Annotated in this window: 90 protein-coding genes (1 of these 90 running past the window's edge); 48 read left to right on the top strand and 42 right to left on the bottom strand. The window is 45.8% G+C overall.

Annotated elements, in window-relative coordinates:
• Both clpA and clpS read right to left on the bottom strand, forming a co-directional pair.
• Positions 1-1417, bottom strand: partial view of an ATP-dependent Clp protease ATP-binding subunit ClpA gene (gene clpA / locus LZG75_RS10355; RefSeq protein WP_233925088.1) — the 5' portion only. The gene continues 893 nt to the left of window position 1, outside the view; only the first 1417 of its 2310 coding nucleotides appear in the window; it begins with the start codon at positions 1415-1417; its stop codon lies off the left edge, out of view.
• Positions 1414-1770 carry an ATP-dependent Clp protease adapter ClpS gene (gene clpS / locus LZG75_RS10360; protein ID WP_370635404.1) on the bottom strand — a complete coding sequence of 119 codons (357 nt, stop codon included), beginning with the start codon at positions 1768-1770 and terminating at the stop codon, positions 1414-1416. Before clpS ends, clpA begins: the two co-directional genes overlap by 4 nt.
• Positions 1771-2051: 281 nt before the next feature.
• On the opposite strand from clpS, the gene LZG75_RS10365 reads away from it, so the two are divergent.
• Positions 2052-2255 carry a cold-shock protein gene (locus LZG75_RS10365; protein WP_108469641.1) on the top strand — a complete coding sequence of 68 codons (204 nt, stop codon included), beginning with the start codon at positions 2052-2054 and terminating at the stop codon, positions 2253-2255.
• A gap of 67 nt (positions 2256-2322) precedes the next feature.
• On the opposite strand, the gene icd is transcribed toward LZG75_RS10365, so the two are convergent.
• Complete coding sequence (icd, locus tag LZG75_RS10370; RefSeq protein WP_233925090.1) at positions 2323-3573, bottom strand: NADP-dependent isocitrate dehydrogenase; 1251 nt, start codon at positions 3571-3573, stop codon at positions 2323-2325.
• Between the two features lie 98 nt (positions 3574-3671).
• Here icd and LZG75_RS10375 point away from each other — a divergent pair, with 98 nt between their 5' ends.
• Complete coding sequence (locus LZG75_RS10375; RefSeq protein ID WP_370634773.1) at positions 3672-4166, top strand: DUF192 domain-containing protein; 495 nt, start codon at positions 3672-3674, stop codon at positions 4164-4166.
• Between the two features lie 38 nt (positions 4167-4204).
• Here LZG75_RS10375 and LZG75_RS10380 read toward each other — a convergent pair whose 3' ends face one another.
• From LZG75_RS10380 to argF, 3 genes are read right to left on the bottom strand one after another with little or no spacing between them, the layout of a single operon-like run.
• Positions 4205-4510 carry a pyrimidine/purine nucleoside phosphorylase gene (locus LZG75_RS10380; protein ID WP_233925092.1) on the bottom strand — a complete coding sequence of 102 codons (306 nt, stop codon included), beginning with the start codon at positions 4508-4510 and terminating at the stop codon, positions 4205-4207.
• Positions 4511-4512: 2 nt separating this feature from the next.
• Complete coding sequence (locus LZG75_RS10385) at positions 4513-5751, bottom strand: argininosuccinate synthase (protein ID WP_233925093.1); 1239 nt, start codon at positions 5749-5751, stop codon at positions 4513-4515.
• A 33-nt stretch (positions 5752-5784) separates the two neighbouring features.
• Entirely contained in the window at positions 5785-6741 is a 957-nt protein-coding gene (gene argF / locus LZG75_RS10390) for an ornithine carbamoyltransferase (RefSeq protein ID WP_233937518.1), read from the bottom strand.
• A 113-nt stretch (positions 6742-6854) separates the two neighbouring features.
• Here argF and LZG75_RS10395 point away from each other — a divergent pair, with 113 nt between their 5' ends.
• Entirely contained in the window at positions 6855-7157 is a 303-nt protein-coding gene (locus LZG75_RS10395; protein WP_233925094.1) for a DUF3579 domain-containing protein, read from the top strand.
• Positions 7158-7225: 68 nt separating this feature from the next.
• Here LZG75_RS10395 and rpsT read toward each other — a convergent pair whose 3' ends face one another.
• Positions 7226-7489 carry a 30S ribosomal protein S20 gene (rpsT, locus tag LZG75_RS10400; RefSeq protein WP_233925095.1) on the bottom strand — a complete coding sequence of 88 codons (264 nt, stop codon included), beginning with the start codon at positions 7487-7489 and terminating at the stop codon, positions 7226-7228.
• A 140-nt stretch (positions 7490-7629) separates the two neighbouring features.
• Between rpsT and murJ the strand changes: the two genes are divergently transcribed.
• Both murJ and LZG75_RS10410 read left to right on the top strand, forming a co-directional pair.
• Positions 7630-9186, top strand: a complete 1557-nt coding sequence (murJ, locus tag LZG75_RS10405; protein WP_233925096.1) for a murein biosynthesis integral membrane protein MurJ — start codon at positions 7630-7632, stop codon at positions 9184-9186.
• Positions 9187-9191: 5 nt separating this feature from the next.
• Positions 9192-10034 carry a SirB1 family protein gene (locus LZG75_RS10410; protein WP_233925097.1) on the top strand — a complete coding sequence of 281 codons (843 nt, stop codon included), beginning with the start codon at positions 9192-9194 and terminating at the stop codon, positions 10032-10034.
• A 10-nt stretch (positions 10035-10044) separates the two neighbouring features.
• On the opposite strand, the gene LZG75_RS10415 is transcribed toward LZG75_RS10410, so the two are convergent.
• The gene (locus tag LZG75_RS10415) at positions 10045-10695 is read right to left on the bottom strand and encodes a VTT domain-containing protein (protein ID WP_233925098.1); all 651 of its coding nucleotides are present in this window, start codon (positions 10693-10695) and stop codon (positions 10045-10047) included.
• A 102-nt stretch (positions 10696-10797) separates the two neighbouring features.
• On the opposite strand from LZG75_RS10415, the gene miaA reads away from it, so the two are divergent.
• Positions 10798-11787: a tRNA (adenosine(37)-N6)-dimethylallyltransferase MiaA gene (gene miaA / locus LZG75_RS10420; protein WP_233937473.1), complete on the top strand. Its 990-nt coding sequence runs from the start codon at positions 10798-10800 to the stop codon at positions 11785-11787.
• On the opposite strand, the gene purM is transcribed toward miaA, so the two are convergent.
• Positions 11780-12832: a phosphoribosylformylglycinamidine cyclo-ligase gene (gene purM / locus LZG75_RS10425; protein ID WP_233937474.1), complete on the bottom strand. Its 1053-nt coding sequence runs from the start codon at positions 12830-12832 to the stop codon at positions 11780-11782. The genes miaA and purM overlap by 8 nt on opposite strands.
• Before the next feature lie 73 nt (positions 12833-12905).
• Here purM and LZG75_RS10430 point away from each other — a divergent pair, with 73 nt between their 5' ends.
• Genes LZG75_RS10430 through pcnB form a run of 4 tightly spaced genes read left to right on the top strand, consistent with a single transcriptional unit; the run spans position 12906 to position 16793 of the window.
• Positions 12906-13904 (top strand): AI-2E family transporter, encoded by a 999-nt coding sequence (locus tag LZG75_RS10430; RefSeq protein WP_233925103.1) that lies wholly within the window; start codon positions 12906-12908, stop codon positions 13902-13904.
• A gap of 5 nt (positions 13905-13909) precedes the next feature.
• The gene (gene hda, locus LZG75_RS10435; RefSeq protein ID WP_233937475.1) at positions 13910-14707 is read left to right on the top strand and encodes a DnaA regulatory inactivator Hda; all 798 of its coding nucleotides are present in this window, start codon (positions 13910-13912) and stop codon (positions 14705-14707) included.
• Positions 14704-15384 (top strand): HAD family phosphatase, encoded by a 681-nt coding sequence (locus LZG75_RS10440; RefSeq protein ID WP_233925106.1) that lies wholly within the window; start codon positions 14704-14706, stop codon positions 15382-15384. Before hda ends, LZG75_RS10440 begins: the two co-directional genes overlap by 4 nt.
• On the top strand, positions 15381-16793 hold the full coding sequence (gene pcnB, locus LZG75_RS10445) for a polynucleotide adenylyltransferase PcnB (protein ID WP_233937476.1): 1413 nt from the start codon (positions 15381-15383) through the stop codon (positions 16791-16793). Before LZG75_RS10440 ends, pcnB begins: the two co-directional genes overlap by 4 nt.
• 2 nt (positions 16794-16795) lie before the next feature.
• On the opposite strand, the gene tcuA is transcribed toward pcnB, so the two are convergent.
• Positions 16796-18187, bottom strand: coding sequence for an FAD-dependent tricarballylate dehydrogenase TcuA (tcuA, locus tag LZG75_RS10450; RefSeq protein WP_233925108.1), 1392 nt, complete (start codon positions 18185-18187; stop codon positions 16796-16798).
• A 159-nt stretch (positions 18188-18346) separates the two neighbouring features.
• Between tcuA and folK the strand changes: the two genes are divergently transcribed.
• Together folK and panB are read left to right on the top strand one after the other, a co-directional pair.
• Positions 18347-18892 carry a 2-amino-4-hydroxy-6-hydroxymethyldihydropteridine diphosphokinase gene (folK, locus tag LZG75_RS10455; RefSeq protein WP_233925109.1) on the top strand — a complete coding sequence of 182 codons (546 nt, stop codon included), beginning with the start codon at positions 18347-18349 and terminating at the stop codon, positions 18890-18892.
• A gap of 37 nt (positions 18893-18929) precedes the next feature.
• The gene (gene panB / locus LZG75_RS10460) at positions 18930-19742 is read left to right on the top strand and encodes a 3-methyl-2-oxobutanoate hydroxymethyltransferase (RefSeq protein ID WP_233937477.1); all 813 of its coding nucleotides are present in this window, start codon (positions 18930-18932) and stop codon (positions 19740-19742) included.
• Here panB and dnaJ read toward each other — a convergent pair.
• The 5 genes from dnaJ to hrcA all read right to left on the bottom strand — a co-directional run bounded on the left by dnaJ (position 19735) and on the right by hrcA (position 25907).
• Positions 19735-20874: a molecular chaperone DnaJ gene (gene dnaJ / locus LZG75_RS10465; RefSeq protein ID WP_233925111.1), complete on the bottom strand. Its 1140-nt coding sequence runs from the start codon at positions 20872-20874 to the stop codon at positions 19735-19737. The genes panB and dnaJ overlap by 8 nt on opposite strands.
• A gap of 82 nt (positions 20875-20956) precedes the next feature.
• Complete coding sequence (dnaK, locus tag LZG75_RS10470) at positions 20957-22909, bottom strand: molecular chaperone DnaK (protein WP_233937478.1); 1953 nt, start codon at positions 22907-22909, stop codon at positions 20957-20959.
• Between the two features lie 160 nt (positions 22910-23069).
• Positions 23070-23639 (bottom strand): nucleotide exchange factor GrpE, encoded by a 570-nt coding sequence (grpE, locus tag LZG75_RS10475; protein ID WP_233925114.1) that lies wholly within the window; start codon positions 23637-23639, stop codon positions 23070-23072.
• An 81-nt stretch (positions 23640-23720) separates the two neighbouring features.
• The gene (gene hemH, locus LZG75_RS10480) at positions 23721-24827 is read right to left on the bottom strand and encodes a ferrochelatase (protein WP_233925116.1); all 1107 of its coding nucleotides are present in this window, start codon (positions 24825-24827) and stop codon (positions 23721-23723) included.
• Positions 24828-24887: 60 nt separating this feature from the next.
• Complete coding sequence (hrcA, locus tag LZG75_RS10485; RefSeq protein ID WP_233937479.1) at positions 24888-25907, bottom strand: heat-inducible transcriptional repressor HrcA; 1020 nt, start codon at positions 25905-25907, stop codon at positions 24888-24890.
• Positions 25908-25944: 37 nt separating this feature from the next.
• Between hrcA and LZG75_RS10490 the strand changes: the two genes are divergently transcribed.
• Entirely contained in the window at positions 25945-26850 is a 906-nt protein-coding gene (locus tag LZG75_RS10490; protein WP_233925119.1) for an NAD kinase, read from the top strand.
• Positions 26851-26873: 23 nt separating this feature from the next.
• Positions 26874-28556 (top strand): DNA repair protein RecN, encoded by a 1683-nt coding sequence (gene recN, locus LZG75_RS10495; RefSeq protein WP_233937480.1) that lies wholly within the window; start codon positions 26874-26876, stop codon positions 28554-28556.
• Here recN and glnE read toward each other — a convergent pair.
• Positions 28516-31377 carry a bifunctional [glutamate--ammonia ligase]-adenylyl-L-tyrosine phosphorylase/[glutamate--ammonia-ligase] adenylyltransferase gene (gene glnE, locus LZG75_RS10500; RefSeq protein WP_233937481.1) on the bottom strand — a complete coding sequence of 954 codons (2862 nt, stop codon included), beginning with the start codon at positions 31375-31377 and terminating at the stop codon, positions 28516-28518. The genes recN and glnE overlap by 41 nt on opposite strands.
• A 70-nt stretch (positions 31378-31447) precedes the next feature.
• Between glnE and LZG75_RS10505 the strand changes: the two genes are divergently transcribed.
• The 4 genes from LZG75_RS10505 to LZG75_RS10520 are packed head-to-tail and all read left to right on the top strand — an operon-like array spanning position 31448 to position 39048.
• On the top strand, positions 31448-35566 hold the full coding sequence (locus tag LZG75_RS10505) for a YhdP family protein (RefSeq protein WP_233937482.1): 4119 nt from the start codon (positions 31448-31450) through the stop codon (positions 35564-35566).
• Between the two features lie 20 nt (positions 35567-35586).
• Complete coding sequence (locus LZG75_RS10510; RefSeq protein ID WP_233925123.1) at positions 35587-36420, top strand: carbon-nitrogen hydrolase family protein; 834 nt, start codon at positions 35587-35589, stop codon at positions 36418-36420.
• A 21-nt stretch (positions 36421-36441) separates the two neighbouring features.
• Positions 36442-37911, top strand: a complete 1470-nt coding sequence (tldD, locus tag LZG75_RS10515; RefSeq protein WP_233937483.1) for a metalloprotease TldD — start codon at positions 36442-36444, stop codon at positions 37909-37911.
• Between the two features lie 18 nt (positions 37912-37929).
• Entirely contained in the window at positions 37930-39048 is a 1119-nt protein-coding gene (locus tag LZG75_RS10520; protein ID WP_233925125.1) for a 3-deoxy-7-phosphoheptulonate synthase, read from the top strand.
• 46 nt (positions 39049-39094) lie between these two features.
• Here the strand turns inward: LZG75_RS10520 and LZG75_RS10525 are convergent, their stop codons facing one another.
• Positions 39095-39661: a cob(I)yrinic acid a,c-diamide adenosyltransferase gene (locus tag LZG75_RS10525; protein ID WP_233937484.1), complete on the bottom strand. Its 567-nt coding sequence runs from the start codon at positions 39659-39661 to the stop codon at positions 39095-39097.
• Between the two features lie 33 nt (positions 39662-39694).
• Here LZG75_RS10525 and LZG75_RS10530 point away from each other — a divergent pair, with 33 nt between their 5' ends.
• From LZG75_RS10530 to proC, 5 genes are read left to right on the top strand one after another with little or no spacing between them, the layout of a single operon-like run.
• On the top strand, positions 39695-41191 hold the full coding sequence (locus tag LZG75_RS10530) for an FAD-linked oxidase C-terminal domain-containing protein (RefSeq protein WP_233937485.1): 1497 nt from the start codon (positions 39695-39697) through the stop codon (positions 41189-41191).
• Positions 41191-42363: a glycolate oxidase subunit GlcE gene (gene glcE / locus LZG75_RS10535; protein ID WP_370634760.1), complete on the top strand. Its 1173-nt coding sequence runs from the start codon at positions 41191-41193 to the stop codon at positions 42361-42363. The genes LZG75_RS10530 and glcE overlap by 1 nt, the downstream gene beginning before the upstream one ends.
• Before the next feature lie 10 nt (positions 42364-42373).
• On the top strand, positions 42374-43699 hold the full coding sequence (glcF, locus tag LZG75_RS10540; RefSeq protein ID WP_233937519.1) for a glycolate oxidase subunit GlcF: 1326 nt from the start codon (positions 42374-42376) through the stop codon (positions 43697-43699).
• A complete protein-coding gene (locus LZG75_RS10545; protein WP_233937486.1) occupies positions 43696-44409 on the top strand; it encodes a YggS family pyridoxal phosphate-dependent enzyme in 714 nt (237 codons plus the stop codon). The genes glcF and LZG75_RS10545 overlap by 4 nt, the downstream gene beginning before the upstream one ends.
• An 18-nt stretch (positions 44410-44427) precedes the next feature.
• Positions 44428-45285, top strand: a complete 858-nt coding sequence (gene proC / locus LZG75_RS10550) for a pyrroline-5-carboxylate reductase (RefSeq protein WP_233937487.1) — start codon at positions 44428-44430, stop codon at positions 45283-45285.
• On the opposite strand, the gene ubiA is transcribed toward proC, so the two are convergent.
• Genes ubiA through recG form a run of 3 tightly spaced genes read right to left on the bottom strand, consistent with a single transcriptional unit; the run spans position 45274 to position 49152 of the window.
• Positions 45274-46128: a 4-hydroxybenzoate octaprenyltransferase gene (gene ubiA, locus LZG75_RS10555; RefSeq protein ID WP_233937520.1), complete on the bottom strand. Its 855-nt coding sequence runs from the start codon at positions 46126-46128 to the stop codon at positions 45274-45276. The genes proC and ubiA overlap by 12 nt on opposite strands.
• Positions 46128-47054 (bottom strand): LysR substrate-binding domain-containing protein, encoded by a 927-nt coding sequence (locus LZG75_RS10560; protein ID WP_233937488.1) that lies wholly within the window; start codon positions 47052-47054, stop codon positions 46128-46130. Before LZG75_RS10560 ends, ubiA begins: the two co-directional genes overlap by 1 nt.
• A 10-nt stretch (positions 47055-47064) precedes the next feature.
• Positions 47065-49152: an ATP-dependent DNA helicase RecG gene (gene recG, locus LZG75_RS10565; RefSeq protein WP_233937489.1), complete on the bottom strand. Its 2088-nt coding sequence runs from the start codon at positions 49150-49152 to the stop codon at positions 47065-47067.
• Between the two features lie 30 nt (positions 49153-49182).
• Here recG and queA point away from each other — a divergent pair, with 30 nt between their 5' ends.
• Genes queA through secF form a run of 5 tightly spaced genes read left to right on the top strand, consistent with a single transcriptional unit; the run spans position 49183 to position 54652 of the window.
• Positions 49183-50241 carry a tRNA preQ1(34) S-adenosylmethionine ribosyltransferase-isomerase QueA gene (gene queA / locus LZG75_RS10570; RefSeq protein WP_233937490.1) on the top strand — a complete coding sequence of 353 codons (1059 nt, stop codon included), beginning with the start codon at positions 49183-49185 and terminating at the stop codon, positions 50239-50241.
• 21 nt (positions 50242-50262) lie between these two features.
• A complete protein-coding gene (gene tgt, locus LZG75_RS10575) occupies positions 50263-51417 on the top strand; it encodes a tRNA guanosine(34) transglycosylase Tgt (RefSeq protein ID WP_233925134.1) in 1155 nt (384 codons plus the stop codon).
• 60 nt (positions 51418-51477) lie between these two features.
• The gene (gene yajC, locus LZG75_RS10580) at positions 51478-51804 is read left to right on the top strand and encodes a preprotein translocase subunit YajC (RefSeq protein WP_233925135.1); all 327 of its coding nucleotides are present in this window, start codon (positions 51478-51480) and stop codon (positions 51802-51804) included.
• A gap of 13 nt (positions 51805-51817) precedes the next feature.
• A complete protein-coding gene (gene secD, locus LZG75_RS10585; protein WP_233937491.1) occupies positions 51818-53677 on the top strand; it encodes a protein translocase subunit SecD in 1860 nt (619 codons plus the stop codon).
• A gap of 3 nt (positions 53678-53680) precedes the next feature.
• A complete protein-coding gene (gene secF, locus LZG75_RS10590; RefSeq protein ID WP_233925137.1) occupies positions 53681-54652 on the top strand; it encodes a protein translocase subunit SecF in 972 nt (323 codons plus the stop codon).
• On the opposite strand, the gene LZG75_RS10595 is transcribed toward secF, so the two are convergent.
• Entirely contained in the window at positions 54649-56025 is a 1377-nt protein-coding gene (locus LZG75_RS10595; RefSeq protein WP_370635405.1) for a 3-deoxy-D-manno-octulosonic acid transferase, read from the bottom strand. The two genes, secF and LZG75_RS10595, sit on opposite strands and share 4 nt — an antisense overlap.
• Complete coding sequence (gene purB / locus LZG75_RS10600; RefSeq protein WP_233937522.1) at positions 56022-57383, bottom strand: adenylosuccinate lyase; 1362 nt, start codon at positions 57381-57383, stop codon at positions 56022-56024. Before purB ends, LZG75_RS10595 begins: the two co-directional genes overlap by 4 nt.
• A gap of 167 nt (positions 57384-57550) precedes the next feature.
• Between purB and LZG75_RS10605 the strand changes: the two genes are divergently transcribed.
• Positions 57551-58159, top strand: a complete 609-nt coding sequence (locus tag LZG75_RS10605) for a glutathione S-transferase N-terminal domain-containing protein (RefSeq protein WP_233937492.1) — start codon at positions 57551-57553, stop codon at positions 58157-58159.
• Here the strand turns inward: LZG75_RS10605 and mnmA are convergent.
• On the bottom strand, positions 58137-59276 hold the full coding sequence (gene mnmA / locus LZG75_RS10610; protein WP_233937493.1) for a tRNA 2-thiouridine(34) synthase MnmA: 1140 nt from the start codon (positions 59274-59276) through the stop codon (positions 58137-58139). The two genes, LZG75_RS10605 and mnmA, sit on opposite strands and share 23 nt — an antisense overlap.
• Positions 59277-59442: 166 nt before the next feature.
• Here mnmA and LZG75_RS10615 point away from each other — a divergent pair, with 166 nt between their 5' ends.
• The 6 genes from LZG75_RS10615 to LZG75_RS10640 all read left to right on the top strand — a co-directional run bounded on the left by LZG75_RS10615 (position 59443) and on the right by LZG75_RS10640 (position 66223).
• On the top strand, positions 59443-60579 hold the full coding sequence (locus tag LZG75_RS10615; protein ID WP_233925140.1) for a Re/Si-specific NAD(P)(+) transhydrogenase subunit alpha: 1137 nt from the start codon (positions 59443-59445) through the stop codon (positions 60577-60579).
• Between the two features lie 18 nt (positions 60580-60597).
• A complete protein-coding gene (locus tag LZG75_RS10620; RefSeq protein WP_233925141.1) occupies positions 60598-60921 on the top strand; it encodes a proton-translocating transhydrogenase family protein in 324 nt (107 codons plus the stop codon).
• Between the two features lie 11 nt (positions 60922-60932).
• A complete protein-coding gene (locus LZG75_RS10625) occupies positions 60933-62300 on the top strand; it encodes an NAD(P)(+) transhydrogenase (Re/Si-specific) subunit beta (protein WP_233937494.1) in 1368 nt (455 codons plus the stop codon).
• Positions 62301-62429: 129 nt separating this feature from the next.
• Positions 62430-63563: a TRAP transporter substrate-binding protein gene (locus LZG75_RS10630; RefSeq protein ID WP_233924651.1), complete on the top strand. Its 1134-nt coding sequence runs from the start codon at positions 62430-62432 to the stop codon at positions 63561-63563.
• A gap of 115 nt (positions 63564-63678) precedes the next feature.
• On the top strand, positions 63679-64347 hold the full coding sequence (locus LZG75_RS10635) for a TRAP transporter small permease subunit (protein WP_233924650.1): 669 nt from the start codon (positions 63679-63681) through the stop codon (positions 64345-64347).
• Positions 64340-66223, top strand: coding sequence for a TRAP transporter large permease subunit (locus LZG75_RS10640; protein ID WP_233937495.1), 1884 nt, complete (start codon positions 64340-64342; stop codon positions 66221-66223). Before LZG75_RS10635 ends, LZG75_RS10640 begins: the two co-directional genes overlap by 8 nt.
• Before the next feature lie 60 nt (positions 66224-66283).
• Here LZG75_RS10640 and LZG75_RS10645 read toward each other — a convergent pair whose 3' ends face one another.
• From LZG75_RS10645 to LZG75_RS10655, 3 genes are read right to left on the bottom strand one after another with little or no spacing between them, the layout of a single operon-like run.
• Complete coding sequence (locus LZG75_RS10645; protein ID WP_233924648.1) at positions 66284-67204, bottom strand: 2-dehydropantoate 2-reductase; 921 nt, start codon at positions 67202-67204, stop codon at positions 66284-66286.
• A gap of 21 nt (positions 67205-67225) precedes the next feature.
• Positions 67226-67786, bottom strand: a complete 561-nt coding sequence (locus LZG75_RS10650; protein ID WP_233924646.1) for a hypothetical protein — start codon at positions 67784-67786, stop codon at positions 67226-67228.
• Between the two features lie 12 nt (positions 67787-67798).
• Positions 67799-68662 (bottom strand): phytanoyl-CoA dioxygenase family protein, encoded by an 864-nt coding sequence (locus LZG75_RS10655; protein ID WP_233924644.1) that lies wholly within the window; start codon positions 68660-68662, stop codon positions 67799-67801.
• Between the two features lie 205 nt (positions 68663-68867).
• Here LZG75_RS10655 and LZG75_RS10660 point away from each other — a divergent pair, with 205 nt between their 5' ends.
• Positions 68868-70208 (top strand): NAD(P)H-dependent oxidoreductase, encoded by a 1341-nt coding sequence (locus LZG75_RS10660; RefSeq protein ID WP_233937496.1) that lies wholly within the window; start codon positions 68868-68870, stop codon positions 70206-70208.
• A 20-nt stretch (positions 70209-70228) separates the two neighbouring features.
• Here LZG75_RS10660 and LZG75_RS10665 read toward each other — a convergent pair whose 3' ends face one another.
• Complete coding sequence (locus LZG75_RS10665; protein WP_233924641.1) at positions 70229-70690, bottom strand: Lrp/AsnC family transcriptional regulator; 462 nt, start codon at positions 70688-70690, stop codon at positions 70229-70231.
• A 104-nt stretch (positions 70691-70794) separates the two neighbouring features.
• Between LZG75_RS10665 and aceE the strand changes: the two genes are divergently transcribed.
• Positions 70795-73440 (top strand): pyruvate dehydrogenase (acetyl-transferring), homodimeric type, encoded by a 2646-nt coding sequence (gene aceE / locus LZG75_RS10670; protein ID WP_233937497.1) that lies wholly within the window; start codon positions 70795-70797, stop codon positions 73438-73440.
• 14 nt (positions 73441-73454) lie between these two features.
• Here the strand turns inward: aceE and LZG75_RS10675 are convergent, their stop codons facing one another.
• The 3 genes from LZG75_RS10675 to groES all read right to left on the bottom strand — a co-directional run bounded on the left by LZG75_RS10675 (position 73455) and on the right by groES (position 76197).
• Positions 73455-74108 (bottom strand): DsbA family oxidoreductase, encoded by a 654-nt coding sequence (locus tag LZG75_RS10675; protein ID WP_233924639.1) that lies wholly within the window; start codon positions 74106-74108, stop codon positions 73455-73457.
• Positions 74109-74223: 115 nt separating this feature from the next.
• Positions 74224-75879, bottom strand: a complete 1656-nt coding sequence (gene groL / locus LZG75_RS10680) for a chaperonin GroEL (protein ID WP_233924638.1) — start codon at positions 75877-75879, stop codon at positions 74224-74226.
• A gap of 27 nt (positions 75880-75906) precedes the next feature.
• Positions 75907-76197: a co-chaperone GroES gene (groES, locus tag LZG75_RS10685; protein ID WP_233924637.1), complete on the bottom strand. Its 291-nt coding sequence runs from the start codon at positions 76195-76197 to the stop codon at positions 75907-75909.
• A gap of 303 nt (positions 76198-76500) precedes the next feature.
• On the opposite strand from groES, the gene LZG75_RS10690 reads away from it, so the two are divergent.
• Genes LZG75_RS10690 through LZG75_RS10705 form a run of 4 tightly spaced genes read left to right on the top strand, consistent with a single transcriptional unit; the run spans position 76501 to position 80097 of the window.
• Positions 76501-77325, top strand: a complete 825-nt coding sequence (locus LZG75_RS10690) for a diguanylate phosphodiesterase (RefSeq protein ID WP_233937498.1) — start codon at positions 76501-76503, stop codon at positions 77323-77325.
• A gap of 20 nt (positions 77326-77345) precedes the next feature.
• Positions 77346-77969 (top strand): response regulator transcription factor, encoded by a 624-nt coding sequence (locus LZG75_RS10695; protein WP_233937499.1) that lies wholly within the window; start codon positions 77346-77348, stop codon positions 77967-77969.
• Positions 77969-78616: a hypothetical protein gene (locus LZG75_RS10700; protein ID WP_233937500.1), complete on the top strand. Its 648-nt coding sequence runs from the start codon at positions 77969-77971 to the stop codon at positions 78614-78616. The genes LZG75_RS10695 and LZG75_RS10700 overlap by 1 nt, the downstream gene beginning before the upstream one ends.
• A complete protein-coding gene (locus LZG75_RS10705) occupies positions 78568-80097 on the top strand; it encodes a response regulator (RefSeq protein WP_233937501.1) in 1530 nt (509 codons plus the stop codon). The genes LZG75_RS10700 and LZG75_RS10705 overlap by 49 nt, the downstream gene beginning before the upstream one ends.
• Before the next feature lie 55 nt (positions 80098-80152).
• Here LZG75_RS10705 and LZG75_RS10710 read toward each other — a convergent pair whose 3' ends face one another.
• Positions 80153-80431 (bottom strand): HU family DNA-binding protein, encoded by a 279-nt coding sequence (locus tag LZG75_RS10710; protein WP_233924633.1) that lies wholly within the window; start codon positions 80429-80431, stop codon positions 80153-80155.
• Between the two features lie 238 nt (positions 80432-80669).
• Between LZG75_RS10710 and dacB the strand changes: the two genes are divergently transcribed.
• Positions 80670-82226 (top strand): D-alanyl-D-alanine carboxypeptidase/D-alanyl-D-alanine-endopeptidase, encoded by a 1557-nt coding sequence (dacB, locus tag LZG75_RS10715; protein WP_233937502.1) that lies wholly within the window; start codon positions 80670-80672, stop codon positions 82224-82226.
• On the opposite strand, the gene LZG75_RS10720 is transcribed toward dacB, so the two are convergent.
• The 7 genes from LZG75_RS10720 to LZG75_RS10750 are packed head-to-tail and all read right to left on the bottom strand — an operon-like array spanning position 82172 to position 89737.
• Complete coding sequence (locus LZG75_RS10720; RefSeq protein ID WP_233937503.1) at positions 82172-83281, bottom strand: L-threonylcarbamoyladenylate synthase; 1110 nt, start codon at positions 83279-83281, stop codon at positions 82172-82174. The genes dacB and LZG75_RS10720 overlap by 55 nt on opposite strands.
• A complete protein-coding gene (locus LZG75_RS10725; RefSeq protein WP_233937504.1) occupies positions 83278-84468 on the bottom strand; it encodes a 5-(carboxyamino)imidazole ribonucleotide synthase in 1191 nt (396 codons plus the stop codon). The genes LZG75_RS10720 and LZG75_RS10725 overlap by 4 nt, the downstream gene beginning before the upstream one ends.
• Before the next feature lie 28 nt (positions 84469-84496).
• The gene (gene purE, locus LZG75_RS10730) at positions 84497-84997 is read right to left on the bottom strand and encodes a 5-(carboxyamino)imidazole ribonucleotide mutase (RefSeq protein WP_233924629.1); all 501 of its coding nucleotides are present in this window, start codon (positions 84995-84997) and stop codon (positions 84497-84499) included.
• Between the two features lie 46 nt (positions 84998-85043).
• Positions 85044-85952: a phosphoribosylaminoimidazolesuccinocarboxamide synthase gene (locus tag LZG75_RS10735; protein WP_233924628.1), complete on the bottom strand. Its 909-nt coding sequence runs from the start codon at positions 85950-85952 to the stop codon at positions 85044-85046.
• 1 nt (position 85953) lies between these two features.
• Entirely contained in the window at positions 85954-87018 is a 1065-nt protein-coding gene (gene fba, locus LZG75_RS10740; protein ID WP_233924627.1) for a class II fructose-bisphosphate aldolase, read from the bottom strand.
• Positions 87019-87062: 44 nt separating this feature from the next.
• On the bottom strand, positions 87063-88499 hold the full coding sequence (pyk, locus tag LZG75_RS10745; protein ID WP_233924626.1) for a pyruvate kinase: 1437 nt from the start codon (positions 88497-88499) through the stop codon (positions 87063-87065).
• A gap of 14 nt (positions 88500-88513) precedes the next feature.
• Positions 88514-89737: a phosphoglycerate kinase gene (locus LZG75_RS10750; RefSeq protein WP_233937505.1), complete on the bottom strand. Its 1224-nt coding sequence runs from the start codon at positions 89735-89737 to the stop codon at positions 88514-88516.
• Positions 89738-89923: 186 nt separating this feature from the next.
• On the opposite strand from LZG75_RS10750, the gene LZG75_RS10755 reads away from it, so the two are divergent.
• The 4 genes from LZG75_RS10755 to LZG75_RS10770 are packed head-to-tail and all read left to right on the top strand — an operon-like array spanning position 89924 to position 92560.
• Positions 89924-90847 (top strand): branched-chain amino acid transaminase, encoded by a 924-nt coding sequence (locus LZG75_RS10755; RefSeq protein ID WP_233924624.1) that lies wholly within the window; start codon positions 89924-89926, stop codon positions 90845-90847.
• A 5-nt stretch (positions 90848-90852) separates the two neighbouring features.
• Positions 90853-91062: a zinc-finger domain-containing protein gene (locus LZG75_RS10760; RefSeq protein WP_233924672.1), complete on the top strand. Its 210-nt coding sequence runs from the start codon at positions 90853-90855 to the stop codon at positions 91060-91062.
• Positions 91013-92116, top strand: a complete 1104-nt coding sequence (gene waaF / locus LZG75_RS10765; protein ID WP_370634758.1) for a lipopolysaccharide heptosyltransferase II — start codon at positions 91013-91015, stop codon at positions 92114-92116. Before LZG75_RS10760 ends, waaF begins: the two co-directional genes overlap by 50 nt.
• A gap of 9 nt (positions 92117-92125) precedes the next feature.
• Positions 92126-92560: a nuclear transport factor 2 family protein gene (locus tag LZG75_RS10770; RefSeq protein WP_233924623.1), complete on the top strand. Its 435-nt coding sequence runs from the start codon at positions 92126-92128 to the stop codon at positions 92558-92560.
• 22 nt (positions 92561-92582) lie between these two features.
• Here LZG75_RS10770 and LZG75_RS10775 read toward each other — a convergent pair whose 3' ends face one another.
• Positions 92583-94301, bottom strand: a complete 1719-nt coding sequence (locus tag LZG75_RS10775; RefSeq protein ID WP_233937506.1) for a M48 family metalloprotease — start codon at positions 94299-94301, stop codon at positions 92583-92585.
• A 23-nt stretch (positions 94302-94324) separates the two neighbouring features.
• Here LZG75_RS10775 and moaC point away from each other — a divergent pair, with 23 nt between their 5' ends.
• Together moaC and LZG75_RS10785 are read left to right on the top strand one after the other, a co-directional pair.
• Entirely contained in the window at positions 94325-94804 is a 480-nt protein-coding gene (gene moaC, locus LZG75_RS10780; RefSeq protein WP_233937507.1) for a cyclic pyranopterin monophosphate synthase MoaC, read from the top strand.
• Between the two features lie 74 nt (positions 94805-94878).
• Entirely contained in the window at positions 94879-95862 is a 984-nt protein-coding gene (locus LZG75_RS10785) for a site-specific integrase (protein WP_233937508.1), read from the top strand.
• A 133-nt stretch (positions 95863-95995) separates the two neighbouring features.
• On the opposite strand, the gene LZG75_RS10790 is transcribed toward LZG75_RS10785, so the two are convergent.
• From LZG75_RS10790 to LZG75_RS10800, 3 genes are all read right to left on the bottom strand, one after another.
• Positions 95996-97480 carry a hypothetical protein gene (locus LZG75_RS10790; RefSeq protein WP_233937509.1) on the bottom strand — a complete coding sequence of 495 codons (1485 nt, stop codon included), beginning with the start codon at positions 97478-97480 and terminating at the stop codon, positions 95996-95998.
• Positions 97481-98074: 594 nt separating this feature from the next.
• Positions 98075-99712 (bottom strand): beta-propeller fold lactonase family protein, encoded by a 1638-nt coding sequence (locus tag LZG75_RS10795; protein WP_233937510.1) that lies wholly within the window; start codon positions 99710-99712, stop codon positions 98075-98077.
• A gap of 438 nt (positions 99713-100150) precedes the next feature.
• Positions 100151-102583 (bottom strand): hypothetical protein, encoded by a 2433-nt coding sequence (locus LZG75_RS10800; protein ID WP_233937511.1) that lies wholly within the window; start codon positions 102581-102583, stop codon positions 100151-100153.
• Positions 102584-103110 lie beyond the last annotated feature (527 nt).

The following is a 103110-nucleotide window of genomic DNA, read 5'->3' on the forward strand; positions in this document are numbered from 1 at the left end:
AGGCTTCGATCGCAGGGTCTTGCCCAAAAACGACACTCTTGATATCGCGATCAAGCGTTTGTAATTTACTTCGGTCATCCACAGTTACCGACTGGGCAGGTATGCGAGCGATCTTCGCGACGATTTCTTCAATCTCAGGACGACCGATGGTTTTTTTCTGTTTAGATTTAGGCAAAATGCGCTGGGCTGCGCCCGCCTCATCGATCACATCAATCGCCTTGTCAGGTAAATGCCGATCATTAATATAACGCGATGAAAGCTCAGCGGCCGCTACCAATGCAGCTGAAGCATATTTAACTCCATGGTGCTCTTCAAAACGCGATTTTAGGCCACGCAAAATTTGTACTGTTTGGTCTACCGATGGCTCTACGACATCCACTTTTTGAAAACGTCGTGAGAGCGCCGCATCCTTTTCAAAAATGCCACGGTACTCAGTAAAGGTTGTAGCGCCAATACACTTTAATTGACCATTCGACAGCGCTGGCTTGAGTAAATTACTAGCGTCAAGCGTGCCTCCCGAAGCCGCACCTGCGCCAATTAATGTATGGATCTCATCAATAAAGAGGATGCCGTGCGGGTTATCTTTTAGCGCCTTTAAGACGCCTTTTAATCTTTGCTCAAAGTCACCACGGTATTTAGTACCGGCTAGCAAGGCTCCCATGTCTAAAGAATAAACGGTCGAATTTGCCAAAATATCAGGCACTTCATTACGGGTAATTCTCCAGGCTAAGCCCTCAGCAATTGCTGTTTTACCTACGCCAGCCTCACCTACCAATAAAGGATTATTTTTACGGCGCCGACACAGTACTTGGATGACCCGCTCTACCTCGCCATCACGCCCGATTAAAGGATCGATCTTGCCTTGACGCGCTAAGGCATTTAAATTTTGGGTAAATTGATCTAAGGGGCTTTCTTTGCCACTTGCTGCTGCTTCTTCGTTGTCTTGAGTTGGATCTGCGGCTTTAACGGGCTCGGCTTGATCCTTACGAATACCATGACTAATAAAGTTCACCACATCTAAACGGGTAACGCCTTGCTGTTGCAAGAAATAAACGCCGTGTGAATCTTTTTCACCAAAAATAGCGACCAACACATTCGCACCAGTCACTTCTTTTTTGCCATTTGAAGTAGATTGAACGTGCATGATGGCGCGCTGAATCACCCGCTGAAAACCTAAGGTAGGTTGGGTGTCGACTTCTTCAGTTCCTGGAACCACTGGCGTATTGTCATTAATGAAATTTTTTAACTGGGCACGTAACTCGGCAATATTCACCGAACAAGCCTTCAATACCTCCACGGCGGTGGCATTATCGAGTAAGGCCGAAAGAAGATGTTCAACGGTAATGAACTCATGTCGAGCAGCGCGTGCATCAACAAAAGCCATATGTAAACTCACTTCTAATTCCTGGGCAATCATGCTTCCTCCATAGTGCACTGCAAAGGGTGCCCCGCTTCGCGGGAGCTCTCGGTAACTTGATGAACTTTAGTGGCTGCAACATCGCGCGTAAATATTCCGCAAACGCCTTTACCAACTAAATGAACTTGTAACATGATGCGTGTGGCGGTTTCATGATCCTTATTAAAATACTCTTGAATGACCATCACCACAAATTCCATGGGGGTGTAATCGTCGTTTAAAAGTAAAACTTTATACAAAGCCGGAACCTTGACTTTCTCGGCCTGCTTCTCCAAAAGTGCGGTATCACCACTACCTGGTAGGAGTGGGTTGAGGGGTTCGGGAGTTTTAATTAATCGGCTCATATGATTCATTCTAAACACTCAGGCTCAGTCTGTAATTTACTGCTGAATTTGTTGCAAAAAACCCTCACTAAGGACCTTATTACCCCATATTGGGGCATTTCTGCCAGATTAAAGGGGGTAATCACCTACTCCCAAGTCGATTTAACTCCTTGACACGCCACCAAAAAGGGCAAACAATCGGGGGTAGTGCTTCTTATTGAGGTTCTATTAGGCGTGTTTTGGAGCGAAACTGATTAAAAAGTATTCCCCCCATTTTCACGGGTGTTTCAAGTTTAAGTAATGGAGTTCGCATGGCGACCGGAGTTGTTAAGTGGTTTAATGATGCAAAAGGTTTCGGGTTTATTAAACCCGATGATGGTGAAGAAGAGCTGTTCGCGCATTTCAGTGCGATTACTATGGGCGGTTTCAAAACCCTCAAAGAAGGCCAAAAGGTAACGTTTGACATTACCCAAGGACCTAAAGGCAAGCAAGCGACGAATATTCAAGGCGCTTGATAAAAACTTCCTAATGAAATTAAAAACCCAGGGCGTGCCCTGGGTTTTTTTTGACCTTTTTTCAGCTTTACATATTTGCAATCATTGCGTCGCCAAACCCAGAACACGATACCTGCGTAGCGCCCTCTAATACACGCGCAAAGTCATAAGTCACTTTTTTCGAAAGAATGGCTTTTTCCATTGACGAAATAATTAGATCGGCAGCTTCGGTCCAGCCCATATGACGCAACATCATTTCAGCGGAGAGAATTTCTGAACCCGGGTTGACATAATCTTTACCGGCGTATTTTGGTGCGGTGCCATGGGTTGCCTCAAACATGGCAATGCTATCGGACATATTGGCGCCAGGCGCAATTCCAATGCCGCCTACTTGAGCTGCTAAGGCATCGGATACATAATCGCCATTCAAATTTAACGTGGCAATCACGCTGTATTCATTAGGGCGTAGCAAAATTTGCTGCAAGAACGCATCCGCGATCACATCCTTAATGATGATGTCTTTGCCAGTCTTGGGATTCTTCATTTTGCACCAAGGTCCGCCATCAATCAGTTGCGCGCCAAATTCATTTTGCGCTAAGCCATAACTCCAGTCACGAAAACCACCTTCGGTAAATTTCATGATGTTGCCTTTGTGCACGATAGTCACTGAAGATTTGTCATTATCAATTGCATACTGAATCGCTTTACGTACCAAACGCTCGGTACCCTCTTTCGACACTGGCTTAATGCCAATGCTCGAGGTATTGGGAAAGCGAATTTTCTTAACGCCCATTTCTTTAATCAGAAAATCAACCATTTTTTTGGCTTCTGGTGAGCCAGCTTCCCATTCAATGCCAGCATAAATATCTTCTGAATTTTCGCGAAAAATAACCATATCGGTTTTTTCAGGTTCACGAAGTGGTGAGGGAACTCCCTTGAAATAACGCACTGGACGCAAACATAAATACAAATCTAAGGCTTGACGCAAGGCCACGTTTAAAGAGCGAATGCCGCCGCCCACTGGCGTGTGCAAAGGGCCTTTAATTGAAACCACGTATTCTTTAACGGCTTCTAGGGTTTCTTCTGGCATCCATACATCGGGGCCATACACCTGAGTTGCCTTAGAGCCCGCATAAACTTCCATCCAAGCAATTTTGCGTTTACCACCGTAAGCTTTGGCAACTGCTGCATCCACTACCTTGATCATTACAGGCGTAATATCAGCGCCAATCCCATCGCCTTCAATTACTGGAATAATTGGATGATCGGGTACGTTAATTGAGAAATCTTGATTAACAGTGATTTTTTCGCCAGCAGGCACTTTAATATGCTTATACATTCACACTTCTCCAGAGGGATATTGAGTTATAACTTCTACTATTTTCGCATGAGCTAGCGAACTAACCCATAAAATTGGGCTTTCAAACTATGAAAAATATGCTACTTAAACAGACCCGCTTGACTCACATACCCCATTTTGGGCTAGTGACCTTAGCGTTGAGCTTATTTCTGGGCTTCTTTGGCCTCACGACAGCTGGTTTAGCACAAAATAGTAGCCCTAACCCCGGTCTACCAGTGATTGAGCTTAAAACCGGTATATATCGCCTTCAGGTCGAAGTGGCTGCGACCCCTCAAGCACGGCAAACTGGTCTGATGTATCGCACTGTCATGGCTCAAAATGCGGGCATGCTCTTTATTTTTGAACAAAAGGCGGGGCATTGTTTTTGGATGAGCAATACCAAAATTCCGCTCTCTATTGCTTTTATTGGCGACGATAGCAAGATTGTGAACATCGAGGAAATGCAGGCTGATACCACTAACAATCATTGTCCCAAAGCACCTATTCGCTTTGCTTTAGAGATGAATCAAAAATGGTTTGCAGAGCGCGCCTTAGGTCCTGGTACGCTGATTCAGGGACTACCTAAAAACTGACACCAGCAACCCACGCCTTAACGAAGGCTAGGGCGACTTTAGCCAAAGTGGCAAACATAGTGCACTGGAGCGGTGGTGCGCACTATAAAATAACTACCCGCCTCAACCGTCCAACTTTCACCAGCAGCAAATGCCCTTTCGGGGGCGCCATCAATGCTGACATAAGCGCATCCATCCACGACTTCCATGATTTCTTTAGTGCTGAGCTCAAACTTTAGGGTGCTTGGCAAAATCACCCCTACCGATTTGCGGGTTCCATCAGCTAGGGTAACGGTATGCGAGACGCACTTGCCGTCATAATAAATATTGGCTTTTTTACCAACCGCAACCTGCTCAAATTGCATCTCTAGCCTTTCGTTTTCTTTAATTTGCGCTTTGCGATTTCTGCAATACGCATCCGCAACGCGTTGAGTTTAATAAACCCGCCAGCATCGGCTTGATTATAGGCACCGCCATCGTCATCAAAAGTAGCAATCGTTTGATCAAATAAAGTATTAGCCGAATCACGTGAAATAACGCTTACCGAGCCTTTGTATAATTTCAAGCGCACCACCCCATTGACATTACGCTGGGTATGATCAATTAAAGTTTGTAAAGCAAGGCGCTCAGGCGACCACCAGTAGCCGTTATAAATAAGGCTGGCATAACGCGGCATCAAGTCATCTTTTAAGTGCGCCACTTCGCGATCCAGCGTAATACTTTCAATGCCCCGATGGGCTTTAAGCAAAATCGTACCGCCAGGGGTTTCGTAGCAGCCGCGACTCTTCATGCCGACGAAGCGGTTTTCCACTAAATCGAGTCGGCCAATGCCATGCATACCCCCAAGACGATTTAATTCCGCTAAGAGTTCGTGGGGTTGATAAGCCTTACCGTCAATGGCAATGGGGTCGCCCGCACGAAATTCAATTTCAATGACGGCGGCGGTATCCGGTGCTTTTTCAGGTGCAACTGTCCAGCGCCACATCGATTCTTCAGCTTCCGCATTGGGATTTTCTAAGTGCCGACCTTCGTAACTAATATGCAATAGATTCGCATCCATCGAGTATGGTGAACCACCTTGCTGGTGTTTCATTTCAATTGGTATGCCATGCTGCTCGGCGTAAGCCATTAATTTTTCGCGCGACAATAAATCCCACTCACGCCAGGGTGCAATGACCTTAATGCCGGGCTCAAGAGCGTAATAACCTAACTCAAAACGAACCTGATCATTACCCTTGCCGGTGGCGCCATGGGAAACTGCGTCTGCTTTGACTTGGCGGGCAATGTCAATTTGGCGTTTGGCAATGAGGGGTCTAGCAATAGAGGTGCCCAACAAATACTCGCCCTCGTAAATCGTATTAGCGCGAAACATGGGGAAAACAAAATCCCGTACAAATTCTTCGCGTAAGTCGTCAATAAAAATATTTTCCGGCTTAATGCCAAATTGCAAGGCTTTGGTGCGCGCCGGCTCAAGCTCTTCGCCCTGACCCAGATCGGCAGTAAAGGTGACGATTTCACAATGATAGGTATCTTGTAGCCACTTCAAGATCACGCTGGTATCAAGACCGCCAGAATAAGCTAAGACTGCTTTTTTGATTTCAGACATGCTTCCACTCGTTTTAAATTGGTTGACACATTATCAAACAGGGCTGCCCGTGGCAGAAATTTGCCCACACAATAAGTATTCCATTAAAGCCTTTTGTACATGTAATCGATTTTCGGCCTCTTCCCAAACGACGCTTTGGGGTCCGTCAATCACTGCCGCACTAACTTCCTCGCCTCGATGTGCTGGTAAGCAATGCATAAATAAGGCACTTGGATTAGCTAGCGCCATCAATTCTTCTGTGACCATCCAATCTTTAAATGCCTTCATCCGCATGGTATTTTGATCTTCGTATCCCATGCTTGTCCAGACATCGGTCGTTACTAAGTCGGCACCCTTGACTGCATCCCGCGGGTCGGCACAGATCATGAGGTGATTTAAAGCAGCACCACTTAAACGTGCCCGATCGAGTTGATATCCATCGGGCGCTGAAAAGCGCAATTGAAAATCTAAGCACTCAGCGGCTTGAATCCAGGTGTAAGCCATATTGTTGGCATCTCCAACCCAGGCTACGGTTTTTCCTTGAATCGGCCCACGGGCTTCGACAAAAGTAAAAATATCCGTTAACACTTGGCAGGGATGAAATTCGTTAGTTAACCCATTAATGACTGGCACCCGTGAGTTTGCCGCAAAGCGTTCGATGATGTCTTGGCCAAAAGTACGAATCATAATAATGTCTGTCATCCGCGAGATAACCTGCGCGGCATCTTCCACTGGCTCGCCCCTGCCCAATTGGGTGTCACGGGTATTGAGATAGACAGCATGACCGCCCAATTGATGTATTCCCGCCTCAAATGACAAACGCGTGCGGGTGGAATGTTTTTCAAAAATCATGGCCAAGGTTCGATCATGCAAGGGATGCCAAGTTTCGTAACGTTTAAAGCGCTCTTTTAACCAAGCTGTACGCGATAGCAAATAATCGTATTCGGCCCGTGTTAAATCAGCAAACTGGAGGTAATGTTTGATTTGGCCAGGTACCTGCGGTTTAGCCAAGGAAGCTAAACTAGCATGCCCAGAAACGGATTGATTTTCTATTTTGTCCAAAATATCACCCACTAAAATAATAATCTTAAGCTTATATTGCTCTATCTTGACTGTCTTAAAACGTGATTCATAAAACCCTGTTTATCCAAGGCATCACTGCAAATGGCAGACCCTTTAGGCCCAGCGACTGGGCTGAGCGCCTTTGCGGAGTCATGGCAAGCTTTCGCCCCCTTGGTGATGCTGGTGATCCTCGCTTTACTTATTCTCCCTTCGCTCGACCTGTTGTCATTGCCAATGTTAAATTCGTTGTCATCGATACTCGCATACATGATCTAGACCCCATGGCGCTCGATTTTTTGCTTAATTTTGCTAAAGACAATGGCCTTCCTATAGAGGAGGCCTGTGTCTTCGAACCCAAAACCTAAAAGCCAAGCTGTAAAACAAAAACCCGCTCAAAAATGGAGCGGGCTTGAGTTGAATTACGAAAAAAGAACTAAGCCATCGCCTTAATAGCAGCTGATAAACGGGATTTTTGTCGCGCGGCAGTATTTTTATGGGCGATTTTTTTATCTGAAATTTTATCGATAGTGACTTGAGTAGCAACAAATACTTTCGCAGCAGCCGCTTTATCGCCCGCCTCAACTGCTTTTCGTACAGCCTTAATGGATGTCCGTAACTTCGAACGCAAGCTCGAATTATGCTCATTTTGTTTTACTGCTTGCCGAGCGCGTTTGCGCGCTTGTGCGGTATTGGCCATCTTTAAACCTGCCTATTCATTCCGATTTGTCAAAATATGCGAGCACTTGCGAGAAGCCTTGGGTGTTCGCTAAAAACCAAGATTTTACCTGAAAGGGCCAAAAAAGCCCAGTAGACCAATAAATAGGGGAAAATCAGTCCATGAATCTGCTTTCCGCTGCCGCCAAAGTGAGTGCTTTGACGATGTTATCTCGGATAACTGGCCTTTTACGTGAAACTCTGATTGCCCGAAGTTTTGGGGCTTCAGAGTGGACTGATGCGTATAACGTTGCCTTTAGATTACCCAACTTACTCCGTCGTTTATTCGCCGAAGGCGCTTTTTCACAAGCTTTTGTGCCAATTTTGGGAGAAATTGTTGCCCGAGGTGAGCCAGCCAAGTCGCAGGCGCTGATTAACGCAGTTGCCACCCTTTTATTTTGGTCGTTGCTGTTTACTGTTGGGCTTGGGGTGCTGGCGGCACCATTACTTATTTTATTGATCGCTACGGGTTTGACCGGCGGACCTGCTTTCGAGGCCAGCGTGGTCATGACCCGCATCATGTTTCCTTATATCGGCTTCATTTCACTGGTTTCACTTTCTGCTGGTATTTTGAATACCTATCAGCGTTTTGCGCTCCCCGCCTTTACCCCCGTTTTACTCAATTTGGCCTTAATCATCAGCGCTATTTGGCTCGCTCCGCAATTAGAGCAACCCATCTATGCCCTGAGTATTGGCGTTTTAGTCGGCGGCCTACTGCAGCTGCTGATTCAAATTCCCGCCCTTAAGCGTTTAGGTCTATTGCCGCGCATTGGCATTCTGCCGAGCGCTATTCACCAAGCCTTTATCAGCCCAGATTCCCGACGGGTGTTGCGCTTAATGGGGCCGGCGGTGTTTGCGGTCTCGGTTGCGCAAATTTCCCTCTTAATCAACACGAATATCGCTTCGCGCTTAACTACGGGAAGTGTTTCATGGTTAACCTATGCAGACCGCCTCATGGAGTTTCCCACCGCACTGCTTGGCGTAGCGCTCGGTACTGTCTTATTGCCAAGCCTTAGTAAAGCCAATGCTAATCAAGACCTTAAACATGCTGAGGAACTGTTGGTTTGGGGTTTGCAGTTGACTTTTCTGTTGGCTGCGCCTTGTGCATTAGCGCTATTTTTATTTGGTGAGCCAATTGCTGCCGTGCTCTATCACTATGGGCGGTTCAGTGCGCTTGATGTGATGATGACCCAACGCGCCTTAGCCGCCTATGGGGTGGGCTTAGTGGGTCTAATTTTGGTAAAAATTTTGGCCCCAGGCTTCTATTCTCGGCAAGACATTCGCACCCCAGTCAAAATTGCCTTGGTGGTTTTAGTTTCAACCCAACTGGCAAACCTGGTCTTTGTTCCCTGGCTAGGGCATGCTGGCTTAGCTTTATCTGTTGGCTTAGGTGCTTGCCTAAACGCGGCGATGTTGTGGATTGGCCTTTGCTGGCGGGGGGCACTGCCAACTTCAGCGGGTTGGTGGAAATATTTAGCACGACTCGGGGTAGGCTTAATTCCCTTGGGTCTGATATTGCATTATGGTTCGCAAGCCCATAATTGGATCGACTTACAAGCACAGCCTTGGCTGCGGATTGGTCTTCTGGTTGGCTGGCTTAGCCTAGCGGCAGTAATTTACTTTATCGGCATTAGACTTGGTGGAATTCGCTGGCAAAATTTCTTACGTCATGCAAAATAGGAGGTATGCCCACACGACAACTTGACTACTTTGCGTCTCTGGTAGCAGAAGACGACTATTTTCCTCTTACCGAGGCTGCGGTTGCCGTTGCTCAGCATGCATTTCCTGACTTAGATGTACAGACTGTTCTTGATCAAATTGATCAACTTGGCAAGCGACTCAAACAGCGCATCACCCCCGAAACTTCGGCGGTACAAAAACTACAGCATCTAAAACATTTTTTTTATAGTGAGCTAGGGTTCGGCCCCAATCCAAATGATTTTTACGCGCCTGAAAATTCTTATCTCCATCATATTATTGAAAGTCGGCGCGGAATACCAATCTCTCTGGCAATGCTGATGATGGAATTAGGCCATCAAATTGGGCTCAAGATTCGTGGAGTTTCTTTTCCCAATCATTTCATGATGCGCATCTCCTTGCAGCAAGGTGAAATTATTATGGATCCCCTAACGGGCGCCTCGTTATCAAAGAATGAATTGCAGGAGATGTTGGATCCCTATTTAGACGCCAAGGGCTATCAAGATGAAATTAGTTTGCCTTTAAATATTTTTTTACGCGCCTCTAGCCCCCGTGAAATTCTGTCGCGCTTTCTGCGTAATCTAAAGTTGATTTACACCGAAAACGAGCGCTGGGAGAGATTGTTGGGGGTACAACAACGTTTAGTTATTTTGCTACCTGATTCGATCGAAGAGATTCGGGATCGTGGGCTCATTCTTGCCCAGCTAGAATATTTGCGTCCAGCACTTGAAGATATGCAGCGCTACCTGGTGGCCTCGCCTGAGGCAGGCGATGCCGAAGAAATTCGTGAACACATTGCCACCTTAGAAAATCAGAGTCGGCAAAACTAATTTTTAAGCTTCATGGCTTCTGGCGCAGCGCTTGCACCATCTTCACTAATGCAGCGAAAGCTACCGGCAAGGCAGCTGCTCCAACCCCAACTAAAACAATCACATTTAAGTTTTCCCGAATGATTGGAATGTTGCCGAAAAAATATCCTGCCACTACGAGACCTACCACCCAGATTGCAGCACCAACAATATTAAAAAATTGGAAGCGGGCAAAATTCATTGCAGAAACACCAGCGACAAATGGCGCAAAGGTACGGACGATAGGTAAAAAACGTGCCAAAATAATGGTCTTACCGCCATGCTTTTCATAAAATGCGTGGGTCTTACGTAACGCAGCTTGATCAATCCAACGTGATTGACTGGCAAACACTTTTTCCCCAATCCAGCGACCAATAAAATAATTGACAGTATTACCCACGACTGCAGCAAGTAGTAAACCACTGCATAAGGTGAGCATATTAAATTGGCCAGTGGCGCAATAGGCCCCAGCAATAAATAATAGGGAGTCGCCAGGCAAAAAGGGGGCAATAACTAAACCTGTTTCTGCAAATACAATAGCAAACAGAATGCCATAGGCCCAGTTGCCATAATTTTGAATCACTAAGTCTAAATGGCGATCAACGTGTAAAAAGAAATCGCCTAGTTGAATTAAGGTATCCATCAACTTCACCTCTTTAATTGAAATTGAGGTGGATATTAACAGGCTTAGCTAGCTAAGCTTCCTATAATTGTCGTATGCCCCTAAAACCGACTGTGTCAGTAAATGATTATTAAAACCCCCGAGCGCCTCTCGGAGGTCCTCTGCATTGTTGGCCCAACCGGCAGCGGTAAAAGTCATTTGGCAATGACTGTGGCACAGCAGGCCGCACAGCGAGGCGTAAAAATAGAATTAATCAGTATGGATTCGGCCTTGGTGTACCGTGGCTTAGATATTGGCAGCGCAAAACCTTCAAGTGCTGAACGTGCTTTAGTGCCACATCACTTAATTGATATTCTTGAGCCCTATGAAACCTATTCGGCAGCGCGCTTTGCCGCTGATACAAAACGCCTCTGCGCCGAAATCCAGTTACGCGGCCATATCCCGTTAGTTGTTGGTGGAACCATGCTCTATTGGCGTGCTTGGGCTTACGGCTTATCAGTCCTGCCAGAAGCGAGCCCACGAATCCGCCAAGAACTAGAAACGCGCGCTGCGCGCTTGGGGTGGCCAGCCTTGCATGCCGAGCTAAATCAAATCGATCCCCTTACTGCTGCGCGCCTTAAACCCCATGATGCACAACGTATTCAACGGGCCTTGGAAGTATTTTTAGTGAGCGGGCGTCCTCTGTCAACTTGGTTAGCTGAAAATCCGAGTCAAGACGGCCGCACTGGTGCAACTATTCCCGCCGGACTAAAACTTGTTGCACTTGAACCTAGTGAGCGTAAAAAATTACATGAGGATCTTGCCACTCGCTTTGATGCAATGCTTCAACAGGGTTTGATTGCTGAAGTGGCAGCGCTAAGACAGCGCCCTGAAATTCATGCCGACTTACCTGCCATGCGCGCAGTGGGTTATCGACAGGTTTGGCATTACTTAGCGGGTCATGACTCTTTAGAGGGCATGCGGGAGAAAGCCTTAGCCGCTTCACGGCAACTGGCTAAACGTCAGTTAACCTGGCTACGCGCGATTTCAGCTCGGCAATGTTTTGATTCACTCACGACCAGCGGCCAACAACAAGCCCTTAACTATTGCTTAGAGCAGCTCAAGATTAAATAACTAGGGTTTGAGCTTCGCCAGCGGGACGCTCACGTACTTCACCAGCTACCCAAACCTTCAGGCCCTCCGTCGCCAAGGACTGAATTGCGGTAGAAGCAAGCTCGGGCGCAACAATTAATACCATTCCAATCCCACAGTTAAATATTCTCACCATTTCTGCATCAGCAACATTACCCTGAGTTTGTAACCAGCGAAACAATGCTGGTAACTCCCAGGTATCGCGCTGTAAAACCGCCTGCATGTTTTCTGGCAAAACGCGCGGCACATTGTCAACAATGCCACCGCCAGTAATATGGGCCAGCCCTTTAATGTCAATTGCAGACATCAGTTTTAACAGGGGTTTAACGTAAATTTCCGTAGGCGCCATCACCGCTTCAATTAATGGCCTACCATCTAAATCATCATCCGGTTTTGCTCCAGCACGCTCAATAATTTTTCGCACTAAGGAATAGCCGTTACTGTGAGCACCACTAGAGGCAATTGCCAAAACGATATCGCCAGCACAAATGCGTGAACCATTAATAATTTTCGATTTTTCAACTGCACCCACTGCAAAGCCCGCTAAATCATATTCTCCAGGCGGATACATGCCGGGCATCTCGGCTGTCTCTCCGCCAATCAGCGCGCAACCCGCTAACTCACACCCCTTAGCAATCCCCTCAATCACCTGCGCTGCTGTATCAATCGTTAATTGGCCACAAGCAAAATAATCAAGGAAAAATAGAGGTTCAGCGCCCTGCACCAAAATATCATTCACGCTCATGGCGACTAAATCTTGACCAATGGTGCCATGCCAATTCCATTCAAAGGCCAGCCTTAGTTTGGTGCCGACTCCGTCGGTGCCCGCCACTAAAACAGGTTCGCGATAACGCTTTGGCACTTCAAATAAGGCCCCAAACCCCCCAATACCTGCTAAAACGCCTTCGCGCATAGTTTTTTTGGCTAATGGCTTGATCCGCTCAACCAGTGCATCGCCGGCATCGATGTCGACCCCAGCATCACGATAGGAAAGGCTTGCGGCTAGAGGGGGGGAGAATTTAGTCATAAAAAGAGGGGTAATTTAGGGGTGAACTGAACTTGATCGTTAGAATCATTGAATTCTAGAGGATCAATGCACCATGGCCGAAATTTTTACCCCTTTTTTAGCTGCCTTCATTTTGGCGTACGCTTTACGCCCGATTTCATTATGGCTTGAGCGGCATCGGCTACCCAAATCTCTAGCGGCGTGTTTGGCGATGATTTTTGGTTTAAGTCTACTGGCTGGGATTGTCATTTTGCTCATCAGCTTAATTAGTCAAGAAATTCCATTAATTAAAACCCAGCTACCGGAGTGGATCGAAAAAACCCAATTGTGGTTAGCGCCAAAATTAGCCGAACACAATATTGCCTTTGACTGGGGCGCGATTAAAGCAATTGCTACCCAAAAAATTGGTGCATTAGTCAGTGATAACGCCAAAAATGTTGTCAATACCACCCTCGGCACGATCCTTTCTTCTAGCGGCTCTATCCTTAGTGTCTTGATCGATTTAGTCTTAACGCTCTTTGTATTGTTTTATCTTCTAATTGATTGGCATCACTTCTTTGAATATTTAAAAAAATTAATTCCTTTACGCTTTCAGGCTAGCGCGCAACACCTTTGCGCTAAAACTGATGGCCTGTTATCACAATATTTACGCGGTCAAATTTTAGTTATTTTGGTAATGGCAGTTTTTTACTGCTCAGGGCTTTCTATTGTTGGTGTGCGCGGTGCCATTGCGTTAGGGGCATTCACGGCAATGGTGGTGATCATTCCCTACTTAGGATTCTGGCTTGGCTTTATTCTCGCCGTGCTATCGGCCCTTTTGCAATTTGGTTTTGGCACCGAAGTTGTGGGTGTTTTAGTGGTGTTTGGCATAGGCCAAATGTTAGAGGGCTTTTTCTTAACGCCGCGACTGGTCGGTGAACGCATTGGTCTACACCCCGTTGCGGTCTTATTTGCTTTGCTGATCTTTGGTAAGTTATTTGGATTTTTTGGGGTACTGCTTGCCTTGCCAGCCAGCGCAGTGAGTTTGGTCCTCATTCAATATACTTGGTCTCTCTATCTTCAATCGAGTTGGTATCAGGGTTCTAAAAAATAATCGTGATGAAGCCAAATGCAGCGCTACCGAAACAATTTGCGCTTGATCTGAGTCAGCCCCAACAAGCTACGCTAAACAATTTTTTAGCGGCCAGCAATGCCGCCCTGCTAGCTCATCTACAATCACTCGTTTCGGGTTGGGAGATTAATCCTGCTGACACTTCCCTGCATGCGCTTAATGACCGCTGGCTTTACTGGTGGGGCGCATTGGGATCGGGCCGTACCCATTTACTCAGCGCCTTAAATAACGCGGCGGATCTACTTAATCTGCGGCACTTTTCTCTGCAAGCTAATGAACCCGTTTCTTGGGTTAATTTAGAAGAAAAATTACCGCATTTACTCAGCCAAGAACAGGCGATTATCATTACGGTTGATGATATCGATCAGCTTGATGAGCGTTTATCAGCGGCACTCTTTCGGATTTTAAATTTGGTCCATGGTAGTCGTAACTTATATATTTTTATGGCCGGCAATAGCGCACCTGCTGGCTTACAACTGCGTGAAGATTTACGTACTCGATTAGCTTGGGGCCTAGTATTTCAAGTGCAACCTTTAAGCGATGAGGAAAAAATGCAGGCATTGCAACAGGCGGCAGCTGAGCGCGGCTTAAATTTATCGCCAGAGGTAATACCGTGGCTGCTGCAGCGTTTTTACCGCGATATGCCGAACTTAATGGCCCTATTAGATGCGCTTGATGCCTACTCACTAGAAATGAAGCGCGCTGTGACTTTGCCACTCGTGCGCGAATTATTGCAAATTCAACCTCCTACAACTAACAACCCGACTCTTGGTAGCGCTGGATGACGACACTAGCATTATTCGATTTAGACCATACTCTATTGCACTTCGATAGCGACTATGAATGGGGGCAATTTTTAGTCCGACTTGGGGTCGTCGATGGAGTGGCATTTGCGCAAAAAAATGAGCAGTTTTACAGCGACTATAAAGAAGGTAAGCTCGATATTGATGCATTTTTAAGTTTTGCCTTAAAGCCTCTTGCAGAACATTCTCGGCCACAATTAAAGGCTTGGCATGAAATTTTTATGGCTGAGGTCATTACTGGAAAAGTCCACTCTCAAGCACTAGATTTAGTAAGGCGTCATATCGATGCGGGTGATTTATGTTGCGTGGTGACGGCAACAAATAGTTTTGTTACCCGCCCAATTGTGGAAAGTTTTGGTATTACCCATTTAGTGGCGACCGAACCGGCAACGGAAGGTGATGCGCCAGAGGGAAATTTTACTGGTGCCGTGAAAGGGGTACCCAGCTTTCGTGATGGCAAAATACACCGAGTTGAAGCATGGTTGGACAGTTTAAATATGTCTTTAGCAGAGATACCCAGAAGCTATTTTTATTCCGACTCATTGAATGATTTGCCCTTACTTGAAAAAGTCACTAATCCCATTGCAACTAATCCTGATATGCTCTTGCGGGCCGAAGCCCAAAAACGTGGCTGGCCTATTCTCGAGCTATTCAATTGATAACAAAATTTATTAAAGGGCTGATTAAACGCCAGCCCAAGCCTAAAGTAGGGGGTACGAAAACTACACTTGCTCAACGGATTAACAAAAAAACCCATCGCATTGATCCCCACTTATTGTCAAAAAATGCGGTGAAGGTAACCCAAGTACTGCAGCAAGCGGGCTACTCCGCCTTTATTGTGGGTGGTGCAGTACGAGACTTAGTGCTGGGAATTGGTCCAAAGGATTTTGATGTAGCAACGAATGCGACTCCCGAACAAGTACAAAAATTATTTCGGAAATCACGTCTCATTGGTCGGCGCTTTCAAATCGTGCATGTTACTTTTTTTGGTAAAGAGCGCCCTGAAATTATTGAGGTTTCAACCTTTCGTGCCATGCTGGATCAAGTGGGGGAACATCTTGCTGAAAGTGGACGAATCTTACGCGACAATGTGTGGGGCTCACAAGCAGAAGATGCAGAGCGCCGCGACTTCAGTATTAATGCGATGTACTACGACCCATCATCTGAAACCGTATTCGATTATCACGGCGGTATGGCTGATATGCAAAAACGTACGCTGCGCATGATTGGTGAACCCAGCAAACGCTATCGGGAAGATCCCATTCGCATGCTTAGGGCAATTCGGTTTGCGGCTAAAACTGGCTTTACGCTCGATCCAGCTACGCGTGCGCCGATTGCTGAGTTAGCTGATTTGATTCATGACGTGCCAACAGCAAGGCTCTTTGACGAAATTCTTAAGCTACTGATGTCGGGGCACTCTTGGCCAGCGATTGAAGGTCTGCGTGCCGCTGGTCTGCATCACGGCTTGCTGCCATTGCTTGACAAAGCCTTAGATGGTGATACTGCGAGTGGTGCTGGCACCGAGTTTATCAAGCTATCACTGTCAAATACCGATGAACGTATTCAAGCAGGCAAAGGGGTCTCGGCTGGCTTTCTCTTTGCCAGTTTGTTATGGCCTGATTTAACCCAAAACTGGCGGCGCAATATTGCTGGAGGGATGGCTAATGTGCCCGCCCTTCATGCCGCGATGGATGACACGATTACCAGCCAAAATAATGGTGTGACTATTCAGCGGCGTTTTGAAGCAGACATGCGCGAAATTTGGACTATGCAGCCCCGCTTTGAAAACCGTCTAGGTCGCTTCCCCCATCGCCTCATTGAATCGCCCCGCTTTCGAGCGGGTTATGACTTTATGTTACTGCGCTGTACTACGGGTGAATTACCCAATTCATTAGGGCTGTGGTGGACGCAATTTATTGAGGCTGATTTGAATACCCGCGAAGAACTGATTAACTTAGCCAAAGCAGAAGATCAAAAAAATGGCAAGGTAACTAAATTAGGCAGCAAGCGGCGTCGGCGCAAACCCAAAGACATCTCATTGCCTAGCCCTGAAATCTTAAAAGACTAAATTTAGCGCAGATTAAGAGCGGCCATGGCTGCATTTTTGCCAGCAATACGCCCAAAGGCTGTGCCAATTGCCATGCCTATTCCAGCGGTATACCCTTTACCCAGAACATTGCCTGCCATCATCTCACCAGCCACAAATAAATTATGACTAGGCTTACCACTAAAGTGTACCGCGGTAGTTGCATCGGTTTTTAAACTAAGATAAGTAAAGGTAACGCCGGGCCTGAGTGGGTAGGCATAAAAAGGGGGCACGTTAATCTTGGTGGCCCAATGGGTTTTAGCTGGCGTAATTCCCTCGGTATGACAATCATCCAAAGCGGTATGGTCAAAAGTTCCGGGCTGGCAAGCGGTATTAAATTCATCCACGGTTTGCTTTAAGACCAATGGGTCAAGTTTAAGCTGTAAGGCGATATCACCCATGTTATCGGCTATCGTGCCCGCAAATACTGGTGGCATAAAGCGGCCAATCGATTTTGAATCAATGATGGAATAAGCAATTTGATTGGGCTGTTGTGCTACCAAGCGCCCCCAAATCGCATAACGCTTGGGCCAAAAATCTTCGCCTTCATCATAAAAACGTTGGCCCCTTTCATTTACAACAATACCAAGTGAGACACAGTCGATGCGGGTGCATATGCCCCCGTTATATAACGGTGCACGCGCATCAATGGCGGCCATATGCGCTTGCGTAGGATCTCCAATCGAATCAGCGCCAGCTTCGATCATATTTTTTAATAAAGCACCTTGATTAAAAGTTGTACCACGAATTAAAAAATTATCGGCTGGACTTTTGCCCTGCTCATCAATGCCCCAAGCCTCTCTTTGCCATTCAATATTGGACTCAAAACCACCAGCGGCTAAGACACAAGCTTTGGCTGTAATCCGCTCACCATTTTCAAGTATGGCTGCGCTAAATTGATGACCATCTAATTCAATTGACTTTACTGGTGCGTTATAACAAATTTTCACGCCTAATTTTTCAGCACTGCGATAGTATGCGTTGACTAAAGCTTTGCCTCCTCCCATAAAAAAAGCGTTGGTACGAGATAAATGTAAGGTCCCTGATAGTGGTGCTTGAAAATGGACGCCATATTTGCGCATCCATGTGCGACAAATGCTCGATTCTCGAATCGCTATTTTGGCGAGCTTTTCATCGGTTATGCCGCCAGTCACCTTCAAGAGATCTTGCCAGTACTCCTCTGCTGGATAGGTCTCTAATAAAACGTCTTGGGGCTCATCATGCATACAGCGAATATTGCGCGTATGGGTGGAATTTCCACCACGCCATTCGAAGGGCGCTGACTCTAATAGACAGACTGAAGCGCCCGCTTCCCGGGCCATAAGAGCGGCACATAGGGCAGCATTGCCACCGCCGATTACCAATATATCAACCATCAATTAATCTCATAAAAGGGTTAGCCCTTACAAAAGAGAAGTCATTATGGCGTAATTTATTTGCCCGTGCGTTTTGCTAACAGAATCAAACTTATTTACGCAGCCTGCAAACTTTAGCTTTTTTCAGTAAAGTAAGCCTATCTTGAATGGGAAAGATAAATGGCGCGGGCTTTTATTGGATTTGGTGGCAACCTTGGCGATACTCGGCAAATTATTACCGATGCCATCGTTTGTCTCGCTTTACGTAATGAATTACATATAGTGAGTAAGAGTTGTTATTACCAAAGTGCCCCAGTTGATGCTCTTGGTAATGACTATATCAATGCCGTCGTCGAAATTGAAACCGAATTAGAACCTTATGGCTTGCTGTATGTCTGTCAAGCAATAGAGCAGCAATTTGGCCGCGAGCGGCCTTACGAAAATGCGCCACGTACCCTCGATTTAGATATTTTGATTTTTGATGGTTGCGCGCAAAATGATACTGAGCTCACCCTACCTCACCCTCGTATTACTGAACGATCATTTGTTTTATTGCCTCTACTAGAAATTTGTCCTGAATTATTTTTACCCGAATTCGGCATTCTCAAGGCTTTTTTACCGCAAGTAGCACACCAACGCATTGATAAACTTCCCTGTCGAAACTGTAACTGCGATGCAAAAATGCAGATTAAGTCAAGCGAACCTCCCTACAAAAGACTCAACTAAGCTCCCAACGGGGCATTAATTCATTACACTCATCCCTATGAGTTACGCTGATGGCATCATGCCCATAACAATCAATACCCTTCTTGCGATGTATGCGCAAGGCGAGAAAATCACCATGCTTACCGCTTACGATGCTACTGCAGCTGCTTTAGTCGATCGTGCGGGGGTCGATGTGATATTAGTTGGAGATTCTTTGGGTAATGTGGTGCAAGGCCACGGTAGCACTACACCCGTGACAGTGGCACAAATGGCTTATCACACCGCCTGTGTTAATCGTGCGAATACCCGAGCGTATTTAATTGCCGACCTGCCTTTTGCCAGTTATGGTGAGCCACACCAAGCCCTCGATTCTGCCGCTGAGCTAATGCGCGCCGGCGCCAATATGGTGAAGCTTGAAGGGGGTCGTTGGCAAATCGAAACTATCCAATTTTTAGTCGATCGGGGGGTGCCAATTTGTGCTCATTTGGGTTTATTACCCCAATCGGTCCACATCCTTGGCGGTTATAAAGTACAAGGTAAAGTTCCCGATGCTGCTAGTGCGATGTTGGCCGAAGCCAAAGCGTGCGCCGCTGCTGGCGCTCAAATGCTGGTACTGGAAGCCATCCCTGCGTCTTTAGGTAAACGCATTACTGCGGAAATTTCTATTCCAACCATTGGCATTGGTGCTGGGGTCGATTGTTCGGGTCAAGTTTTAGTCTTGCCTGATATGCTTGGTATGAGTCCTGGCAAGCCCGCAAAGTTTGTCAAAAACTTTCTAATTGGCGAGTCTTCTATTGAGGGAGCCATAAAAGCGTTTGTCAGGGAAGTAAAGGCGGGCACCTTCCCCGCAAAGCAACATGGCTTTAGCTAAAAAAACTGCGGACACGATCGACCCAACCGTTCTGATGTGGGCTATGCTTTTCACCGCCCTGCTTTAAATTTTCATCAAATTGACGCAGTAATTTTTTCTGCTCTTCAGATAACTTGACTGGCGTTTCCACAATTACATGGACATAAAGATCGCCAAGTACTGCCGATCTTAAGGCCTTCATACCCTTATTGCGTAAGCGGAAAGTCTTGCCTGTTTGCGTGCCCTCAGGCACTGGAAACTCTACTCGACCAGATAAAGTTGGCACTTCAATTGCACCGCCAAGCGTAGCAGCCGCATAGGAAATTGGCATCTGGACATGTAAATCGCTGCCGTCACGCTCGAAAACGGGATGCGCTTTGACCCGCACTTCGACGTATAAGTCGCCCGCTGGACCACCATTAATGCCGGGCTCACCATTGCCTACCGAGCGAACGCGCATGCCATCATCAATGCCCGCAGGAATTTTAATTTCAAGGGTTTTTTGTTCTTTAATTTTGCCGCTACCTTGGCATTGTTTGCATGGCTTAGGGGTGTACTTCCCTGTACCGCGACATTTTGGGCAAGTTTGTTGCATCGAAAAAAAGCCTTGCGATACGCGAACTTGTCCGCGACCATCACAAGTAGGGCAATCTTCTACTTTTGTACCAGGCTCCGCGCCATTGCCTTTGCAATGCTTGCAATCGCTCCAACTTGGAACGCGAATTTGCGTTGAATATCCTTCTGCTGCCTGTTCTAAGGACACTTCCATGTTGTAACGCAGGTCGGAGCCTTTATAGACTTGAGGTCCACCCGTATTGCGTCCGCCAGACTGGCCAAAAATGTCGCCAAAAATGTCGCCAAAAGCATCTGCAAAACCGCCGGTCGCGCCACCTCCAAAGCCGCCCATTCCTCCCATACTAGGATCAATACCAGCATGACCATATTGGTCATAAGCGCCCCGCTTTTGAGAATCGGTTAACACTTCATAGGCCTCTTTGGCCTCTTTGAACTTAGCCTCTGAACCCTGATTATCGGGGTTGCGATCGGGATGATGCTTCATCGCTAATTTGCGATAGGCTTTTTTAATATCCTCTTCACTTGCACTTCTCGAGACCCCAAGCACATCGTAATAATCGCGTTTACTGGTCGCCACAGACCCATCCTTTCAACTTCATTAAAACGGCACAAGTCGGCACAGGGCCGACTTGTTGTTTACTTCTTCGTGTTGAGGTGGATTACTTCTTCTCATCAACCTCTTTAAATTCAGCATCGACCACATCCGCGTCGGGCGCAGCGCCAGGACCTCCAGCTGCACCACTACCCGTTGCCCCTGCGGCACCTGCGGCAGCGCCAGCCGCCTTAGCTTGCTCAGCCGCTTGTACTTTCTCGCCCAGCTTTTGCGCTGCCTTACCAAGAGCCTCCGACTTGGCTTCAATATCAGCCTTATCGCTACCCTTAATGGCCTCTTCTAAGGCCTTCAAAGCCGTTTCAATCGCCTCTTTTTCACCGGCATCTAAAGTAGCGGCGTGTTCTTCTAAGGTTTTCTTGGTTGAATGCGCTAAAGCATCTGCGGTATTACGCGCAGTGACCAACTCAAGCATTTTTTTATCTTCCACCGCATTGGCTTCAGCATCTTTCACCATGCGTTGAATTTCATCTTCGGTTAAACCTGAGTTCGCTTTAATGGTAATTTTATTTTCTTTGCCTGAAGCCTTGTCTTTTGCGGTGACATGCAAAATACCATTGGCATCAATATCAAAAGTCACTTCAATTTGTGGCAAGCCACGTTGCGCAGGAGGAATACCTTCTAAATTAAACTCACCCAATAATTTATTGGCGCTGGCCATTTCACGCTCACCCTGAAAGCACTTAATGGTGACCGCAGGTTGATTATCTTCAGCAGTGGAATAAACCTGAGAATGCTTGGTCGGAATAGTCGTATTTTTTAGAATCATCTTGGTCATCACGCCGCCAAGGGTTTCAATTCCCAAAGAGAGCGGGGTGACATCAAGCAAGAGTACGTCTTTACGATCGCCTGATAGCACCGAACCCTGAATCGCTGCGCCAACAGCAACCGCCTCATCGGGGTTCACATCTTTGCGTGGCTCTTTACCAAAAATGGCTTTGACTTTATCTTGCACAGCAGGCATGCGGGTTTGGCCACCGACCAAAATCACGTCATCGATATCACCAATCGAAACCCCAGCATCTTTAATTGCCATTTCGCAAGGGCCTTGAGTACGGTCAATCAGACCTTCAACTAATGACTCGAGCTTAGCGCGGGTTAGTTTCAAATTTAAATGCTTAGGACCGCTCGCATCCGCGGTCACGTATGGTAAGTTAATTTCAGTTTGTTGAGCCGAGGAAAGCTCAATCTTGGCTTTTTCAGCTGCATCTTTTAAGCGCTGTAAAGCTAATACATCTTTACTTAAATCGACGCCCTGTTCTTTCTTAAATTCTGCAATGATCCAATCGATAATACGTTGGTCAAAATCTTCGCCGCCAAGAAAGGTATCGCCATTCGTTGATAAAACTTCAAATTGCTTTTCACCGTCAACGTTGGCAATTTCAATAATTGAAACGTCAAAAGTACCGCCACCAAGGTCATATACCGCAATTTTGCGATCGACTTTATCTTGTTTGTCGAGTCCGAATGCCAGTGCTGCAGCAGTGGGCTCATTAATAATTCGCTTCACATCCAAACCAGCAATGCGGCCCGCATCTTTAGTTGCTTGACGTTGACTATCATTGAAATACGCTGGCACAGTAATAACTGCTTCAGTGACTTCCTCGCCCAAATAATCTTCAGCCGTCTTTTTCATTTTGCGCAGAATTTCAGCTGAAACTTGTTGTGGCGCCATTTTTTTGCTGCGCGCCTCAACCCATGCATCACCGTTATCCGCTTGCACAATTTCATAAGGCATCAAGGTGATGTCTTTTTGTACCTCGGCATCGGTAAATTTTCGACCCATTAAACGCTTGACTGCATAAATCGTGTTTTTAGGATTGGTCACCGACTGTCTTTTAGCGGGCGCACCCACCAATACTTCACCGTCCTCGGCGTAAGCAATAATTGACGGGGTCGTCCGACCACCTTCAGCGTTTTCAATTACCTTGGGGGCATTATTTTCAACCACCGAAACACACGAGTTCGTGGTACCCAAGTCAATCCCAATAATCTTTCCCATATCTGCTCCAAATAAATAATTGCTAGGTAAATACTGCTGCTTAAATGAATTTGTAAATCATCTCTTATTCATCAAATGGGGGCAAATAAGCTAAATTCAAGCCCTAAAACAGGCTTTTTTAGGTCTTTTTTGGCTTTTTTAGGGCCCGATCTCCCCTGCCCTACTTGGTTTCGCTCACAGTAACTAGGGCTGGGCGCAGGATTCGGTCTGCCAAAGAATATCCCCTTTGCAGGACACTAACCACCGTATTTGGGTCTTGATCTGCAGGCACCATCGCAATGGCCTGATGCAAATGGGGGTCAAACTTGTCGCCAGTCGCTGGGTTAATTTCTGCTATGCGACCTTTCTCAAAGGCCGAGGCCAATTGCTTTAAGGTGATATCAAGACCTTCTTTAAACCCCTTTGCATCAACTGCCTCAGTTGCTAATGCAGCATGTAAGCTATCGGCCACAGGAATCAGGTGCTCAGCAAAATTTTCAATGGCAAACTTATGGGCTTTAGCAATGTCTTCGGCGGCTCGGCGACGAATATTTTCCCCTTCCGCTTTAGCGCGTAAAAAGTTATCGTGCATTTCGCTTAATTTTTGATTCAGCTCGGCCACTTCTGCCGCAGGCACGCCACTGACACTAGTGGCATCTGGCGCCCTATCTTGTATATCAATAGGTTGGACAGGGTTGATATCGTCTGGCAAGGGCTCGGGGGTTTGGGTATCCGGTTTGGCTTGGGTCATAAATAATCTTCACTCACAATAATCATCGCTTGGGTAAGACAGTTAGTTGGGGATAAGATCCACTTTTTCAAGTAGCGCAACTCAATTATCGCTTGCCAGACGAGCCATTGCTGCCGTGGCTCGTTCTTCGCGTAAACATAACTCAGCTGGAGTTTCTGGTAGTACCGGCCAGCCACTTAAATGAACCTGGGCAATCGCCATTAAAGCCTCAATCCACTGAGGGCTATCATTTAAGCAAGCGATATAGTTGTAATTATCGCCGCCAGCCTCTTCAAACAAAATCTTACCCTCCATGGCAATTTCTTCTAGGGTTTCCAAGCAGTCGGAGGGAAAACCAGGACAAACAATATCGACTCGAGGACAACGACTTTTACCCAACGCCTCAAGGGTTAAGGCGGTATAGGGCTTTAGCCATTCGGCTTTACCAAAGCGGGATTGAAAAGTCACCAAATACTGCCCCGGCTCAAGATCTAAAGCCTCGCCCAATAAACGTCCTGTTTTTAAGCATTCGCAATGGTAGGGATCACCCATCAGCAAATTGCGTTTTGGCAGTCCATGAAAAGACATCACCAATCGCTCGCCAGCGGCAAAATTTGGGCGCCCGTGTTGTTGCCAAAAAAGCGCAATGCGATGGCGTAAGGCATCGATATAGGCAGGGTTATCGTGGAAATGCTTGACCACGCGTAGCTCAGGCTGATTGCGCCAATGGCTCATCAACCGCAACATTTCATCAAAGCTTGAAGCTGAGGTCGTGGCAGAGTACTGGGGATATAAAGGCAGCACTAAAAGTCGTTCAATTGTGCCCAGTGCCTGCATTTTTTCTACTACCTCGGCCATTGAAGGCTTGCCATAACGCATTGCTAATTCAACGACGATCGGCTGGTTCTGCTGCGTGAATTTTGCTTGCAAAGATTGGGCTTGCAAACGGGAATAGTGGAGTAAAGGTGAGCCGAGCTCACCAAGCCAAATCGAGGCATATTTTTTGGCTGAGGTGCCACTGCGAATTGGCAAAATAATCAGATTTAATAAAAGCCACCAGACGAATTTAGGAATTTCTACGACCCTTGGGTCGGATAAAAATTCCCGTAAATATCGACCTACTGCCTGCCGCGTTGGTGCTTCAGGTGTGCCTAGATTCAGTAACAGAATCGCAGTTTGCGTCGCACGCAAATGGGATGGTAGATTCACAAATAAGCTTCGGATGAATGGGCTAAGTTAGATTCAAGGGGCAAGCTTAACTCAGAATTCTCAAGTCAGTGGGTTGCTTAAAGCCCCGGACAATAACTTGGAAGTAATATCAACGATCGGAATGACCCGATCATAAGCCATGCGGGTTGGGCCAATGACGCCCAGAGTGCCGACAATTTGCCCATCAACGCTATACGGTGCACTAATAATGGCCAAATCTTCATAGGGAAGTAAATCGCTTTCCCCGCCAATAAAAATCTGAATTCCATCAGCGTGACTCGAAACATCCAACAACTGCATGAGTACTGACTTCTGCTCCAGCATATCGAACATTTTACGTAATTTATCTAAATTCGAGCTTAAGTCACCCACATTGAGTAAACGTCGCTCGCCCGAAACGACTACATCATTTTGGGTAAAGGCTGACTCAGAAACCCCAGTATTTAAAGCTAAAACCATTAAGCCTGAGATGTCGGTGCGTAACTTATCTAACTCCAGCAATAAGCGCTTACGAACCTCTGAAAAGCTTTTTCCAGCAAATTGAGCATTAATGTAATTGCCTGCCTCAATCAGTTGGCTCGGGGTGTAATCTTGGGTGGTAGGCAAAATGCGGTTTTGCACATCGCCTTCGGGGGTAACCATAATTAACAGTATTTTTCGCTCTCCCAATCGCAAAAACTCAATTTGCTTGAATATCTGGGCTCGCTTTGGTGTCATTACTACACCCGCAAAATGGGTCAAATTAGAGAGCATTTCGGCAGCCGAAGTTATTACCTGTTGGGGTGAGTTTGGGGGTAATCCCTTCTCAATTGCCCTTGATGCGAGCTCCTCAAGGGGCCGAACCGTAACCATCGTATCGACAAATAGCCTATAGCCACGGGGGGTTGGCACCCGCCCAGCAGAAGTATGGGGGCTCGTGACCAAACCCATCTCCTCTAAATCGGCCATCACATTACGAATCGTGGCGGCCGATAAATCGAGGCCTGAGAAGCGTGACAGGGTTCGCGACCCAATGGGCTGCCCCTCCTCGATGTACCGCTCGATTAGGGTTTTGAGAAGTGCGCGAGACCGATCATCCATGTTGGAAGTGATTTTATGCCTATGGTTTAATCGTTATATGTTAAGCCCATCTTCAAAATCAGCTGAAATTCGCTTTCGCCGCATTGCCTTGGTTGGTAAATACCAAGCCGAGGGCATTGGAGAGCGACTGCAAGAGCTAGCTATCTTACTTGCCAAGCTGGGTTGTACGGTTTTTGTTGAAGCAGATACTGCCCAACATATTGAGTTGCAGCAATACCCCACCCAAGTCCTCAAGAACTTTACAAGCACAATTGATTTGACAGTGGTATTGGGTGGCGACGGAACCATGCTCGGCATTGGTAGACAACTTGCTGGAAGCCAAGTTCCTTTAGTCGGAATTAATATGGGTCGTTTAGGTTATATGACCGATATTCCCATTCAAGATATTGCTACGGTACTACCGCAAATTATTCGCGGCGAATATGAGGCCGATACCCGGACTTTATTAGATGCCGTCGTCAAGCGTGGCTCTCAAACAATCAATCGAGCGCTAGCTTTAAATGATGTGGTAGTTAATCGCTCTGGCACCTCGGGTATGTTAGAGCTCGCGGTGGCTGTCAATGACTCATTTATGTACAACCAACGCTCTGATGGCTTAATAATTTCGACACCCACTGGCTCAACCGCCTATGCCTTATCAGCAGGCGGACCAATTCTGCATCCTAAAGTGCCTGGCATTGTCTTAGTGCCCATTGCCCCACATGCGCTTTCTAATCGGCCCATAGTTTTGCCACAAGATGCCATAGTCAGCATTGAAGTAGCAGGCGGTGGCGATGTGATTGTGAACTTTGATATGCAATCACTCACCAATTTACAAATTGGTGATCGTATCGAAGTACGCCTATCCAATAAATCCATCACCCTACTCCATCCACTCGGCCATAGCGATTATCAAACCTTGCGGGAAAAACTGCATTGGAATGAATATCCTTCGACCTTTTGATTTTAGTAGTAAGCGAATAACAGATGTTGCAAACACTCACGCTGCATGACTTTGTCATCGTCGACCAACTTGAATTGGATTTTGCCACTGGCTTTACGGTTTTAACTGGCGAGACTGGGGCTGGTAAATCGATTTTGCTCGATGCCTTAAGTTTAGTTTTAGGGGAGCGCGCCGATAGCAGTCAAATACGCGAGGGCTGTAAGCGGGCAGAGATTAGTGCCTTTTTTAGACTTGCAGCACCACTGCAACAAAGCCTCCAAAATTGGCTTGATGAGCAAGGTTTTCCCATCGAAGATGGGGGTGAGAGCCTGCTTTTAAAACGTAGTATTGAAACGAATGGACGTAGTCGCGCCTTTATTAATGGCAGTGTGGCAACCTTAAACCAATTACGTGAAGCTGGCGATTTACTCGTCGATATTCATGGTCAACACGCCCATCAACTACTTCTAAAAGGTGGCGCGCAACGTGATTTACTCGATCACCACGCTGGCCTAACGACCTTAGCTAAAAACGTTGCCGAACAATTTCGCCTCTGGAACGATAGTCGCCGCAGGCTTACGCAAGCTGAAAATGCAGGGCAAGATAGACAACGTGAGCGTGAGCGCTTGGAATGGCAACTAGAGGAACTTCAAGTGCTCTCGCCCCAAGAAGGCGAGTGGTTGACGGTTCAAAGCGATCATGCACGGTTAGCGAATGCGGCAAAAATTATTAGTGGCTGTCAAGCGGTAATTGATAACTTGAGTGAAGTTGAAAATTCAGTGGCCACCGTACTCTCGAAGTCTAGTAGCGAGATTCAAACCCTGAGTACCCACGATAGTAATCTAGTTGAAGTTAGCGTCACGCTTGAGGGTGCACAAATTCAGGTAGATGAAGCGATTCATGGCTTAACACGCTATCTGCAAAAAATTGAACTTGATCCAGAACGACTTGGAGAAACAGAGGCTCGCATGCAAGCCTTGCATAGTGCTGCGCGCAAATTTAAAGTGCCTGCCGAGCAGTTGCCGCAACTATTACTCGATATTGAAGATAGTTTGGCAACCTTAACTGCTGCACAAAATATTGATCTATTAAAAAAACAAGTAGCCTCTGCAGAGGCGAATTTTATGCAATTAGCCCAACAACTATCGCAACAACGTAGCAGCATGGCAAAACAATTAAGTAATCAGGTTACCGCAGCGATGCAAGGTTTATCAATGGCTGGTGGACAATTACAAATTAGCTTGCTGCCCCTAGCCGAAGGCAGTGCGGGCGGCTTAGAGCAAATTGAATTTTTAGTTGCGGCGCATCCAGGGGCGACACCCCGACCCCTAGCAAAAGTGGCTTCAGGTGGAGAATTAGCGCGAATTAGCCTCGCCATTAGTGTAATTACTAGCCAAGCCGCTTTTACGCCAACTTTAATTTTTGATGAAGTCGATGCTGGTATTGGTGGGGCAGTAGCAGAAACCGTGGGTCGTTTGTTGCGTCAACTCGGGGAATCGCATCAAATTTTATGTGTAACCCACTTGCCACAAGTCGCCGCACAAGCTAATCAACACTTAAAAGTCAGTAAAGCCATTAGTAAAGCCGGGGAGGAAGAAAAGACCCTCTCTCATGTCAGCTTATTAAACCGCGCTGAACGGGTTGAAGAAATAGCCCGCATGCTGGGTGGCACCACACTTACCGAAACTACTCGGCGTCATGCGCGCGAACTTCTAGAGCAGCATTAGGCTCTAAGATGGACTTCCATAGGGCTATAACTTGCAGGCGTGCTGCTGCAAACTCTGGGTGCTGCTGTAAATCAAGTCGTGATTTATCAACCCCATCTAAACGCAAGCGATGTTGTTTAGCCCTAAACAAGCGATAGGCATTGCCAACTGCAGTCGCGGCAGAACGATCTATCAATTGACAATCGGCAGCGCTACTAAGTAAGGCAATATTTCCTAAATTCGCAATTAATTGCGGGTGAAAGTAGGCAAAAGCTAAAACTAAATATTGCACGATGAACTCGATATCTACCATGCCCCCTTTATCGTGCTTTAAGTCAAATTGATTTGTAGCATTGGGGTGGCCCTCATGTACCTTCATGCGCATGGATAATATTTCTTGACGCAATATCTCTGGGTCACGCAGGTGCCCTAACACAGCAGCACGAATCTGCTCAAATTCAGTGGCAAGTTGAATTTGTCCTGCCGCAAAACGGGCTCGCGTTAGGGCCTGATGCTCCCAGACCCAAGCGACATTTTTACCTTCACGCAATTGATATTGCTTAAACGCTGCCAAGCTAGTGACTAAAAATCCGGCTGATCCATTAGGCCTTAAGCGGGTATCAATCTCAAATAAAGTGCCCGCTGAAGTAAATGCAGTTAACCAATTAATCATGCGCTTGGCCAACAGCGTATAAATTTCTTGGGCCCTTAAATCATCCTCCTCGGCCGCATAAATAAATACTAAATCTAAGTCAGAAGCATAACCAAGCTCTTTGCCGCCTAATTTGCCATACGCAATAACAGCAAATGGGGGCAGGGGTTGATTTGGTAAGATAAATTTTTTCGCAACACCAATCCACACCCGCTCATAACTCACTTGCAACATCATGTCGGCAAGTGCTGATAAGCGATCACTTATTTTTTCTACGCCCAATGGCGCTTGGGTGCCAATCCCTAAATCTGCCAGTAAAATTAAAAAGGTTTCCGTTTGATGGCATACCCGCAATACATTCATTGCCTGTTCATCCGTTGCGGCATCTTGCAAGGCATCGTCTAGCCGCAGATCGAGATGCGACTTAACCTCCTGCCAATACACTGCGGGTTCATGTACTAATTTTTCTTCAGCACTTGAATCGAGTAAATTATCTAGTAAGTGTGGATGGCGGGTTAGGTATGTCGCACCCCATTGAGAGGCTTTTAACAAGGCCAAAATATTAATTAAGGCTTGTGGATACTCGGCCAAAATCGATAAATAAGCGCCGCGTCTCGCAATGGCCTCTAATAAGTCACAAAAACGAATGAGTACTTGATCGGCCTCACTTGAAGGGAGCAACTCGGCAGCTAATAAATCAACGACTTTTTTTAAGACATTGACGAGAATGAGGCGGCTGGCTGCCGGTAAGGCTTTTTGTTTACCGCTAGCTAACCACAATTGCCAGCGCTCTAAGGCCTGCGGAAAAGATTGTGCATCAGGCTGCCAAGCAGGGGAAGCTGAATCGATATCAAGACGAGTATTTTTATCCAGCGCGAAAGCTTTTTCAAAAATCCGCGCCACGTTATTTTGTTGTTGGTCAAGTTGCGCTAGAAATGCAGTTCCCAAACTTGGTTCATCGATAGGTCTATCTGCGCCTGCCATACTTTCTGCAAAGCGAAGCCGTGCAATCTCATCTTCAGGTAAAAGATGCGTTTGTTGATCTTCCCAAATTTGTAAGCGATGTTCTAAACGCCTTAAAAATTGATAAGCGCAGACCAGTTCATCAATTTCTATTTGCGGCAATAGGTTTTGCTGAGCGATTAAGTCCAGAACGTCTAAAGTGGGACGAATTTGAAACCGTGGATCGGTGCCGCCGCGCATTAATTGAAACATTTGCGCCACAAATTCGATTTCGCGAATTCCACCTCGCCCTAATTTAATATCTTGCGCGCGACTGGGTTTGCCAAGTCGACTTAAGCTTCGGCGCTCAGCTTCGCGCTGTATTTGGACGTGCAAATCACGAATGGCAGCAATAACGCCATAATCTAAGTGACGCCGATATATAAATGGGCGCACAATTTGCGTTAATGCCTTATTGCAGCGTACCGAGTCGATCGCCGCAGGCGCTGGGTAGACTAAGCGTCCTTTTATCCACGCATAGCGCTCCCATTCTCTTCCTTGAACAGATAAATATTCTTCAAGCATATCGAGACTACAGACCAACGGCCCTGAGTCACCATTGGGCCGTAAACGCATGTCGACTCTAAAAACAAATCCATTGGCATTTTGCTCAGCGAGTAATTTAATCACTCGCTTGCCAGCTCGCTCAAACCACTCATGATTGGACAAGACCTTCGTACCACCCTGAGTATGGCCATCTTGTTCGTATAAAAAAATTAAGTCAATATCGGAGGAGACGTTGAGTTCACCACCGCCCAATTTTCCCATCCCAACAACGATGAGCGGCAATTCACAATGTAAGGTGGGGCTCCACGGCAAGCCAAAACGATCCTGCAAATCAAGCCGTGCGCGTAATACAGCTAAACCAATAGCTTGCTCTGCAAAGTAGCTCAGGGCGGCAGTAACCTCGGCTAAGCTAGCGAGCTGATTGAGGTCTCGAAATGCAAGCCAAATCATAAATCGTTGCCTGGCTAAGCGAATTTGCGCCATGAAATTGGCTTCCGTGTCATGCGTATTACTTGCGGCCTCAATTGCCCCTAACAAGAGCGTCCTTACCCCAGCCTGATCTAAAGGCAGCGAACCCCAATGCGCAAGCCAGTCTAGCCAATCTGGGTGAGCAATAAGCCAGCGATCAGAAAAAATCGAATGGCGCCGCAACCAACTAACCTGGGACTGAAATAAGCTCATGACTCCATCTTAATCTGTGCCCTTTTAGGGGATCAGCAAAAGCACGCAAGGCTGACGGATAATAGGGTACATGTTCAGTAAATTTGTACCCCAAAACGTCAAACTCAAACGCTGGTGGCGGCGTTTATTGATTCTCATGGCAACCCTCTGTGTCCTCCTCATTCTAGGACATTTAACGATTCGCTTTTGGCTCTGGCCACAATTAGAGACATCTAAGCCAACGATTGAACGCCTCATTGGTGCGCGCTTAGGTGTTCAGGTCGAAATCGATCAGCTCGCAGTAGCTTGGACTGGCATAAGACCGTCATTTCAAATTCAGGGCTTGCGTTTTGTGAATGCCCCCAATAAAAAAGCACAACTAACTTCACCCCTGCTCGAAATTAAACGTATCGACGGCGAGTTAAGTTGGCTCTCTTTATATCATCTAAAACCTTACTTTCATCGTCTTGAGTTTGATGATGCGCAGATCCAGATGCGCCGCGAGCTTAATGGCAACTTGACAATTGCTGGGATTGATTTAAAAACCAGTCCTAACGATTATTCAGGTAGCAATTGGTTGCTTGAACAAGATCAATTGATTGTTAATCATGTCCAAATTAGCTGGCAAGATCTTGCCCGCAATTCAAGTCCGATTCCCGTTCAACTCGATCACTTAGAACTGACGAATGGGATTCGCAGTCATCAAGGTCAATTAAGCATTCAAAGTCCTTGGCATCAAAAGCCACTTCAGCTTCAAGCTGACTTTTCGCATCGACTTGCGCGCGAAGCGGGTAACTGGCGCAATTGGAATGGTCAATTTTCCTGGGAATTAAGCGGTTTAAATTTAACCCAACTCTCGCAAGACTTTAAATTACCGTTGTATTCGCTTGCTGGTTTACTGAATTCGAGTGGCAAATTGGTGCTCGATAACGGCATGCCAGAACGCAGTACCATCCAGCTGAGCGGCGAACAAATTCAAATACAAAGGTCAAAAGAAAAAGATGGGTTAGGCTTTGGTCGGCTTGAAGTAAATCTAATTCAAAGCAGTCTTGGCCAAATGATTTTGGTCAATACCAAAAATCTAGCTTGGCGAGATTTACATAGCGCTGCCAATGCTACTCTCCAAAAAATTGGGCCCATGACTTTTAAATGGCGTGCACCTGAAAAGGGCTCTGAATTGAAAGAATTTGGTTTCTCCGCCCCCTCTATTCGCTTAGAAGATCTCACCCGGTTTGCCAAAAATTTACCGTTGCCCAAAAAAATAAACCAGTTGATTGCCAATGCGCATGCCAGCGGTGAGTTGCAAAATATTGACCTCAGTTGGGCTGAAAGTAAATCGTCTTTACCCTTACCATCAGCCTGGCTTGGTGAGGCGCAGCTTAACTTAGACCTCAGTGTTAAGTTAGTCGACTGCAGTTTTACTACACCCTTTAAAGCCTTACCATCCATTGCGCATTTAAGTGGTACTTTACTAAGCACAGAAAAAGCCGGCTCCCTCACGCTCGATTCACAACACTTAGCCCTACAAATTAAGGAATTTTTAAGCGATCCCCAACTACAGTTTGATCAAGCAAGTGGCTTAATAGAGTGGAAAAAAACTAAAGATGACTGGGAAATTAGCGGCAAGAAAATGCAGTTAGAAAATAAAGATTTGGCGACTACTTTTGCTGCCAACTATATTTTGAAAGGCTCTCAAGCGAAAGATATCCTGACTTTAGATATGAATTTTGCGCGCGCCGCAATGCCGCAAATTCATCGTTATTTACCGCTGGCAATGAATCTTGAGACTACGGCCTTTCTTGCCAAAGCATTTGGTAGCGGTGAAGTCAAAAATGGGGTGATTCATATTAAAGGTAATCCAACTGAAATCCCGTTTGCCAAACCTCAAGCGGGCGAGTTTTCAGTAAAGCTACCAGTTGTCAACGCCAGCCTTATCCCCGATCCGCTGTTACCGACTAATCAAGGTAGCTGGCCAAGCTTTAGTGCGGTCAATGGTTTAGTTGCAATTCAGCAAACTAAGCTTGATATTGCTATTGATCAAGCACAATACAAGGAGGTGAATTTGCAACAATTTACCGCCAGCATTGCCAATATGAGTGCAGCGCAACCGATCTTACAAATTAACGGTAAGGCACAAGGCGACCTTGCGCAAATGTTTGAATATCTTCAACCAACCCCCGTTTTAATGCAACATGAGCAGTTAAGTAAAAATCTTAAAGTATCTGGACCAGCATTACTAAACCTCGATTTACAAATTCCGTTTGCTGCAAGTCAAGAGCCCATCATTAATGGTGAGCTAGTCCTCAGTAAAAATCGCTCTCAGTGGGGTGATTTTCCACCGCTTGAAAATATTCGTGGCACCCTACGTTTACGCGACGAAAAGGCGGAGTTTGAAGATGTGTATGCAGAATTACTGGGAGGAACCCTGCAAATCACCAGTACCTTTGATAAAGCCAATAAAAAACTATTTACGCTGAATGGTAATGCTAATAGTGGAGCGATCAAATCGTATTTTGCTTCCCCTAACCGTGCCGCCAATCCCTTTCTCACAGCGTTAAGCGGGAAATTGAATTACAAAGGCACGATTGCCGCCAGCGCATTGGCAGCCGACTTTAATCTCATTTTTGATTTACAGAATCTCGGTTTTGATGTGCCAGCACCATTTAAAAAAGCAATTGGCACTGCTATGCAAGCAGAAATTAACGTACACAGTTCGCCCGGCTCGAAAACAAAGCCCCATACCGTTGATTGGTCTGGCCGCATTGGGGATTTGATTTCAGCGCAAGGCAACCTCACCGAGGGTGAAGCATCACGCCAAAGTTTTGGCGTGGGTGTAGTAGCGCCAAAACCCACCAGCGACACAACGCTAAGCTTGCAATTGGCCGAACTCAATGCTGATAGCTGGCAAATATTTTTCAATAGTACCGCCCTTAAAGAAACAAATAATTCAAAGGCAATTGGTCTAGCGGATCTCTCCATTGGTCAAATTAATGCTCAAATTAAGAATTTTATTTTCTTGAATCGCACTTGGCCTGATCTTTACATTAATGCTAGCGGCAAAAATAATAGCTTGATAACCAGAATTAATTCGCCCGCGCTTGCTGGTCAAGTTGATCTACAACTGAATTCGGCAGCAGCAAAACCTAATCGGGTGAGCGGCAAACTAACCTATCTGCATATACCCCCAGCGAATTTGCTTACCCCTCCCTTGAATGCTGAAATGAAGGCTGCCGATACAACGCTAGCAACTGTTTCAAACCAGAAAAAAATCCGTTTAATGCCCGATATTGACCTCACTATTAATGATTTTACTTGGGCAAAAGGTCAGCTTGGTGTCACAACACTAAAAGCCAGCAACCAAGGTGATCGCTTTCAAATCGACTCTTTGAAGGTCAGTAATGCCGATGCTAAAGTCAACATTACTGGCCAGTGGTTTGATGTTCCCCAAGAGGGTAATGAGCACACCTCGCTTGATGTTGAGGCAGACATAAGCAATTTAGGCGTGATTATTTCGCGTTGGGGTAACCCCGATCAAATTGAAGGCGGTATGGGGAAGCTGACAGCTAAACTCGACTGGCAAGGCTCACCCTTCCAACCTGAATGGAGCTCCATTGCTGGCCAACTTGATCTTGATTTGAGCAATGGACGTTTATTGGAAGTAGATACTGGCGCAGTGCAATTACTAAATGTATTGAGTTTACAAAGCTTATTAAAATTTGCCAGCTTTAATGAAGTCAGTATGGCTCGCAACATGACTAGCAAAGGCACTGCCTTTAACCAAATTACGAGTACGTTTAACATTCGTAATGGAGTTGCGCGTACAAATCAATTTAATATGGAATTAAATCAAGCGCGTTTATTGATGTCAGGTTTAATCAGCATCCCCAATCAAACCCAAGATTTACGCGTGACCATTTTCCCCACTCTTGATGCCACGTCTGGCGCTTTAGCACTATTTGCAATTAATCCTATCGCTGGTTTAGGCGCCTTAGTAGGACAATATCTGTTAACCAATCAAATTAACAAAGCCATGCAATCCGACTATTTGATTCAAGGCTCTTGGAAAACTCCAGAGATCATTCCGCTAAATCAACAAGGTCAACCCCTTGACCCAAGCGTAATGGACTCGATTCGAAAACGCAATCTACTGCGCGAACAGCAAGAGCCAGCAGCAGCACCATTACCGCGCGTTAGCACTTCTGCACAATAAAAACCCAGATAGAACTCATCATGAACGCCCCAATCGATCCTCAGCAGTTTCGTCTTGCCGCAGTGCAAATGGTCTCTACTCCCGACGTCAAGGAAAACTTACAAACAGCTAGCCGCCTCATCCAGCAGGCCGCTCAAGCTGGTGCGCAATTAGTTTTATTGCCAGAATATTTTTGCTTGATGGGCTTAAAAGATATAGACAAAATTAGGGTGCGTGAAAAACTAGGGGTCGGCTTTATGCAAGATCAACTTGCCCAATTAGCAAAAGAACAGCAGATTTATTTGGTGGCAGGAACGATACCCTTAGAGACCAATCAAGCAGCTAAAGTAAATAATACGACTTTAGTTTTCGACCCAGCAGGAAAAATGATTGCACGTTACGACAAAATCCATTTATTTAGTTTTCAAACTGCTGACGAGCATTATGATGAAGCCAATACCCTTGTTGCGGGTGTTTCACCGGCACTTCTACAAATTAACCTCGATGGTGTGTTATGGAAAATGGGCTTAAGTATTTGTTATGACTTACGCTTTCCAGAGTTGTATCGCGCGCTTGGTGAAGTCGATTGTCATCTCGTGCCCGCCGCCTTCACTTACACCACTGGCAAAGACCATTGGGAAATTTTGTTACGCGCGCGGGCGATTGAAAACCAATGCTATGTGCTGGCCTCTGCCCAAGGTGGCACCCATCTAAATCGCCGCCGCACTTGGGGAAACTCGATGCTGGTTGATCCATGGGGCGAGATTGAACAATGTCTAGTTGCTGGCGAGGGATTTATTTTGGGTACCCTCAGCAAAGATAAATTAAACGCAGTACGCTCTAAGCTTCCCGCCCTTTTACATCGCAAGCTGTAATTCTAGAAAGTTGCCTCTATTTTGAATAAGCCAGTCTCACAACCCGTAGTTGCTACAGAACTACTTCATATTGCTAAATCGATTTTGTTAGAACCTAGCGGGTTAACCGAAGCCGATTTACAACAGACGTTTGGGGTGCTGTTTAGTCATCAATTAGATGACGCTGATTTATATTTTCAACGAACCCATAACGAAAGCTGGAGTCTTGAGGAGGGTATCGTTAAGTCGGGTAGCTTTAGTATTGATCAAGGCGTAGGGGTACGGGCAATTCATGGCGATAAAACCGCCTTTGCCTATTCAGATGAAATTAATTTAGCCGCTTTAACGAAATCAGCTAAAGCGACGCGCGTCATCGGCCCGCAAGGAGGCACCCTTGCGCTAGCGAAAACTTACGGACATGCCGCCTTACCTGCACTGTATGCCAATCTCAACCCCCTAGATTCATTACAGCCCCAAGAAAAAATTGCCTTGCTAGAAAGTATTGAACGCCAAGCTAAAGCCCGAGATCCGCGCATTATTCAAGTCATGGCTAGCTTAGCTGGCGAATTTGATGTGATCTTAGTCGCCCGTGCGAATGGCTTATTAGCTGCCGATGTGCGGCCTTTGGTACGCGTTTCAATTCATGTTATAGCCGAACAAAATGGACGCCGTGAGTCGGGCTCTGCTGGCGGCGGCGCGCGCCATGGCTATGACTACTTTAATACCACTTTAATTACTCAATGGGTCAATGATGCGGTAGATAGCGCCTTAATTAATTTAGAATCTCGTCCCGTTGCTGCTGGCACTATGACTGTTGTAATGGGGCCTGGTTGGCCTGGCGTGCTCTTGCATGAAGCGGTAGGACATGGACTTGAGGGTGACTTCAATCGGAAAGGGTCGTCTGCTTTTGCTGGGCGCATCGGCGAACGCGTTGCCGCAAAAGGTGTCACAGTGGTTGATGATGGCACGCTTGCTGGCCGCAGAGGTTCACTGACCATGGATGATGAAGGTACGCCGACTCAATGCACTACCTTAATTGAAAACGGTATTTTGCGCGGCTATATTCAAGATAGCTTAAATGCACGCTTAATGAAAATGCCTACTACGGGCAATGGTCGTCGCGAAAGCTTTGCTTCGCTACCGATGCCACGCATGACCAATACCTATATGCTGGCCGGCACTGCAGATCCACAAGAAATTATTGGTAGCATTAAGCGGGGTTTGTACGCTGTCAATTTCGGGGGCGGTCAAGTTGACATCACCAGCGGTAAATTTGTCTTCTCAGCCTCAGAAGCGTATTGGGTTGAAAACGGCAAAATTCAATATCCCGTGAAAGGCGCCACCATTATTGGCAATGGCCCAGAGTCACTGAAACAAGTTAGCATGATCGGCAATGATTTAAAACTCGATAGCGGTGTAGGTGTTTGCGGTAAGGAGGGTCAAAGCGTGCCAGTTGGCGTTGGCCAGCCTACTTTACGGATTGATGGCATGACGGTTGGCGGAACGGCCTGATGAGCTTAAAATAACCCCATGAGCTCAAGAAACTTAACCCCCCAAGAAAATTGGTATACCAGCGTTGATAAAACCTCGGCAACCGATGATCAACGCATTGCCGATATTACTGTTCTGCCCCCTCCAGAACATTTAATTCGTTTTTTTCCCATTGATGGCACACCCATCGAAAAACTCATTAGCGAGACACGCCTCAATATTCGCAATTGCATTCATGGTAAAGATGATCGGCTGCTGGTCGTTATTGGCCCCTGCTCAATTCATGATCCAAGGGCTGCGCTTGAATACTGCCATCGCTTACTTAAAGAGCGGGCGCGTTTTGCTGGCGAACTAGAAATTGTGATGCGGGTCTATTTTGAAAAACCTCGCACGACCGTTGGTTGGAAGGGCTTAATTAACGACCCTTATCTGGATGAAAGCTTTCGCATTGAAGAGGGCCTGCGCATTGCGCGCCAAGTATTGATGGAAATAAACCGCTTGGGTATGCCTGCTGGGAGTGAGTTTTTAGATGTGATTTCACCCCAGTACATTGCTGATTTGATTTCTTGGGGTGCAATTGGCGCGCGCACTACCGAAAGCCAAGTGCACCGCGAATTGGCTTCAGGCTTATCTGCTCCTATTGGCTTTAAAAATGGTACTGATGGCAATATCAAAATTGCGACTGATGCCATTCAAGCAGCTCGACGTCCGCACCACTTTCTCTCAGTGCATAAAAATGGTCAAGTCGCGGTTGTGCAAACCAACGGCAACAAAGACTGTCATGTGATTTTACGCGGAGGTAAAGAGCCTAACTATGAAGCTCAATATGTTGCTGCGGCTTGTGCTGAACTTGCTGATGCAAAGTTACCGACGAGCCTAATGATTGACTTATCGCATGCTAATTCAAGTAAGCAACACGAGCGGCAAGTTGTGGTGGCAGAAAATATTGCCCAGCAAATTGAAGCCGGTTCGCGCAAAATTTTTGGGGTAATGATTGAAAGCCATTTATTGGGTGGCGCACAGAAATTTACTCCTGGCAAAGATGATCCGAGCCAACTCGAATACGGTAAAAGCATTACTGATGCCTGTATTGATTGGGATAGCTCGGTGCAAGTACTTGAACGTTTAGCCCAAGCAGTTAAAAAACGGCGGCGCTAAAAACGGGTAGTGCGTAAATTAGTGCTGGTCGCAATTGCGGCCAAGATTAGCTTGGCGTGTTTTGATTTTTCCACAAAATATCTGTGCCGCCAGCAGCGCGATTTAGTACGCGTGCCAAGACAAATAATAAATCGGAGAGTCGATTAACATATTGACGTGGTGCATCGTGAATCGACTCATCCCATCCTAGCTTCACAATTGAACGCTCTGCTCGCCGACAAACTGTTCGACAAACGTGGGCTTGTGCAGCTGCGCGCGTTCCTCCAGGCAAAATAAATTCGGTTAGTGGCGGTAAGCTAGCGTTGTACTGTTTTAACCAAATGTCGAGTTGCTCAACCTGCTCAGCCTTTAATAAGGTGTAATTGGGTATACATAATTCACCTCCCAAATCGAATAAATCATGCTGGATCCGTAAAAATAAAGCGAGCATTTCAGTGGCAATCGCGGGGGGCAATGTCTCAGTCATCAGGACCCCAATTTCTGAGTTCAACTCATCGACATCACCCATTGCACAAATTCGATTGTGGTCTTTATCGACCCTACTACCATCGCCTAATCCGGTGGTCCCTGCGTCGCCTGTGCGAGTAGCTATTTTTGAAAGTCGATTACCCATACCTGATTATAAGTAAATGGCTAAAATAGTCCGATGAACGCAATTAATCCACTTGCTGAAGAACTTGCCATTACCGTGCGCCAAGCAGAGCTAGTGGCCGCGCTCAAGCCAATCCTCGCTGAAGATCAACTCCTGTGGCTCCCCGAAGATACTATTCCCTATGAGTGTGATGGCTTGGCAGCCTATCGCCGAATGCCTTTAGCGGTGGCTTTACCTCAAACTGAAGCTCAAGTCATTGCCATTCTCAAGGTCTGTCATCAATTGCAGGTGCCAATTGTGCCGCGGGGTTCTGGTACCGGACTCTCTGGTGGGGCCATGCCAATTGCCCAAGGTTTAGTACTTTCTCTGAGTAAGTTAAAAAAAATATTGGCAATTGACCCTTTCTCTCGAACTGCTACTGTTCAACCTGGCGTGCGTAATTTAGCAATTTCTGAGGCCGTGGCTCATCTCAACTTATATTACGCTCCCGATCCATCTTCGCAAATTGCTTGCTCAATTGGCGGTAATGTTAGTGAAAATTCGGGTGGTGTCCATTGCCTAAAATATGGTCTGACACTACAAAACGTTTTACGCATACGAGTGGTTTTAATGAATGGCGAGGTGGTTGAATTTGGTGGCTTAGCACCGGACGCACCTGGTCTTGATTTATTAGCGATCTTGATTGGTAGCGAAGGGATGCTGGGAATCGTGACTGAGGTCACTGTAAAACTCGTACCCAAACCGCAGCTTGCCAGAGTCATTATGGCTAGCTTTGCCGATATTGAAAAAGGTGGTAATGCCGTAGCCGCTATTATCGCCGCAGGCATTATTCCTGCTGGTTTAGAGATGATGGACAAAGCCACTACGCGTGCGGTTGAAGAATTTGTTCATGCCGGATACGACCTTAATGCTGAAGCTATTTTGCTGTGCGAATCTGACGGCACGCCTGAAGAAGTCGGCGAAGAAATTGCCCGCATGGTTGCAGTCTTAGAAAGTGCTGGAGCAAGCCGCATTCAGGTTTCAGAAAATGAAACTGAACGGCTGCGCTTTTGGAGTGGCAGAAAAAATGCCTTCCCAGCTGCTGGCCGAATCGCTGCCGACTATTACTGCATGGATGGCACTATTCCCCGTCGCCATATTGCTACCCTATTACGCCGCATCAAAGCAATGGAAGTGAAATACCGCTTAGGTTGCTTAAATGTTTTTCATGCAGGCGATGGCAATATGCACCCGCTGATTTTGTTTAATGGCGCTGATATTGAGGAATGGCATCGCGCTGAAGAATTTGGTACTGATATCCTAGAAGCTTGCGTTGAACTAGGTGGAACCATCACTGGCGAACATGGTGTTGGCATCGAAAAAATTAATTCAATGTGCGTGCAATTTGGCGAAGCTGAGCGCGAGATGTTTTGGGGGGTTAAAGCCGCCTTTGATCCCGACCTATTATTAAACCCCGATAAAGGCATCCCGACACTAAATCGTTGTGCTGAATATGGACGCATGCGTATTAGCGGCGGAATTCTACCCCACCCAGAGTTGGAGCGCTTTTAATGTCAGCTGCAGTTGCAGATAGCAGCCTTATGCAAAATAGTGTCAACGCATTTCGCGAGCAAATTCTTGCTGCCAAAAAAAATCAAACGCCTCTTTCTATTGAGGGAGGCGCGACCAAAAATTGGTACGGTAATCCGAATAACTACCCCAAGTTGAGTACCACCACTTATCAGGGAATTCTGGATTATCAGCCTGAAGAATTAGTGATTACTGCTTGCGCTGGTACTCCTTTGCAAGAAATTGAACTGGCTTTAGCAGAGCGTAATCAGGTCTTGGCTTTTGAACCACCGCACTTTGGTGACAAGGCCACCTTTGGCGGTGCAATTGCCGCTGGTTTGGCAGGGCCCGCTCGAATTAGCGCTGGAAATTTAAGAGATTATGTACTTGGCGTACGCTTAATGGATGGGCGCGGTGAAGACCTTAGCTTTGGCGGTAAAGTGATGAAGAATGTTGCCGGCTATGACATTTCCCGTTTACTGCCTGGCTCTCTTGGTACCTTGGCTTTATTACTCGAAGCCTCGGTAAAGGTATTGCCCAAGCCGGCTGCAAGCCTTACATTGCGCGCTATGATTTCGCAAGCACAAGCACTTAAGCGACTGAATGAGTGGGCTGGACAGCCTCTACCGCTTTCAGCGAGCGCCTGGATTGGTGCGAGTAATGTGCAACATGAGGGTGAGTTAAGCATTCGTTTAGCGGGAGCCCATGCCGCAGTAAGTTCTGCCAGCGCAATGATCACCTCTGCCATTGGTGCCAGCGAAGTTCCCCCAGCTGTTGCGACGCAATTTTGGCAAGACTTGCGTGAACAAGATTTACCGTGTTTCAACATAGCAGATCCAGAGCAAGTACTCTATCGCTTAGCCTTACCTGCTGCTTGTCCTCCTTTACAGTTTCCAGAAAGTAAATTGAATTCGTTAGTCCTCGAATGGCATGGTCAAGAACGTTGGTGGCAAGGCCCGAGTGATCCAGCTTGTTTCGCAGTACTTAAAAAATTAGCTTTGACACAGGGTGGACATGCAAGCCAATTTAAGGTCAGTAACGCCTCTACCGTAAATTCGCAACGCTTTACACTATTAAGCGAAAACCCACTAACTGTTGGGCTAGCAACAGTTCAACAGCACTTACGCCAAGCCTTCGATCCAGCGGGCATTTTTGCCACTGGTCGCATGGCTTAAGGCCAGCCAAATGCATACCGAACTAGCTCCTCATTTAGCAAGTACAACTGCGGGCATTGAAGCCGCCAAACTTTTGGCCCAATGCGTTCATTGTGGATTTTGTGGTGCCACTTGTCCAACCTATCAACTACTTGGTGATGAATTAGATAGTCCTCGTGGGCGAATTTATCTCATTAAACAGATGGCTGAGGGTAGTGCACCAACCGAAAAAACCCGTTTGCATTTAGATCGATGTCTTACTTGTCTGAGTTGCGAAACGACCTGCCCAAGTGGAGTTCAATACGGTAATTTATTGGATATCGGTCGCCAATGGGCAGAAACTGAAACCCCGCCGCGGCCTTTCAAAGAGCGAGTGACGCGCTGGTTATTACGCGAGGTATTGACGCGTCCCTGGCTCTTTAATTCAGCAATCAATTTAGGGCGAATCTTTCGTCCACTGATGCCCTTAGAGCTTAAAAGAAAAATTCCTGCCCTCAAAAGTCCACTTGATCAGTTTGGTATATCTCAACAAATTGATCCTCATGCTCGTCCCATCACTCAGCCACTTCGTCATGCGCGCACTATGCTCGTCTTAGAGGGCTGTGTGCAACCAGCCATGTTGCCTAATATTAATTCCGCAACTGCCCGCGTACTCGATGCCGTTGGTATTAACTTAGTTAGCACTACCAAAGCTGGATGTTGCGGAGCGTTGCGCCATCACCTGAATCATCAAGAAGGTGGCTTAGCAGATGCGCGTCGCAATATTGATGCTTGGTGGCCCTATGTAATGGGCCTGGAACCCAGCCTCAATGGCAAACCTATCGAAGCCATTGTGATGACCGCATCTGGGTGTGGTGCCATGGTTAGCGACTATGGTCACTTGTTACGCGGCGATCCGCAGTATGCCGACAAAGCCAAAACTATTTCTAAATTATGCAAAGATCTCTCTGAAGTTTTGCCGGCTTTTGCTCCTCAATTAGAAGGCTTAATAGGTAGCGATAAAAAGCCTGGGGTTGTGTACCACCCGCCTTGCACGCTTCAGCATGGTCAGCAAATTCGCCTCAATATTGAACGCTTATTATCTAGTCTGGGTGTGCAAGTTGCTTTATGCGCAGATAGCCATCTGTGTTGCGGTTCGGCAGGCACCTATTCAATTTTGCAGCCCGAGTTATCAGCACAATTACGTCAGCAAAAATTAGTCAATCTCAATACGGCTTGCGCAGAAAGCGGGGCAAAAGTCATTGTTTCCGCCAACGTCGGTTGCATTACGCATTTACAACAAGAATCAAATCCTGTGGTGCATTGGGTTGAAATTGTAGACCAACTGATTCAGGCAAAAAATTCTTCCCGTCAATGAGCTCGATTGCGCAGCGGCTTGAAATTATCCATCAGCGCATCAGCGAAGCTGCTGCAGCAGCAGGTCGCTTACCAAGCAATATCAACTTACTAGCTGTCAGTAAAACTGTACCTGTGGCCCTTATCCGTGAGGCTTTTGCTGCTGGGCAACACGCTTTTGGCGAAAATTATGCGCAAGAAGCGAGCGAAAAAATTATTGCACTTGCCGACCTGAGACAAGATTTAGAATGGCATTTTATTGGCCCCCTACAGAGTAATAAAACCAAAGAGGTGGCAAGCTTGTTTGACTGGGTGCATAGCATTGACCGCCCCAAGATTGCGCAGCGACTTTCAGCGCAAAGACTGAATGAGCCCCAATTGCAACCTCTACAGGTCTGTGTACAAGTTAATCTTAGCGGCGAAACTACTAAAGGCGGTGTAGCGCCCCAGGAAGTTGCTGAACTCTGTGACTTAGTAGCTCAACTGCCAGCCATTTGCCTTCGGGGCCTCATGACAATTCCTGCTCCTAGCGCAAATCCAGTGATACAGGCGAGAGCTTGCGCCCAATTACGGCAATGTTTTACCGAGTTAGCGACCGCGCGCCTTGGTAATCTTGCTTATGCCCATTTCGATACTCTCTCCATGGGCATGTCAGATGATTTAGAGGCCGCCATCACTGAGGGCAGCACCCTAGTGCGCATTGGCACTGCCATTTTTGGCCAGCGCAATTAGCGCTAGAATTAAAGCTTAATGACAAATTCTGCTAAACCATTGCACCCTAATATGCGTATCACTTTTATTGGTGGGGGTAATATGGGACGCGCACTTATTAGTGGCCTACTCCAACATGGTTTTCTAGCCCAGCAAATTCAAGTGGTTGATGCGTATGCACCAACGCGTGAAAAACTCCACGCAGATTTTCAACTCACCACTCTCGAGAGCGCCGCAGATGTTTTACTCGAGGCTAATGCAGATCATATTCTGGTATTAGCAGTTAAACCTCAGGATTTCAAAACGGCTGCCCTAAGCTTACGGCCTATCTTAAAAAAGAACGGTGCTGCTTTGGTCCTTAGTATTGCTGCGGGAATTCGTTTAGCCGATATGTCAAAATGGTTAGTGCATCCCTTATGTATTCGGGCGATGCCTAATACACCGGCCTTAATTGGCCAAGGTATCACTGCGCTATTTGCTACGAGTGCAGTCAATACAAAGGGGCGGGAAAGGGTTGAACTCATTTGTAATGCGGTTGGTCAAAGCCTTTGGCTGAGCGACGAAGGCCTAATGGATGCGGTAACAGCTCTATCCGGCAGTGGTCCGGCCTATGTCTTCGCTTTTCTCGAAGCCCTGCAGGCTGGCGGAGAAAAGCTCGGTTTAAGCAGTGCAATTGCCCGTCAATTGGCTTATGCCACTTTATCTGGCGCAACTGCATTAGCACAACAGTCGAGCGATTCAGCTGCCACTCTGCGCAATAAGGTGACATCTAAAGGCGGCACTACGGCAGCAGCACTTGCAGTGTTAGAAAATCAACAATGGCAAACTATTTTAGAAAAGGCGCTAGAGGCGGCCGCTAAAAGAGGCAAAGAATTGGGTGATGAATTAAGCCAATAAACCAGCAACAATGCCTAAAAATAAACAAGCACCAAGCCAATTATTGTGCCGAAAGGCTGCAAAACAATGCTGTCTTTCGCGGCTGGAAACTAAACGCAACTCATAAATCGCGCAAGCTAAAGCAGCTAGCCAGCCAAGATAAAAATAGGCACTTAACTGCGCTAAGTGCGCAACCCAAAGCTGGGCTATTAGCAAGACTGCATAACTAAAGCCGATGGCCTTTACTTCAAACCGGCCAAAGGTAATGGCCGAAGTGCGTAAGCCTAAACGAAGATCATCCTCACGATCTACCATTGCATAAGCAGTGTCATAGGCAATAGCCCAAAAAACATTTCCCACTAATAAAATCCAGGCCTCAATGGGCACTTGGTTTTGTACAGCCGCATAGGCCATCGGAATCCCAAAACCAAAAGCAATTCCCAGTACAGCCTGTGGAATCGCAAAAAAACGTTTAGTAAAGGGATAGATAATTGCCACTAATAAAGCCAACACCGAGAGTAATTTAGTTAGCGTATTGAGGGGTTGAATTAATATAAACGCTGCGACGGCTAATCCAGCCGCCAGAAATAGGGTTTCGGCCGCGCCAATTTTTCCACTAGTTAAAGGGCGCTCACGGGTGCGCTCGACATGCCGATCAAAATCACGATCAGCAAAATCATTCATGGCGCAACCTGCGCTGCGCATTAGTCCGGTACCGAGAACAAAAATCAATAATATATCCCACTTTGGCCAACCGCCGCTAGCTAAAAAGAGTGCCCACAAAGTGGGCCATAAAAGCAACAAAATACCAACTGGCTTATCTAAGCGTATCAGTTGTATATAGGCTTTTAAGCGGGACAAAATTAGATTGCCCTCACTCCAGGTAACTCACAAGCTTGAATAGTCTGCGCCAAAATTTTCATGAGCGCGACGCGCGGATAGCTTTTGCGCCACACCAAGCTTACTCGCCTAGTGGGAATAGGTGCGGCAAAAGGTAAATAACGAATGAGGCCTTCTTGGGTTTTAGGATCAGTTACGGAAGTGCGTGGTAAGACGGTTATACCAATACCCCCCGCAACCATTTGCCGAATTGTCTCGAGCGACGAGCCTTCAAAATTGCGCTGCTCGCCATCCATTGAATTTCCGCCAAAGCGATTCAACTCAGGACAAACGCCGAGCACATGATCGCGAAAACAATGCCCCGCCCCCAAGAGTAAGGTATTTTGCTCTTTCAATTCTTCATGACCGATCTCTGCTAACTGCTCCCAAGAATGGCCTTTGGGAATCGCCACTAAAAAAGGTTCGTCGTACAAATCAATACTATCTAACCCTACACTGGGAAAAGGGTCAGCTAAGACTGCACAATCTAAATTACCTTGACGCAGCATTTCCAACAATCGCACCGTAAAGTTTTCTTCTAAGAATAAAGGTGCGTGGGGCAAAGTTTCCCGCGCTACGCGCACTAAACTCGGCAACAAATAAGGTCCAATGGTATAAATCGCGCCCAAGCGAACTGGGCCCGCCAAAGGATCTTGGCCATGCTTCGCAAGATGCTTCAAGGCCTTCGCCTCCTCCAAGACCCGTTGTGCTTGTTGCACAATGAGCGCCCCATTTGCAGTTAAAGCAACTTCCGCGCTAGTGCGTTCAAAAATTTGTGAACCTAATTCTTCTTCTAATTTTTTAATTGCCACCGAAAGAGTAGGTTGAGAAACATGGCATGCTTCGGCAGCACGTCCAAAGTGCCGTTCGCGGGCTACGGCAACGATATAGCGGAGTTCAGTAAGGGTCATAGAGCAATTATCAAGCTTTTAAAAATTCCGCGCGGGCCCCAAGCCAGCGCTGTAATTGTTGGTCAACTAGCTCGGGATGTTCCTGCAAAATACGCATTGCCGCAAGTTGAGCTAACTCTACCAGCCAAGCATCACGCTGCAAATCAACAAAGCGTAACATGCCATCACCCGATTGCTTGGCGCCCAACAGTTCTCCAGGTCCACGAAGCGACAAGTCACGTTCCGCAATCACAAAGCCATCAGCCACTTCGCGAAGTGTTTGTAAGCGCTCCTTAGCTGCCAGCGAAAGCGGCTCAGCGTACATTAATAAACACACTGAATCTGCCGAACCTCGCCCGACTCGCCCCCGCAATTGATGAATTTGGGCATAGCCGAACCGCTCTGCATGTTCAATCACCATCAGCGCGGCATTAGGTACATCTACACCGACTTCAATCACCGTCGTGGCAACTAATAACTGAATTTGATTATCCTTAAAAGCGGCCATCACCGCCGCCTTCTCCGCGCTCTTGAGGCGACCATGTACCAGGCCAATTTTAAATTGCGGTAATGCATGGGTTAATTGGGTATAGCTTTCTTCCGCAGTTTGCAGTTGCAGCACCTCTGACTCTTCGATTAAAGGGCACACCCAATACGCCTGCTGCCCTTTTTGTAACCAGTCCTGTAAGCCAGTGATGACCTCGGAGCGACGACTCGATTTAATCAACTTAGTAGTAATAGGCTTTCTTCCAGGGGGTAATTCATCGATGACCGAAACATCTAAATCGGCATAGTAGGTCATCGCTAAGGTGCGGGGAATCGGTGTCGCAGACATCATCAATTGATGACAATAAACAGTCTCGGCACCTACTCGCTGTTGAATTTCAAGCCGCTGACGCACACCAAAACGGTGTTGTTCATCAATCACTGCTAACCCCAAGTTGGCAAAATGCACCGCATCTTGAATTAAGGCGTGGGTCCCAACAATTAATTGGGCTGCCCCACTGTCAATTTTAGCTTGAGCTATTTTTTTTTCTTTAGCTTTTAAGCTACCCGCTAACCAAGTAATTTCAATCCCTAATGGTTCAAACCATTCGCGCATTTTTAAATAATGTTGCTCTGCCAAAATTTCTGTCGGTGCCATGACCGTGGCCTGAAAACCCTGATCGATGGCGCGCGCTGCAGCTAAGGCAGCAACAATAGTTTTGCCACTACCCACATCACCTTGCAATAAGCGATTCATTGGAAAGGGTTGCGCTAAATCGGTTTGAATTTCAGCCCAAACGCGCTGCTGGGCTTGGGTGAGCTTGAACGGTAAAACTGCGAGCAACTGTTGCTCAAGTGATTGATCTTTTGTTTTCTTCCCTGACGGCTTAGGCTCTGCTAGCAATTGTGGGGCACGGCGCTGCCGACGTAAGGCATACGCACGTTTTAAAGAAATTTGTTGCGCCAGTAATTCTTCAAACTGAACTCGTCGCCAAGCGGGATGAGTGCGCTCTAATAAGGCTTGTGTATCAGCATCGGCAGGCGGTTGATGCAAATAATGAATGGCCTGCATCAATGCGTACCAATCGTTACCTGGTAATAACTCTGCCATGAATTTAGCTGGTAATAAATCAGCCAAGAAGGTGTGCATGGTGGGATGAGTTAAGGCTTGCGCTACCGCTTTGCGAATGACCGTTTGACTTACACCTGCGGCCGCCGGATAGACGGGGGTTAAGCTTTTAGGCAAAGGTGCATCCGCTGCGACTACTTTTACAGTGGGATGAACCATTTCAGACCCTAAATGCCCATCGCGAATTTCACCCCGGACGCGCACATGAGCGCCGACTGCCATTTGCTTTTGTTGGCTAGGATAAAAATTAAGCCAGCGTAGATGCAATCGACCAGTCTCGTCCTCAATGGTTACGAGCAGCTGCCGCCGCGGACGATAAACGACTTGGCATGCAACCACCGTTCCCTGAGTCTGTACCGAGCTAAAACGGCCCCGCTCTAGCGCCTCGGCAATAGACCACAGCTCTGTCTCGTCTTCATACCGCGCTGGCAGGTGCAATACCAGTGCAATTGGGCTATCAAGGCCCATTTTTATCAGATTAGGTGGCAGGGTAAGCTTAGTCATGGTTAGAATCCAATCTCCGATGGTAACGCTATGCACCTTGCTGATTTCAATTACGACCTACCACCCGAACTAATTGCCCAATTTCCGCTTGCGGAACGGTCAGATAGCCGGTTGCTTGAGGTAATTACTGCGCCTGATGGGCAAACTCGCCTCCTGGATCGCCAATTCCGCGATTTAATTGCGCTGATCGAACCAGGAGACCTCCTCATCCTGAATGACACCCGCGTGATTCCAGCACGTATTTATGGCCACAAGTCTAGTGGGGGCAAAATTGAACTTCTAATCGAGCGCATCACCGGTGAAAATACCGCATTAGTTCAAATTCGGGCTTCAAAAAATCCCCCCGTTAACTCACGCTTAATTTTGCACCCACTACTAGATGGGCCAGCATCTCAAACCATTGAGGTAGTCGTGAGCGCGCACGCTGCACCCTTTTATGAAATTCAATTTCCCGCAAATGTTTTTCATTTATTACCGCAATTTGGCGAGCCACCTTTACCTCCTTACATCACGCATCGCCCTGATAAAGTCGATGTTGAGCGTTATCAAACTGTGGTGGCAAAAAATCCAGGCGCCGTCGCGGCCCCTACGGCGGGTTTGCATTTTGATGAAACTCTACTCAAACGATGCCGAGAAAAAGGAGTGCAAATTAATACGCTCACGCTCCATGTGGGTGCGGGCACATTTTCACCAGTAAGGCAGGAAAATTTAGCGCAACATGTGATGCATGCAGAATATTATTCCATTCCACCTGAAATCATTACCCAAATCAAGCATACCCATGCGCAGGGAAAACGAGTTATCGCAGTAGGTACAACAACTTTGCGTGCCTTAGAAACGTATGCCTTAAATGGGGCCATTAGTGGAGAAACTAAACTCTTCATTACGCCCGGATTTAACTTTGCACTAGTTGATACTCTGATCACGAATTTTCATTTACCCAAATCCACCCTGCTCATGTTAGTAAGTGCATTTGCAGGTCTGAACCCGATTCAAGCAGCGTACCAACACGCCATTGCCCAGCGCTACCGTTTTTTCAGTTATGGTGATGCTATGCTGCTGCACCGTCAAGCCCACCTACCGCTGTAGAACTGGCCTCTCATAACACTCATGCCGCCCATGCAATTTTCTGTCTTAGCCCAAGATTCACAAAGCCACGCGCGCTTAGGCCGCCTTGATCTGCCGCATGGCATTGTGGAAACGCCGATTTTTATGCCAGTAGGTACCTATGGCACGGTCAAGGCCATGACCCCACGAGACTTAACCGAGGTTAAGGCCCAAATTGTGCTCGGTAATACTTTTCATCTGTGGCTACGTCCTGGGCTTGAGGTCATTGCACGCCATGGCGGCCTGCACCGCTTCATGGGTTGGAATAAACCTATTTTGACTGATTCGGGTGGCTTTCAAGTATTTAGCCTCGGAGCACTAAGAAAAATATCGGAAGCGGGCGTGACTTTTTCTTCACCCATTAACGGTGACAAATTATTTATGTCGCCCGAAGTATCAATGGAGATTCAAGCCGTGCTCAATAGTGATATTGCCATGCAGTTTGATGAATGCACTCCTTATGAATGTCAAGGCAAAGCCACTCCCGAGAAAACGGTACGTGACTCACTAGAACTTTCCTTGCGCTGGGGCGAGCGTTCGCTCACGCGATTTCGTGCTTTGAATACTGGCAATGGTCTTTTTGGTATTGTGCAAGGCGGTATGTTTGAAGCCTTACGTGATCTCTCGCTCGCCAGCGTCAGCGAGCAGGGTTTTGACGGTATTGCCATTGGCGGTCTTTCAGTTGGCGAACCAAAGCCGGAGTTTGAACGTATTCTGGCCCATACCGCACCCCAATTACCAAAAAAACTACCGCACTACCTCATGGGTGTAGGCACTCCTGAAGACTTAATGCTTGGCGTAACTCTGGGGATTGACATGTTTGATTGTGTAATGCCAACACGTAATGCGCGCAATGGTTGGCTGTTTACCCGCTTTGGTGATCTCAAATTGCGTAACTCGGGATATAAAGATGATGAACGTCCCGTCGACCCTAGCTGCGGGTGCTATACCTGCCAAAACTTTAGCCGTTCATACTTAAATCACCTCCAAAAAGCGAATGAAATTCTCGGTGCCCAGCTCAACACCATCCATAACCTGGCTTATTACCTACAATTGATGGGGGAAATTCGCTCCGCCCTAGCGCAAGATCGCTTTAGCGCTTATCGTGACGATTTCCGCAGTCAACGCCAGCGAGGGGTTGAGCCTGGCCAAGATTAATGGGCTAGAACCCCGCACAGTTTAGAATTGCGGCTATTCAATCCAAATGGAGGTTTTATTATGTTTATCAGCAACGCGTATGCGCAAATACCGGGTTTTGGCACTGAAGGCGGCGGCTTAATGAGCTTTTTGCCCCTGATCCTGATGTTTGCGGTGCTTTATTTTGTGATGATTCGTCCCCAAATGAAGCGCCAGAAAGAAACTCGGGCCATGTTAGAAGCACTAGCGGTTGGCGATGAAGTTGTCACGGCGGGCGGCCTCTTAGGCAAAGTTACTGCTGTAAAAGATCAATACATCACCGTAGAATTGAACGCTGGCAATGAAGTCCAAATGCAAAAAGGTGCTGTGACTACCGTTTTGCCTAAAGGCACTTTGAAATCCGTTTGATTTACCAAGCCTGATGAATCGTTACCCACTCTGGAAATACCTCGTCATTGTTGTAGTGCTATGTATTGGCGCGCTCTACTCATTACCCAATTTTTTTGGCGAGGCTCCAGCAGTACAAATCTCAGCAGCTAAGCCAACGCTGAAGGTTGATCTTGAAACCCAAGCGCGGGTTGAGAAAATTTTAGCCAGCGGTAATTTAGCTAGTACGGGCTTATTTTTTGAGCGTACTGGTAATGTTGGCTCGGTGAAAGTGCGTTTTGCCAATACCGATATTCAATTACAAGCGCGTGATTTAATCCAGCAGAAACTGAATCCCGATGCGAATGACCCCAGCTTTACAGTGGCGCTCAATTTACTTTCAAATACGCCCCATTGGCTAAATGCGCTGAATGCTTTACCGATGCCACTAGGGCTTGATTTAAGGGGTGGCGTTTATTTTTTACTGCAAGTCGATATGCAAGGTGCTGTGCAGAAAAAAATAGTCGCCTTAGCCAATGATATTCGTAGCCAATTGCGGGACAAAAATATTCGTCAGCAAGGCCTCGATCGTAACGCTGATAGCATTGCCATTCATTTTGCCAGCGAGGCTGAAGCGGAGTCGGCCCGAACCGTTTTAAATGCAAGCCAAAGCGAGCTTGATTGGCAACTAGAGAAAACCTCTAGCGATTTCAAGTTAACGGGTCGCTTTAAACCCGCCGCGCTGAATGCGGTACAAGACAACGCGGTTAAACAAAATATTGTTACCCTCAATAAACGGGTTAATGAATTAGCTGTAAAAGAGCCCGTCATTCAACAACAGGGTGCTGATCGAATTGTGGTGCAACTACCGGGCGTGCAAGATACCGCGCGCGCGAAAGATATTATTGGCCGCACTGCAACCCTTGAATCACGTCTCGCCGACCCCAGTGTTTCGATTATTTCAGTTGGCCAAACCGCGCCAGCAGGTATGGATGTGTTTCGTTTTGGCGAAAATCGTTTAGGGGTATTTAAAAAATCCGTTATTTTTAGCGGTGAGAGTATTACGGATGCCAGCGCAGGATTTGATCAGAATCAGCGCCCAGCGGTGAATATCTCGCTAGATGCCGCTGGTGGGCGAGTGATGCAAGAAGTTACGCGCGACAATATTGGCAAACCAATGGGGATGATTTTATTTGAAAAGGGCAAAGGTGAGGTACTCACGATTGCCACCATTCAAAGCGAATTTGGTTCAAAATTTCAAATTACCGGTCAATCAACTACCGAGAGCGCGAATGATTTGGCCCTGCTATTACGGGCAGGTTCACTGGCTGCACCAATGGAAATTATCGAAGAACGCACTATTGGTCCAAGCCTAGGCGCAGAAAATATTGAAAAGGGTTTTCAATCACTCCTAGTTGGGTTTGCGGCGATTGCCATTTTCATGATGGCTTACTACCTCCTTTTTGGCCTCTTCTCAGTTATCGCTCTTGGGGTCAATTTATTTTTACTCATAGCTGTGCTCTCCATGCTACAAGCCACATTAACCTTGCCAGGCATTGCTGCCATGGCCTTAGCGCTTGGTATGGCAATTGACTCGAACGTCCTAATTAACGAACGGATTCGCGAAGAATTGCGCCAGGGTACCCCCCCTAGCACTGCCATTGCAACCGGCTTTAATAAAGCCTGGGGGACCATTCTTGATTCGAACGTGACTACTTTAATTGCTGGTCTAGCACTGTTGGCGTTTGGCTCTGGGCCTATCAAAGGTTTTGCAATTGTGCATTGCTTAGGCATTCTGACTTCGATGTTTTCTGCCGTTTTCTTCTCGCGGGGTTTAGTCAATCTCTGGTACGGCCGAGAAAAGAAATTGCAAAAATTAGCGATTGGCCAAGTTTGGCGTCCCCAGGAGAAATAGGTCATGGAATTTTTTCGCATCCGTAAAGATATTCCATTTATGCGCCACGCTTTGGCGCTCAATATTGTTTCCTTGTTGATGTTTTTGGCTGCGGTTTTTTTCCTCTGGCAAAGAGGCTTGCATCTCTCTGTGGAATTTACAGGTGGCACCGTAATGGAAATTAGCTACCCCCAAACTGCGCCTATCGATACCATCCGTAATGATATTTTTAAATTAGGTTACACCGATACCCAAATTCAAAATTTTGGAAGTTCACGTGATGTCTTAATTCGCCTCCCCTTACAGAAAGATGCTACTGGTAAGGTCGTCTCCTCTGCCATTCAAAGTAATGCCGTCATGGAAGCATTGCAAAGCAATACCACTGGAGCTAAATTACAACGGGTTGAATACGTCGGACCACAAGTGGGTCGTGAGCTTGCGCTCGATGGCTTGAAAGCATTAATTTTTGTGGTTATTGGCATTATGATTTATTTATCCTTTCGCTTTGAATGGAAATTTGCAGTTGCTGGCATCATTGCCAACTTGCATGACATCATCATCATTTTGGGCTTCTTTGCTTTTTTCCAATGGGAATTTTCGCTTTCAGTATTAGCTGCAGTTTTGGCTGTATTGGGTTATTCAGTCAATGAATCGGTGGTGATCTTTGACCGTATCCGTGAAAACTTTCGCAAATATCGCAAAATGAATACCCGTGAAATTATTGATAACGCCATTACCAGCACCATTAGCCGTACCATCATTACCCACGGCAGCACGCAGATGATGGTTTTAGCAATGTTGCTATTGGGTGGTCCTAGCCTATTCTATTTTGCCCTCGCACTCACCATTGGCATTTTGTTCGGTATCTATTCTTCCGTGTTTGTCGCGGCGGCACTGGCCATGTGGCTGGGCGTTAAGCGCGAGGATTTAGTGAAGGGTGAGCGCAAGCCTGAAGAGATGAGTAAAGATGATCCAAACTATGGCGCTAAGGTTTAAGTTGCTGCAGAATTTATCGGCTTTCGCCTTAATTGCTCATCAATAGCATGTAATATTTTCTTGGTCGCTCCCTGATGTAAATTAGCATAATTTTTAGCCGCAAACGCCATTGCCAGACGTTGCTCTGTACTCAACAGTAGCTCAACAAGAGTGCTACTTAGCTGCGCCGGAGTAATGCGTACCGCAGCTCCAATGTTAATCGCATCCAGCGTCGCCTGTTGAAAGTTAAAAGTATGCTCACCCACAATCACGGGGCAATCAACTGCGCAAGCTTCGATCAGGTTTTGGCCTCCAAAGGAGAGGAGGCTACCCCCCATTACGACCAAATCTGCTGCGCGGTAATAGGCTGCCATCTCGCCCATAGAATCCCCTAAAAAAACATCCGTCTGGTCAAATAATATTGAGCGCTCAGTCGCCTCACTACGCCGACGCAAGCGAAAGCCACTTGCTAAAATTGTCTTTGCTACTTCATCAAAACGCTCGGGGTGGCGGGGCACAATAAACAGCAATGGTTGGGGTTGAATGCGGGCAGTTTTTAATACCTGCTGCCAAGCCGTAAGAATGAGTTGTTCCTCGCCTATGCGGGTGCTTGCTGCACAGACGACCAGGCGCCCTGATGTGCGTAAATTGGCCTGCCAGCCTGCGCCCAACTCGAGTAACTCGGGTTTCATGAGAACATCAAATTTGAGATTGCCAAAAACTGCGCAATTTTTTACACCTAGTGCACGGTAGCGCTCTGCATCTAATTCAGTTTGTGCCAAAATTCCCGTAAATGCTTGAAAGAGCTCCTCGCCAGCGCGACCAAAATATTTTATGCGTCGGGCGCTCCGATCTGATAGTCGCGCATTAATTAAAAATAAGGGTAGACCCATTTCAGCGCAGCGAAAAACATAAGTAGGCCAAGCCTCGGTTTCGATAAATAAGCCAAACTTGGGTTGTACTTGCTTTATAAAATGCTCAACTGCCCAGCAAATGTCATAGGGCAGATAGCACTGTCTTAGTTGGCCAGTTGCAATTGCTGAAGCATATAGCGCTTGACCTGTGCGGCGACCATTGGGGGTCATGCAGGTAAGTAAGATTTTTTCACCACGGGCTAAATAAGCCAAAATTAAAGGTTCAGCAGCGCGCGTCTCGCCAACGGATACCGCATGAATCCAAATAGCGTGATGAAACCGAGACGACAAACCTGTAAAACCAAGTCGCTCAGGTAGATGCTGCCAATAGCCGCGATCTTTTCTACCACGCCACCAAAGTCGCAAACCGACTAAGGGCAAGAGTAAATGCCAGCCCAACTGATACAGTAAAAATAAAAAAAATGGGCGCTGGACTAGAGCTGAGGTTTTTTCGCCCGTAGGCTGCTGACTAGCGATCACTTGCCCAAATGTTCAGTTAAGGCAACTGCAAGACCCAAATAAGACGCGGGTGTCATCGCTAGCAAGCGGGCCTTGGCCTCAGCAGGAATTGCTAGGCCTTGAATAAAGGTTTGTAAATCGGCTTGCGTAATACCCTTACCTCGGGTGAGCTCTTTGAGTTGTTCATACGGATTTTCAATACCGTAACGCCGCATCACCGTTTGCACGGGTTCAGCTAAGACCTCCCAACAAGAATTTAAGTCAGCAGCGATCGCCGCTAAATTCACTTCCAATTTAGCGAGTCCGCGTAAGGCGCTATCGTAAGCCAACACACTATGCCCAAACGCGGGGCCTAAATTCCGTAATACGGTGGAATCAGTTAAGTCTCGCTGCCAACGAGAGATCGGTAACTTTTCTGCTAAATGTCGCAATAAAGCATTCGCAATGCCTAAGTTACCTTCGGAATTTTCAAAATCGATGGGGTTCACTTTATGGGGCATCGTCGAAGAACCAATTTCACCCGCTTTGGTACGCTGCTTAAAATATCCCAGAGAAATATAGGCCCAAAAATCCCGATCCATATCTAGCAATATCGTATTCGCGCGCGCTATCGCATCGAATAATTCTGCCATGCCATCGTGTGGTTCTATTTGCGTGGTGTATGCGTTAAAAACTAATCCCAAACGCTTTTCAACCACCTGCCGACTTAATTGCTGCCAATCAAATTCGGGGTAAGCAGCTAGGTGTGCGTTGTAATTTCCAACTGCGCCATTCATTTTGCCAAATAAAGGCACTGCCATAATGACAGTAATTGCCCGCTCTAAACGCTGGGCAATGTTAGCCAATTCTTTCCCCAAGGTAGTAGGCGATGCAGGCTGCCCATGGGTACGCGATAACATTGCAACCTTAGCATGTGCAAGAGCGAGAGCAGCTAGATTTTGCTGAATTAAACGCAACTGCGGTAAGAGTACTTCATCACGAGCGCCGCGCAACATGAGGCCATGAGCGGTATTGTTAATATCCTCTGAAGTACAAGCAAAGTGAATAAATTCACTGGTTTTTAACAATTCAGCGCGCCCAGCAACTTTTTCTTTAAGCCAGTATTCAACTGCTTTTACGTCATGGTTGGTTACCGCCTCAATTTCTTTAATTCGCGCTGCATCTTCGGTAGTAAAGTCTTCGGCTAGTGCCAATAAAAAATCACTGTCGGCTTTACTAATACTGGGTACATCGGGTAAGCCTGCGGTAGTTAGTGCTAAGAGCCATTGAATCTCAACAAAAACCCGTTGGCGCATAAAGGCAGATTCAGATAACCAAGGTCGCAGGGCGTCTACCTTGCCAGCATAACGACCATCAAGCGGTGAGAGTGCGGTTAGCATCGAAGCGTCTGCAGCTGCTGGGGAAAGACGTGATTTTGACTGGCTCACCATAAGGCCCTTTTAAAGGATGTCAATAGAGCTTGATTTTAATGCGTTTGCACAAATGGCTCAATAATTCTAGCTTAACGATTGACTTCACTTCTTCCGCATCGGTATACTTGCCCCCTATGAAAATTATCGGATCCCTCACTAGCCCCTATGTGCGTAAAGTACGCATCGTCCTTGCTGAAAAGAAAATTGAAGCCGCACACGTGCTTGAAAATGTCTGGGACGCCAAAACGACCATTAGCGAAGTGAACCCCCTGGGAAAAGTACCTTGCCTCATTATGGAAGATGGCGGCGCCATGTTCGACTCACGCGTGATCGTTGAATATGTTGACACTTTAAGCCCCGTGAGTAAATTAATTCCCACTGCTGGGCGAGAACGCGCGGCAGTAAAAACATGGGAAGCGTTGGCCGATGGTATTTTGGATGCGGGCATTTTGGCTCGTTTAGAAGCCACTTTGCGACCCGCTCCCGAACAAAGTGCAGCGTGGATTGACCGACAAATGGGTAAAATTCAAACCGCTTTGCAAAGTATGTCTGCCGGTTTAGGTGATGCCAACTGGTGCTGTGGCAATCAATTTAGTTTGGCTGATATTGCGGTTGGCTGCGCCTTAGGCTATTTACAGTTTCGTTTTCCACAATTGCATTGGCAAACCCAATATCCCAATCTCGCGCGTCTGTACGCTAAATTGGCGCAACGCCAATCGTTTATTGAGACCTCGCCGCCGTAATAATTCCCCCGCCTAAACAGACTTCACCTGCGTAAAGCACGGCTGATTGTCCTGGGGTAATGGCCCATTGATTTTCAGTGAAGTGCAAATCAAATGTGTTTGCGCTATTTGCGCTTACTAATAAGTTACATGGTGAATCAGTTTGACGGTAACGGGTTCTTGCCGCATAGGCAGTTTCCTCAATTGGCGCTGTACCCGCCACCCAACTGGCCTCCATCGCTTCTAAGTCTTGACTTAAAAGCCACGGGTGATCATGGCCTTGGGCCACAAATAAGGTGTTACTGGTCATCTCTTTTCGAGCTACGTACCAAGCATCACCAGTACCATCTTGACTTCCGCCAACGCCAATACCCTTCCGCTGGCCTAAAGTAAAAAATGCTAAGCCCATGTGTTCGCCTAAGACTTTGCCGTCAGTTGAGCAAATTAAACCAGGTGTACGTGGCAAGTATCGATTTAAAAACTCGCGAAAAGGACGTTCACCAATAAAACAAATTCCCGTTGAATCTTTTTTAGTAGCATTAGGCAAACCAATGTCAGCAGCAATCTTACGCACTGCTGATTTCTGCAGCTCACCCAAGGGAAATAAAACCTGACTTAATTGCGCTTGGCTTAAGCGATGCAAAAAATAACTTTGGTCTTTGCTGGCATCAAGCGCCTTTAGTAACTGAACTTGCCCATTGTTAGTTTGGACGCGGGCGTAATGTCCAGTCGCAATGAAGTCAGCGCCAAGACTCAGCGCATGGTCTAAAAAAGCCTTAAATTTAATTTCAGCGTTACACAGCACATCGGGGTTAGGGGTACGACCAGCAGCATATTCGCGCAGAAAATCGGCAAACACCCGCTCACGATACTCAGCCGCAAAATTGACTGCCTCAACATCGATTCCAATCAGGTCGGCTACCGACACCACATCCAACCAATCTTGCCGACTTGAGCAATATTCGTCATCGTCATCGTCTTCCCAGTTTTTCATAAACAGGCCGACGACCTCATACCCCTGCTGCTTGAGAAGCCATGCAGCCACTGCAGAATCAACCCCACCGGACATCCCCACCACCACTTTTTGGTGGGTTTTCGGCCGGCTAAGGGTGGTATTTAAGGGGAAATTGGCAGGCATCATCAAAAAAATGCGAAAATTCGGATTAAGTTTTTAAGAGCTCATTGTAAAACCCCGCCCTTTTCCCCTCGATATCTTCATTATGGGATCAGAAAATAGCCGGGATACCTGCAATTAGCATCTACCTTAAAATAGATTTTTAAAAATTCGCTTTTGGAGACAAGCCATGCGCATTGGAGTGCCGCTGGAAACAAGACCTGGAGAAACTCGGGTTGCCGCTACCCCAGAAACCGTCAAAAAATTGACTGCTCAAGGACATCAAGTTGTCATCCAAAGTGGTGCTGGTATTGGCGCAAGCCAACCCGACTCTGCTTATGAAGCAGTTGGTGCCTCGATTGGCAGTGCTGCCGATGCCTTTGGCGCCGAAATTGTGCTTAAAGTACGAGCACCCCAAGAGGATGAGTTAAAGCAATTAAAGTCAGGCTCGGTTTTAATTGGCATGCTTGATCCCTTTGATAATGCTGGCATTTCTGCCATGGCAGCGCAAGGTATTACCGCCTTTGCACTCGAAGCGGCGCCACGCACTACTCGCGCTCAAAGCATGGATGTGTTGTCTTCCCAGGCCAATATTGCTGGCTATAAAGCTGTTCTCGTAGCAGCAAATGAATATCAACGCTTTATGCCGATGCTGATGACCGCTGCTGGCACAGTGAAAGCGGCGCGTATTTTGATACTCGGTGCTGGGGTTGCAGGGCTACAAGCTATAGCCACCGCTAAACGTTTAGGCGCAGTAATTGAAGCCTCCGATGTTCGCCCTGCCGCCAAAGAACAAATCGAATCACTTGGCGCCAAGTTTGTCGATGTCCCTTTTGAAACGGATGAAGAGCGTGAAATTGCTAAGGGTGTTGGCGGTTACGCGCGGCCGATGCCGGAATCGTGGATGAAACGTCAGGCAGTACAAGTTGCTGAACGCGCCCAGCAGGCCGATATTGTGATTACTACCGCCTTAATTCCAGGACGTAAGCCGCCTGTGCTTTTGCACAGTGATACCGTGGCCAATATGAAGCCTGGCTCAATTGTGATTGATCTAGCTGCAGGCCGCGGTGAAAATGGTTCAGGCAATTGTCCATTAACTCGAGCTGACCAAATTGTCATCAATCATGGTGTCAAAATTATTGGCTACACTAATTTACCCAGCATGGTCGCTGCCGATGCTTCTGCGCTGTATGCGCGCAACGTGCTCGATTTTATGAAACTAATCGTCACCCCTGAAGCGCAATTAGTCATTCCGGCTGCTGCCGATGACGATATCGTCGCCGCCTGTCTCATGTGTCGTGATGGCCAAGTTATTCGTACCAATTAATTTTCCAAGGAATTCGTCATGGATTTAGCTGCTTTCCAAAGCCTTCTCACTGTGCAAAACATTACTGTTTTTGTGTTAGCCATTTTTGTTGGCTATCACGTCGTCTGGAATGTAACACCTGCATTGCACACACCACTGATGGCGGTAACCAATGCGATTTCAGGGATCATCATTGTTGGCGCCCTCTTGCAAACTGAGGTCATCAATGGCAGTGAAATTACGACCACCAGCCTGATTGGTGCGGTAGCCGTTTTTTTAGCATCAATTAATATCTTTGGTGGCTTTATGGTTACACGCCGCATGCTCGAGATGTTTAAGAAAAAAACCCCTAAGAGCGAATAAAGAGCCTATTCATGTCAAATATCACCGCCCTCTCTTACCTCGTTTCCTCCATTTTATTCATCCTTGCGCTGCGAGGACTCTCATCGCCAACGACCTCACGCCAAGGAAATACCTACGGCATGATCGGCATGCTTTTGGCCGTTATTACTACCTTTTTCTTGCCCGACTTCAAGCCAGTCTTTTGGTTAATTGGCGCAGCAATTATTGGTGGGGCCATCATTGGTACGCTTGCAGCTAAACGCGTACAAATGACGAAAATGCCTGAGCTCGTGGCACTCATGCATTCATTTGTTGGTTTATCGGCGGTCTTAATTGCAATTGCTGCTGTCTTGCATGTGGGCCAAGAACATACTGGCGCACAAAAAATTGAATTATTTATTGGCGCATTTATTGGTGCCATTACCTTTACTGCCTCGATCGTTGCCTTTGGAAAACTTTCTGGCAAAGTGAGCGGTAAACCAGTCACCTTTAGCGGGCAGCACTTACTTAATTTAGTTTTAGCATTATCAATGCTGGGTGGCGGTATTGCTTACTATCTATTTGATAGTCATAGCGCTTTCTTAATCATGTGCGGTATTGCTTTGGTCTTGGGTGTGACACTCATCATTCCGATTGGTGGTGCCGATATGCCAGTTGTGGTTTCCATGCTGAATAGTTATTCAGGTTGGGCTGCAGCAGGCATTGGCTTTACGCTAAATAATCCCGTGCTCATCATCGCTGGAGCATGTGTAGGTTCATCGGGTGCAATTCTGTCTTACATTATGTGTAAGGCCATGAACCGCTCAATCTTAGCAGTCTTGCTCGGCGGCTTTGGCGCCGAAGTATCAGCCAGTGGCGATGATGATGGTGCCCCTAAAAATTATAAAACTGGCTCGCCAGAAGATGCAGCCTTTTTAATGAGTAATGCTGATACTGTCATCATTGTGCCGGGATACGGTCTAGCTGTGGCCCGTGCTCAACACGCGCTGAAAGAGTTGACTGAAAAACTGACCCATCATGGTGTTACGGTTAAATACGCCATTCATCCTGTAGCTGGGCGGATGCCTGGCCATATGAATGTGTTGTTAGCCGAGGCTGAAGTACCTTACGATCAAGTTTTTGAAATGGAAGATATCAATAGCGATTTTGGTCAAGCCGATGTGGTGCTTATTTTGGGTGCCAATGACGTGGTTAACCCAGCCGCCCGTACTCCAGGAAGCCCCATTTTTGGTATGCCAATTTTGGAAGCGTTTAAAGCGAAAACCATTATTGTTAATAAACGCTCGATGGCGGCAGGCTACGCAGGCCTCGACAACGAGCTCTTCTACATGGATAAAACCATGATGGTCTTCGGGGATGCCAAGAAGGTCGTTGAAGATATGGTCAAAGCGGTCGATTAGGGCTAATTAATCTGCTATTTAGCGCGTATTTGAGGGTTTTCCCGAGGGTTTTTAACCCCCTAGAGGTCTTATACTGACTCTCTTGTAAGAAGATACAAGTTGTAAAAAAATAATATCTGGGAGAATTCCATGTCTGAAATTAAAAACCAAGTTCCACGTCGTAAATTCTTAAAAGGTGCTGCTGCTGGCTCCGTTGGCGCAGCTGCTCTCGGATTCCCAATGATTTCGAAAGCGCAACAAACTATTACTTTGCGCTTTCAGTCAACCTGGCCTACGAAAGATATCTTTCATGAATATGCCAACGACTACGCTGCCAAAGTCAATGCGATGTCGGGCGGTCGCCTCAAAATTGAAGTGTTGCCAGCTGGCTCAGTTGTTAAAGCCTTTGATCTACTTGATGCGGTTTCAAGTGGAACATTAGATGGCGGTCATGGTGTGTTGGCTTATTGGTACGGTAAAAGTGCTGCGTTGGCATTATGGGGTTCAGGCCCAGCTTTCGGTATGGATGCCAATACCGTTTTGTCATGGAACCAATATGGTGGTGGCCAACAACTGTTAAACGAAATTTATTCTGGCTTGAAATTGGATGTCGTGTCATTCCCTTATGGCCCAATGCCAACTCAGCCACTTGGTTGGTTTAAAAAGCCAATTGCTAAAACAGAAGATATGAAGGGCTTAAAGTACCGTACTGTTGGCCTCTCAATTGAAATCTTTACCGATATGGGCGCGTCAGTTCAGGCCCTGCCTGGTGGCGATATTATTCCCGCGATGGATCGTGGTCTCTTAGATGCTGCTGAATTTAATAACGCCTCTTCCGATCGCTTGCTAGGCTTCCCAGATGTTTCTAAGATCAATATGCTGCAAAGCTTTCACCAAAGTTCAGAGCAATTTGAAATCATCTTTAACAAGAAGAAATACGATTCATTAGCGCCTGATTTGCGTTCAATTCTCTCAATCGCCACCCAAGCTGCTTCAGCCGATATGTCTTGGAAAGCAATCGATCGTTACTCAAAAGACTTTGTTGAGTTGCAAACCAAAGATAAGGTGAAGTTTTATGCAACACCGAAATCCATTTTGGTAGCTCAGTTAAATGCTTGGGACAAAATTATTGCCAAAAAAGCAGCTGAAAATGCCATGTTTAAGAAAGTGCTTGATTCACAAAAAGCCTTTGCTCAACGTGCAGTGCGTTGGCAACTCTTGACGGATGTTGACTTCAAGATCGCCTACGATCATTATTTCAAAGACAGTCAACCTAAAGCCTAATGTTTATCAACTAAATGGTTCATGCTGATGCAAAACCGGACGGTTCACCGTCCGGTTTTTTTATAGTAATTTAAATAGTACTGTTATTTAGTCAAGTTTTATTGGGAGGTAATGAATGAATAAGCTCATGCTTAGAGTCGATGAGATCAGCACCTTTGTTGGCAAGGCGGCTGCGTGGCTCATCATTCTATTAATGCTGATGGTGTGTACCGATGTGGTTAGACGCTATGCGTTGAATTCTCCATCAGCATGGATTGGCGAACTGTCGGTCATGGCCTATGGCACGCTCTTTATGATGTGCGGGGCCTATACATTGGCACAAAATGGGCACGTACGGGGCGACTTCCTCTATGGCTCAATGAAACCACGCACCCAAGCCACTCTTGACTTAATTCTGTACATTACCTTTTTCTTGCCGGGCATAACTGCATTGGTATATGCGGGCTACACCTATGCGGCTGAATCATGGCGCATAGGTGAACACACCACCCAAATCGCCAATGGGCCGCCCTTGTATCCTTTTAAAACCATTATTCCAATTGCTGGTGCTTTTGTACTCCTCCAAGGTTTTGTCGAAATTTTGCGCTGCATTGTTTGTATCAAAACAGGTGAATGGCCAGCACGCTTAAAAGATGCGGAAGAAATTGATGTAATTGAGCAACAACTTGCGGCCTCAACCCACGTTGATGAAGAGGCTCGTCAAATGGGTATGAAAAATGCTAAAGCAATTGATGAAGCGGCACATCACCGCATTGGCCAAACGAAGGAAATAAACCATGAGTGATCCAATACTTGGCCTAAGTATGTTGGGCCTGATTATCGTGGTGATTATGTTGGGATTCCCAACTGCTTTTACCTTAATGGGGCTTGGCATGATGTTTGGTTTTGCCGCCTTTTATGACCCATCTCAAAGCTGGACAGCTAATAAGGTATTTACCCTGATGGTGCAAAGAACATTTGGGGGTATGACCAACGATGTCCTGCTGTCTATTCCCTTATTTGTTTTAATGGGCTATGTAATGGAGCGAGGGGCATTAGTTGACAAAATGTTCTATAGCATTCAGCTTGCCTTTCGTCGCGTACCTGCATCGCTTGCTGTCGCAACCTTAATTGTTTGTACATTTTGGGGTATTGCCAGCGGTCTAGTTGGTGCAGTTGTAGTGCTAATGGGCGTTATCGCCATGAAGCCCATGATGAATGCGGGCTACGATACGCGCTTAGCAGCTGGTGTTATTACCGCTGGTGGTACCTTGGGTATTTTGATTCCACCTTCAGTAATGATTATTGTGTACGCAGCGGTCGCTGGTCAATCGGTGGTGAAACTGTATGCAGCTGCGATGGTGCCAGGCTTCTTTCTCGCATTTTTATATTTGGTTTACATCATCGGCTGGGCCTTAATAAATCCTAAAGTAGCACCTAAACTGCCCCCTGAAAAACAACAGGTGCCTATTCCAGCCCCTATCCGTTTCTTGCGTGAACAGTATTCACCCAATATGTTTGTGGCAACTTTTAAAGCCCTATTTGCACCGGCGAAGTTTTTCGATGCACCTGTTGATGCACGCCTCTCCTTTGGCAAAATTGTCCAAAATGTACTGGCAGTCTTAACTCCATTTATTCTTGCTGCAGTCACTTTATGGGGAGTATGGTGGTACGTCATCATTCATCAGCAAGCTGAACGCGATGCACAAAATGTCCCTGTAGCTACGCAAGTTGCTAAGGTGGCTACAGCTGATAAAGCTGCGCCTGTAGAAGAAGGTTTAGTTTCACTGGATGCCACCTCCAACAACGTAAAAACCAAAGAGCTTGAAGAGGTAGATGTGCCATTAGTAGCGCTAGATGCAGCGGCGGGTGATGCGCCCACTGCTGGGGCTGCCGAGCCTGAAGCGGCTGCTGGGCCGCCGGAAAACTTTGAACTGTATTTTGGGCTTAGCTCTGTTCTACTACTCTTGCTGCTGATTTACTACTACATCAAACTCGATGAAGATCAGTTTGAAATTTTGAAACTGCTGATCGAATCCGTCATGCCCTTGGGTATTCTCACTATTTTGGTTTTAGCTGTGATCTTGCTAGGCATTACCACCGCAACTGAATCGGCAGCAGTGGGTGCTTTTGGTGCTTTTATTCTGGCGTTTCAAGCGGGCACATTAAATTTTGATCGCACCAAGCAGGCGGTTTTTCTTACTGCTAAAACTACCTCAATGGTGTGTTGGCTGTTCGTTGGATCAGCTTTATTCTCTGCTGTATTCACGATTTTGGGTGGTCAATCGATCATTGAAAAATGGGTGCTCATGTTAGATCTGACGCCGATTCAGTTCATGCTGCTTTCGCAAGCAATTATTTTCTTCCTTGGCTGGCCTTTGGAGTGGACTGAGATCATTGTGATTTTTGTGCCGATCTTCTTGCCATTGTTAGCGCACTTCCAAATCGATCCTTTGTTATGGGGCACCTTGGTCTTTGTGAATTTGCAAGCCGCTTTCTTATCGCCACCGGTGGCGATGTCAGCCTTCTATCTTAAAGGGGTATCACCGCCAAGTGTCACTCTGAATCAAATTTTTGCGGGCATGATGCCGTATATGTTCATCGTCATTCTATGTATGTTCTTTATGTATATATGGCCTGGTATGACTCTCTGGTTGCCTAAGTTTCTTTATGGGGGCTAGAAAGCTCGATTAAGAATACTTTTTTTGATAAATAAAAAAGCGCCTCAAAAAGGCGCTTTTTTATTGCTGCGCTGACACCGCCATATGGGTATAGGCCATCTTCACCAATGGGCACGACACCTTAATGCTCATCCCTTTTTGAATCATTTGACCCAAAATATGTTCGTGTTCTGTTTTTTGCTTAGCGATTAGGTCGCGTAACATCGAGGCCGTAAATGGGGAGCCTACCTGGGTCAATAACTCGATAGCTTTTTTACGTGCTTGCTCTGCTATTGAAAATCCGTTTGCTTGCGCTATTGCGCAACATTCTGCATACATCTCTAACGACAACTCTTGTCCATACGGCGTAGCAACTATTTGCCCAACTGAGCCCTGACAAAGGGTTGTCATACCAGCTAAGCTAGCTAAGAAAACCCATTTATCCCACATTGCCTGCTCAATTTGCTCACTATAAAAGTGATCGAAATCGGCTTTTTCACATAGCGCAAAAAATGCTCTCGCTATCGCCTCTTGCTCGGGCGCCCGATGCCCAACCGTCAGAATATGTAAATCGCTTAATTGCTTTACCGCACCTACTTCCGTAATCATTGCGGCAATATGTGCCACGCCCCCCATGACACGGGCTCTTCCAAATTGCTGGTCCAAGGCATCGAGATGCGTAAGGCCGTTTAAAAAGGGTAAGAATAGGGCTTTTGGGCCAACTTTTTCAAGTTCATTTAAACAATTGGCTAAATCAAATGCTTTTGGCGCCAAAATAACCAGATCATAAATAGGCTCTAATTGATCTAAGGTAATCGATTTTGGATGAAGAACAAAACTGCCTCGTGGAGTTTCAATCGTTAAGCCATTGGCTTGAATATACTCATGGCGTTTAGGGCGTAATAGATATGTAATATCGGCGCCCACCTGAATCAGTTTTGCACCAAAGTAGCCGCCAATACCACCTGCCCCAACAATTAATATTTTCATTTTTTTACTCATTTGGCACGCTTAATCCGCAATCTAAGCGTTTTGCTTCAGTAGCTCACTATTTGTTTTACCTAAAGCCAAAGTAAATAGGTTTTGCCAATATTGAAATGCAACGACTTCTTTTTCATGAATTTCCAGCTCAAGAAATGCCGGATGGCGAATTAATGAAAACCAAATACGAACAAACATCTTATCTTCAATTCGCCCTGGCTTAGCAATGAATGTGATTTCCTCTAAATCTGGAATCATTTCATACACCCCTTCTTTGGTAAGCATTTCTGGCTTATCTCTGCTCATGCGCATTAATTCCAGCATCACTCGACCCAATTGGTCGTAATGACCATCCCAACACTCAATCTCAGACTCGGCCAATTTGCGCTGGCCCAAAGATTTCCTTGCGAAATTACTCCAGGCTTGGGCTAAATCAAACTCGGTCTTCACCTTCGCATTCTGAATTGCACTCGGTAATGGCGCTACCTTCATCCGCTCTAATACTGTATCGCCCCCAAAACTGTAATCCACAATCAGCAGGGGTTTGGCCGTTTTTTCAAGTTTTAAGCGATAGTTTTGCGCTTGTTTTTCAGACTTATTCAACGATATCTTCCTTTAAGCAATAGTCTCAAGCGAAGTCTCTAAAGCGCTTGCTGGAACTCCATGCTCCCATGGCACATCAACTGGATAATCGGTTAACAAACAATCGTCCGGCAAACATACGATGGGCTCAAAATTACGATGGGCAATATATTCAGGACGTTTATGCCGACGAATATGATTCGACACCGCACATAAACTTAAATAGACGCTGACCCGATTCCATGGCGATAAATTACTTGTGGAAGCATGGACTAAACAACTGTGAAATAAAATCATTGAACCTGCAGGCCCAGTGGGACTAATAATGCCGCCGTTTTTGCCGCCTGCACGAGCTACTAATTGCGAAATTAAATCGTTGTCTACTGTCCATAATGGATAGCTGGTCGTAGTTAAATCATGTTTGGCAGCGATCACACCACGTTTATGACTTTCTGGAATAAACATCAGTGGGCCATTAAAGGCATTGACATCATCTAAAAAAATTGCCACGTTCATCGCCCGCGCGGTAGGCATCAAATCGTCGTTTAACCAAGTACCATAATCTTGGTGCCACTGCCAAACATCGCCATCGAAAGCCATCTTGCCGTTAATCTTAAATTGATGCATATATAACTGCTCGCCCAATAAATCTTCAATTGGTTGAATCATTCTGGGATGTTTTCCCAATTTAGCAAATGGCCTGCTAATTAGATGCGCGGCAAAATTGGTGCGCACCGATTCACTGTCTTTTTCACGGACGTTATAAGCTTCTTTTCGGCTATAAAGCTCAGGGACGGCATCAGTCAGGGTTTTCACTTCACTAGGACTAAATAAGCTGGGAAAGAATAAATAACCTGCTTTATCAAACTGGGCTAGTTGTTCTGGAGATAAATGCATTTTTGACCTCGTCGATTCTTTTTAACAATAGGTGAAAGTGTAATCAATTAATCAGTTAGAGGGTTAAAAGTCAGGCCTGTAATCAACTACCATCAGGGAAAGCCCTAGGCTGACCCGACGCCCTACCTGAACTAAGAGTGCAATTGATGAACCTACGCCAACTAAAAAATGTGAAAATAGCAGCACTCTTATTGAAAGGTTTGTTATGTCCCTCATTCAACAACTCAAACAACGCGCGGCGGCAGGTAAGCCGGTACGAGTAGGCATTATTGGTGCGGGCAAATTTGGCTCAATGTATTTAGCCCAAGTGCCAAGAACCCCTGGCATTCATTTATTAGGTATTGCCGACTTAGTGCCGCAACGGGCGCGTGATTCTTTAGCCCGTGTGGGTTGGAACGCCGTGCAATACAACGCGTCTTCTTTTGAGAATGCGTATCAAACTGGCAAAACATTCATTACTGATGATGCTGATGGCATGATCGCCAATCCGCAAATTGAAGTCATTATTGATGCCACTGGAAGTCCAGCAGCAGGCATTCACCACGCCTTGAAATGCTGCGAACATGGTAAAGACATCATCATGGTGAACGTAGAGGCTGATGTACTTGCGGGCCCCTACCTAGCTAAAAAAGCAGCTGATGCTGGCATTATTTATTCAATGGCATCTGGCGATCAACCATCCTTAATTGCTGAATTAGTTGATTGGGCCGAAACGATTGGTATGGATGTGGTGTGTGCAGGCAAAGGCACTAAATATTTACCGATCTATCACCAAGCCACTCCAGACACAGTATGGGGGCACTATGGATTTACCCCAGAGCAAGTTGGTAGCGGAGACTTTAATGCCCAAATGTTTAATTCATTTTTAGATGGCACCAAGTCTGCCCTTGAAATGGCTGCGGTATCGAATGCCTGTGGTTTGCGACCCCCAAAAAATGGCTTGTTATTTCCGCCCTGCGGGGTTGATGATCTGCCTACCATCTTACGGCCAGAGGCTGATGGCGGCATCTTGCCCTTTAAAGGCACAGTTGAAGTAGTTTCTTCTGTTGAGCGTGATGGTCGCCCTGTCTTTCGAGATTTACGTTGGGGCGTTTATATTGTTTTTGAAGCGCCGAACGAATATGTGCGTAACTGCTTCTTGCAATATGGCCTGAAAACTGATGCGAGCGGCTGGTATGCGGCAATGTATAAACCATATCATTTAATTGGTCTTGAGTTAGGCATCTCGGTTGCGAGCGTGGCCTTGCGCAAAGAAGCCACGGGTGCTACTACCGCCTTTAGCGGTGACGTCGTAGCCACGGCTAAACGTGACTTAAAGGCTGGAGAAATGCTCGATGGCGAAGGTGGTTTTACGGTTTACGGTAAATTAATGCCTGCCACTGATTCCTTGGCAATGGGTGGCTTACCCATTGGGTTAGCACACCGCCTGACGCTCAAAAATGCTGTTGCTGCTGGCAAACCAGTATGCTGGAACGATGTCAATTTTGATATCAACAATGAAGCAATTCGAGTAAGACGCGAGATGGAGTCCATGTTTAAAAAATGACTCGATAAATCAGTATTTTGTTACGGCAAAGGCAAAGCAGTTTTGTAAGAGACTTGCTTTAATGCAAAACTGGAGCGAATTTTTTCAATGCCGGCAATGGGAGTTAATTGCTCAAGAATAAATTTTTCTAAATCGCTAATATTGGATACAGCAACTCGAATTAAATAATCACAATCGCCGGTCATCAAATAGCACTCCATTACCGCATGTTGCTCGGCAATACACTGTTCAAATTCAGCGAGCGCAGTTTTTGACTGCTCTTTTAGGCTGATCGAAATAAATACATTTAAATCAAGTCCCAGGGCCTTGGGGTTAGCCAAGGCCACATAGCGCTGAATTACTTGGTTCGCCTCTAGCGCGCGCACTCGCAATAAACAAGGTGAAGGTGATAAATGCACGCGCTTAGCCAAGGCCACATTACTGAGTGAACTGTCTTTTTGCAGTTCTTGCAAAATTCTTAAATCAATGGCATCTAGTTGCATAAAGTTCTATAAAAATGGTTTATTTAGCATTTTATGCTTAATTTAATGGTATTTGACCATAATTTGCAATCCTATTTCAGAGCACTTTTTGTATATTAATACCTATGCAAAACCCTCATGATATCGATCCAACCGAAACGGCCGAGTGGGCAGAAGCGTTTATTAATTCCATTACTGCTAATGGCGAGGAGCGGGGCAAGCATTTGCTTGATATGCTCATCCGCACCGCCCACCAACAGCAAATTGGCTGGTCCCCTGAATTAGTCACGCCTCTTGTGAATACGATTACGGTTGCTAAGCAAGGCGTGTTTCCTGGTGATCTGGCAATCGAAGAAAAAATAGCCTCCCTGATGCGGTGGAATGCACTGGCGATGGTCGCCAAAGCGAATACGGCTTATGGCGAACTTGGTGGTCACATTGCTAGCTACGCTAGTGCAGCCGATTTGTTTGAAGTAGGATTTAATCATTTTTATCATGGTCGTACTTCCGAGCACAAGGGTGATTTAGTATTTTTTCAACCCCATAGTGCGCCGGGTGTATATGCCCGCGCCTATCTTGAAGGTCGCTTAAATGAACAAGATCTAGCCTATTACCGCCAAGAAATTGCCGCCGCAGAAATCGGGGTGCAAGGGCTATCGAGTTATCCTCACCCGTGGCTCATGCCCGATTTTTGGCAATTTCCAACTGGCTCAATGGGCATTGGCCCCATTAGCTCAATTTACCAAGCCCGATTTATGCGTTACTTAAGTCACCGTAATTTACTCGACTGTTCGCAGCGCAGAGTATGGGGTGTTTTTGGTGACGGCGAAATGGATGAGCCTGAAAGCATGAGCGCCCTCACCTTGGCAGCACGGGAAAAATTAGATAATTTAACGTGGGTAGTGAACTGCAATCTACAACGCTTAGATGGCCCCGTTAGAAGTAATGGTCGCATTATTGATGAATTAGAAAAATTATTTCGTGGTGCCGGATGGAATGTCATTAAATTAGTGTGGGGCAGTGATTGGGATGGCTTATTTGCACGTGATCATTCTGGTGCTTTGGTGCGCGCACTATCGAATACCGTTGATGGTCAAATGCAAACTTTTGCAGCTAAAGATGGGCGCTTTAATCGGGAAAATTTTTTCGGACAAAGCCCTGAGTTAGCAGAACTAGCTCAGGGTATGACAGATGAACAAATTGATCGATTAAAACGCGGTGGTCACGATATCGTCAAAATCTATGCTGCTTATGAGGCGGCAGTAAAGCATACAGGTCAACCCACGGTAATTCTGGCGCACACCAAAAAAGGCTATGGAATGGGTCATGCTGGTCAAGGAAAAATGACAACGCATAGTCAGAAAAAATTTGATGAGGAAGCGTTAATTGAATTTCGTAATCGCTTTAACTTACCACTCAGCGATGCCCAAGCAATGAATTTAGATTTTTATCGGCCAAGCGAGGATAGCAAAGAAATGCGGTATTTGCAGCAACGAAGGGCTGAGTTGGGTGGCTATTTACCTAAACGTGTTATCGACTGCGAACGCCTAGCGATTCCACCGCTTGAATCTTATGCCAGCTTTGCGATTACTCCTGACGATAAATCGATGTCAACTACCATGGTCTTTGTACGACTCTTAGGTAATTTACTAAAGACCCCAGCACTAGGTGCACGAATTGTGCCCATTGTGGCCGACGAAGCGCGAACGTTTGGTATGGCGAATCTATTTAAACAAGTGGGTATTTATTCTAGCGTTGGACAATGCTATGAACCAGAAGATATTGGTTCCGTATTAAGTTATCGCGAAGCGTTAAATGGCCAAATTTTAGAGGAAGGCATTAGTGAGGCGGGTGCTATTGCCAGCTGGACTGCAGCTGCTACTAGTTACGCTAATCATGGCTTTGCCATGCTACCTTTTTATATTTATTATTCTATTTTTGGTTTTCAGCGTGTTGGAGATGCTATTTGGGCAGCTGCCGATCAACGCGCACGCGGCTTCTTATTGGGTGGAACCTCAGGGCGCACTACTTTGGGTGGCGAAGGCTTACAGCATCAAGATGGCAGTAGTCATTTAGTGGCTGCTACCATTCCTAATTGCAAAGCCTATGACCCTGCCTTTGCTGGCGAATTAGCCGTGATCATTGATGCGGGGATGAGGGAAATGCTCACCGAACAGCAAGATGTGTTTTATTACATTACCCTCATGAATGAAAATTATGCCCAAACCAATTTGTTATCTGGTAAAGAAAAAGATATTCTAGCGGGTGCATACCTCTATCAACCAGCACCCCCTACGGCGAAAAAAAGAGTTACTCTATTGGGCTCTGGTGCCATCCTGCTCGAAGTAATCAAAGCTGCCGAAATATTAAAACGGGTAGATATTGAAGCTGATATATTTAGCATCACCAGTTGGAGTGAGCTGGCACGCAATGGTCACCAAAAATTGCAGGCCGCTTTTGCAGATGAGAATAAGGATATAGGAGTTGATGGCACCTCTGAATATGAAACTGCCTTTATTAGTTCGCTGTTATCGAATTCAGCTGGCCCGATCATTGCTGCAACCGATTATGTACGCGCAGTTCCAGAAAGTATTCGTGCCTACATCCCCAGCCAGCGCAACTACCTTACCTTAGGTACCGATGGGTTTGGCCGTAGCGATACTCGAGCAGCGCTACGAGACTACTTTCAAGTTGATGCTGCAAGTATCGCTAAAGCGGCACAATTTTGTCTTCATTCAAGCACAAGTGGCAAATTAAAGGCAGGCCTCTAAGAATGTGTTTAATTTTAAGCTTCCAGCAGTTGCTTAAAACTATTCAGCAATACTGCAGATGATTGCGCGCCTTCAATTAAGTGCTGATCATTTAAGATAAATGCAGGCACCCCATGAATTCCTAAGTTTTGAAAAGTCTGTTTTTGTGACTGAACTTCTTGGCTAAATTCATCGCTTTCTAATACTGCCTTAGCACGAGCTTGGTCTAATCCTGCGCGGCCAACTGCAGCAAGCACATTATCTACATCATCCATGCTGACTGCTAAACAAAAATAGGTATTTAATAATTCTTTTTTAAGCGCTGCTTGAGCAGGTAAACCACACTCTTTAGCTGCCCAATATAAAAGGCGGTGGGCGTTAAAAGTATTGTAAATTCTTTTCCTTCCGGCAGGATGAAAATCAAAACCAACTGCCGCAGCACGAGCGCGAATACGCGCTTGATTCACTTGCACTTGTTCTGGAGATAAGCCATACTTTTGCGTTAAGTGCTCTACTGCGTCTTGACCACCTGCTGGCATATGTGGATTTAGCTCAAATGGCTGAAAGTGAATTTCAAAGTCAGCCTCATCAGCCATTGCTTCAATGGCCTTATTAAGCTCGCCATAGCCAACTGCGCACCATGGACAAGCGACATCTGAAACAACATCAATTTTTATTTTTGGTTTCATTGTTTGAATCATTTTAATAATTGAATAATCATCAATATTACAGTCAAATTGAAAAACGCCTGATCTTTTGAACCAGGCGTTTTATTATTGCGGTTAAAGCTGAAAGGGACAGCAATTACATCATGCCGCCCATGCCGCCCATACCGCCCATACCACCCATATCGCCACCTGGCATGCCGCCGCCAGACTCATCTTTAGGTGAATCACAAATTGCGCAATCGGTGGTTAACAAGAGAGCAGCAACTGAAGCAGCATTAACTAAGGCAGTTTTTGTTACCTTAGTTGGATCAATTACGCCCTGAGCAACTAAATCGCCATACTCGCCAGTAGCGGCGTTATAGCCATTATTGCCTTTGCTCGCCTCAACAGCATTGACTACTACGCTAGCTTCGTCACCGGCATTGGAAACAATTATGCGTAATGGCTCTTGCATAGCCCGCAAGACAATACTGATACCAGCATCTTGATCAGCGTTATCGCCTTTCAAACCTTTAATGCCTTGCATAGCGCGAATTAATGCTACGCCACCGCCAGGCACAATACCCTCTTCTACAGCTGCACGGGTTGCATGCAAGGCGTCGTCAACGCGGGCTTTCTTTTCTTTCATTTCTACTTCGGTAGCAGCACCAACACGAATTACTGCAACACCGCCAGCTAATTTAGCCACGCGCTCTTGCAATTTTTCACGATCGTAATCGCTGGTTGCTTCATCGATTTGCACACGAATATTTTTAACGCGAGCTTCGATGGCTTTGGAATCGCCTGCGCCATCAATAATGATGGTATTTTCTTTGCCAATTTCAACCCGCTTGGCTTGACCTAAATGCTCAAGTGTAGTTTTCTCTAAAGTTAAACCTACTTCTTCAGCAATTACTTGGCCACCAGTCAAAATGGCGATGTCTTCGAGCATGGCTTTGCGACGATCGCCAAAACCTGGCGCCTTCACAGCACAAGTCTTCAAAATACCACGAATGTTATTCACAACCAAAGTTGCCAAGGCTTCGCCTTCAACATCTTCAGCAATAATCATCAATGGACGACCCGACTTAGCTACTTGCTCGAGTACTGGGAGCAAATCACGAATGTTGCTGATTTTTTTATCAAACAACAGAATGTAAGGGGTTTCTAAAATCGCCACTTGTTTTTCTGGTTGATTGATGAAATAGGGCGAAAGGTAACCGCGGTCAAATTGCATACCCTCAACGACTTCTAATTCATCTTCGAGTGATTTGCCATCTTCAACAGTAATAACACCTTCTTTGCCCACTTTTTCCATTGCCTCAGCTATACGCTGACCAATGCTATGGTCACTATTAGCTGAAATAGAACCTACTTGTGCAATTTCCTTGGTAGTGGTGCAAGGCTTACTAATTTTTTTCAATTCAATTAAAGCGGCGCTAACTGCTTTATCAATGCCGCGCTTTAAATCCATTGGGTTATGGCCGGAAACTACATACTTCATGCCTTCACGCACAATCGATTGAGCTAAAACGGTTGCAGTGGTAGTGCCATCACCAGCGATATCCGCGGTTTTAGAAGCAACTTCTTTCACCATTTGTGCGCCCATATTTTGCAGCTTGTCTTTTAATTCGACTTCTTTCGCTACGGTTACGCCGTCTTTAGTGATGGTTGGACCACCAAATGAACGCTCAATAACTACGTTACGGCCTTTAGGGCCTAGCGTTACCTTTACTGCATTTGCGAGAATATTTACGCCTTCGACCATTTTGGTCCGCGCGCTATCGCCAAAAACTACGTCTTTTGCTGCCATGATTAAATTCCTTTCGTAAAAGCTCGATTACTTTTGGACAACTGCCATGATGTCTTCTTCGCGCATCACGAGAAGCTCATCGCCGTCAACTTTGACGGTTTGACCGGCGTATTTACCGAACAAAACTCGGTCGCCAACTTTGACATCGGGTGGGTTTAACTTGCCGCTATCGTCGCGCTTACCGGCTCCAACAGCCAAAATTTCTCCTTGGTCTGGTTTTTCAGCGGCTGCATCTGGAATCACAATTCCTGAAGCAGTTTTGGTTTCTTGATCTAAACGCTTGATGATCACTCGATCATGTAAAGGACGCAGATTCATTCCTTCTCCTAAGTTAGTAAGTGTTAACTAAATAAAAACCCTATATACATCATGGAGTTATAATTGCTCTACAACTAAATATAAGCAGTAAAACCTGAATTCCACCAGATTAATGGCGAAACGACTGCTTTAGCACTCGTTTATAGAGAGTGCTGATTATATAGCTCCTTTTCTGGTTTTTTCAAGGGGGTGCTGTTTAAAAAGACTGTTTGTAGGTGAATTCCTACATAAAAATCAGTCTTACCTGCTTATCAACCCCTGCTGACCTGAATAGACTGGACAGTTACCGATTGGAGAACGCTGATGATCCCAAAATCCCGGCTGTATACGCTTGTTAAAAGCTGGAAGAATAAGCCCTTCCAAGCGGTTAACGATGCTAGTGGCTCTACCCTAGGAAGTGAGATCAACAACTCGGTAGGTTTTGAGGCTGAAGCGCTCTGGTCGAAAAGACAATCCATTAGCTATGAGCCCATTTTTAATCAATCTGGAAGCAAGCTTAGCGGAGCGCTTTTTCAGCCCTTGCTGCAGGCTAATGATTCCCAGGTGCTGCGACTCTTCATGGATGGACTCGATGCTATTCAATATTGGCAGAGCTTTAGTAAACCGGTGCCCACTATTCTGCCTATTGCTGCTAAAACACTCTGTCAACCCAGTCAGGTCGATGCGATTAGCGATTTGGTTTTAAATTCCCGTTTACCGGTTGGTCTGGTCGCGCTTGGAATCATGAATCTACCCCCAGCCCAGTTTTGGCATGACTACCAAAGTGGCTTAGCCCGTCTGCGCAGAATTGGCTTAATGCTGCACTTACTCCATTTTTCAGGTTCACCGCAAGAAATAAAACATCTCGATGAGATGCGCTTTGATGGTGTGCACCTATCTGCTCAGCAACTGCGATCCAATCTGCTTAAGCATCAATCTATCGTCGATCTTGCTAGCGTGTGCAAAAAAAACTATGGCGCGATCTATATCGGCGGAATTTCTCTCGTAAGCGATCTCACTGCAGCCCAAAAGCTTGCAGCTAACTTCTGCTACGGCGGCTTAATGATGCCGCCTGTAAGCCGTCATCAATTATTACAAATCAACGATAGTCGCCTGGCAAAAGCCATCTTTTCAGTAAAGCCCCAATAAAACCGTAACGGAGACAAGCTATGAGAAAAAGTGTGATGTTAGTCGATGACCATCCAGCAATGTTGATGGCATTAAAAAGTATTGTGCATGAAAAATTGTTATTTGAGGTTGCTGCACAAGCCCAAAATGGGGAAGAGTGCATGCAAATGATTAAGCAAACAAATCCCAATATTATTATTTTAGATTTAGATATGCCGAAGACCGATGGCTTTGATGTCATTCGGCGAATTGGCTTAATGTATCCCGAAATTCGCATTCTCGTTCTATCTAGCCTCGATGAAAGCGTATACGGTAGCCGCGTACGCTCATTAGGTGCACATGGCTTTGTTAATAAAACTGCGAACGCCGATATTATTATTTCAGCCTGTATAGCGGTTTCTCAAAACTATACGTTTTTCTCCCATGGCAGAAATGGCAATAGTGCATTAACTGATGGCGAGAAACTCAAACTGATTTCAGATCGTGAATTACAAATCATGAAGTATTTAGGTCGGGGTAGTAGCAATCAACATATTTCAGATGTATTACATATCAGCAGTAAAACCGTTGCAACCTATAAGGCACGGTTATATGACAAGCTTGGTATTAATAACATTGCCGATCTTATTTTGTTTTGTCGTAACAACAATATTATTGAAGGTTAATGAAAATTCAAGTATTAATGGGGCGTCAAGGGTTAGTCTGCTTAAGTGCTAACTACGCTTGGCTTATATCACTAGCCTTTCTTTTGCTGAGTAGCGTTACTAGTGCGCTAGCCCACGACCCCTTTAATACTGAGGAATTACAATGGCTGAAATTAAAACCGATTGTGCACTTTAGTATTCATGAGAAAAATGCTATGCATTTGCACCCAGGTGACAGCAAAGAACCTGCAGGCGCCTATCATCAGCTTCTTACCCAATTACAGCAACATACCCAGCAGCAGTACTTAGCTGTTTGGCGCAAGGGCGATGATGATGGTCTGAAAGACATCTCCCAAGGCAAGGTCGACTTTATTATTGATCCACCTTATGCCTGGTTACTGCATCATTCTGCTAGCCCTTTTGATAGTATCTTGGCAAAAACAATCCACAGCCCTTTAGTCTCACATTCGGCTGCACCAGCATTTACTGATCAGGCCTTATTAATCGTTGGCTTTACCTTCGTTTTAATTAGTCTCACTCTAGTGTATTGGATTTGGAACCTCAAAAAACAACATCGAGGTCAAGCGGGCATCGTGCAAAATTTAGTAGATCAAAAAAAATGGCAGAGCATGCGAATGCAGCTAAATCGGCTTTTCTTGCGACCCTAAGCCATGAAATTAGAACCCCAATGAATGCCATATTAGGGGTGCAAGAATTACTCTTAAAAAGTGCGCGCTTTCCTGCGAGCGAAAAGTCTTTATTAAAAAATGCGCATCGCTCAGCTGAAGGCTTACTCGGTATGCTTAATCAAGTGCTTGACTTATCTAAGATTGAGGCAGGCAAACTAATCCTAAACCCTCTGCCGCATTGTCTTAAAAATGTGATAACCGAAATTGATGCGACTTTTTCTACCTTGGCTAGTAAACGCGGCTTGCAATTAATCAGTCGTTTAGATCCGACAATTGCTGAAGTGTTGCTAGTTGATGCTATGCGCTTGAGGCAAGTTTTACATAATTTACTTAGCAATGCAATTAAGTTTACTGAAGTAGGAAGTATTTATTTTGCGGTTAATGTGCTCGCCGACGATCATGCCGGGCAATTAATCGAATTCAGAGTAATTGATACCGGCATTGGCATGACTGATGCAGAAATTAAACGTGCGCTGCAGCCATTTGAGCAAGTTTTACAAGCCACTAATACGACTAATATTAATGTCGACTACGGCAGTGGTTTGGGCTTAGCAATTTCGAAGCAATTAATTGCCTCAATGGGTGGCCACTTACATTTTGAAAGTTACCCCAAAATGGGTAGTGCAATTTATTTTTCCAGTGTTTTTCCGCGCACTACTCAAGCTGCGCAAAATTACCACTATCCTATTATTGAGCGACCGAATGCACCTTGTTTTACTAATTCAATGGGCCAAACGATTCGTGCCTTATTAGTTGAAGATCACCCTGCTAGTCGCGAAATTCTTTCTTTGCAATTGCAAGCACTTGGCATTCAGGTTACGGTTTGCACGAATGGTAAAAATGCCCTTACACATTTTCAAAACACACACTTTGATTTAGTTTTTACTGATCATTCCATGCCCGGTATGAAAGGGGAGGAGTTGGCGCAATTATTACGCCAACAAGGCTATCAAGATCTTATTATCATTGGTGTTACCGCTGATATTTATGCTCTTGAGGCCCGTCAGCGTTTTTTATCAGCTGGCATGAACGCTGTGCTCATTAAACCCATTAGTATTATTACCCTAGAAAATAAATTAGCCGATTATTTCGAATCGAGTAACAATTTAATTGCGCAGAATTTAAATCGCACCAAACCTTTTTTTGCGCTTGGGCTTCAGCATGGCCATCACTCACCAACTGAATTATTAATTTTGGCTGAAGTACTAAAAGTTCATCAAGAATGTCTACGAATGTTGGATGAAAAAACTTTAGACACTAATGAATTAACTCATTATTTACACAAAATTAAAGGTGGTGCTTTATTGATTAATGAGTCTCAATTTGTTGCAGCCTGTACTCAGCTAGAGCGTGATCTGCAATTAGGTGCGCCAGATATCAACCAAAAACTACAACTTCTTCTGCAGCAGGAAAACATTCTTATCGAGTCCATTGGTCTTGCCCAGGCCGAAAGTCAATAAGTAAAAAAGCGGCCCTAAAAGGCCGCTTTTGATATCCACCATTGCCTTAAAGTAATCAGCGTTTATTTACAGCATCCTTAAAGGCTTTACCAGCTGCAAATTTTACTGTTTTAGAAGCGGCAATCTTAATTGCCTCGCCGGTTTTTGGATTCCGACCCATTCGTGCAGCACGTGAGCCCGCTGAAAAACCACCAAACCCAACTAACTGCACAGCATCACCTTTCATAATGGCCATTTTAATGGTCTCTAGGGTAATATTTAATACCTCATCTGCTTTTGCCTTGCTCAGATCAGCGCCTGCTGCGATTGCATCAATTAAATCTGATTTAGTCATGCTATCTCCTCGAATATAAGTACAAATTCACAATTTGCAGGCTTACCAGCCTAATCTCTTTACATTGAATTCTTTATGTCAGTGCTACTGAGGTTTATCCTATCAAATAATTTACCCGAATACAGGAAATTAGCGCATTTTTTTTATTTTGCCCCTGCTTGTGCCAATAAACCACGCCCTCTTCGCCCCTCCAAATCCACTGTTATGGCGCAGAGGTGTTTTAACTCTATTTTTGCTAGTGTTTCTACTTACTATCATTATTTTGCTCTGCAACAATTCCTGGGCTGCCGAGGAAACTGCCGATCCCTCAATTTCTAAGCAAAAGTCAATTCAATTTATTCCCAAAGTAGTCTTAGTTGCTTTAGAAAAAAATCAATTGCCTTTAAGTGCTATCAGTATTGCAGTATCTGAAATACCTAAAAACCAGCAACTCAAGACCCCTGCACCACTTCCAATGCATGAGTTAGTTAATTGGCGTAGTGAGATTGCCATGAATCCGGCATCCACGATGAAAATCTTGACAACCCTGACAGCGCTTGATGTTCTAGGACCCAATTATCGCTGGCGAACGCTAGTTTATAGCGATGGCTTTATACGCAATAATATTTTGAAAGGGAATATTTATTTGCAGGGTACGGGAGACCCCAAACTCACTCCAGAATCTCTCGCAAAACTAATTAAGAATTTGCGGGCTTTAGGAATCCAGAAAATAGATGGTAATTTAATTTTTGACCGAAGTGCTTATGACCCGGCATTACTCGACAGTAATTTAATTGATGGTGAAGCGCTACGTTCCTATAACGTTCAGCCTGACCCATTACTCTATGCCTTTCGTACCCTCTCGTTTCAATTGAGTGCGAATAAGGGAGCGCAAACTACAGAGATAAGCTATACCCCTGAATTGGCCCGCCTCAAGATTATTAACCAGTTAAATCTTCAAGCAGGGGCCTGCGAGGATTGGCGTAAAGAACTGAATTTGGATATTAGTCCCGATTCACCGCCAGCAAAAACTGGGGCTCTACCCGCGGACTGGCAAGCAACTTTTTCAGGCTCATTTCCTCATGCCTGCCAGAATGTGCTCTATAACGTCGTTGCTTTTGATCCCAATACTTTTCTTACTCTTGGCTTTACTGCAGCTTGGCAGTTAGCTGGGGGCGAATGGCTTAAGCCACCTCAGGGTAAAAGCGGTTTAGTACCTAGTGCGTTTAACCCAATTGTGCAATATGAGGGTACTAAGCTCGTTGATGCGATATTTGATATCAATAAATTTTCAAATAATGTCATGGCTCGACAACTTTTCCTAACGCTTGCTTTAGATCAAATGGGTAAACCAGCCACTGTAATGAAGTCTGAAAAAGTGATTCAAGGGTGGCTACAGCGACAAGGAATGCAATTTCCTGAACTCGTATTAGAAAATGGTTCCGGCTTATCGCGCATAGAAGCGATCTCTGCAAAGCATATGAATGATTTATTAATTGCCGCGCGATCTTTACCAAACGGTGAATTATTTTTCAAAAGTTTGCCTATGGCAGGCAATGATGGCACGATGAGAAATCGTCTTTTGAATACCATACGGGGCTGGCTGCATTTAAAGTTGCGCCCAGAAATTCGCGTTAAAACCGGAAGCTTAGTTGATGTAAAAGCGATTGCAGGCTATGTGCTGAGTAAATCGGGGAAGCTGTATGCAGTCAGTTCTTTTATTAATCACCCAAATGCGTATCGCGGACAAGAAGCTCATGATCAATTACTAACTTGGTTAGCCGAGGATGGTCCAGACCCAAAAGCAGCACGCTGAAGTCGATCACGAACGCCGTCCCAAACCTCACCGGCTGGCGGTTCCGGCAATAAAATAATATCGTAGTGCTGCAGGTCCAAATCACGCAAGGTTCGATATAGGCTATTGGCAAAACCCACATGATCGCTTGGCAGGGTAAATGTTTCTAGTTGAATACCGCTTAGAGCGATATTGGGTGCCACAGTTGGTAAGCCTGTAATCGACCCCCAAATACCTAGTGCTATGCGTAGTTTACGAACGTGATTTTGTTTCGCTATTTGCGTATCGAATTCATGGAGAATAGTTTGCCAATTGTCACTTTGATAAAGCTGCAAAGGCGTATTCGGTGCGTAATGCGCCTTCAAACTACCTGATACACGCGGAACCTCAGTTTCCTGCTGTGAAGAATTAAAGGTGTCTATCTGTAAACCTGTTTTGGCATAAATATTTGATGGCGTAATCATGCCTGGCCTTAATAGGCGTATACCATCGGTAGCGCTTAAATCAACAATGGTAGATTCAATACCGAACTCACAATCGCCGCCATCCAAGACCAAGATGTCACTGTCATTACCAAACTCTGCATGCACATCGGCTGCGCGGGTTGGTGAAACTTTACCAAAGCGATTAGCAGAAGGGGCCACTAAAGCCCGACCAAATTCCATTAATAATGCTTGTGCTAATGGATGATTAGGCGAGCGAATAGCAACGGTAGATTGCCCACCAGTAATGACATCTAAAACACACTTATCCTTTTTTAACACCAAAGTTAAGGGGCCCGGCCAAAAAGCAAGAATCAGTTGCATCGCCGCTGGCGGCAAATCGCGCACCCAAGGGCTTACTGTTTTAAGCCACGCATCAGCAAGCACATCTGTGGTGGTTTTTGGATCGGCTAGCAATGTCATTGGCGCAGCAAGATGAACAATTAAGGGATGATCATTTGGGCGACCCTTGGCAGCGTATATTTTTTGAATTGCCAGATCATTGCTTGCATCTGCGCCCAAACCATAAACTGTTTCGGTTGGAAAGGCCACCAACTCGCCATTGTTTAAGCGCCGAACTGCCTCTACAATCAAGGCTCGATACCTAAATCGCCAGCAACAGCTGCAGCAATTTGGCGTGCCTCTACCGGACTAGCGCCAAGACAGTTAATGTGACCCATTTTTCGTCCAGACAACGGTACCGACTTGCCATATAAATGTAATTTCGCGCTATCGTGACTTAAGGCGCTCGCCCAGTCAGGCTCTTGGGGTAACTCGTCAATAGTTCCTGTCTTAAACCATAAGTCGCCTAATAAATTTAACATCGATACTGGGGTTAATAGACGGGTATCGCCTAAGGGTAGGCGTGCCATCGCCCTAACCTGTTGTTGAAATTGACTAGTGACACTCGCGTCCATCGTGTAGTGCCCAGAATTATGTGGCCGCGGAGCAATTTCGTTAGCAAAAATTTCTCCGCTCTTGAGTACAAAAAATTCAATGCATAAAATGCCCACATAATTCAGATGCCTGATTAAAGTCTTTGCTGCCTGTAGTACACGCTTTTCTTGATCAGAATTTAGTGAGGGTGCTGGCACTGTGCTGGTGTGCAAAATGCCATTGCGATGGATATTTTGCGCAATGGGATAGACCACCACCGCGTCATCGTAGCCGCGGACTACCAAAGCCGATACTTCAAAGGCTAAATCCATGCGCTTTTCAAGTACGCAGGGTACTTGAGCAAAATTATGCCAAGCTTGCTTCAGTTCAGCTAGGGAATCAACAGTAATCTGCCCTTTACCGTCATAACCCAGCCGCGCTATTTTTAAAATTCCAGGTAATAGGGTTTCATCTAGCGCATCGATTGCGGCTTGATTTTCAATCACGCAATAGGGAACCGGGCCAATATGCACTGCTGATTTCCATTTGCTTAAGAAGATTTTCTCTGCAATTCGATTTTGTGCAATCGAAACACTATCACTGCGAGGTGCAACATACACTCCTAAAGCCTCTAACTCATCTAATGTTTGGGCTGGTACATTTTCAAATTCGGTACTGACTGCCTGACAGATAGCAGCCATTTCTTTTAAGGCGGCACTATCAGTAAAGTTTGCTTCCAAGTGTTTTTCGGCAATAGCGCCAGCGGGGCTTAACGGGTCTGGATCAAGAATGCAGACTTTATAACCCATGGCTTGCGCTGCCTGAGTAAACATTCGGCCCAATTGACCGCCACCCAACATACCCAAATACGCGCCGGGTAATATCGGCGTTAAATACTCAAGCATATTGCGTCACCATCTTGCTTCACCATATTTAAGTGCTCCGCGGTAATGTCATTGCGCTTGCTTTTGCAGTTTGTTGAGCACGAAACTCGGTTAATTGTTGACTTAATTCAGGATGATCTAAAGCCAGAGTGGCAATTACATATAAAGCTGCGTTCGCCGCTCCTGCCTCTCCAATAGCAAAAGTGGCAACTGGAATACCTTTAGGCATTTGCACAATAGAATATAGTGAATCTTCGCCACGTAAATATTTACTCGGTACAGGAACGCCACAAATAGGTACCTGTGTTTTGGCTGCCAACATACCCGGCAAATGTGCGGCGCCGCCTGCGCCAGCAATAATGGCCCGTAAACCACGGGCTTGCGCTTGTTCTGCATAACTAAACAGCGCATCTGGCATACGGTGTGCGGAAAGCACTTGGCATTCAAAGGGTACAGCAAATAGCTCCAAAATTTGTGCCGCAGCCTCCATGGTGCTCCAATCAGAATCAGAGCCCATCACAATACCAATTAGTGGTTTTTTAGTGCTCATTTTCTTTCCTCTCGCCCAATACCCTCATCCATTTAGTAACATTAATTTAGTTTTTCTTAGTTACGCTGACTAAGCGCGCTAACACTTCTCGATATTTTTCTGCGGTTTGATTAATCACTTCATCGGGTAAATCGGGAGCGGGCGCTTGCTTAGACCAAGGCTTACCATCAATTGAAATTGCTTCGAGCCAATCGCGAATAAATTGTTTATCGTAAGAGGGCGGATTAATACCAAGCTGATAAGTTTCCGCGGGCCAAAATCGTGATGAATCTGCAGTTAAAATTTCATCCATTAAAACCAGTTGATTATTTGCATCTAGGCCAAATTCGAATTTCGTATCAGCAATGATGATGCCCCGCTCCGCTGCAAAAGCGGCAGCCTCTTGATACAGTTGAATACTTACCGCACGAATTTGCTCAGCTAAAGGTGCGCCAATGCGCTTAACCATTTCAGCAAAAGTTATATTTTCGTCATGGTGACCAGCAGCCGCTTTTGCAGCAGGAGTAAAAATGGGTGCCGGCAATTTCTGGGCATTCTGTAAGCCTGCCGGTAAAGCAATGCCGCACACACTACCGCTCGCCTGATATTCTTTCCAGCCACTACCTGCTAAATAGCCCCGCACTACGGCTTCGACCAAAATAGGTTGTAGGCGCTTTGCAACTACCGCCCTCCCCTGTACCTGGTCTACCTCATTTGGGCTAACGACGGATTCCGGATTGATGCCCGTTAAATGATTTGGAATCAGATGCGCAAGCTTTTGAAACCAAAAATTGGCCATTTTATTGAGCACAATTCCCTTTTCAGGAATCGGTTTACCCATGATGACGTCAAAAGCCGATAAGCGATCAGTCGTAATCATCAGTAATTTATCGTCGCCAATTGCGTATACATCTCGAACCTTTCCTTTGGACAGCAAAGGTAAAGATTGAATCGAACTAGTATAGAGAGCAGCCATGTTATTTAACGATCTGCGCCAACTCACCAGCTCGATAGCGCGCGGCCATTTTTTCCAAGGAGATGGGTTTAATTTTACTAGCCTGCCCTGCGGAACCAAACTCGGTATAGCGTGCAATACAAATCAGTTTTGCAGCTTCACGGGCAGGCTTTAAATAATCCCGTGGATCAAACTTACCCGGGTTTTCAAATAAATAACGGCGAATGGCAGCTGTCATCGCCAAACGAATATCAGTATCAATATTAATTTTGCGTACACCATTTTTAATACCAATTTGAATTTCTTCAACTGGCACGCCATAAGTTTCTTTCATCTCACCACCAAATTCACGAATGATCGCTAATAATTCTTGCGGCACGCTAGATGAGCCATGCATCACTAAATGGGTATTCGGAATGCGCGCATGAATTTCGCGGATACGCTCGATCGCCAAAATATCACCAGTAGGTTTCTTAGTGAACTTATAAGCGCCATGACTAGTACCAATTGCAATAGCTAAGGCATCGCATTGGGTCGCTTTAACAAAGTCAGCCGCTTGCTCAACATCAGTAAGCAACTGTTCGCGGGTCATCGTGCCATCGGCGCCATGACCATCTTCTTTATCGCCTTTCATGGTCTCTAAAGAACCTAAAACACCCAATTCAGCCTCTACGGTAACCCCAATCGCATGTGAAAGCTTAACTACTTCTTGAGAGACAGCAATGTTGTACTCATAACTAGCCACTGACTTACCGTCAGCTTCGAGTGAGCCATCCATCATCACACTAGTGAAGCCACTTTCAATGGCAGCAATACAGACTGCTGGGCTTTGCCCATGATCTTGATGCATCACAATAGGAATATGGGGATAGGATTCAACTGCAGCTGAAATTAAATGCCGTAAAAATGCCTCGCCTGCGTATTTTCTGGCGCCCGCTGAAGCCTGCATGATGACTGGTGAGCCAACCTCGTCAGCCGCGCTCATAATGGCCTGTACTTGCTCCAAATTATTGACGTTAAATGCAGGCAAGCCATAGTTGTTTTCAGCAGCATGATCTAATAATTGACGCATTGATACCAAGGGCATAGCAATCCTCTAAAGAAAAAATAAAAACAGTGAATGCAGTTTACTCACTTGACCTTAACAATTTTTAATGTATTACTACCGCCGGGTTCACCCATCGGCTCACCAATGGTTAATACGATAGTATCGCCAGACTTGACCGCCCCACTCTTTTTTAATCGTTCTTCAACTTGGCGCAATGCAGTTTCACGGTCTTTGCTGACTTCAATGCTAATTGGAGTGACATTACGATAGGTGCTTAAAGCTCTTTGGGTTGATACCTTAGAGGTCAGTGCAAAGATGGGTACATGAATATTATGACGACTCATCCAAATCGGGGTTGATCCTGACTCAGTTAACGCCGCTATCGCAGCTGCATTTAAATGATGGGCTGTAAATAAAGCCCCTAAGGCGATAGATTGATCAATGCGGGTAAAGGTTTGATCCAAAAAGTCGGTATCTAATCGTACCGATTCTGATTTTTCAGCCTCGATACAAATTTCGGCCATTTGCTCAATGGTTTTTACTGGATAAAGGCCTGTAGCAGACTCGGCTGAAAGCATGACGGCGTCTGTGCCATCGAGAACGGCATTTGCAACATCGCTCACTTCTGCGCGAGTGGGTACGGGGGCACTAATCATCGACTCCATCATTTGGGTTGCGGTAATCGTAAATTTATCCGCTTCGCGAGCTAAACGAATCATTCGTTTTTGTAGTGCTGGTACTGCCGGGTTGCCAACTTCAATCGCCAAATCACCGCGGGCCACCATAATGCCATCGCTCTCATGAATAATGCTAGCCAAGGCCTCGGGCACAATTGCTTCTGCCCGCTCCACCTTAGCAATTAACTTCACTTTGCCAACGCCATGCTTGACGCTAGCTGCATCTGCCAACTTACGGGCAATTGCCATATCGGCGCCATCTTTAGGAAAGCTAATAGCGATGAAATCGACGCCCATCGCAATCGCTGCATCTAAATCTTGAATATCTTTTTCGGTTAGGGCCGGCGCTGTTAAGCCACCACCAGCGCGATTAATTCCCTTGTTATTCGACAGCGGACCACCGAGCTCAACTAGAGTATGAATCTCCTTACCCTGCACGCTAACTACACGTAAAACTATCAGGCCATCATTTAACAATAGTCGATCACCAGCTTTAACATCTTGAGGTAAATTTTTGTAATCAAGACCCACTCGCTCCTCATTACCTAATTCGCAAGCGACATCTAAAATAAATGGTGCACCCTCTTGTAGTTGCACTTTGCCATTCGCAAACTTACCAACGCGAATTTTAGGGCCCTGTAAATCAGCCATAATGCCAACTTCACGGCCTATTTCTGCTGAAATCGTGCGCACCAAATTATGCCGCGCCAAATGATCGGCAACGGTACCGTGAGAAAAATTAAGTCGCACGACGTCGAGGCCCGCTCGAATCATCTCGCGTAATACCTCGGGCTTTTCTGAAGCAGGGCCGAGGGTGGCAATAATTTTTGTAGCTCTTAACATGCTGTCCTTTAGGGTTATTCTTTATTATTTTCTTTGGCTCGTTCAACCAATACTGCAAAAGCTGGTAGCGTTTTCCCCTCAAGAAATTCGAGGAATGCGCCACCACCCGTAGAAATATAGTCGACTTGTTTTTCAATGCCATATTTCGCAATGGCCGCTAGAGTATCGCCGCCGCCAGCAATTGAAAACGCAGGTGAATGGGCAATTGCCGCAGCTAACATTTTGGTACCACCACCAAATTGGTCAATTTCAAATACCCCTAAGGGGCCATTCCAGACAATCGTGCCAGCATTAGCTAACATAATCGATAATTTTGCTGCTGCTTTTGGACCAATATCAAGGATCATATCGTCGGGTGCAATCTCGCTAACTGCTACTCGATTGGCTCTGGCTAAAGGTGAAAGCTCATTTGCGACCACCACATCTTCGGGAAGCGGTACATGCGCACCGCGCTTTTCCATTAACTCCATGATGTCGCGTGCTTCTTGCACTAAATCGGGCTCAGCTAACGATTTGCCAATTGGCAAGCCTTTGGCCAACATAAATGTATTAGCAATTCCGCCACCGACAATTAATTCATCAACTTTGCTCGCTAATGATTTTAAGATGGTTAACTTGGAAGAAACCTTGGATCCAGCCACAATTGCCACCAGCGGGCGCTTTGGATTGGCCAGCGCACGGCTAAGGGCATCTAATTCTGCCGCCATTAAAGGGCCGGCGCAGGCAATGGGGGCAAATTGGGCAACCCCATAAGTGGTGGCTTCGGCACGGTGTGCAGTGCCAAATGCATCATTAACGTAGACATCGCATAATGCGGCAATCTTCTTGGCTAAGACTTCGCTATTTTTCTTTTCGCCTACATTGAGACGGCAATTTTCTAAGAGTACTAATTCACCTGGTTTCACTTCAAAGCCACCATCAACCCAGCCACTAATTAGCGCAACCTTGCGATTTAATAATTCCGCAATACGGCGAGCCACTGGCGCCAAACTATCTTCTGGCCTAAATTGCCCTTCAGTAGGCCGACCTAAATGCGATGTAACCATTACCGCCGCACCCGCATCGAGGCACATTTGTATTGCGGGCATCGAGGCCCTGATGCGGGTCTCTTCGGTGATCTTTCCGGTTTCATCTTGGGGTACATTCAAATCAGCCCTAATTAGTACTCGCTTGCCCTGCAGTTGACCCGTGGTTACGAGGTCGCTAAGGCGCTTAACATTAAAAAGGGTGGCAGGCATAGAAGGCAGCTGAAATTAAGGGAAATGGCCTCCATTTTAATGAAAACTCACCTCTCCCACCACCTTCTTTACTGGCGCGCTCAATAAAGAGCTTACCTGCTCTACAATAAGTGCTTTAAATGCCTAGCCAGCTTGGCTCATAGGCTTCAAAGGGCTTTTTCTTAAACTGCTACAAAGGGTAAAAACATGTCGATGTCTGACCGCGATGGCTTTATTTGGTTTGATGGGAAGATGGTTCCCTGGCGTGATGCCAATATTCATGTACTCACCCATTCCCTGCATTACGGTATGGGGGTATTTGAGGGTATTCGGGCTTATAAAACTCCTGATGGCCCAGCGATTTTTCGCCTTAAAGAACACGTTAAGCGCCTCTTTAATGGCACGAAAATTTTCCAAATGCCAATTCCCTATAACGAAGCGCAAATTACCCAAGCCATTATCGATGTCGTTAAAGATAATAAATTAGCGGCTTGCTATATTCGGCCAATTGTTTTTATTGGCTCAGAAAAATTAGGGGTTTCGCCCACCGGCAATACCATTCATACCTCCATTGCCGCTTGGGAATGGGGAGCATACCTTGGGGAAGACGGCTTAAATAAAGGAATTCGCGTAAAGACATCCTCCTTCACACGCCACTTTGTGAACTCTTCATTAGTTCGCGCAAAAGCATCAGGCTACTACATTAACTCTATTTTGGCGCACCAAGAAGTCGCTGCCAACGGCTATGATGAAGCGCTACTACTAGATACCGAAGGATATGTTTCGGAAGGTTCGGGTGAAAATTTCTTTATGGTGCGTAACGGTATTGTGTATACCCCTGATCTTGCTTCGTGCCTAGATGGCATCACCCGCGACTCAATTATTGATATTGCTCATGACCTAGGGCTTAAAGTCAAAGAAAAGCGTCTCACGCGCGATGAAGTTTACACCGCCGATGAAGCGTTTTTCACGGGCACTGCAGCTGAAGTAACACCGATTCGTGAGCTTGATGATCGGATGATTGGCGATGGCCTAAAAGGACCTATTACCAAGCAAATTCAAGATGTATTTTTCTCTACGGTCTATGGGAAAAATGAGCGTTATAAGTCATGGCTAACCCTAGTGAAGTAATGACAATGCAAGTGACTACCGAATCCTCAGCAAACTTAAAGCCCATCATGATTGATGGTAAAGATTTGCCTTTACACTGCCCGCCTGGCGCAAGCCCTAGCTGGAATTTACATCCGCGCGTTTTTCTCGATATCGTCGATACGGGTCAAGCAAAGTGTCCTTATTGTGGAACAGAATATCGCCTCATTCCCGGAACCGCGCCCCACGGCCATTAACTCGGTTACTCGTATCCTCATCATCGCCCCAAATTGGATTGGTGATGCGGTGATGAGTCAGCCGTTCATTGCGGCCATTAAGCAGGCACTTCCTACTTGCCATATTGATGTGCTCGTAACGCCTTGGGTGGCGCCTATTTATCGCGCTTGCGCCGAAGTGAATCAGGTAATTGAGGTGCCACTTCAGCACGGCAAATTACAGTGGCGTACGCGTTTGCAACTAGCACAACAATTCCGTTTGGCTCATTACACGTCCTGTTTTATCTTGCCGAATAGTTTAAAAGCTGCCCTCATCCCTTGGTTGGCAAAAATACCTGTTCGAATTGGCTATCGTGGAGAAATGCGCTGGGGATTAATCACCCATGCTTTAGCTAATCCACCGCAAACCGCGCGCGGGCCGATGGTGGAACACTACGCCAAATTATTGCATTTGCTCCCCAAGTTAGCCTTACCTATAGGCGAGTTGGTCTCCAGTAAGCCAGCGCGTTTATTTATTCCTGATCAGGATCAAACTGAAATTCAGCAACGCTTAGCCAAAGAAAAAATTGACGTTGCGGCGCTCTATGTTTTGGCACCCGGCGCAGAATTTGGCCCAGCAAAACGCTGGCCAAGTTCACACTTTGCGGCCCTTGCCGCGATGATTTTGCAACACAATATGCGCGCCCACATCATCATTTTAGGCAGTGCTAGCGATCATGAAATAGGTCAATCTATTCAGGAACAAGCAAAAAATTCGGGGATTAACACCGCCCGTTTACATAATTGGTGTGGCACCACTAGCCTTAATCAGGCACTTGCTACCATTGCAAATTGTCAAGCAATGGTGAGCAATGATTCAGGCCTAATGCATATTGCGGCAGCTTTAGAAATTCAGCAAGTGGCTATTTTTGGTTCAAGCGACCCACACCATACTCCCCCCCAATCGATTAAAGCTAGCGTCATTTGGTTACACTTACCTTGCAGTCCTTGCTACCAGCGCACCTGTCCGCTTGGCACCTTAGCCTGTTTACAAGAAATTACTCCAGCGCAGGTTTTTACTGCCTTGAATCTTTAGGAAATCGAGATGCCCAGCCTTGCTCGCCTGTTTCAAAATGCCGATGAATTAGTAGATGCCTGGCGAAATACCTTGGCTCACCGAAATGTACAAGGTGCACTTGATCTTTGGTTAGACGATGACAACATTACTTGTGTTCTGCCTGAAGGGCAACGCTTAAGTGGCCACGCTGAAATTCGCAAGGGTTTAGAGCGGCTCTTAGCGACCCGAGCTCTATTTCTTGAGCCCATTTACAGCATGTCCCATGCGACATTAGGTACTGCCATTTATGACACCACTGAAGCGGTTCATTTTCAGCCCGATCAAATTGAAGCCGAATTTTTCTTAAATATTACTTTGGTTATTTTGCAAGATAGCCAAGGATGGCGCATTGCTCATTTACATGCAAGCCGCTCAACTGAAGAAAATTTTCCTCTACCTACTAAACATCACGGCCTACACTAAGTCCCTACACTAATTCATGGGCTTAACTCGGTTGGCGCCCTGGTCTACCTTCATCTTGCTGTTGCTCGCGAAACATCCGCTGATAATCACGAATGCGAGCATCAATTGTAGAGGCTTGATAAAAATCACTACCCCCAATTGAGCGAGCGATTTTTAATTGATCTATTGCGTATGGTAAAGCACCTTCTAAAGCAAATTTTTCTGCCAAAGCGTAATGATGTAACGCCAGTTTATTATCTTGCCGATAGGCGGTGGCTAACAAAGACCACCATAAAGGCTCTGAAGCTTGTAATTTAGTGCGATTTTTCAGCCAAGAAATCGCTTCAGCATTGCGCCCGAGTTTTAATTCAGCATTAATCATTGCTACAGGCGCCGCATACGACTGTGGAAAGGCTTTCACACTGGCTTGAGCAATCTGCAAAGACTCCGCTAATTTTCCTTTGGCCATGGCCAGCTCAGCAGTTGTAACATCTAAAGAAATGCTTTGGCGCTGAATAGGCGAGCCTGGGGCAATGACGGCCTGGGTCAGGTTTCGGACCTTCTGTAAAAACCCTTCTGCTTGATCAATTTTGCCCTGCCGTTGAGCTACTAAAGCTAAGCCGTAATAGCCCTCTAGCTGTTTTTCTGCTTGAGATTGCTTACTCAAGCCATCAAAGATTAAGCGTAAATCGTATAAACCACTCGAACTACTTTGTTGTTCAACTCGGGCGCGCGCTTTAATTAAATAAAACTCAATTGATGGGGGTATATTGCGTGGGGGCACGACCCGAGCTCGATCTTGCATATCGGCAATACGATCAGTCGTTAAAGGATGGGTGCGCACATATTCTGGAATACCTTTATCCATAATGCCAGTGGCTTTTTGTAAGCGCTGGAAAAATAAAGGCATTGCATTCACGTCGTAACCGCTACCTTGCAAAATTTCAAAGCCAATACGATCTGCTTCGCGCTCGGCATCCCGCGAATACGATAATTGATTATTAATTGCTAAGGCTTGCCCGCCAGTCATTAAGCCTTGGGCTGCTGCCGGATTTTTTGCTGCCGCTAATGCACCCAACAAGGCGCCCGCTAAAGCAATCATAGTGTTGGTGGTTTGCTTGTCCATTTGTCGTGCTAAATGCCGCTGCAACACATGTCCAGTTTCATGTCCCATCACCGATGCAACCTCAGACTCACTTTCTGCTGCCACGATTAGGCCAGTGTGAAAACCAATAAACCCGCCTGGTAAAGCAAAAGCATTTATTGAGGGGTCTTTTACTAAGAAAATTTCATAGTTATAAGCTGCGCTACCTTGATTATTTGCTCCGCCCAATTGCAATTTTTTGGCAGTTTGCAATAGGCGTCGCTCCATTTCATTTAAAAAATCATAAATTGGTAAATCGTCTGAATAATCAGGGTCAGGACGAATTTCACGCATAATCCGTTCGCCCATCTTTCGCTCTTCTAATGGGCTCAATGCATTACCACCAGGATCGCCCATGTCGGGCAATAACAAGGTGGGCCGCTCTGTAGTTTGCGATCGCGGCGGCAGATTACTCGAGCGTGCATCCGGCGATTGCACAGCTCTCCCTAAATTTTCTAAAATAGCCGAATTACCCTGCACCGACACATCGGCAGCCCGTGCTGTTGAAATCATCAAGGGCATGGGTAAAGCAAGTGCAGCAATTAAACTAAGCGTAATCCATTGCCGCAGACGGCGGTAGCAAATTTGACCCAATTTATCCAAAATTTCGATTTCCATCCCTCTATGGTAAAACTTATCCTATGAATAAACTCACACATTTTGATGATAGCGGTCAAGCCCATATGGTTAATGTGGGAGATAAGGACCATACCCAGCGCTCAGCAATTGCTACTGGCTCTATTTGCATGCTGGCCGAAACCTTTGCCATGGTTGAGGCAGGAAGCTATAAAAAAGGGGATGTTTTAGGAATCGCCCGCATTGCAGGAATTCAGGCGGCCAAAAAAACAGCTGATTTGATCCCCCTTTGTCACCCCCTTGCCCTAAGTCACGTTAGCGTCAATTTTGAAGCCGATGCTAAAAGCCATACCATTCACTGCCAAGTACGTGCCGAGACTACGGGCCCTACCGGTGTCGAAATGGAAGCCCTCACTGCAGTCCAAGTCGCCCTCCTCACCATCTACGATATGTGCAAAGCAGTAGACCGTGGCATGGTCATGAGTGATATCAAGCTCTTAGAAAAGAGTGGCGGTAAGAGCGGGGAGTGGAAAGCGGGGAAGTGAACGCTAACAATTTCAGCACTAGCAATAGGTAACTTTTGGTCTTGTCCAAATCTTGTCCAACTAAAGGATAAGAAATGGCATCAATCCGATTTAGAAGTAACAAATGGCAAGCCCGTGTATTTCGCCAAGGGCAGCAAGCCTTAGTCAAAACGTTCTACAGTAAAGAAGATGCGCAGCGCTGGGCGAGAAGCATTGAGGTGGAATGGGATAAGGGAACATATACAAGCATCCACCAAGCCCAAAAGACTACACTTGGCGAACTCATCGAGCGCTACTTACGAGAAGTAACACCGCTAATGCGTGGAGCTAGTGCAGATACTATTCGTCTTAAAGCAATGATGCGTAGACTAATTGCTAAAGAGAATATGGCAACACTTACCCCAAGCAAGATTGCCAAGTACCGTGACGAGCGTTTACAAGAAATCAAGCCTAGCACGGTGATACGTGAGCTAGCTTACTTTTCAGCAATCATTAATCATGCTCGCCGGGAATGGGGTTTAAGTATTCCTAACCCCGTATTAGGAGTGCGAAAGCCAGCGCAACCCCAAGGCAGAAATCGGATACTAACATTCGATGAGGAGCAGCTACTTTTAGATGCTTGTAAACCATTAGCTAATCGTAATATTTATACGAGACCCTTTGTCATTCTAGCCATTGAGACCGCCATGCGCAGAGGTGAACTCCTAAGCCTTCGCTGGGACAACATTAATTATCAAACCAGAACAGCGCATTTAGCCCTAACCAAGAATGGTGAATCACGAACGGTACCACTATCTACTAGAGCAATAGAAACACTACAAGCACTTCCCAGAAGCATTGATGGCAGAGTGCTTCCCGTTAACTTTGCCGCATTAGAAAATAACTTTAAGCGAGCCAGAGAAAGAGCCGGGCTAAAGGATTTACGGATTCATGATTTACGTCACACCGCAGCCACTCGCCTAGCTGAGAAGCTACCTAACCTGCTTGAATTAAGTGCTGTTACAGGTCATAAAAGTCTAGCCATGCTTAAACGCTACTACCATCCTAACCCGCAACAACTGGCGCTGAAACTGGGCTGAAAAATGAAAATTACGTAAAAATCCAATCACTAACGAAGCTTGTAAAATATTGATTTGTAAAGGTATTTTTTATATTTAGTGAAAAAGGGTTTCCGTTAGTGGATAGACAGTGCAGGTATCTCTTGATGTGCCATCACGGACGCCCAGTAGCCAAGCGGTGCGACTGAACATACTTGGCATGTATTGAATCGGCAAACATCGCAAACATCGCTGAGTGATCCACTTTTCCATTGGAACCCAGCGGTAGATTGTGTTGCACTGGATACTTGCATACTCCATTAGCATCCTCATCAAATTGGAAAGTGGCCTTGATATCTATGGCGGACCCAAAGCGCTTCTTATAAGCAGACGCCATCGCTTTCTCAAGCTTAGGGTGTTCTAGCGACTGAACGATAAAACTATCGTGAATTGGTAAGCAAACGATATTTTGACTCAATAGATCCATAAGTACTTGCTCTGCAATCTTAGAGTCCTCATATTGGAGCGTTAGTCCATAGCCGCTTTCAAAACGGTGCGCTATCGGAGCATGTTTTTTTTGAATTAATTTCATCAATTGCGCCCTAGTGATACCAAGTGTTTTCTTATGATTCTTTGGCAGTACATAGCGCCCATGCTCATCGTTCACTATTGCATTAAAGAACTCTTTCACAATAGGTCGCATGCGATCACACTCTGCTGGTGTAGACCACAGCCCAATGTCATACATATCACCCTTAGGTGGGGTCAAGCCCTCGAGGTGGTAAATCATGTATGGGTGCAAGCCCGAATAATCCACTTCAACAGTCGGCAACCAATTGATAGTGATATACACACGGTACTTTTTGGGAATAAATTGCCACCAACCGCCATAAAACCGCCCGCCCAATTTCATACTATTTCGAGCAAAAATCCTGCGTAACTGCACCATTGTGAAATCCAGATACTTGGGGAAGGATCCTTCTCTGGTGTATTGATATTTATTTGCTTTTTGACCATATGCCAGCTCGCCCGCTAAGCGCTGAAAGCTAGACTTATTCATATCCAAACATATAACTTGTTGGTTAATAAATTTATTAAATTTCTTAAGGTTATGACCCATCTTACGAACAGGGTCTGATTGCGGCAGGACTTGTTTGTACTTTTTCTTGGATTTGCTGTCGTAGTTCCTTAATACCACTACCTCAGCTAGCGGCTGCATTTCTTCCCAAACTAGTCCTAGTTTTTGAAATACTTTGAGCAAATCCCCAGCCGCCCATATACGTGTGACTTCGCCAGCATCATCCGAAGTTCTATGGCCTTTATCAATGTAAATCCAGCCAAGTTTATCCATCGCATGCATCACCGACATGGTTATTTTAAAGCTGATGTTATTAATTCGATTTTCATCATTAGCGTTATATGCAATAGGTCGACACGGCACACCAAGACTAACTTCTTTTGACTGACTACAAAAGCACCGATATAGGCCCTGAATAATAAGCGTAGAAGCTAGTAGTCGTTTTGCCTGCGTTGTATCTGAAGGCTTATTCCGTCTACCTGTCAGGTGATCAATATTACTTATTAAGACCTTAATTTGTTCATCAAAAAGACTGTGCTTAGGTGGATGAACCTTATTGATAAAAATAATGGGCTGTTTCATATAAGCGGTAAGGTGTGGAGATTTTCACTCTACGCAAAACAGCCACTGTTGGCAATGGGTACAAAATAGGTATATCACTATGCGATATGTATGGTGGTAATTTCAGCACTCCATAGGGTAGCGAAAAGTTCTGCAGAAATATATCTAGAAATCGCTAAACAGCGTATTACCACTTCTTCGGAATCATCCCTAACTCTATGGCTAACATCTCTAAAAATCTGAGCCTAGCAGTCGTTTCTACCGAGCGCTGGCGAGCATCAATGGTGCATCGTCCATGCCGAAAGTTCCAATGGTCTTGATTTTTTTGAGAAAGTCCCCCATGAAGACGGCACCTTCCATTTAGCATCCCATGCTTCTGGCAATGGGCATCCTTATTCCGTAGTTTGGCACCACAAATCACAATAATTTTCCGAAGGTTCGATACTATTATTTTAATCGCGCGCACTACTTTTGGTAAGCAATAAAAAACCACTCCGTAGAGTGGCTAGTGAGGGTTAGCTATGAAGACAGTTATTACTATACGCTACTAGAGCCAACACCAAATGAGTTAAACAGTTATGCATGATATTTTCATCAACGTTCATTGGCTGCCCATTATTTTGAACTAATTCCTCTTGGATTATTTGATGGTACTGTCGGCGTACTTAAGGGGGCTAGTATTCCTGAATTAGGAATGGAGTACATCGATACAGTACTACTTTGTCCATTGGTCACATAAGCAAAGGTCCCAGCGGAATTAATAGAAATGCCTTGGGGACTATTCCCTGTAGCTATGGTGGGTGTACCTAGTGCGGTAAGTTGTCCAGTCCCAGCATCAATGGAGTACATCGCTACGTTATTAGCATCCTGATTAACCACATAAAGAAAGGTTCCAGCGGGGTTAATGGCAATCGCCACGGGAAGTGGCGCTAAAGCACCTGTACTTATGGTAGCTGGAGTTAAGGCGGTAATTAGTCCATTACCTGCGATGGAAAACATCGCTACTTGAGCTAAAGAGCCATTAACTACATAAAGAAAGGTCCCGGCGGGGTTAATCGCAATGGCCCTAGGGTTCGAGGCGCCAGAAAATGCTGTTGTATCTATGTTAGTCAGTTGTCCAGTCCCAGCATTAATCGAGTATGTCGATACGGATGGACCATTAATATTGGCCACATAAAGAAAGGTACCAGCGGGGTTAATGGCAATGCCCAATGGCCCAGCTCCAGTGAGTATTTTCTTTGGAATTAAGGGGGCTAGTATTCCAGAACTAATTGAGTACATCCATACAGAATCACTATCTCGATTGGTCACATAAGCAAAGGTACCGGCGGGGTTAATAGCCATACCTTGTGGATTCACATCTGTACCTACTGGCGTACCTATGGGAGCTAGGATTCCAGAGCCGGGAATGGAATACATCGATACGGTCTTGCTGTTGTTATTAACTGCATATGCAAAGGTACCAGCGGAGTTAATGGTCATGACAGTTGGCTGACTTCCTGTTACTACTGTCGGCGTACTTAAGGGGGCTAGTATTCCTGAATTAGGAATGGAGAACATCGATACACCCCCAAAAAAATTAGCCACATAAGCATATCCCGTACACACCACCGTGACATTCGTCACATTAGCACTGGCAATTACACCGCTACCATTAAATACAGTACAAATTTGTGATGCGGGTTTCGTAAGGACGGTAACAGCGTAAGCTGCGCCATTAGCTAGTGCAGTTGTAAATGTAGTCACACCATTGGCACTCACACTTAAGTTATTACCACCATTGTTTTGTAAAACGGTAGTACCGACTAAACCAGAAACTGTTGCACTCACCGTGAAAGTAGCTGTTGGTGCTGGCGTTCCGCCGCCTCCTCCAGAATCACCGCCACCACCGCTACTAGGGTTGACAGTACAAACGACCGTGCTATTAGTAATGTTGGCGCTCGCAATCGTACCGACCCCATTATTAACTACACAAGTAGAGCCGTTCGGTTGAGTTAAGACAGTAATGGCATAGCTAGCACCATTGGCTAGTTGAGTTGTAAAGGTCGTACCACCATTAACGGCTACAGATAAGTTATCAGCACCATTGTTTTGTAAAACGGTAGTACCGACTAAGCCAGAGACAGTTGCACTCGTACTATAGGTTGTTGGGGTTACTGGTGTTGTAGGGGTAGTTGGAGTATCTGGCGTAGCTGGAGCAGTAGAAGAGGTGCCGCTATTGCCACCACCACAGGCTGCAAGTGAAATTATCAATGCACAATAAATGCACCGCAAGATTAAGATAAAACAGGATTTCATGTGGCCTATAAATTGGGTTAGTTTGTATTAAGGCCGGCTAACTGTTTTGCCAACTTTAAGTACTATATATAAATTATTTTTAATATCAAGAAATATACATACCCCTCACCCTTTTTGAATTGAAACATTGACAGGGGGTGTTTCTATAAGCCCGCTTACTCCAGCGCAGGAAACCCCACTAAGGGGTACCCCCTGAGCAAAATACTATGTATAGGCTAGCTTAGTGAAGCGGTCAATTTAGGGGGTGGGGGTATGGTGGGGTCTGGGTTATGGCAAACGGTTAAGGGGTGGTCCTACACATAAAATAAAATCCCCTTGGTTTGAATTGATGTCGAAATGTTGGGGATCAGTTCAGAAGGTGGATGAATCAAGCAAATATGTCAGTACATAGCACTAGTTAATTTGCATAATAAAATGACCATTAGATGGTTGAGACATATTAACAGCTGGGCCAGTACCATCAGACTTTGCCCCATTCTTAAACTGAATAGTTAATTGATCCCCTAGTATTGTGCAATCAGCTGTCAAGCATGAAAATTGATGATTATGGAACTCCTCTGCATTACCAGAGGCTCTGTTAATGTCTATATTTAAACTATAAACATACCCCAGCAAATAGCTAAACCTGCGCCCATTGGCATCAGCAGCGGTATCTGTTATTCCCATAACAGCATACGCATACTCTGGATTTATGCTGTTATCCATCATATTGATAACAGAACTATACCTCCCATCTTTTGGAGTTAAAGCAAAATTCTGTTTACCTGGCCCAGTTTTATTTTGATCGCTCAATGTGCAAAATGGCGTTCCTCCGCAAAAAGGAGTCTGATTATTCACAGTTATGCTGGAAGGCGCCTTAATGTCGATGAAATCTGGTGAACGGCGGGTGTTTCGGCCCGGGACACTGTAGTCGTAGTCTCCAGGCTCCGCTCCACGATACTTTACACTTGATCTATAAGCCTGGGTTAGTCTGCCTGAAGTATAAGAAACCTCGCTACCAACTAAAACGCCCATCACATTTCTAGCGGCAGTTGCGCCTGTATAATAAAATTTCGAGTAAGTTGTCTGACTGCCATTAGAGCAATTTGCCACTACATATGGCCCCCATGGAGTATTCGGGCCTGAATACCACGCCGAGATATTGGGCTGATAAGATGCGCCATCCGCATTCAATCTAGAGCAACCTAGATCTTTGTTAGCGATACTTTGTAGAATGGGAAAACCATCCATTAGGCCATAAGTTGCAGGTAAGCCATCAGTGACATTTGTCAAGGCTGCTTGAGCATAGCTTCTTACATCTACTTTTTGTAGTGCTACAGTTTCTCCTTTAAATGGGTTATCAAAACTCTGAGACAACTTAGCCAGCCTTGCTACCTCAAGCACATTAAGCTCATCTATAAGCATATTTTGGAACATACCTTGATAAGCGGTAATTTGAACCAATAAACTAATAATCATGTTGTTACATGCTTTACGAATAGCTAAGAAATCACCAACTGCGTTTTTCATGCCCGGATCTGTTGCGCAGACGTTATTCAGGTTGGTTTTTATGAGATCAAATCGGGTTGGTTGTGCTATATCAGTTAGCAGTTTTCGTTGGACATCTAAAGAACTTATTAGCTTTATTGCGCCGGCCTGAACTCCATTTTTAGTGCTACCTGGAACCATCGAGGCAGTATCTAAGCCGCCAGTTTGAGCAAAAAAATCAACGAGACTTGCATATTGACCTTTTTGTGGGCCCACAAACTTTTGGTAACTGGCTAGTACACCATCCATGTCACTAATAATCGTTTGAATCTCCAAAAAACTAGTCTTAGCTTGATTCAGTGAGACGGTATTTTGTATTGCGTTAATCGAATTCTGTACATTGTCTAGGCCAGTTTGCAGACTTGTTAATTGGGCCTTTATTGAATCTAACTGATCAAAAATTGCCTGGAATCGGTTTTCAGTATCATCACAGGCAGCGCCAAAAAGAGCCGCTATTCCTTTTGAAATGGCCCCGAGGTAGGGTATGTTATCTACTATTTTATTTTCTATATTAATAGACTGTCCTCCCCACGCTGCGACTGCACCTGCGGCTCCACCCACGATAGCGGCAGCCCCCTTAGTGGCAACACTGCATTTTGGGGTTGGCGCAGCAGCAATGACTGGCGAAGCGGCAACGATTATTTTTGACTTAACTGGGGACGCTGATGGATTTGAAAGAGGTGTTGCAAGTATTTCACCTTTGTCTAAAGAAGCTTGTAGCTGTTGATAGTACCCCGTTGCAGATTGTGCTCCTGTCGCTGCAAAATAGGTATCACTATCCATCTTTAAGTTAAGAAAAAAATCTGGCGTCTGCCCTTGTGCTATTGCTGCAGCGTTACTTTTAGAAAAATAGTGGTTTATCTCCGCTACACTCAGATGGTTCTCTTCGGGGTTGGCCTTATCCAACTGCCCAAAAAGATAGGCCCCCAAATGAGTTGCAGAAGCATTGATTGATGTAAAGCTAGCTGGTGGTGAACTACTAGTCCAAGCACCCACTAAATCGCCATCTGCGTTATAAAATAAGACGGTGTATCCCTCCTTAGTGTTAGCTGCAATAGTAAGGCTACAGGTATTGGCACTAGGGCAAGAAAAAGGGCCACTATAAAGGTTGGTATTACTAGAATCAGTGGTAATGCTAACGCTAGTAAAATCTTGGCTTACGCCATTGGCGACTGAAAATTTGATGTTGCCATTAGGATTACCCTCTTGGGTACTTGAAGTGCCATCGCCGCCACAGGATACAAGACCTAACATCACTAAAGGGGTAACAAGCCCAATAATTAGTGATTTAAATTTCATATACCCACCTTTAGTTATTAATATGAAATATGGAAAATTCACTACTAAATCCTAGCATAGGTAAAGGAGAATAAAAAGACGGAATTTCACTAGATTGGTGAAAATTTCAAGGGTGCTTGAGCAAAATACTATGTATAGGCTGGCTTAGTGAAGCGGTTAATTAAGGCTGGTGGGGGTACAGTGGGGTCTGGGTTATGAGGAATTGATATGAGGAAGCCCTGCACATTAAAACTACTCCTGTAAGCTAACCCAAAAAATAGACTATATAGCCAGCTGCAGGGGGGTGACAACCAGCCAGCATCTAATACGCCACCTTGCTCATTCATTTGCACTCAGGTTGGTCACGGAAGACGGGTAAATTACACCAACGGTAGTAGCAGAGGGCGGTACTGGGGTTTGAGAGGGTGTCCCATATTTTGTGTAAACGGGGTTCGTTTACTACAGAGGGATTCTCTCCTCATACTTAATACTAAACTGATTTAATGCACCCTTCCAATCTCTGATGGGCATACTCCACTTTTGGCTGA

Source organism: Polynucleobacter sp. IMCC30063 (assembly GCF_021395235.1).
In the GTDB taxonomy this organism is placed as follows: Bacteria; Pseudomonadota; Gammaproteobacteria; order Burkholderiales; family Burkholderiaceae; genus Polynucleobacter.

What these genes read in the sequence shown, in the direction of transcription:
- LZG75_RS10380 (WP_233925092.1), bottom strand. Translation starts at nt 4,510, where the DNA reads ATGCAATTTGAGCAGGTTGCGGTTGGTAAAAAAGCCAATATTTATTAT.
- proC (WP_233937487.1), top strand. Translation starts at nt 44,428, where the DNA reads ATGACAAATTCTGCTAAACCATTGCACCCTAATATGCGTATCACTTTT.
- LZG75_RS10605 (WP_233937492.1), top strand. Translation starts at nt 57,551, where the DNA reads ATGAAAATTATCGGATCCCTCACTAGCCCCTATGTGCGTAAAGTACGC.
- purM (WP_233937474.1), bottom strand. Translation starts at nt 12,832, where the DNA reads ATGACTAAATTCTCCCCCCCTCTAGCCGCAAGCCTTTCCTATCGTGAT.
- secD (WP_233937491.1), top strand. Translation starts at nt 51,818, where the DNA reads ATGAATCGTTACCCACTCTGGAAATACCTCGTCATTGTTGTAGTGCTA.
- icd (WP_233925090.1), bottom strand. Translation starts at nt 3,573, where the DNA reads ATGTATAAGCATATTAAAGTGCCTGCTGGCGAAAAAATCACTGTTAAT.
- dnaK (WP_233937478.1), bottom strand. Translation starts at nt 22,909, where the DNA reads ATGGGAAAGATTATTGGGATTGACTTGGGTACCACGAACTCGTGTGTT.
- LZG75_RS10655 (WP_233924644.1), bottom strand. Translation starts at nt 68,662, where the DNA reads ATGCATTTATCTCCAGAACAACTAGCCCAGTTTGATAAAGCAGGTTAT.
- groL (WP_233924638.1), bottom strand. Translation starts at nt 75,879, where the DNA reads ATGGCAGCAAAAGACGTAGTTTTTGGCGATAGCGCGCGGACCAAAATG.
- queA (WP_233937490.1), top strand. Translation starts at nt 49,183, where the DNA reads ATGCACCTTGCTGATTTCAATTACGACCTACCACCCGAACTAATTGCC.
- LZG75_RS10560 (WP_233937488.1), bottom strand. Translation starts at nt 47,054, where the DNA reads ATGACCCTTACTGAACTCCGCTATATCGTTGCCGTAGCCCGCGAACGG.
- mnmA (WP_233937493.1), bottom strand. Translation starts at nt 59,276, where the DNA reads ATGCCTGCCAATTTCCCCTTAAATACCACCCTTAGCCGGCCGAAAACC.
- LZG75_RS10665 (WP_233924641.1), bottom strand. Translation starts at nt 70,690, where the DNA reads ATGCAACTAGATGCCATTGATTTAAGAATTTTGCAAGAACTGCAAAAA.
- LZG75_RS10735 (WP_233924628.1), bottom strand. Translation starts at nt 85,952, where the DNA reads ATGGCTGCTCTCTATACTAGTTCGATTCAATCTTTACCTTTGCTGTCC.
- glcE (WP_370634760.1), top strand. Translation starts at nt 41,191, where the DNA reads ATGTCAGCTGCAGTTGCAGATAGCAGCCTTATGCAAAATAGTGTCAAC.
- LZG75_RS10615 (WP_233925140.1), top strand. Translation starts at nt 59,443, where the DNA reads ATGCGCATTGGAGTGCCGCTGGAAACAAGACCTGGAGAAACTCGGGTT.
- LZG75_RS10510 (WP_233925123.1), top strand. Translation starts at nt 35,587, where the DNA reads ATGAACGCCCCAATCGATCCTCAGCAGTTTCGTCTTGCCGCAGTGCAA.
- LZG75_RS10385 (WP_233925093.1), bottom strand. Translation starts at nt 5,751, where the DNA reads ATGTCTGAAATCAAAAAAGCAGTCTTAGCTTATTCTGGCGGTCTTGAT.
- LZG75_RS10430 (WP_233925103.1), top strand. Translation starts at nt 12,906, where the DNA reads ATGGCCGAAATTTTTACCCCTTTTTTAGCTGCCTTCATTTTGGCGTAC.
- LZG75_RS10520 (WP_233925125.1), top strand. Translation starts at nt 37,930, where the DNA reads ATGAGCTCAAGAAACTTAACCCCCCAAGAAAATTGGTATACCAGCGTT.
- LZG75_RS10490 (WP_233925119.1), top strand. Translation starts at nt 25,945, where the DNA reads ATGTTAAGCCCATCTTCAAAATCAGCTGAAATTCGCTTTCGCCGCATT.
- LZG75_RS10775 (WP_233937506.1), bottom strand. Translation starts at nt 94,301, where the DNA reads ATGGAAATCGAAATTTTGGATAAATTGGGTCAAATTTGCTACCGCCGT.
- LZG75_RS10710 (WP_233924633.1), bottom strand. Translation starts at nt 80,431, where the DNA reads ATGACTAAATCAGATTTAATTGATGCAATCGCAGCAGGCGCTGATCTG.
- LZG75_RS10635 (WP_233924650.1), top strand. Translation starts at nt 63,679, where the DNA reads ATGAATAAGCTCATGCTTAGAGTCGATGAGATCAGCACCTTTGTTGGC.
- LZG75_RS10660 (WP_233937496.1), top strand. Translation starts at nt 68,868, where the DNA reads ATGTCCCTCATTCAACAACTCAAACAACGCGCGGCGGCAGGTAAGCCG.
- rpsT (WP_233925095.1), bottom strand. Translation starts at nt 7,489, where the DNA reads ATGGCCAATACCGCACAAGCGCGCAAACGCGCTCGGCAAGCAGTAAAA.
- LZG75_RS10725 (WP_233937504.1), bottom strand. Translation starts at nt 84,468, where the DNA reads ATGCTTGAGTATTTAACGCCGATATTACCCGGCGCGTATTTGGGTATG.
- miaA (WP_233937473.1), top strand. Translation starts at nt 10,798, where the DNA reads ATGATTATTAAAACCCCCGAGCGCCTCTCGGAGGTCCTCTGCATTGTT.
- aceE (WP_233937497.1), top strand. Translation starts at nt 70,795, where the DNA reads ATGCAAAACCCTCATGATATCGATCCAACCGAAACGGCCGAGTGGGCA.
- clpS (WP_370635404.1), bottom strand. Translation starts at nt 1,770, where the DNA reads ATGAATCATATGAGCCGATTAATTAAAACTCCCGAACCCCTCAACCCA.
- LZG75_RS10440 (WP_233925106.1), top strand. Translation starts at nt 14,704, where the DNA reads ATGACGACACTAGCATTATTCGATTTAGACCATACTCTATTGCACTTC.
- glcF (WP_233937519.1), top strand. Translation starts at nt 42,374, where the DNA reads ATGCATACCGAACTAGCTCCTCATTTAGCAAGTACAACTGCGGGCATT.
- groES (WP_233924637.1), bottom strand. Translation starts at nt 76,197, where the DNA reads ATGAATCTGCGTCCTTTACATGATCGAGTGATCATCAAGCGTTTAGAT.
- hda (WP_233937475.1), top strand. Translation starts at nt 13,910, where the DNA reads ATGAAGCCAAATGCAGCGCTACCGAAACAATTTGCGCTTGATCTGAGT.
- recG (WP_233937489.1), bottom strand. Translation starts at nt 49,152, where the DNA reads ATGACTAAGCTTACCCTGCCACCTAATCTGATAAAAATGGGCCTTGAT.
- hrcA (WP_233937479.1), bottom strand. Translation starts at nt 25,907, where the DNA reads ATGGATGATCGGTCTCGCGCACTTCTCAAAACCCTAATCGAGCGGTAC.
- LZG75_RS10675 (WP_233924639.1), bottom strand. Translation starts at nt 74,108, where the DNA reads ATGAAACCAAAAATAAAAATTGATGTTGTTTCAGATGTCGCTTGTCCA.
- LZG75_RS10630 (WP_233924651.1), top strand. Translation starts at nt 62,430, where the DNA reads ATGTCTGAAATTAAAAACCAAGTTCCACGTCGTAAATTCTTAAAAGGT.
- LZG75_RS10760 (WP_233924672.1), top strand. Translation starts at nt 90,853, where the DNA reads ATGCAAGTGACTACCGAATCCTCAGCAAACTTAAAGCCCATCATGATT.
- LZG75_RS10790 (WP_233937509.1), bottom strand. Translation starts at nt 97,480, where the DNA reads ATGAAACAGCCCATTATTTTTATCAATAAGGTTCATCCACCTAAGCAC.
- LZG75_RS10525 (WP_233937484.1), bottom strand. Translation starts at nt 39,661, where the DNA reads ATGGGTAATCGACTTTCAAAAATAGCTACTCGCACAGGCGACGCAGGG.
- LZG75_RS10505 (WP_233937482.1), top strand. Translation starts at nt 31,448, where the DNA reads ATGTTCAGTAAATTTGTACCCCAAAACGTCAAACTCAAACGCTGGTGG.
- glnE (WP_233937481.1), bottom strand. Translation starts at nt 31,377, where the DNA reads ATGAGCTTATTTCAGTCCCAGGTTAGTTGGTTGCGGCGCCATTCGATT.
- LZG75_RS10645 (WP_233924648.1), bottom strand. Translation starts at nt 67,204, where the DNA reads ATGAGTAAAAAAATGAAAATATTAATTGTTGGGGCAGGTGGTATTGGC.
- LZG75_RS10365 (WP_108469641.1), top strand. Translation starts at nt 2,052, where the DNA reads ATGGCGACCGGAGTTGTTAAGTGGTTTAATGATGCAAAAGGTTTCGGG.
- LZG75_RS10620 (WP_233925141.1), top strand. Translation starts at nt 60,598, where the DNA reads ATGGATTTAGCTGCTTTCCAAAGCCTTCTCACTGTGCAAAACATTACT.
- recN (WP_233937480.1), top strand. Translation starts at nt 26,874, where the DNA reads ATGTTGCAAACACTCACGCTGCATGACTTTGTCATCGTCGACCAACTT.
- LZG75_RS10770 (WP_233924623.1), top strand. Translation starts at nt 92,126, where the DNA reads ATGCCCAGCCTTGCTCGCCTGTTTCAAAATGCCGATGAATTAGTAGAT.
- murJ (WP_233925096.1), top strand. Translation starts at nt 7,630, where the DNA reads ATGAATCTGCTTTCCGCTGCCGCCAAAGTGAGTGCTTTGACGATGTTA.
- purE (WP_233924629.1), bottom strand. Translation starts at nt 84,997, where the DNA reads ATGAGCACTAAAAAACCACTAATTGGTATTGTGATGGGCTCTGATTCT.
- LZG75_RS10415 (WP_233925098.1), bottom strand. Translation starts at nt 10,695, where the DNA reads ATGGATACCTTAATTCAACTAGGCGATTTCTTTTTACACGTTGATCGC.
- LZG75_RS10700 (WP_233937500.1), top strand. Translation starts at nt 77,969, where the DNA reads ATGAAAATTCAAGTATTAATGGGGCGTCAAGGGTTAGTCTGCTTAAGT.
- grpE (WP_233925114.1), bottom strand. Translation starts at nt 23,639, where the DNA reads ATGACCCAAGCCAAACCGGATACCCAAACCCCCGAGCCCTTGCCAGAC.
- folK (WP_233925109.1), top strand. Translation starts at nt 18,347, where the DNA reads ATGGCGCGGGCTTTTATTGGATTTGGTGGCAACCTTGGCGATACTCGG.
- LZG75_RS10750 (WP_233937505.1), bottom strand. Translation starts at nt 89,737, where the DNA reads ATGCCTGCCACCCTTTTTAATGTTAAGCGCCTTAGCGACCTCGTAACC.
- LZG75_RS10755 (WP_233924624.1), top strand. Translation starts at nt 89,924, where the DNA reads ATGTCGATGTCTGACCGCGATGGCTTTATTTGGTTTGATGGGAAGATG.
- pyk (WP_233924626.1), bottom strand. Translation starts at nt 88,499, where the DNA reads ATGTTAAGAGCTACAAAAATTATTGCCACCCTCGGCCCTGCTTCAGAA.
- LZG75_RS10530 (WP_233937485.1), top strand. Translation starts at nt 39,695, where the DNA reads ATGAACGCAATTAATCCACTTGCTGAAGAACTTGCCATTACCGTGCGC.
- LZG75_RS10640 (WP_233937495.1), top strand. Translation starts at nt 64,340, where the DNA reads ATGAGTGATCCAATACTTGGCCTAAGTATGTTGGGCCTGATTATCGTG.
- LZG75_RS10785 (WP_233937508.1), top strand. Translation starts at nt 94,879, where the DNA reads ATGGCATCAATCCGATTTAGAAGTAACAAATGGCAAGCCCGTGTATTT.
- LZG75_RS10545 (WP_233937486.1), top strand. Translation starts at nt 43,696, where the DNA reads ATGAGCTCGATTGCGCAGCGGCTTGAAATTATCCATCAGCGCATCAGC.
- tgt (WP_233925134.1), top strand. Translation starts at nt 50,263, where the DNA reads ATGCCGCCCATGCAATTTTCTGTCTTAGCCCAAGATTCACAAAGCCAC.
- LZG75_RS10410 (WP_233925097.1), top strand. Translation starts at nt 9,192, where the DNA reads ATGCCCACACGACAACTTGACTACTTTGCGTCTCTGGTAGCAGAAGAC.
- LZG75_RS10705 (WP_233937501.1), top strand. Translation starts at nt 78,568, where the DNA reads ATGGCAGAGCATGCGAATGCAGCTAAATCGGCTTTTCTTGCGACCCTA.
- yajC (WP_233925135.1), top strand. Translation starts at nt 51,478, where the DNA reads ATGTTTATCAGCAACGCGTATGCGCAAATACCGGGTTTTGGCACTGAA.
- LZG75_RS10375 (WP_370634773.1), top strand. Translation starts at nt 3,672, where the DNA reads ATGCTACTTAAACAGACCCGCTTGACTCACATACCCCATTTTGGGCTA.
- tcuA (WP_233925108.1), bottom strand. Translation starts at nt 18,187, where the DNA reads ATGGTTGATATATTGGTAATCGGCGGTGGCAATGCTGCCCTATGTGCC.
- fba (WP_233924627.1), bottom strand. Translation starts at nt 87,018, where the DNA reads ATGCCCTTGGTATCAATGCGTCAATTATTAGATCATGCTGCTGAAAAC.
- panB (WP_233937477.1), top strand. Translation starts at nt 18,930, where the DNA reads ATGAGTTACGCTGATGGCATCATGCCCATAACAATCAATACCCTTCTT.
- purB (WP_233937522.1), bottom strand. Translation starts at nt 57,383, where the DNA reads ATGCTAACCGCACTCTCACCGCTTGATGGTCGTTATGCTGGCAAGGTA.
- LZG75_RS10625 (WP_233937494.1), top strand. Translation starts at nt 60,933, where the DNA reads ATGTCAAATATCACCGCCCTCTCTTACCTCGTTTCCTCCATTTTATTC.
- moaC (WP_233937507.1), top strand. Translation starts at nt 94,325, where the DNA reads ATGAATAAACTCACACATTTTGATGATAGCGGTCAAGCCCATATGGTT.
- LZG75_RS10690 (WP_233937498.1), top strand. Translation starts at nt 76,501, where the DNA reads ATGATCCCAAAATCCCGGCTGTATACGCTTGTTAAAAGCTGGAAGAAT.
- LZG75_RS10695 (WP_233937499.1), top strand. Translation starts at nt 77,346, where the DNA reads ATGAGAAAAAGTGTGATGTTAGTCGATGACCATCCAGCAATGTTGATG.
- secF (WP_233925137.1), top strand. Translation starts at nt 53,681, where the DNA reads ATGGAATTTTTTCGCATCCGTAAAGATATTCCATTTATGCGCCACGCT.
- LZG75_RS10800 (WP_233937511.1), bottom strand. Translation starts at nt 102,583, where the DNA reads ATGAAATTTAAATCACTAATTATTGGGCTTGTTACCCCTTTAGTGATG.